Here is a 114,248-nt window from a genome sequence, read left to right as displayed (position 1 = left end):
ATGCCAACGCCGTCTTCTACCTCGCCACGGCGCCGCGCTTCTTCGGTACCGTGATCGAGCGGCTGGGTGCGGCCGGCCTCACCCGCGAAACGGAAAAGGGCTTCCGCCGCATCGTCATCGAGAAGCCTTTCGGCACCGACCTTGCCTCGGCCGAGGCGCTCAACCGTCGCATCCTGAAGATCGCCGGCGAGAGTCAGCTCTACCGGATCGATCACTTTCTCGGAAAGGAAACGGTCCAGAACATCATGGTGCTCCGGTTTGCCAACGGCTTCTTCGAGCCGCTGTGGAACCGCGATCACATCGACCACGTGCAGATCACCGCCGCCGAAACCGTCGGTGTCGAGCATCGCGGACGCTTTTACGAGGCCACCGGCGCACTCAGGGACATGGTGCCGAACCATATGTTCCAGCTCCTTGCCATGACCGCCATGGAGGCGCCGAACTCCTTCGGCGCGGATGCGGTGCGCTCGGAGAAGGCGAAGGTGATCGAGGCGGTGCGACGCTGGTCGCCAGAGGAGGCCGGGGAAAACTCCGTACGCGGCCAGTACGACGCGGGTTCGGTGCTCGGCCGCCCCATGCGCCCCTATACGCAGGAGCCGGATGTCGCGCCCGACAGCACCACCGAAACCTATGTCGCCCTCAAGCTGATGATCGACAACTGGCGCTGGGCGAGCGTGCCCTTCTACATCAGGACCGGCAAATCGATGGCCGTCCGGCGCACCGAGATCGCCATTCAGTTCAAGCAGGCGCCAAGCATCCTCTTCCGCGGCACGCCGGCTGGCTTGCCCGATCCGAACCTCCTGGTCTTCCGCATCCAGCCGAGCGAGGGCATATCGCTGCGCTTCGCCGCCAAGGTGCCCGGCCGCACCGTGCGGCTCGGCGAGGTGGACATGGACTTCCGCTATTCGGATTATTTCGCGGCGGAACCTTCCACCGGTTACGAGACGCTGATCTATGATTGCCTGATCGGCGATCCGACGCTCTTCCAGCGCGCCGACAACATCGAGGCGGGATGGAGCGCGGTCCAGCCATTCCTGGACTGTTGGGCCCAGCCCAGCGGCGGTGTGCATCTCTATAAATCCGGAGGTAGCGGCCCGCTGGCCGCCGATGCGCTCATGAAGCGCGACGGCCGCGCCTGGCTGCCGCTCAGCCCTGCTGTGTGAAGGAGGTTGGAGAAATGACCGAACCGACCGAGGTTTCCACGGAAGAAGCCGCCTTCGAGGCAGCATCTTACCAGCCGCATCCGATTCTGGTCGTGATGGGCGTCTCGGGCTCCGGCAAGACGACGGTCGGCAAGGCACTCGCCGAACGGCTCGACTGGCCCTTCGAAGAGGGCGACGACCTGCATCCCGTCGCCAACATCGAAAAAATGCATGCCGAGACGCCGCTCACCGATGCCGACCGCAAGCCGTGGCTCGAAAAGGTCGCGGCGTGGATCGACGGGTGGCGGCGGGCCGGCAGTGCCGGCGTCATCACATGCTCCGCACTGAAGCGCAGCTATCGCGACTTCCTCTCCCGCGGCCGGCCGGAAGTTTGGTTCGTGTATCTGGGTGGCGAACAGGCACTGATCGCCGCCCGGCTTGCCGCCCGCAAAGGCCATTTCATGCCGCCCGGCCTGCTCGCCAGCCAGATGGCGGCGCTCGAAGCGCCTTCGCCGGAGGAGCCCGCGATCACGGTCGACATCGCTTCTCCCACCGATGGCATCGTCAGCCGGATTGTCGGAGATTTGGCGCTGAAACAGGGGCAAGGAGCGGCCGCGAGCGGGACCCGCAAGCGCGGCCAGCGCCCCACCGTTCCCCCCGACGACCGGAAACTCGAACATCGCCACCCTTCGGTGGCACCCTCCCCTTGTGCCGAGCCGGATCGACCGCTCCCCGTCGAAGACTATGCGCTGATCGGTGATTGCACCACGGCCGCGCTCGTCGGCCGCAACGGTTCCATAGACTGGTTGTGCTGGCCACGTTTCGACAGCGGCGCCTGCTTCGCGGCCCTGCTCGGCACGGCACAGCACGGGCGCTGGCGCCTGGCGCCGGCGGATCCGGCGGCTCGCGCACGGCGTGCCTATCGCGACGGCACGATGATCCTGGAGACCGTCTTCGAAACGCCCGAGGGCGAGGTCGCCCTCATCGATTTCATGCCGCTCGGGCAGCCGAACGCCTCCGTCGTCAGGCTGGTGGAGGGGCGGTCCGGCAAGGTGACGATGCGCCTCGACCTCCAGCTTCGGTTCGACTATGGCGCCTCGGTCCCGTGGGTCACGCGGCTCGAGGACGGGTCAGGCCTCAGCGCCGTCGCGGGGCCGAACGCCGTCGCCCTGCGCACGCCGATCAAGCTGCGCGGCGAGAACCTCGCCACTGTGGCCGAATTCACCGTCGCCCGGGGGGGCGAATGCATCCCGTTCGTGCTGACCTACGGGCCTTCCCACTTGCCCGTGCCGCCGGCCCTCGACTGGCGTGCAGCCTTGCAGGCGACGGAGACCTTCTGGCGCGGCTGGTGCAAGCAGTGCACCTACGAGGGTGCGTGGAAGGAGCCGGTCCAGCGCTCGCTGCTGACGCTGAAGGCGCTGACCTATTCTCCCACCGGCGGCATCGTCGCCGCACCCACGACTTCGCTGCCTGAGCAGATCGGCGGGCCGCGCAATTGGGACTATCGCTATTGCTGGCTGCGCGACGCCACCATGACGCTGATCGCGCTCATGTCGGCCGGTTATGTCGAGGAGGCGCGGGCCTGGCGCGACTGGCTGATGCGCAGCGCCGCCGGCAGTCCCGAGCAGATCCAGATCATGTACGGCGTGGCGGGCGAGCGGCAGTTGAACGAATGGCAGGTGCCGTGGCTGCCCGGTTATCAGGGTTCCGGCCCCGTGCGCATCGGCAACGCGGCCTCCAATCAGATGCAGCTCGACGTCTATGGCGAGCTTCTCGACGCGCTCCACCAGGCGCGCAACCACGGCCTCGCGCCCGCCCCGTCGGGCTGGGCTCTGCAGGACAGCCTGATCCAGCATCTGGAAGCGATCTGGGAAAAGCCGGATGAAGGCATCTGGGAGGTCAGGGGCGGGCAGCGCCATTTCACCTATTCCAAGGTGATGGCATGGGTGGCGCTCGATCGCGCCCTGCTCGACGCCGAGCGCTTCAAGCTCGAAGCGCCGGTGGAGCGTTGGCGCGCCCTTCGCGACCGTATGCACGCAACCATCTGCGAACGGGGCTTCGACCGCCGCCGCAACACCTTCACGCAGAGTTTCGGCAGCGAGGAGCTCGACGCCAGCCTTCTGCTGATCCCGATGGTCGGCTTCCTGTCGCCGGACGATCCGCGCGTCCTCGGCACCGTGGCCGCGATCGAGCGCGAACTGGTGGCGGACGGCTTCGTCCTGCGCTACCGCACACAAAAGGGCGTCGACGGCCTGCCCCCCGGCGAGGGCGCGTTCCTGCCGTGCAGCTTCTGGCTCGCCGACAATTACACCTTGCAGAATCGCGATGCGGAAGCCCGCGTCCTGTTCGAGCGCCTCTTGGCGCTGCGCAACGATGTCGGTCTGCTCGCCGAGGAATACGACCCTCGCCTCCATCGGCAGGTCGGCAACTTCCCGCAAGCTTTCTCCCACCTCGCCTTGGTCGGAACGGCCCTGAACCTGCATGACATCGGCCCGGCGCAAAAGCGTCGTCATGAATCTTGAGGTTGCTTGCGTCCTGTATGTGGGGCTTCTTGCGTTGATCGGAAGCAATGGGCCAAACTGAGACCTCGGTCCTACCGGTGAACGTTCGCTGGCGTTCTTTTAAACACGAAAAAACTGACGGTCCGCAAGGGAAACGCACATGAGCAAACGCAGCGCCGCCATATCGGAACTTCAAATTTCGGAGACGCATCTCCGGGCGACTCTCTGGCGCTTTCCGCCGGGCAGCGAAACCGGTTCGCATCGTCATGAGGCCGCCTACGTCGTGGTGCCGGTCAAGGGCGGCACGCTGACCGTGGAGAATCGGCCCGGCGACAGCGGAAGCCCTTATCCTATCGAAACCGGCAAGAGCTATACCCGACCCGCCGGGGTTGAGCACAATATCGCAAATGACAGCGATGAAGAGATCGCCTTCGTCGAGGTCGAGTTGCTCGCCTCCCCGCCGTCGACCTAGATCGGCACCGTTCGCGCAAAAGAATCAATAATCGGCGGGCAAACTCCCATTATACGTTCCGAAAGTGGGAGCAGGTTTAGCAAAGGTCCCAGCCCGCGCCGCGCGCCATCATTGACGACACTGGCGGGGCCTCTTTCACAACAATTCCGTCGTCTCGCGCCAATCAGTTTGCGTCCGCATAGGCCGCGCCGGGCCAAACCTTGTCCGCTGCCCGTTGGTACTGGACCGGCCGCTCGATCTCGGCATTCAGGGCGCGGGCAGCCAACCAGCCCCAATGGGGGTTGTCGAGGAAGGCGCGCCCCAGCGCGATCATGTCGGCTCTCCCCTCGGAGATGATCGCCTCGGCCTGTTTCGGCGTGGAGATGAGGCCGACGGCGCGGGTCGGAAGCCCCGTTTCGCGCTTCACGCGCTCCGCGAATGGTATCTGGTAACCCGGCTCGATCCTCGGGACGGCATTCGGCGCCACGCCGCCGCTCGACGCGCAGACAAAATCAACGCCCTCCTGCTTCAGCCGATTGGCGAAGGTCACGGCATCCTCCAGCTCGATGCCACCTTGCATCCAATCGCGTCCGGTGATCCGTAGGCCGAGCGGCCGCCCCTCCGGCCAGACCGCGCGGACGGCACGCACCACTTCGAGCGGAAAGCGCATCCGGTTCTCCGCGCTGCCGCCATAGCCGTCGATGCGGTGGTTGGAAATTGGAGAGAGGAACTGGTGCAGAAGATAGCCATGCGCCGCGTGGACCTCCAGCAGGTCGAATCCGAGGCGCTCGGCCCGGCGCGCGGCTTCCACATGCGCGACCTTCACGCGTTCCAGATCGGCCTCGTCCATTTCACGCGGCACATGCCAGCCTTCGCCGAAAGCGAGCGCGGACGGCGCGATTGTCGTCCAGGGGTCTTCATTCACGCCAAGCGCGCGGCCGCCATCCCATGGCTTGTGTGCGGAAGCCTTGCGCCCTGCATGGCCGATCTGGATGCCGAGCCGGGCCGATCCGTGCGCACGGCAGTGGACCAGAATGCGCGCCAGCGCCTCCTCGTTGGCATCATTGTAAAGACCGAGATCGCCATGGGTGATGCGTCCCTCCCTTTCCACTGCGGTCGCCTCGACGATCAGCGCCCCCGCGCCGGATGCGCTCAGCGTTCCCAGATGAGCGAGGTGCCAATCCGTCGCCGAGCCGTCCTCCGCGCTGTACTGGCACATGGGCGAGACGACGATCCGGTTGGCCAGCGTCAATTCCTTCAATGTGAATGGTGAAAACAGAGCGCTCAATTGCGTCTCCCAAATACGGAGCGAAAGGTTCGGGCGGGATCAGCCGATTGCCAGGTCCTGGAAATGACGCGACATCAGCATGGCATGTATCAGCGCGGCCCGTGGGGCCACCGTGGATACCAGAATATGCTCGTGAATGGCATGGGCACCCGCGCCGTTGCAGCCGAGCCCATCGAGTACTGGACGACCGATGGCGGCTGCGAAATTGCCGTCCGAGACACCGCCGCGCGAAGTCTCATCCATCGGCAGACCGAGATGCTCCGCAAGCGCTCGCGTCGCCTCATAGAGCCTGGCGACCTCAGCGGAACGCACGAAGGGCGGCCGGTTCATTCCGCCCTCGACGTCCAGCCGGATATCCTCGCCGACCGGTCGGCGCGCCAGCATCCGTGCGACGAGACGCTCGGCCGTCGCTATGTCTTCGGCGCGCATATCGACCTCGATACGCGCGAAATCCGGCACCACATTGGCGCGCGTTCCTCCCGTTACGGTGCCGACATTGAAGGTCGCCTTTTCCTCGGTCTCGTTCATCGCCTCGATATCCATGATGTGCCGGGCGATCTCGTGAATAGCGCTTCGCCCGTCGGTCCGGTTGCCGCCGGCATGCGAGGAGACGCCATGAGCGATGAGCGAGAAACGTGCCCAGCCTTTGCGGGCGGTGATGACGGTGCCCGGCGCCTCGAAGGCGGGTTCTGGAACGAGGACAAAAGCCGCCCCGGCGGCGAGTTTTTCGATCGTCTCGCGTGAGGTCGGGCTGCCGAGTTCCTCGTCGCCATTGAGATAGACCTGGATCGGGCGCGGCGGCACAAGCCCCTTCTCGGCGATCCGCCGCAGGGTTTCGGTCGCCAGGTAAGAGCCGGCCTTCATATCGAATATGCCCGGCCCGTGCAGGCGGTCGCCTTCACGCTTCACCGGCCTTTCGGCGAGCGTGCCGGCATCCCAAACCGTGTCGACATGCCCCATCAGCAATGCCGGCTTGCCCTCACAGCCCTCGGGCGCGTACTCCATGACGAGTTGGCCGCCGCAGCCATCACGCGAGGTGACGCGGCGCATCTCGACGGGCAATCCCGAAAACGACTGCTCGACGTGTTCGAGCAGCAGGTCGATCAAATCCGGGCGATCCGACGGCGTCTCCATCTCCACCCAGCGCACGATTCCCGCGAGGAAAGCCTCGGTGTCGATCTCCTCTGCGCGCGGCAGGGCCTGTTCGAAAGTTTCAGACATCGATCCTTCCTTGCCCCATCGGGGATATTGCTTCACGAGGCGGTGCGTGTTCCGGAACGTCCAGCCGATAGATGTCGCGCGCCGTTTTGGGCGAGATGAACCCATCTTCCAGGTCACGCCGCACCGCTTCCCGGTCACGTTCGGGCGGAGGCCCCCAGCCGCCGCCGCCCGGCAGACGAATCTCGACCAGATCTCCGGCCCTTAGCGGGAAGGTGCTCGTTGCGCCGAGCTCGATGAGCTCGCCGTCCCGCTCGACCGTGAGCCGCGCGCTGAAACCGTCACGGCCGCCTGCCCGTCCACGCGGAGCAAGCCGGAAGCGGTCGGAATAAAGGCTGAGCGTGACATCGTTCCTGAGAATGCGGAAACGCCGGAAGATACCCTGCCCGCCGTTGAATTGTCCCTCTCCCCAGGAATCGCGGATCAATCCGAACCCTTCTATGCGAACATGCGGATTGAGCTGCTCGATCGCCTCGGACGGCGTCAGCCGGCAGGAGGACAAGACATGATCGGTGGCGTGGATGGCGTCATAGCCATTAGCCGCACCCCAGCCGCCACCGAGCACATCGAGATGAATAGCGATGCCGCCCTCGGGCCTGTCGTGAGCAAGAAAGAAGCCCGTTGTGGAATTGGCGCCCTCGGCAGGCACACGGCCCGGCAACGCCTCGGCCAGGGCATCGTGGACCGCATCGAGAGCGCGGCAGCAGGCGGTCGCGCGCGCCCGCACCGGCGCGCCGGGCCTGGGATTGAGCACCGAGCCCTCGGGAAAGATCATGGTCAGCGGCCGGTTACAGCCGTCATTGGCCGGCATCTCGGTGTCGCCGAGGACACTGCGCAAAGCCGTCACGGCGCCGGCTATGCTGCTGGCCAGAGGCGAGTTGAACATCGTGCGCACCTGCGGGTCGGTGCCGGTGAAATCGAGCGTGGCCTCATCACCCGAAATCGTGACGGTGGCGACGATCCGGATCGGCTTGCCGATGGGCTCGCGCCCATCGCTGTCGAGAAAGGCCTCGCCAGTCCAGCTTCCATCCGGAATCTCGGCAATCGCGGCGCGCATGCGCCGTTCCGAATAGTCGAGCGCTTCCCGCATGGCGGTACGTACCGTTTCCGGCCCGTATCTCTCCGCGAGTTCGCGCACGCGCCGCGCACCGACGTCATTGGCGGCGAACTGGGCATCCATGTCGCCCATGCCGATCTCCGGCGTGCGGATATTGGCGAAGATCAGGCGCTCGATCATGCCGCCATGCCAGTCGCGGTCGATATCGAGCAGCAAAGGCGGGATGACGATCCCTTCCTGGATCAGTTCATGTGCGGTCGTGTTGACGCCGGCGGAGCCGCCGCCAATGTCGAGATGATGGGCGGTGCTGCCGCTCCAGCCCAGAAGCTCTTCATCGTGGAAGATCGGCGTGAACAGGATGATATCGTTGAGATGCTGGCCGCCGCTATAGGGATCGTTCATCAGCACGAAGCTGCGTGGCGTCACGCCGGACAGGTCAAGCTGCTCAGCCGCGGCGGCGAAGGAAGCGCTGAGCGCTGCCGTTTGCATGGGGATCATATCGGCCTGGGCCACGACCCTGCCTTGCGAATCGAGCAGAGCGGTGGAGCAGTCGCGCGCCTCACGGACGACGGCGGAGAAGGCGGAGCGGATGAGATTTGCCGCCATTTCGTCAGTGGCTGCCTGAAGCGCGCGTGCCAGGATCACCATCAGCGTGCGATCGGTATTCACGAAACCCTCCGCAAAACCAGGTCGCCGGTCGTCAGGCATTCCGCTTCCCATCCTGGCGGCACAACGGTCGTCGAGGTGGGTTCCGAAAGGATTGCGGGGCCGGAAACCTTGCCGCCGACGGCGAGGCTGTCGCGGGCGAGCGCCTTTGCTGCGAGATCGGCGCCGTCGATCGAAATGAGGACTTCCTCCGGGACATCGCCCTCACCCGCAGGCAGCGGCGTGGAAAACCGGGCATCCGACCTCGCCGTCAGGCGGATACGATAGGACACGACCTCGACGTCCAGCCGGGCGCGAGCATATCCATATCTTGCGCGATGCTCGTCCTCGAAGAGCCGGCGCAGTTCCTCCTTCGATCTCGCGCGCCCTTCCGTCCAGACCGTCAGTTCGAAGGCCTGCCCCACATAGCGCATGTCGAGGCCGATCTCGATCCCGTAGCCGCCCTCCTCGATGCCATGGGCCCTGGCGAGTTCGTGGCCGCGCGCGCGCAGATCGCTGCAGCGCCCGGCGTCCAGGCTCATATCATTCAACCCGTGAAGATCGCTCTGAGCGGCGTCGATCAAGGTATCCGCGATCAGCAGGCCGAAGGCGCTCGCCAGACCGGGCGACCACGGTACGAGCACCCGTGTGATGCCGAGTTCATCGGCGACCATCGCCGCGTGCAGCGGCCCGCCACCCCCATAGGCGACGAGTGTGAAATCGCGTGGATCGATGCCGCGCCCGGTCGAGACAAGCCGAACGGCCGCCGCCATGTTGCTGTTGACGAGTCGAAGCACGGCGTCCGCCGCGCGCCTCGCATCGCCCTCGCTGTCGAGCGAGGCGAGCGCGGCTTTCGCCGCACTGCTGGAAAGCTCCATCCGGCCGCCGAAGAATTGTTGCGGCCGCAGGAGGCCGGCGACCACTTGCCCATCGGTGACGGTCGGCCGCGTGCCGCCGCGCCCGTAGCAAACCGGGCCAGGCACGGCTCCGGCGCTTTCCGGCCCCACGGCCAGGAACCCGCCTGGATCGATGGTAGCTATGCTACCGCCGCCAGCGCCTATCGTGGCCATGTCGACCGCGGCTGTACGCACGGGCAGACCGTCGATCTTAAGCTCCGGGACCATGCTGGGAACGAGGCCCGGTGCAATCGCGACATCCGTGCTCGTTCCGCCCATATCGAGCGTGATCACGTCCCTGATCCCGTTGCGTTCGGCGAACCACATCGCCGCGCGCACGCCGGCCGCCGGCCCGGACAGAAGCATGCGAACGGCATTGGCGCCCGCCGCGTCCGCCGGCATGGCGCCGCCATTGGACTGCATGATTTTCAAGACGCCGCGATAAGCATTGTCGCGCAGGCCGGCATCGAGGAGGTCGATATAGGATTCCACGACCGGTCCTACAAAGGCATTCACCACAGTTGTGACGCTTCTCTCGTATTCACGGAACTCCGGCGACACCTCATGACTCGCGGAAATCGCGACATGCGGCGCACGCCGACGGATCATGTCCGCCAGCGCTTTTTCATGCACGGGGTTGCGGTAGGCGTGGATAAGGCTGATGGCGATGCCTTCCACACCTTGGGCGAGGAAGGTCTCGACCTCGCGCCAGGCAACTTCCAGGTCGAGCGGAACGATCACCTCGCCGTCGGGACCGATGCGCTCGGGAACTTCGCGGATCATGCCGCGCCGGATCGGTGGAGCCGGGCGGCGATATTGCATGTCGTAGATGCCGTGATCGCGGTCACCTCGCCCGACAATGACCACATCGCGGAAACCCTTGGTGGTCAGAAGCCCGGCCGATGCGCCTTTGCGCATGATCAGCGCATTCGTGGCGACCGTGGAACCATGCGTGATCCCGGCGACGTCATCGAGCGGCATGCCGGCCTCGGAGATCACGGTCAGCACCGCTTCGTGGATGGCGTGCGGTGTGGAAGGGGTCTTGCCCGTATGCAGCCGGCCGTCGGGGCCGGACCAGACAAGGTCCGTGAAAGTGCCGCCAATCTCGACGCCGATACGGTCCGCGCCGCTGCCTCCGCCGCCGAAATGCTTCATGATTCCTGGTCCATGATTGGTCGATGTCAGTGGTTGCGTGCCGAGACCGTCATTCAGCTGGCCTGCTCCTCGAGCGGTTCGCCGAGATAGGCCGAGATCACCTTGGGGTCGGCCACGACCTCCTGGGGCGTTCCCTCGGCGATCTTCTGGCCGGCGTCGATCACGAGGATGCGGTCACAAATGCTCGTGACCGCCTTCATGTCGTGCTCAACCAGCCACACCGTCGTGCCCCGCTCGCGCACCTTGCGAAGGCAGGTGACCATTTCCTCCGTCTCGATGGGGTTGAGGCCGGCGCAAGGTTCGTCGGCGAGGAGAAGCGAGGGTCGGGTGGCATAGGCGCGCGCGACCTCCAGCTTGCGAAGCGAGCCAACGGTCAACCCTTCCGCCGTGCGGTCGGCGAGTTCCTCCAGACCGGCAATGGCAAGCGCCTCATCCACCACCTTTTCGGGCTGGCTTCCGCCCGGCCTGCCAAACATCGCGCCCACGCGCACATTTTCCCGCACCGTAAGGGCAGGGAAGGGTTTCGATATCTGGAAGGCCCGGGCGATACCCGCCTGATTGCGTCGATAGGTGGGCAGGCCGGAAATATCCTCGCCCTTGAACCGGATCTCGCCTCCTGTGAGCGGGTAATAGCCGGTGATGAGATTGAACAGGGTCGACTTGCCGGCGCCATTGGGCCCGATCAGCCCGAAGATGGCGCCAGCCGGTATCTCGAAATCGACGTTCTGGATGGCGATCAGCCCACGAAAGGACTTTGTGACTCCGCGCCCCGACAGGATGATCCCGCTCATGCCCTCGCCTCCGCCGCGGCCGGTTCAGCCTGGTTTGCCCTGCGTTTCCGGAAACTCAGGGCGCCAATGATGCCGCCAGGCATGAGAAGGATGATCGCGACCACCATGGCGCCGGTGATGAGAAGGTGGATGTCGAGGAAGCGTGACAGCAGCACCTGCGTGATGAAGAGCATGACCGCGGTTCCGATGATCGGCCCGAACAGGGTGCCTATCCCGCCGATCAGACAGAAGACGATCAGGTTCAGGGAGAAGTCCAGGCGGAAGACGGTATAGGTCGTGAAATAGCCGACGCTGTAGCCGTAGACCGCACCCATAATGCCGACGAGAATAGCGGAAAGCACAAAGGCCATGATCTTGTAACGCTCGGTCGCCACGCCCAGCATCATGGCGGTATCCTCGTCTTCACGGATCGACAGCAACGCGTAGCCGAAGCGGGAATTGCGTACTGCAACCGAGATCAGGAAGCACAGCAGGAGCAGCCCGCCGAAAATGTAGTAGAAGAAGTCCTCCGGGGTCATGGCGCTGGGAACCGGTGTCTGCAGGAAGACTCCGATGCCCCCCTGGAACCAGCTCACATTGTTCACCAGTTCGCCGACGACCTGGCTCACGCCGAGCATCGCTATCGCGAAATAGATGCCCCGCAGGCGAAGGATCGGATAGGCGAGGATGGCCGCGAACAATCCGCAGATGAGGCCGGCCAGGAGGATCGGGGCGATCATCGACAACGGCCCGTCGCCGAACGGGCCGAGCCTGTTCACGATATGGGCGGCGCTGAAGGCGCCCATTCCGATGAAGACCGTGTGGCCGAAACTCCAATAGCCGGAAAAGCCACCGAGAATGTTCCACGCGATCGCCATGCCGGCCGAGAAGAAGAAGAGCTGGGCCACGCGTGTGTAGAAAGGTCCGATCCAGAGTGGCAGCAGTGCCGCGGCAATGACTATGACCGCACCGATGACGAGAGGGAGCGTGCGGTTCATCGGCTTTCTCCAAACGCGTTGCCGAGCAGGCCGCTGGGCCGCACCAGGAGCATCAGGACCAGCACCAGGAACATGGCGGCCTGGGTGAGAGAGGGGCCGATATATTGCGCCGTGAAGGCATTGATCAGCCCAAGGAGCAGCCCGCCCACAAGCGCCCCGGCCGGACTGCCGATGCCGCCGAGCACGACGACGATGAAGGCATTGAGTGTCCAGGCGACCTCACTTGCCGCCGTAAAAGGCTGGACGATGCCGATAATGGCGCCGGAAGCGCCGGCCATCGCTGCGCCAAGCCCAAAGGTGAGTCCATGCAGATTGCGCACATTGAGCCCGGAAAGTTCGGCCGCCAGCGGCTGCTGGGCGGTCGCGCGGATCGCCCGTCCGAAATGCGTGCGGGCGAGAACCAGGGCGAGGGCCACGAGCAGAACCAAGCTGGCCCCGAGGGCGACGATCCGCACGACATCGATACGAAGCGGACCAAGGGTCAGGCTCATGAAGCTGTATGTCGGCGTGATCGTATGCACATCTGGCCCGAAGACGAGTTGCAGCCCGTTGCGCGCCATCATGGCAACGCCGAAAGTGACAACCAGGGAGGCGACCAGCGAAGCGCGCGAAACGGCCCACTGGATGATGGTGCGCTGATACACATAGCCGACGGCGAACAGGACCAGTCCGATCGGGATGATGGCCAAAAGCGGGTCGATGCCCATCCGTGCAAACAGGAAAAGGGCGCCATACGCTCCCGCGACCACGAAGATGCCATGCGTCAGATTGACGATGCCGAGCACGCCGAAGACGAGCGAGAACCCAACGGCAGCAAGCGAATAGATACCTCCCAGCACGAGGCCGTTCAGAACTGTTTGCAGAAAGAGCGTCATCGTGGTGAACCGCCCTAACCGTTTTCCTTGGCGGCCCAGGCCATGGCAACCTCGTCGCCGGTTGCGAACCATACATTCGGATAGCGGCGCACGAAGGCAATGAATTCGCGCAGCATGGCAAGCCGGGAAGGCCTCCCGATGATCTGCGGATGGGTGACTATGTTGACGAGCCCGCCCCAGCGATAAATTTCCATGAATTCCTGTTTCCAGATATTCAGGATGTGATCGTTGGTGTGGATTGGACGCGGCGACTGGATGGCAAAGAGCGCGTAGGGCGCATCGTCGAGGCTCCAGTGCCAGGGCAGTTCCACCGGCCCGCGCGATCCATCGGACAATTGATGCCGATAGGGGCTGACCTGATCCATGAGCGAGCTGTCATAGGCGAAGCCGTATTCATGCAGCAGGCCAATCATGTTTTGCGATGTCTCGCCGGCGGGCGAACGATATCCCTTCGGCTTGATCCCAACGGTTTTCTTGAGCGCTTCAAGCCCCTTTTCGAGCGCCTCGCGCTCCTTATCGGGATAGTCGGGGTCGATCCATTCATGCAGATAGCCGTGATGGCCGATCTCATGCCCGGCGGCCGCGATCGCCTCGATCCGGTCGGTGTATTTCTCGGCGGTCCAGCCCGGCACGAAAAAGGTGCCCTTCAACTCTTCCTCCCGCAGCAATTCGAGGATCTTGGGTACGCCGGTCTTGGCACCGTAGACACCCTGCGACAGCACGCCGGGACGCCGCGCATTGTCGGGATTGCGAGACAGCCACAGCGTCTCGGCGTCGAAGTCGAAAGTCAGCATCACGGCGCAGCGCGCACCGTCGGGCCATTCGATCGGGGTCATGTCGTCCACGGGAATGTCTCCTCAGGCAGCATCGGAACGGGTCTGTTCCGTATAAAGCGGGAAGGCTTGAAAGGGTGCCTCGCAGGGCGGTCCGTCAGTGGCGTAGAGGATGCGCTCATCGAGATCGAGCAGAATGGCGGCCACCGTGACGACGCGTTTTGCCGACGGCAAGGCCGGGTCGGGGTGACGGCAGATCGCGGCCGGCGCGGAGAAATGATCGCGGATCACCTCTTCGATCACTGCACGATCGACTGAACCCAGATGCCGCCTCAAAAGGCGTTCGGCACGCGGGCCACGATAGAGCGTATTGGGCGCGATGCGCTCCATCTGCGAGGTGACGCGCGTTTCCTTCACCAGATGGTTGGCATGAACCACCAGCCCGTCGGTCGGCGTCAGATAGGCGCAATGTTCCGGTGTCGCCTCGATATCGAGAATCTCGCCGTCCCGATGACCGATGAGATAATTGCTCGATGCGGTGCGGTCGGTTTGTACGACCGGCAGGAGTGCCTGGTCGAATCTCCAGGCGTCGAGAATTTCCTTGCAACGGACATGAAAAGGCTTGCGCATGCCGGTGGTGCCGTCGCGCGGCGTCACCAGCCCGTTGACGCAAAGGCCGATCCCGGCGGCGTTCACACCCATTTTCGAGCCGACTATGCCGGCTTCGCTGAAGCCGATGAAATCGGGTTTGCCTTCCTCGGGAGAGGCTCCACGCCTTACACGCTGGATGAATGTGCGTCCCTGGACATTCGCAAGCCAGTCCCAGTTCTGGCACAAGATGGTGTGGCCGTTGGCGGTCGCCTCCGGCAGCAATCCAAAGGATGTGCAGCCTTCCTGCTCCAGCCTTGTATCGGCGGCTCTGACCTCCGCACCGAACGCGAGATAGGTGATCTCGTAGCGGGCATTCAGCATGGCGATCTCGGTGAGCGAGACACCGGACGCTTCCGCGATGGCAGCCATCTCCTCGGCATATTCGCCATTGTCGTTCCGGATGAAATCGAGCCAGCCCTCGCTCTGCTTCAGGATCGTCGGGCGGTCGGCGCCGGCGGCCTCGAAACGCGCGAGATAGGTCTCTATATTGTCCCTGATCGCATCGGCCAATGTCGAGCCGTGGATACGGCCCCGCTCACGCGGATCCGGGCCGAGTTCTAATAGCGGAAGATCTGCCATGCCGGGTTTGTGGACCTTTTAGCTTGAACTGGAAGTGCGGCGCCCGACGATGCGCCGGATGCCACTATGTTCAACACACCCGATCAGGCGCGTTCTTCCCACGTCGGGGCCGGATAGATGGGGTCGGCCGAGGCTCCGTCAGGTGGCGCGATGACTTCCATCTCGCCGTCCTGGCGCTGGATCAGAAGCGGCCCCAGCAGGGACGCATCGCCGTCGCCGTCCTCGGTGAAACGCACATGCCCGTAGAAACACTCGAAGTCGATCGCCGACAGCGCGTCACGCACGGCGTCGACATCGAGCGATCCGGCCCGCTTGGCGGCCTCGATATAGACGACGATGCACACCGCGCCGCTGGCCATGTGATAGGTCAGTTCGCGGTCGAAATTGGCCCGGAAATACTCCGCGAAATCCGCGGCCGAGCCGAAGTAGTCGCCCGAGAACGGCGCGCGCTCCGACCAATATGCCTGCGTGACGACTCCGTTGGCATAATTGCCGAGCGCATCCTGGAAAGCGGAGGTCTGCGGGCCGAGGGTCTGATAGAGCATCGGCACGTTGGTGTTGGTCGATACCATCTGACGTGCGATCAGGATCGAGGTCTGGTCATGGGTGGTGCAGACCAGCACATCGGGCGTGTTTTCGCGAACCGAGGTCAACACATTGGATACGTCGCTGACCTCGGCCGGCAAAGCGATGTAGTCCAGCACTTCGATGCCCGCTTCTTCCAGGCTGGCGTGAGCTCCTTTGGCCTGGAATTCCGAGAAGGCGTCATTGGTATAGATGATGGACACGGTCTTCACCGCCGGATCGAGGCTGGCGAACATGTCTACCGAGGACACGAACTGGCGCGAAGCGCGTGGGAATATGCCGAAGACGCGCTTGCGGCCTTGCGTGAAGATCAGATCGGAACCGCCGCCCGCCTGCACCATGATGCGGCCGGCCGCCTCGGTGATCGAGCAGGTGGGAAGCACGATGTTGGAGCCGAAGGAGCCGAGGAAGAAATTGATGCCCTCGTCCACCTGACGCTGGATCAGCGTCGTGGCTCGCGCCGGGTCGGACGCGTCATCGAAGAGATTGAGGTCGAGTTGGTAGTTCTGGCCGCCGATTTCGACGCCGCCCATCTCCTCGTTGATGAACTTGACGGCGCATTGATAGCCCTGGAGCACGTTTTGGCCGGTCTCGGCCGCCGCGCCCGTCATTGGGATCGAACCGCCGAAGGTGATCGTATTGTCCTGGCCGAACGCGAGCTTCGGCACGGCCCCGGCGATCATCGCTGCCGTTGTCCCCTGGAGGAAAGTACGTCTTCTCATCTGCCGTCTCCCATTGTGATTGCAGGCCATCAGGCCAGCCCGAGATAAGCTTCCTTGACTTTAGGATCTTTGAGCAGCGCCTGACCCTCGCCCTTCTGAACGACCCGTCCCTTCTCCAGCACATAGGCGTAGTCTGCGATGGCCAGGGTGTGATGGACGTTCTGCTCAACCAGAAGAACGCTGATGCCCTCCTCGTTGAGCTTGCGGATAAGGGAAAATATCTGCGAGACGAGAATGGGACTGAGTCCAAGCGACGGCTCGTCCAGCACCAGGATGCGCGGCATGGTCATCAGCCCGCGACCGATCGCCAGCATCTGCTGCTCGCCTCCCGACAGCGAGCCGGCATTCTGGCCCTGACGCTCTTCGAGCCTGGGAAACAGATCGAAAACGCGCTCCAAATTCTGTTGGCAGCGTTCGCGGGCGCGGCGCACATGGCCGCTGAGGATCAGGTTCTCACGCACTGTGAGATGCTGGAAGACCAGCCGCCCTTCCGGCACCAGCGCGATGCCGAGTTCGACGGTCTGATGAGCCGGCATGTTAGTGATATCCCGACCGTCGAGCACAATGCTGCCGGAACGGGGCCGGAGCGCGCCCGCGATCATCTTGACGCTCGTCGTCTTGCCGGCGCCATTCCCGCCGATCAAAGCCGCGATCTTGCCACGCGGAAGTTCCAGCGAACAATCCGAGACGGCGCTTACGCCGGAATAGTCGTAAGCCAGCCCCGAGACCTGAAGCAGCACCTCGCCGGTCGAGTCGGCCCGTGCCCGTTCGCTGAGTAAGGCAGCCATTTATGTTCCCCGAGTTCGTATTGCTGTGCGATACAATCGAACTGTTATTGCCAGATTAGGTATCCCTCTCTTGCATTGTCAAGCAGTACTGAGATGTGTCTCACGATACATCGCGCGAGGAGCGGCGCCTCCACCTTCAGGCGGGGCGCAAACCGGCAGCCGCTGCAGTAACGAGCGGCCCCGCCCGCGAAACGAACTCTTCGGGCTGCCATTCGGCCAGCGACGCTGCGATATGAATTGCGCCGACCGGCTGGCCCGCGCCGTCGAGCACTGCTGCGGCAACGGCAATCTCGCCCACGAGAATCTCCTCGATGGCAAGCGAATAGCCCGTGTCCCGAACCTCCTCGATGCGGGCGAGTATCTTGTCGATCTCCACCGTGGTACGCGGCGTGAACTTGCGCCGATCGGAGCGGTGAAGGATATCGAGTACCGTTTCATGGCCGAGATGGCTGAGCACGGCGCGACCGCCCGATGTGCAGAATGTCGGAACGCGGCGACCGATCAGATGCGCATAGAACGTGTCCCGCTTGCTCTGCATGCGGACCACGTAAATCATTGAAAGGTCGTCGAAAAGGCTGAGATCGACACGTTCCTTGACGGTCCGTCGCAGGTCGGCGAGGATTGGAACGGCGCGGTGGACGAGCGGGTTGGAGCGCAGATAGTCGAAGGAACGTTCGAGAACGCGCCGACTGGGCGCGACACCGGCAGGCGTCTTCTCCAGATATCCGATATTCACCAGCGTGTGGACGAGACGCTGGGCCGCGCTCTTGTCCAGCCCGGTTGCCGCGGCGATTTCAGAAAGCGACATCGGAGCGGGATTGTCGGCGAATGCCTCCAGCACGCGGAAGCCACGTGCAAGCGCTTCCACGAACAACCGGTCGTTCTTCGGTTCCCGCATTTCCGTTGGTGCCGCCCCGGCATTCAGGACGCGCGTATCGCTTGCCGTCACTTTTTCCTCCTGGCCCGATTGTCCGGACCTATCTTGCTGCCACCACGGGACCGGGTTCGGTTTGACCGCCGCGAAAATCCCGACCTAAAATGGCGTCAATGTAATCAAATTGCAGAGCGATACGCAAACATGACGAAGCAGATTGCAGCGGAAATCGACGTGACGCAGCTTGCCTTTGATGCCCGCAACATGGCGGCAGGATTGCGCGAATGGGTCGAGACCGAAAGTCCGACCTATGATCGCGCGGCAGTCAACCGCATGATGGATGTCGCATCGCGCCATCTGGCCATCCTCGGCGCCGAGATCCAGCGCATTCCCGGCACACTCGGCTATGGCGATTGCGTCAAGGCCAGCTTCGCGCATCCGCGCCGCGACCAGCCCGGCATCCTCGTGCTCGGACATCTGGATACGGTGCACCCCCTCGGCACGCTCGATCACTTCGGATGGCGCGAGGAAGACGGGCTCTGCTACGGCCCCGGCGCGCTCGACATGAAATCCGGCAATTATCTTTCGCTTGAAGCGATAGGCCAGCTACGCAAGGCAGGCTTCGAAACGAAGCTGCCCGTCACCGTGCTTTTTACGAGCGACGAGGAAGTTGGAAGCCCGAGCACGCGGGCACTCATCGAGGCCGAGGCCGCGCGCCATCGCTACGTGCTGGTGCCCGAGCCTGCCCGCAGGAATGGCGGCGTGGTCACCGGACGGTATGCGATCGCTCGCTTCGAACTGGAGACGCGCGGCCGTCCGAGCCATGCCGGGCTTCGCCTGGGCGAAGGGGTCTCGGCGATCCGTGAAATGGCGCACCAGATCATCGCCATCGAAGCGATGACCGATGCCGATGCGGGCTATAGCGTGGGAGTCGTCAATGGCGGGCAATGGTCGAATTGTGTATCGACCACATGCCGGGCAAAGGCGTTGGTTTCTGCCACGACAGACGAAAAACTTGCCGAGGCGATCCAACGGATCAGCAACCTGAAACCGGTGGGCGCCGATGTACAGGTCGATGTGACACGCGACGTGGTCCGCCCGGTCTGGACGGCGAGCGATGCATCATGGTCGCTCTACGAGCATGCGGCGCGGCTCGCACGTGGACTGGGCTTCGAGATTCCGCCTCAGAATTCCGGTGGCGGCTCGGATGGGAACTTTACCGGCGCAATGGGAATTGCCACGCTCGACGGCCTTGGCGCCCGTGGCGATGGCCCTCACACATTGGACGAGCACATCGTCACGGAGAGCCTTGCAGAACGCGGCCGGCTCATCGCTGCCCTTCTCGCCACGCTCGACGGCGCCGTCTGACACGAGTTTGAAGAATTTACCGAGGAACGTCGTCGTTTGGCTCGCGAAGAGACCGAACGGCGCTGGCAAGAAGCTGAACGTCGGGCACTCTTGAGCGCAAGCGTGTGGCCATGCACCATACATTGGTGGGCGAACAGAACCAAATCGCGCGGCTCAACCGGATGCAACAGGCGTCGATGCCGGCAGTCTTAGATGTGCAGCTTCCTCACGATGGGACATTCGAAACCAATGTGGATTGAAGCGATTGCCGCTTTTTGCCGAGGTACAGAGCTGTTGTGAAGACGATCTTTGCCAACCCTCAGGATGCACTGGATCTCGCCGATCGGGGTCGTCGAGCAGGCTAGTTTGCAACATCCGCTCACTCGTTGTCCGTGATGGCGCCACCGATAGTGGAGGAACTGCTTGCCAACCACCAGTGCAGAGTCATACTGGAGTGGCGGAAAATGGCGGAGAGGGAGGGATTCGAACCCCCGATGCCCTTGCGAGCATGCCGCATTTCGAGTGCGGTGCATTCAACCACTCTGCCACCTCTCCGCGCGGGGCGCTACGCAAGCGCCAGGGTGCAGCGGCGCTTAGATAGCGGCGTTGCGGCCGCGACACAAGGCCGGGCATGAGCATTTTTCGCTGCTTGCCTTGACCTTTTTTGCCTGTTCCACTATGGACCCGCTGTCTGCGGCGTGGGGTATGCTCTGCGCCGCTTATTTCGTGGGCCTGGAGCCCTCGTTCAACGACTGAAAAAAAGACGGCTGCCCGCCCTGCGGCGGGCAAAGCCGGAACGGACACTGAAAGGTAAGAAAGATGTTCGCAGTCATTAAAACCGGCGGCAAGCAGTATCGCGTTGCCGCAAACGACGTGCTCAAGGTCGAGCGGATCGTCGGCGAGGTCGGTGAGATCGTTCAGATCGGCAGCGTGCTCGCCGTCGGCGAGGGCGAGAATGTCACGATCGGCGCTCCCTTCATCGAGGGTGCGAGCGTGGCTGCCGAAGTGATGGATCAAGGGCGCGGGCCGAAGGTCATCGCTTTCAAGAAACGCCGGCGGCAGAACTCGCGCCGCAAGCGTGGACATCGTCAGCTTCTGACGACCGTCCGGATATCAGAAATCCTGCTCGATGGCGCCAAGCCTTCAAAGAAGGCCGCGGCCAAGCCAGCCAAGAGCGAGGAAAAGGCCGCACCCGCGGAGGAGAAGCCGGCCAAGGCCAAAAAGGAGGCCGCGCCGAGCAAGGCTGCCGCGGCGACGCTCTTCACCGCGCCGGAGGGCGAGGCGGACGATCTGACCGCGATCAAGGGCATCGGCCCGGTTGCGGCCGGCCAGCTCAAGGAGCAGGGTCTCACGACTTTCGCACAGCTCGCCGCGCTGACCGATGAAGACATCGCGCGCATCGACGAAGCGATGCCTTTCAGCGCCGAACAGATTCAAGACTGGCGCGAGCAGGCAAAGAAGCTGGCGCAATAAATCGGGGCGCTGGCCCCAGCAAAACGGAATTGCATTTGGGCGCGTGAGCGTTCATAAGGACTAGGAAAGCGCCCCAGGGGCGAAGGAGTAGAGTCATGGCACACAAGAAAGCTGGCGGTTCGTCGCGCAACGGTCGCGATTCTGAGTCCAAGCGCCTTGGCGTGAAGAAATTCGGCGGCGAGAAGGTGCTCGCCGGCAACATCATCATCCGTCAGCGCGGGACGAAGTGGCATCCCGGCGCCAATGTCGGCATGGGCAAGGACCATACCCTTTTTGCTCTCCAAGCCGGCGCGGTATCTTTCGCCACGAAAGCGAACGGGCGAACCTACGTGTCGGTAAACCCGATTATGGAAGCAGCGGAGTAGCCGGTTCCGCACCAAAGATACCGGCGACCCATCAAGGGGGCCGGTGTCCGGGAAAGTCCGGAAAGGTTCAGGGGAGATGGGTCGCCATCTCCCCTTAATTTTTGTCCGGAGGATAAGTGATGGTTGCCGAAACCGAAGAGGCCGAGGGTGAGAGTTTAAGGATAGACTGTCCTGTCGTCGTCACCGAGCGGCTGGTACTGCGTCCACCGCACGAGGACGACATTCCCGAGATGGCAGAACTTGCGAACAACCGCCGGGTGGCCGAAATGTTGTCGCGCATGCCGCACCCCTATTCGGAGGCTGACGCGGCTACCTTCGTGCGCGGGAGCCGGTCGAGGGATCGTTCCGGTTGCCACTACGCAGTCGCCCTTGCCGACAGCGGTGCCTTCATCGGTTGCGCCGGGCTGGATGTGCGCCAATATGGACTCGAGCTCGGGTACTGGATCGGCGAGCCCTATTGGGGGCATGGCTACGCCACCGAAGTGGCGCATGCGCTGGTTGATCTCGCCTTTCGCGCGACCGATATCGAGAAGCTCAACGTCTCGTGCAGAGTGATCAACGAGGCCTCGCGCCGGGTGATTCACAAGTGCGGATTCCAGTATGTGGTCCAGGGCATGATGGATTCGCTCGTCGCGGGCAAGGTTCCTGTCGAGCGTTACCAGCTTGATCGCCGCACCTGGGTGAGCCTCAGAAGCTGGGGCGCCCGCCACTAGAATGCGACCTCAACAGAGACACGCGGGTTCCAAGGACCTGCGTGTCTTCCCCAAGCACCCTCGCACTTGGGCGCCCGATGCGCTAGATGAACCCGGCAACGATGAGCGTGATGCGATGAAATTTCTCGATCAGGCCAAGGTCTACATACGCTCCGGCGACGGCGGGGCGGGGTCGGTTTCGTTCCGGCGCGAGAAATTCATCGAGTTCGGTGGACCGGACGGTGGTGATGGCGGACGTGGCGGGGATGTCTGGGTGGAGGCTGTCGATGGCCTCAACACATTGATCGACTATCGTTATCAGCAGCATTTCAAGGCCAGGCCGGGCATGCACGGCATGGGTCGCAACCGGACCGGCGCCGAAGGAGCCGACGTTGTCCTGAAAGTCCCGGTGGGCACGCAGGTCTTCGAGGAAGACAACGAGACGCCGATCTGCGATCTGACCGAGGTCGGCCAGCGCTATCGGTTGGCCGAGGGCGGCAATGGCGGCTTTGGCAACCAGCACTTCAAGTCCTCCACCAACCAGGCGCCACGCCGGGCCAATCCCGGCCTGCCGGGGGAGGAGCGCTGGATCTGGTTGCGGCTCAAGCTTATCGCGGACGCCGGGCTGGTTGGTCTGCCCAATGCAGGCAAGTCCACCTTTTTGGCGGCCGTTACGGCTGCGAAACCGAAAATTGCCGATTATCCTTTCACCACGCTGCACCCCAATCTGGGCGTGGTCCGCGTCGATGCGCGCGAGTTCGTCCTGGCGGATATCCCTGGCCTTATCGAGGGCGCACATATGGGCGTTGGCATCGGCGACCGCTTCCTTGGCCATGTGGAGCGCACGCGGGGACTCCTGCATCTGATATCGGCGCGGGAGGAGGATGTCGCAGCCGCCTACAAGACCGTTCGCGCCGAGTTGAAGGCCTATGGTCACGGACTTCCTGACAAGCCTGAAGTGGTGGCCCTCTCCCAGGCCGATCTGCTCGACGAGGAAGGGCGAGCGGAAAAACTTGGCGCGCTGAAAGAAGCGGCGTCGAGCAACCCCGTTGTTCTGTCCGCCGCCACCGGTGAGGGCGTACAGGACGTGCTCCGGGCGCTGATGCGCATGGTGGAGCAAGCCCGGGAAGAAGAGCGGGAGGGTGACACTGTCGACGAGCGCTGGCAGAAATAGGCCGATGTCATGAGTGGAATTTCGCTTTCCTCCTATCGCCGCGTCACCGTGAAGATCGGCTCGGCGTTGCTTGTCGACCGTGCTGCGGGTCTGAGGCGCGAGTGGCTTGCCGCTCTCGTCGACGACGTCGCACGGCTTGCGGCAGCGGGTACGGAAGTATTGGTCGTTTCCTCGGGGGCGATCGCCTTGGGACGGACGGTGCTTGGGCTCGGGAGGCGAGCGCTCCGGCTCGAGGAGAGCCAGGCCGCGGCGGCGGTCGGCCAGATTGCATTGGCTGGCGCTTGGTCAGGTGAACTTGGCCGCCACGGCCTCATCTCCGGCCAGGTGCTCGTCACGCTCGGCGACACGGAAGAGCGGCGACGGTATCTCAATGCCCGCGCCACCATCTCGACGCTGCTCAAGATGAGGGCCATTCCCGTCATCAACGAGAACGACACGGTCGCCACCAGCGAGATCCGCTACGGCGACAATGACCGGCTGGCGGCGCGCGTGGCCACCATGATGGGCGGCGATCTGCTCGTTCTGCTTTCCGACGTGGACGGGCTTTATACCGCAGCCCCTGAACGCGATCCGACCGCGCGCTTTATTCCGGTGGTGGATAGGATCACACCGGAGATCATGGCTATGGGAGGCGCGGCGGCCTCCGATCTCTCGCGCGGCGGCATGCGCACGAAACTCGATGCCGGGCGCATTGCGACGGCTGCCGGCGTGGCCATGATCATCGCCTCGGGCAAGCAACTTGGCCCGCTGAGCGCAATAGATCGTGGTGCGAGGGCCACTCTTTTCAAGCCGAGTCCGATGCCCGTACGGGCCTACAAAACCTGGATTGCCGGGCAACTCGAGCCGGCCGGCCGCATCGGCATCGACGATGGTGCACTGAGGGCGCTGCTCCAGGGAAAAAGCCTGCTGCCGGCGGGTGTGAAGCGTGTTGAAGGTGCATTCTCGCGCGGGGACACGGTGGCCATCATGGGGCCGGACGGGCGCGAGGCGGGCCGGGGGCTGGTTGCGTATGATGCGGCGGATGCCGTAAAGATCGCGGGGCTCAAAACCGGAGATATCGCTGCGGTTCTCGGTTACGAAGCGCGGGCGGCGATGGTGCACCGGGATGATCTGGTGCTTTCGCAGCCCACGGGCGAGGCGGACAAGCGAAAGGTGGAGGGGACCGATGTTGCAGGCGCATAAGGGAGCCGTAAAGGACATCAGTGAACTGATGGCAGAGCTTGGGCAGCGTGCCCGCGCCGCCGCCCGGCCACTTGCCATTGCCAGTGCGGAGCGGAAGAACACGGCCCTTCTCGCCATGGCCGACATCCTCGAAGCAAACAAGACAAGGATCCTGGCCGCCAATGCGGCCGATATGAAGAAGGGAAAAGCTGCCGGTTTGTCCAGCGCCCTCCTCGACAGGCTGAGACTGGACGACAAGCGTATTGCCGCAATGGCCGAGGGAGTCCACGCGATTGCCGCTCTCGAGGATCCGGTCGGTAATATAATCGCCGAATGGGACAGGCCGAACGGCCTGCACATCGAGCGCGTGCGCACGCCGCTCGGGGTTATAGGCGTCATTTACGAAAGCCGGCCCAATGTGACGGTGGATGCCGGCGCGCTCTGCCTCAAGGCCGGCAATGCCGTGATTCTCCGCGGCGGTTCGGATTCGGCCAATTCGTCTGCGGCGATCCACGGCTGCCTCGTTGAAGGGCTGCTGAAGGCGGGCCTTCCGGAAGACGCGATCCAACGCGTGCCGGTGACCGATCGCGCGGCCGTTGGCGAGATGCTGAAAGGCCTCGACGGCAATCTGGACGTGATCGTGCCGCGAGGAGGACGCAGTCTCGTCGAGCGCGTGCAGAACGAAGCGCGTGTGCCGGTCTTCGCCCATCTTGAAGGCATCTGCCATCTCTATATCGACAGGTCGGCCAGACTCGACATGGCGGTACCCATCGCAGTCAACGCCAAAATGCGGCGGACAGGCATCTGCGGCGCGGCGGAAACGCTGCTGGTTGATCGGGTGGCGGCCGAGACCCATCTCGTGCCCGTCCTTGAAGCGCTTGCCGACGCCGGCTGCGAAATCCGCGGCGATGAGGGAGTGTGCGAGCGCTTTCCAAAGGCGAAGCCCGCGTCGGAAGAGGATTGGCGCACCGAATACCTGGACGCGATCATCTCGGTGAAGCTGGTCGACGGCATTTCCGGAGCCATCGAACACATCGAGATCTATTCCTCCCATCATACGGAGGCCATCGTGGCCGAGGATACTGTCGCCGTGGAGCGCTTCTTCAACGAGATCGACTCGGCCATCCTGCTTCACAACGCCTCGACCCAGTTCGCCGATGGCGGCGAGTTCGGTATGGGCGCGGAGATCGGCATCGCCACCGGCAAGATGCATGCACGCGGGCCGGTGGGCGTCGAGCAGCTCACCTCCTTCAAATACCGTGTGCGCGGCACCGGCCAGACAAGGCCCTGAAACCGTGGTTTCGGCGGGGGAGGAAATTCAGGCGCATTACCTGCGCATGCCGCATGTGGAGAAGGGCATGGCGGTGGGACTTTTCGGCGGCTCCTTCAACCCGCCCCATGCCGGGCACGCGTTGGTGGCCGAGACGGCGCTTCGGCGACTCGAGCTCAATCAGCTCTGGTGGATGGTATCGCCCGGCAATCCGCTGAAGGACCACAGCGGGCTGGCGCCGCTTTCCGAGCGAATTGCGCGCTCGGAAGCCTGCGTGACCGACCCGCGCATCAAGATCACCGCCTTCGAGGCCGGATACCGCATCCGCTACACGGCCGACACGGTCGAGATCGTGCAGGCGCGCAATCCGGGTGTCCATTTCGTCTGGATCATGGGCGCGGACAGCCTGCGCACGTTCCATCGCTGGGAGCGGTGGCGGACGATCGTACGCAGCGTGCCGATCGCCGTGATCGACCGGCCTGGGGCGACGTTGTCCTTTCTCTCTTCCACCATGGCCAAGGCCTTCGACCACGCGCGCATCGACGAGGCGGACGCGCCTCTTCTTGCCCGCATCAAGCCGCCCGCCTGGACCTTCATTCACGGGCCGCGCTCCTCGCTTTCTTCCACCGCGCTGCGCGCGGAAGCCGGCTGGCGAAAATCTCCGGCCGGCGGAAACGATCAGCCGGGGGACCGGCCCGGAAAGGAACCGAGGCGACTGCCGTAAGCACATGTCCGCGGCAGAGCCGAGCGGAAGCGGCAGGGAACGCCCCTTCTACCGACGCCTTTCCCTCACGAGAAGGAGAACTTGTCTTGAAACTGACAAGCTTGTCTGCCTATCTATAGGTTATCGTGCAGTATGTGCTGCGCGATTTCGTTGTTCTTATTGGAAAGGAAAGACACTGAGAACAGCACTTCAGAGGAAGGCAGCCATCTTGCCTTCGCCGGCCGGGACACGCGAAGAGAGCCTGTCACGCGCCTTAGAAGCAGCGCTCCAGAGTCTGGAAGACTCGAAAGCGGAAGATATCGTTTCCATCGACATTCAGGGCAAGTCTCCGCTGGCGGACTACATGATCGTAGCCTCCGGCCGGTCGCACCGTCATGTAGCGGCCGTATCGGAGCACCTTATCCGCGCCATGAAGGATGCCGGTTTCGGCAATGCGCGGGTGGAAGGCCTGTCGGGCGCCGACTGGGTGTTGATCGACGCGGGCGACATTATCGTTCATGTGTTTCGCCCGGAGGTCCGTGAGTTCTACAACATCGAGAAGATGTGGCAGGCTCCGGACCTGGAGGACGAGACGCTTCATTAGGAGCCGTTCGCGGCTTGAGGCAGGACTGGCCGGAAGCCGTGATCAGGTCTCCGGAACAATAAGGTCGCGGCAGCGGACCAGGCGGACCGACGGGCTCTGGGGGCGATCCTGATTCGCTTGTCGGATCGCTGGTGTTTTTTGAGCCCGGTGATCGCCGGAACCGGCTGTCTGTTGCCCTCGGCCGTGTGCGGGAATGCCGGCGGCGGATGAAACCAAGCGGGGATTCCAATCCGTACCATCGTCCATGCCATCGGCCGCATGAAGGCCGGCCCGGAGCGGGAGCTTGCCGAACGCTATTTCCAGCGCCTGGCGAAGGCCGGCCCGGCCGTGGGCCTGGAATTTTCCGGTGTTTCCGAGAATCCCGAAAGTCGGGCCAAGACAGCCGCCGAACGAAGGAAGGAGGAAGGGCGCAAGCTTTTTGACCTTGCCGAGGGCGGCGTTCTGATCCTGCTCGATGAGCATGGGAAGAATTTCTCCTCCAGGGAGATCGGCGACAGGATTGCCTCCTTCCGCGATGCCGGAGCCCGGCAGCTCACCCTTGCCATCGGCGGTCCGGATGGTCACGACGAGAGCCTCGGCGCGAAGGCCGACCTCAGCATCGCCTTCGGCGCACAGACATGGCCACACCAGCTCGTGCGTGTCATGCTGGCCGAACAGCTCTACCGCGCGGTGACCATTCTTTCGGGCCATCCTTATCACCGCGACTAGAGCGCCGCGTGTCCATTTGGGCGCACAAAGGACGCTCTCTCTTCTCGTTTTCCGCATTTATGCGGGAAATTCCACCTGGCGCCGAAACGCAACAGGTGCGCCTGCAGGATGCTACCAACTGAAATCTGGTGCCCTAGGTGTGGCATGGAAGGCATGCCGCCCGCATAATTTTACCCTGGGAGGGTTGCACGATTGAACCGGGGCACCGACCATGGTTGATGCTTCGTTAACGATCTATTCCTAGGCTAGCGCGAGAGAATTCTTGTGACGGAGAGGTGAAGGTGCCACAGGTCGGCCATCTTGGACGAGCCCTGCTCCTGGCGGCTTTCGCGCTGGCTGGCCTTTTTGCCGCCCCCGCCCTTTCGCAGACCGTGGATAGTCTCGAACTGAAGCAGAACGAGAGCGTGGAGAAATATCGCCAGCTCTCCCAGCAAATAGCACTTTCGGAGAAGCGGCAGGCCGAGATCGCCGCCGAGATCGCCGCTATCAAGGATGACAGTGCGGCGCTGACGACCGCGCTCATCCAGGCTGTGAAGACGGAGCGCAAGCTGGGCGAGGATGTTGCTGAAATCCAGGGGCGGCTGCGGGATCTCGGAGCTCAGGAGCAGGAGATCCGGGTTTCGCTTGCCAGCCGCCGTGGGACCTTGGCCGAAGTGCTGGGTGCCTTGCAACGCATGGGTCTCAACCCGCCGCCGGCGCTTCTGGTGCGACCCGAGGACGCGTTGGCTTCCGTGCGTAGCGCCATTCTGCTCGGCGCCGTGGTGCCGGAGCTGCGCTCGGAGACGGAACTTCTCGTCGCCGACCTTGACGCACTGACCCGGGTGAAGACCTCGATCACCGCCGAGCAGGAGCGGCTTCAGGCCAAGAGGACGGAGCATGCGGAGGAGAAGGAGCGGTTGACGCTGCTTCTGGCCGAGAAAGGCCGCATGCAGGCGAACGCGGAAGCGCAGATGAAAGCCGAGCGCGAACAGGCGTCTGCACTTGCGGATCGCGCAACAAGCCTCCAGGAGCTGATATCGTCTCTCGAGAAGGAAATCGAATCCTTGCGCAGGATTCTCGAGGCGAAGCGACAGACCGGCGAAAACCTGCTCTCCGAGGCACTGCCTTTTGCAGAGCGGGCGGGTCTCGTCCCGCTCCCTGTTTCGGGTGAGTTCGCAAAGCACTTCGGAGAGGATGACGGAACGGGCGGCAGCCTCAAGGGCGACATTCTAAGGACACAATCGGGCGCAATCGTTACGGCTCCAGTGGATGGGATGGTGCTTTATGCGGGACCGTTCCGGTCATACGGTCAGCTATTGATACTGAACCCCGGCGACGGCTATCATATTGTGCTGGCAGGAATGGACCGGCTCAACGTCTCGCTGGGACAGTCGGTCCTGGCTGGAGAGCCGGTTGGCATGATGGGCGAGGCGCGGTTGGCGAGTATTGCGGCTTCAACTTTGGATGGTGCCGTGCCGGAACTATATGTAGAATTCAGGAAAGACGGGAAACCCATAGACCCGAAGCTCTGGTGGGCTCGGGAACTCTCTGGAAGGACGGGAAATGATTCGTAAATTGTCGCTCTTGTTCGCCGGCGCGCTGATGGGCGCTTCTGCCGTGAGCCTCGTCTACGGCACGAATGGCACGGCAGCCAATGCTGCGGACACCGAAACCTACCGGCAGCTCGCTATCTTCGGCGACATCTTCGAGCGGGTGCGTGCACAATATGTGACGCCGCCGGACGACAAGCAGCTCGTGGAGAGCGCCATCAACGGCATGCTCACATCGCTTGATCCGCACTCCTCCTATCTCAATGCCGACGCAGCGCAGGACATGCGCGTGCAGACGAAGGGAGAATTCGGAGGCCTCGGCATCGAGGTGACGATGGAGAACGAGCTCGTCAAGGTGGTTTCGCCGATCGACGACACGCCGGCAGCGCGTGCCGGCATCCTTGCCGGCGATCTGATCGAGAAGATCGATGGCGAGGAAGTTCGTGGTATGACGCTGAACGATGCCGTCGACAAGATGCGCGGTCTCGTCAACACGCCCATCGAGCTCACAGTCCTTCGCGAGGGCCAGAATAAGCCGCTGAGCTTCACGATCATCCGCGACACCATCAAGGTGAAGGCAGTCAAATACCGTGTCGAGGGCGATGTGGGCTATCTCAAGATCACATCCTTCACGGAGAAGACGACGGACGATCTGCGCCAGGCGATCGATGACATCCGTAAAGAGGTGCCCGACGATGAGCTGAAGGGCTATGTTCTCGATCTTCGTCTCAACCCCGGCGGTTTGCTCGATCAGGCAGTGAATGTTTCCGACGCGTTCCTGGAGCGCGGCGAGGTCGTTTCGACCCGAGGCCGCGAATCCAGGGATATCTCCCGGTTCAGCGCCCAGGCCGGTGACCTTACGGACGGGAAGCCGCTGGTTGTGCTTATCAATGGTGGCTCGGCCAGCGCTTCGGAGATCGTTGCCGGCGCCCTGCAGGACCATCGCCGCGCCACGCTCGTCGGAACCCGGTCTTTCGGCAAGGGCTCGGTCCAGACGATCATTCCGCTCGGCGAGAACGGCGCGCTGCGGCTGACGACGGCGCTCTACTACACGCCGTCCGGCCAGTCGATCCAGGGCAAGGGCATCACGCCGGATATCAAGGTCGATCAGCCGCTGCCGGAGGATCTGCAAGGCGCCGATCTGTCGCGCGGCGAATCGGAGCTGCGCGGCCATATCCGAGGCGAGGCAGAGGACGACGAGGGCTCCGGCTCGATCGCCTACGTGCCGCAGGATCCTGCCGAGGACCTGCAGCTTGCCTATGCGCTCGACCTCCTGCGCGGCGTAAAGAAGGATCCGGCCTTTCCGCCAAGCTCCGACAAGGCGGTCATGAATCAGCAGTAAGAGAAGCGGCGCATCCCTCGCGGGATGCGCCGCACTGCTTGGCCAGCGACGATTCGGGGTGAACGCGGGAGCGCATGGAACCTGCTCGCAATGAACTCGACGAGCCGCTTGGTCAGGAGAGGCCGTCGGGCGATGCATCCAAGCATCGTCGGCCGAGGGGAGCCATTTTTCTCGCTATCTGCGCCGTAGCGGTGCTGGGCGTTTCCGGGACGGTCCTGCTGTGGGACCGGTTCTTTCCTGCGTCTCCATCCGTTGTATCGAAACCGGCAGCAGAGCTGCCCGCCGATCCGGCATCGAAGGCCGAAAAGGAGGAGGCGCTGGCTCAAAGCCTCACTCCCGCCGTGCCCGAAGCCGCCATCGTTCACATCGATCCGGAAGCCTCGCCGGCTGCCAGCAGAAACATCATTGTCGTCCGCGATCCCTCGACGATCGGCCAGAACCCGCGCATCGCCCATCTTCCCGACCGCGCGTTGATAGAACAGGCAGAGGCCGGACCGCTGCCGGTGCGCGGTGCCGATGGGCTTCGGCCTTTCGATGCCTATGCCCGGCCTTGGTCGGGCGCCAAGGGCGCACGCATCGCCATCGTGATCGGGGGTCTCGGCATTTCGCAGACCGGTACGAACGAGGCCATCGAAAAGCTGCCGCCAGAAATCACTCTCGGCTTCGCACCGCTCGGCAACAGCCTCATGCGCTGGATGCAGACGGCACGTCGCGAGGGGCACGAGATCGTCATGCAGGTGCCACTGGAGCCCTTCGGATATCCAGCGAGCAATCTTGGCCGCCACACTTTGCTTACGGGTGCTGCACCGGAGGAAACCACCCGAAATCTTCACTGGGTTCTGTCACGCATCACCAATTATACGGGCGTGATGAACCATATGGGCGCACGCTTCACGGCAGACCGGAGTGCCATGAACCCGTTCATGGAGGAACTCGGACGCCGCGGGCTTCTCTATTTCGATGATGGTACATCGGCGCGGAGCCTCGCTGAGGAACTGGCTCTTGCGAAAGGGGTTCCGTTTGCCTCTGCAGACGAGGTCATCGATCAGGACCGGGATCGCGGGGCGATTCTGGAAAAGCTCGACGAACTGGAGCGGATCGCGCGGGCGCGTGGCTTCGCCGTTGGTGCCGGCTCCGCGCTGGAAACCACCGTGGACGCGGTTTCGTCGTGGGCCGGTGAAGTGCGGAAGCGGGGCATCGAACTTGTGCCTCTTTCCGCGGTCGCAGTTGATCCGGAGCGGGGGTGAGAGGCTATGGCAAAGGGAATCCGGGCGAAAGACCTGCCCTACAGGCCCTGCGTGGGCGTGATGGTGCTCAACGAAGCAGGTAACATCTGGGCCGGGCGGCGCATCATGGAGCGGTCGAGCGAAATGGAAGGAGCCGCCATGCTGTGGCAGATGCCGCAAGGCGGCATCGACGAAGGTGAGGATCCGCTCGCGGCGGCCCGCCGCGAGCTTTATGAGGAGACAGGCATACGCACCGTCTCCTTCCTTGCCGAGACGCCGGGATGGATTACCTACGACCTGCCCGAGCATTTGGTTGGAAAGGCGCTCAAGGGCCGATATCGCGGGCAGAAGCAGAAATGGTTCGCTTTTCGTTTCGAGGGAGCGGAAAGCGAAATTGCCATCAACCCGCCCCCGGGTGACCATGAGCCTGAATTCGATGCTTGGGCGTGGAAGCCGATGCGCGAGCTTCCAAAGCTCGTCGTGCCCTTCAAACGGCAAGTCTATGAGGAGGTGGTTGCGGCGTTCGGGCACCTGGCGGAGTAGTGGTGCGCCTTTGCCTCTCCCGCAGGGGAGAGGCAAAGGTGGCGCCTGCCGCCTCTATCTCCACTCCCGGATGTCGACGAAATGGCCGGCGATAGCAGCCGCCGCTGCCATGGCCGGCGAGACCAGATGCGTGCGGCCCTTGAAGCCCTGGCGGCCCTCGAAATTTCGGTTTGAGGTGGAAGCGCAGCGCTCGCCAGGTTTCAGCCGATCGTCATTCATGGCAAGGCACATGGAGCAGCCGGGTTCGCGCCAATCGAAACCCGCCTTTATGAAGATCTTGTCGAGACCCTCGGCTTCGGCTTGTGCCTTCACGAGACCGGAACCGGGTACGATCATGGCGTTGACCCGCTCATGCACTTTGCGGCCTTCCGCAATCCTTGCCACCGCGCGCAAATCCTCGATGCGGCCATTGGTGCAGGAGCCGATGAAGACGCGGTCCAGTGCGATATCAGTGATCTTCGTGCCGGCCGCAAGGCCCATATATTCGAGCGCACGCTTCTTGGAGAGGCGTTTCGTTTCATCGGCGATCGCATCGGGATCGGGGACGACGCTGGTGACGGCGACCACATCCTCGGGCGAAGAGCCCCAGGTGACGATCGGCGGCAGGTTCGCCGCATCGAGCTTCACCACGCGGTCGAAATGGGCGCCTTCGTCGGTGTGCAGCGTCTCCCAATAGGCACGCGCCATGTCCCACGCCCGGCCCCTGGGTGCGCGGGGGCGGTCCTTGATATAGGCATAGGTCGTCTCGTCCGGCGCAATCATGCCAGCGCGCGCCCCGCCTTCGATCGACATATTGCAGACCGTCATGCGGCCTTCCATCGAGAGCGAGCGGATCGCCTCGCCGGCATATTCCATCACATGGCCGGTGCCGCCGGCCGTGCCGATCTCGCCGATAATGGCAAGGATGATGTCCTTGGCAGTCACGCCTTCCGGCAGTTTGCCATCCACCTGAACCAGCATGTTCTTGGCCTTGCGCTGGATCAGCGTCTGCGTGGCCAGCACATGCTCCACTTCGGACGTGCCGATGCCGTGCGCCAGCGCGCCGAAGGCCCCATGCGTGGAGGTGTGGCTGTCGCCGCACACGATCGTCATGCCGGGAAGCGTAAAGCCCTGCTCGGGCCCGACGATGTGCACGATGCCCTGCCGGCGGTCGGCCTCGTTGTAATATTCGATGCCGAAATCGATCGCGTTCTTCGCCAGCGCCTCGACCTGGATGCGGCTTTCCTCGTTCTTGATACCGAACTTGCGGTCGGGCGAGGTGGGCACGTTATGATCGACCACGGCGAGCGTCTTCTCGGGATGGCGCACGGCGCGGCCGGCCATGCGCAGGCCCTCGAAGGCCTGCGGGCTCGTCACCTCGTGCACCAAGTGACGATCGATGTAGAGAAGGCAGGTACCGTCGTCCTGACGGTCGACCAGATGGTCGTCGAAAATCTTGTCGTAGAGCGTGCGCGGTGCGGTCATGTTCTTCAGGTCCTGGAAAGCGGAAGGAAAATGCGGGAGCCCGTCGGGGCGGCGTCTATCCGTTCAAGGAAGCCGGCACAGCAGCGCGCCGGAAATGCGCGCGAAAAACCGGCCGGGCAGGCGCTTCACGTCCTGCAGAACGAAGCCCTTATAGGCCGGATGTCCGAAAAGCTTTTCCATGACCCTGATATTTACCAGCGTTTGCACTTTTGGGCAATTGCACTGCTGCCGAGGCGCTATTCCCCCGAAAGGGGCTTCTTGAGGGAGAAACGTACTTCCAGCCGGCGGAGCACGGCAAGCACGATTGCTCCCAGAAGGCAAGAGAGCAACGAAATGGTCCAGAGTCCGAGGCCCGCCGCCATGCCCGTGGCGGCGGCAAGCCACATGCCGGCGCCGGTGGTGAGGCCGCGCACCTCGCCACGCTTGAAGATGATGAAGCCCGCGGCAAGGAATGCGACGCCGGACGTGATCGCTTCCACCAGCCGGATGGGATCCGCGCGCACTTGTTCGTCTTCGAAAACCGCCATCGAGACGATTTCTATGGAGACGAGGGCGAAGGTGGCCGATGCCAGGCACACCAGCATGTGCGTTCTCAGACCCGCAGGGCGCTCCGCAAGCTCACGCTCAAAGCCCAGAATACCGCCGAGTATGACGGCCGCAAGCAGCCGCACCGCAATGACCTGCCAAGGCAGCGTCGTGCGAATGGAAAATTCCTCGAGAAGCACATCCATGCCGCCTGCAACGCGGCGCGGCTATACCGGGTTCCCGGAAGCGATCAGGCCTCTGCTTGCCGGCACCATTACGGTATAGATAAAAGGAGCACCGCCAGGGCGCCCCTTTTAGTCCGCGGCGGATCCGCCGGCTTATTCGCTCTTGGGCTCGGCGGTTTCCGCAGCTTCGGCCGCCGCCTTCTCGGCGGCGAGTGCCTCCGCGGCGGCGATTTTCTCGGCCTCGATACGTGCCCGTTCCTGGGCGGCGGCCGCGCGCTCCGCGTCGTTCAGCTTGCGGGCGCGGGCGCCCGTGTTCTCGCCGATACGGGCGGATTTGCCGCGGCGGTCACGCAGGTAGTAGAGCTTGGCGCGGCGCACCTTGCCGCGGCGAACGACCTCGACGCCCTCGACCAGCGGCGAATAGACGGGGAACACACGCTCCACGCCCTCGCCGTAGGAGATCTTGCGCACCGTGAAGTTCTCGTGCATGCCGGATCCGGAGCGGGCGATGCAGACGCCCTCGAAGGCCTGCACGCGGGTGCGATTGCCCTCCGTGACGCGGACCTGCACGCGCAGCGTGTCGCCGGGCGAAAATTCGGGAAGTGTGCGCTTGGCTTCGATCTTCTGGGCCTGCTCGGCCTCAAGCTGACGGATAAGGTCCATCTTTCTATCCTCTTGTTCTTCTCGAAGCGTCAGAGCGCTCGTCCCGCCGGCAGTGATCTCACCACCTTATGAGTGCGTCTCCAAAGGAGGCGCAAGAGCGAATTCACGTTCTTTGTTAAGTGCGGGCCATGGACCTCCCATGGCAGCCGTGGCGCGCACATATACCACATCCCCTGAAGAATCAACATCCGACAGCACGCGTCGGGCCGGGGACCTGCCCGCCCCGGATCGAACCGGGTAGGTCCTCTAGCGACGCCGGGCGCTATCGACCGGCCGCAATCCCTGCGACAATGCCGGTGGCGATGCTGATCAGAAGATATTCGTTGTCGATCTTCACCCACTGCTGTCCCCGGCCGGGCCGCTTGAGGCCGTGGCGGTGCCAGTCGCGAACAGCGGTGCGGCGCTTCCAGTCGGCAATCCGTTGTCCCTTCGCCCAATGGTGCCGGGGCTTCTCGTAGCGTTGAGGCAGATGGGTTCGGGGTTTTACGGGCCGAACGTCGTGCTGATTGTGTCTTGGCCCGTTGTCGCGCGCTTGCGCCATAGGAACAGCGGCGATCGAAACGGCGAGCGCGGCGAGCAGAGCGCGGGAAATGAGTTTCATGGCGGTGTCCTCTTGTTGACGCCTTCGAACCTAGGGACGGCCGGATGAATGGGAGATGAACCCGAACTTAAATAATTGTAATGATTCCAGTAGCTTGTATTTTCCTACTGCTGGATTGCCAACCTGGAGGAGTCAGCCGTCGATCCTGCCCAGATGGGTCTCCTTGAAATCGTCTTGGTGCTTCAAGCCGTAGCCAAGCATACGGTCAGCCGCGATATGTGCGGCGAGGATGACCGCGATCTGCACGAGAAGCGGCGAGCCAATGGCAAGGCCAGCAAGCCAGGCGAGGACCGGGGCAAAGAACGCATGGACTGCGTTGTAGCACCAAGCACCCACGCGCGGGCCTGCAAGATAGCCCAGCATCGAGAGATCGGGTGCCAATACAAGAAGAAGAAAAAGCCACCAATTGCCGCCAACAAGGTGATAGGCGAAGAGTGACGCCAGCAGCAGGGCAGCGCTCTCGATCCTGAGGAGAAGCTTCACCTCCCGCCCCTTGCCTTCTCGTATGCGAGCCAGAGATCGGGCCGCCTCTCCCGCGTCAGCCGTTCAGCCTGTTCGTGCCGCCACTCGGCGATCCTGCGGTGGTTGCCCGAGGTGAGCACCTCGGGAATCGCGTGCCCTTCGAAATCTTGCGGCCGAGTATACTGCGGATGCTCCAGGAGACCGCTTTCGAAGCTTTCTTCCGCGCCGGAAAATTCATTGCCCATGACTCCGGGCAACAGCCGCACCACGGCATCGAGCAGGACGATTGCAGCCGGTTCGCCGCCCGACAGCACATAGTCGCCGATCGAAACCTCCTGCAGGGCGCGGGTCTCGATCACGCGCTGGTCCACGCCTTCAAAGCGTCCGCAGAGAATGACCGCGCCCGGACCGGCGGCCAGCTGACGCACTAAGGCCTGAGTGAGCGGCACCCCGCGAGGACTCATGAGCAGCCGCGGACGGGGGTCGCCCTCCGGTAAGGCATGACCGATGGCGCGGGCAAGCACGTCGGCCCGCATCACCATGCCGGCGCCGCCGCCGGCCGGCGTGTCGTCCACGCTGCGGTGCTTGTCCTGGGCAAAGTCACGAATTTGCACCGTCTCCAGCGACCATATGCCGGCAGCGCGTGCGCGCCCGGCAAGCGACACGTCCAGGGCGCCCGGAAACATCTCCGGATATAACGTAAGGACCGTGGCGCGGAAGCTCATCGGTTGCCTCCGGCGGCTTTCGGCCCGCGGGGGCGCGAGCCGCGGTGCCGGGACCGGTCGGACGTTTCTTCCTCGGGGGCGGCATCTGCCCCGTCGAGCCCGGCTGCCATGCTGTCGATACGCACCATGCCTTCGGAAAAGTCTATTTCGGGCACCGCATCGCGCGTGAAGGGGATCATCAACGTCGAACCGGACTCCTGTCGGAACTCGAGGAGATCGCCTGCACCGAAATTGTGGACCGCGATCACGCGCCCGAGATCTTCATCCGTCTCGTCGACAACTGTTAGGCCGATGAGGTCGGAGTAATAAAATTCGTCTTCCTCGAGTTCCTCGGGCAACACGGAACGGTCGACGAAGAGCGCCTCGCCATTGAGCGCCTCGGCTCCGTTGCGATCGTCCACCCCCTTGAAGCGGACGATGACGACCTCCTTCGCCGGCCGGATTCCGGCGACGATGAAGGAACGACCGTCCGCGGCATAAAGCGGGCCGTAGCTGCCGAGCGCCATGGGATCCTCCGTGAACGCCTTGACGCGGACTTCTCCCTTGATGCCATGAGCCGCGCCGATTACCGCGAGCTGAACCGGATTTTCGAGTCCTACCGGAGTTTTTGGTTTCACCATGCCGTTCCATCGCGCCAAAGGCGCGCCCGTCTGTTCCTGGCAGGTCTTTCTCTTACGAGCCCGCCAGCTTTGCGGCAACGGCCTCTATGCGGGTTGCGAGCTGCGTCAACGAACCCGTGAGCGCGGCATCGTTCTGGTCCGCCTTGAGCAATGCGTCGTCACGCGTCTTGCGCAGGGTGGCGACTTCGTTCTCAAGCCCCCGCATCCGCTTCTGCAGCTCCGACAGCTCGTCCATGACCATGATTCCAGCCATGACGGTGATGCGCTGATCGCCGATCTCGCCGAAGGAATCCTTCAGATGCGTCACATAGCGGTCGAACTGCTGCGCCAAATCCAGGAGGTGCTCTTCCTGCCCCTCCTCGCAAGCCATGCGATAGGCCTTGCCGTCTATCGTAACCGTTACTTGAGCCATGCCACCGCCTACCGATCCAGGACGGCGCGGATCGTCTCCATGGCCGTCACCAGTCTGCGCGAGACCTCGCGGTTGACCTCGGCGAGACGCTCCGCCCGTGCTTCCGACTTGTCGATTTCCTGCGCAAGGCGCGCACGATCGGCGCCCATGCGCTGCACTTCCGCCTCGGCTTCCGAGAAATCATGCTCCTTTTCGAGCTTGGCTTCCGCGGCTGCTTCGAGGCCTTCCATGGCCTTCTCGAGGCGTAAGAGAACTTCCCTCAGCGTGGCATCCCCACTCATCGCAAACATTCCCCGGCCGCCCCGCCCGCGAATTGCGCGCAATCAGAAGATTTTATCCGCAAAAGATTACGCGGCGGGTGAAGGGGGCGTCAACCAGCCGGAAGGGCAATCCCCTGATTGCTCACCCGGTTTCGTGCTCCACTGTGAAATATGAAGCACGGCGGTTGAACCATCCCGCGCCGCGGCTGTTTATTGACTTGGGCAACGCAACTGATATGTGTCCCCTGCTTTTGCGGATGCAAGCCCGACCAATGCCCGACAGACCGGCAGCCGACCAGCGAGCACACATGACTTCACGCGAAAAACACGACCGGATGGCGAATGCGATCCGCTTTCTTTCGATGGACGCCGTAGAAAAGGCAAAGTCCGGGCATCCAGGCCTGCCCATGGGCACGGCGGACATCGCCACGGTGCTCTTCACGCGGTTCATGACGCATGACCCGAAGAATCCCCACTGGCCGGACCGCGACCGCTTCGTGCTTTCGGCCGGGCACGGATCGATGCTGCTTTACTCGTTGCTCTACCTGCTGGGCTACGAAGACATCACGATCGACGAGATCAAGAATTTCCGACAGTTGGGCTCGCGCACGGCCGGACATCCCGAATACGGGTTTGCCGCGGGCATCGAAACGACGACCGGTCCGCTCGGCCAGGGCTTTGCCAATGCCGTGGGCATGGCGATCGCGGAGCGCCTGCTCAACGCCCGTTTCGGCGGCGAACTCGTTGATCACTACACCTATGCGCTGGTGGGCGACGGCTGCCTCATGGAAGGCATCAGCCAGGAGGCGCTGGCGCTTGCGGGCCATCTGCGACTCAATAAGCTCATCGTCATCTTCGACGACAACCAGATCTCCATCGACGGTCCGGTCTCGCTCGCCGATTCGACCGACCAGTGCGAGCGTTTTGCCGCATCCGGCTGGAATGCGATGCGGGCCGACGGGCATGATCCGGATGCCATCGCTTCGGCCATCGAGACGGCGCGTCAATCCGACCGCCCGACGATGATAGCCTTCCGCACGACTATTGGGCGCGGGGCGCCAACCAAGGCGGGCACAAACAAGGCGCACGGCTCGCCACTGGGAGCCGAGGAGATCGCCAAGACGCGGGCGGCGCTCGGCTGGGACGCCCCGCCCTTCGTCGTGCCTTCCGACATTCTCGACGACTGGCGTCTGGCCGGCCTTCGCTCTGCGAAGGAGCGGGTTGCGTGGGAGAAGCGGCTTGCGGCTGCCGATACCGAAACCCGTGCACAATTCGAGCGACGCATGCGCGGTGACTTGCCGGAGGCCTTCTCCGCAGTCATTGCAGACTACAAGCAGAAACTGGCACACGAAAATCCCGCCGTTGCAACCCGCAACGCCTCGGAAATGGCTCTCGAGGTCATCAACGATTGCGTTTCGGAGACCATCGGCGGCTCGGCGGATCTCACCGGCTCCAACAATACCAAGACCAGCCAGACGGCCCCGGTCACGCCGACAGACTTCTCAGGACGCTATATCCATTATGGCATCCGCGAGCACGCCATGGCCGCCGCCATCAACGGCATCGCGCTGCATGGCGGGCTGATCCCCTATGGCGGAACCTTTCTGACCTTCTCCGACTATGCCCGGCCGGCCATGCGGCTCGCATCGCTGATGCACATCCGCTCCATCTTCGTGATGACGCACGATTCCATCGGCCTTGGCGAGGATGGACCGACCCATCAGCCGGTGGAACAGCTGGCGGCGCTGCGCGCGATCCCGAACCACAACGTCTTCCGCCCGGCGGACGCGGTGGAGACGGCAGAGTGCTGGCAACTCGCGCTGGAATCGAGAAAGACGCCGTCGACGCTTGCCCTCACGCGCCAGAAGCTTCAGCCGGTTCGTCTCGAGTTCGAGGAAGAGAATCTTTGTGCGCGCGGCGCCTACGAGCTTCTGCCTGCCAGCGATGATGCCAGGGTGACGATCTTCGCCAGCGGATCGGAGGTGGAGATCGCGGTGAAGGCGCGCTCGATGCTTGAAGACCGCGGCTATCCGAGCCGAGTCGTCTCCGTGCCCTGTTTCGAGCTCTTCGAGCAGCAGCCGCAAGACTATCAGCAAGCGATTCTCGGGAATTCGCCCGTGCGCATCGCCATCGAAGCAGGCGTACGGCAGGGCTGGGACCGCTTCATCGGCACCGACGGAGTCTTCATCGGCATGCACGGCTTCGGAGCCAGCGGGCCCGCGCCGGAACTTTACAAGCATTTCGGCATCACTGCGGAAGCCGCGGTGGAGGCCGCCGAGGCACGCCTGCACGGTTGAGAGTTTGTGGTCGGGCCCGGGCCCGGCACGGTTCGTTTCTTCCACCGGACGCCGTCATCGGAACGGCGTCCCGCCATGCTTGTATGCGTGGCGTCAAGCCCGCCGGAGGTAGTTCATGACTGTCAAAGTAGCGATCAATGGATTTGGCCGCATCGGCCGCAACATCGTCCGGGCGATCTACGAATCCGGCCGGAAAGATATCGATGTGGTCGCCATCAACGATCTCGGTCCCGTCGAAAGCAATGCGCATCTGCTTCGTTACGACAGCGTGCATGGCCGCTTCCCCGCGGACGTGAAGGTCGAGGGCGACAGCATCCGGGTAGATTCGGAATCCTTCAAGGTACTCTCGGAGCGTGATCCTTCGAAGCTGCCCTGGAGGGATCTTGGCGTCGACATCGTGCTCGAATGCACGGGCATCTTCACGTCCAGGGAGAAAGCGTCCGCGCATCTGGAAGCCGGCGCCAAGCGCGTGCTCGTCTCCGCTCCCTCGGATGGGGCCGATCTCACCGTGGTCTACGGCGTGAATCATGATCAGATCACCAAGGACCATCTTGTGATCTCGAATGCATCCTGCACGACCAACTGTCTTGCGCCCGTCGCCAAGGTGCTGAACGATGCTTTCGGCATAGAAAAGGGCTTCATGACCACGGTCCATGCCTATACGGGCGACCAGCCGACGCTCGATACCATGCACAAGGACCTCTACCGCTCCCGCGCGGCAGCCATGTCCGCCATCCCGACGACGACAGGTGCAGCCCGCGCGGTCGGCCTGGTGTTGCCTGAACTCAAGGGCAAGCTCGATGGCGTGTCGATCCGCGTGCCGGTTCCCAATGTTTCCGTCATCGATTTCAAATTCGTCGCCAAGCGCCCTGTGACGGCCGAAGAAGTGAACGCCGCTCTCGTGGCCGCCGCGAACGAGGGGCCGCTCAAGGGCATTCTCGCCTACACGGACGAGAAGCTCGTCTCCATCGACCTCAATCACAATCCCGCCTCTTCGACTTTCGCGCTCGACCAGACGAAGGTCATAGAGGGCGATCTGGTGCGGGTGATGTCCTGGTATGACAACGAGTGGGGCTTCTCCAACCGCATGGCCGATGTCACAGCGGTGATCGCAAAGACGCTCGGCTGACGCCCCCCGCAGTGCATTGGGAAGGCCCGGCGGCCCGCCGGGCTTTTTTGTCTCCAAGCAGCTTGCCTCGACTGCCGGTTTTACCGCACTTTAGCCGTATCGCTCGTTTTAGAGAGGGCTATGGATCAGGCTATCTATTTCATAACGCTTGTCGGCACTGCACTCGTGCTTTTTGCCGCTTTTTCCAGCCTGATCGCGTTCCGCTTCGGCGCACCCCTTCTGCTCATCTTTCTTGGCATCGGGCTTGCCGCCGGTACCGACGGTCTCGGACTTGATTTCGACAGTGCCCCCGTCGCCTTCTTCATTGGATCACTGGCCCTTGCCGTCATCCTCTTCGATTCCGGTTTCGGCACATCCTTTGCCAGCTTTCGTACGGCCTCCTTACCCGCCATCGTGCTGGCCACCGTCGGAGTGGTGATCACGACGACGCTGCTGGGCGTCGTCGCTCACTACGTGGCGGGCTTCGCTTGGCTCGAATCCTTCCTGCTCGGCGCCGCAGTTGCCTCCACCGATGCTGCGGCCGTCTTCTTCCTGCTGCGCGTGGGCAATATCTCTGTGCGCGACCGCGTTCGTTCCACGCTCGAAGTGGAATCGGGCTCAAACGATCCCATGGCGATCTTTCTGACCCTCTCCCTGGTCAGCCTGGTCGGCTCCGGCGAGGTGCTGCAACCCGGTGCCCTTGCCGGCGACGTCGCGCTGGGATTTCTGCGGCAGATGATCGTCGGCTTGGCCGTAGGCCTTGCCGGAGGCTATCTGATCGTACGACTCGTGATGCGGCTGCATCTGGAACAGGGACTGCTGCCCATCTTCGTCCTGGCACTCTCTCTGCTGGTCTTCGCGCTGACAGGCGCGATCGGCGGGTCCGGCTTCCTCGCGGTCTATGTGGCGGGCATGGTCGCGGGCAACGGGCGGCTGCGCTCCACCGCGGCACTGAAGCGCTTCCAGGACGGAGTGACCTGGCTGGCGCAGATCATCATGTTCCTGGTGCTCGGTCTCTTCGCCACGCCGTCGCAGTTCCCGGACATCCTGCTGCCGGCCCTCTTCATAGGGCTCTTCCTCATCTTCGTTGCCCGGCCGGTGGCCGTGGCTCTCTGCCTGGCCCCTTTTCGCTTCTCCAAAGCAGAGACGGCTTTCATTTCATGGGTCGGCCTGCGCGGCGCCGTCTCCATCCTGCTTGCGCTCCTGCCGATCATGGAGGAGGTCGAAGGGGGCCGGGCGCTGTTCAACATCGTCTTCATCGTGGTGCTGGTCTCGCTCGTCGTTCAGGGTTGGAGCATAGGACCGGTCGCGCGCCGCCTCGGCATGATCGTCCCGCCGCGGATCGGGCCGGTGGACAAGGTTGAGCTCGAGCTTCCAGGCTCTGCGCATCACGAGCTCCTCGCCTATCGCGTGGTCGCCGGAAGCCCGGTCGAGCGTGGACAGCGCATTCCGCGCTGGGCTCGGCCATCGCTCGTGGTCCGTGAAGGACGTTCCATGGCCTATCAGTATGCCGGCCGCCTTATGGCCGGCGACCGGGTTTATATCTTCGTGCCCGATCGGTATCCGCAACTGCTCGACCGGCTTTTCGCCAGTCCGACGGAGGTCGACCCGGAAGATGCGGACTTCTTCGGTGCCTTCGCGGTGGATCCCGAACGGCCGACGGCCGACATCGAGGCGGCCTATGCGCTGGGCCTGAGCGAAGAAGATCAGGCCCTCACCATCGCGGACTTTACCCGAATGCGGCTCGGCGGCAGGGCGGAGTATGGCGACCGGGTTTCCCTTGGCAGCATAGAACTCATCGTCCGCGACGTGGACGAGGAGGGCCGCATAACTTCCATCGGCCTTTCCGTGGATCCGCCGGCGCGGCAGACCCAGGTGCCTGCCTTTATCAGCGTGGGCGAGGCCGGAAGCCGGCTGTGGGACCTTTTGCGCCGATGGAGGGCAAGCCGCAGGACCCCTGCGGAAAGCGCAAGCAAGGCTGCCGAGGAATAAAATCCCGCCTTGCCTCGCATGGCGTGAAATGTATCTTGCGCCTCGCATTGCCTAAAGGAGAGTGACGCGATGGCCGGTTTCAAGACCCTGGACGATCTGAAGGATGTCGCGGGAAAGCGCGTCCTCGTACGCGTGGATCTGAATGTGCCGGTGAAAGATGGCGCGGTAACGGACACGACCCGCATCGAACGCGTCGCGCCGACCATCACCGAACTTTCCGACAAGGGCGCCAAGGTGATCCTTCTTGCCCATTTCGGCCGTCCGAAGGGTAAGCCGGATCCCGAATCCTCGCTCCGGCCGATTGCCCATGCCGTGGAAGCCGTGCTCGACCGGCGTGTTCACTTCGCTACAGACAGCGTGGGCGAGGCGGCAAGAACCGCCGTGGCGGAAATGACGAATGGCGACATCCTGCTTCTGGAAAACACGCGCTTCCACCAGGGTGAAGAGAAGAACGACCCGGACTTCGCGAAGGCGCTGGCCGAGAACGGCGATATCTACGTGAACGATGCATTTTCGGCCGCCCACCGCGCGCATGCCTCGACAGAGGGCCTGGCGCATCTCCTGCCGGCCTATGCCGGACGTACGATGCAGGCTGAACTTGATGCACTGGAAAAGGGGCTCGGCAATCCGAAACACCCGGTCCTGGCGATCGTCGGCGGCGCAAAGGTGTCCACGAAGATCGATCTGCTGACGAACCTGGTGAAGAAGGTGGATGGGCTGGTGATCGGTGGGGGCATGGCCAATACCTTCCTGGCGGCGCGCGGGATCGCCGTCGGCAAGTCGCTTTGCGAGCACGACCTTGCGGAAACGGCCAAGCGGATCATGATCGACGCGGCTTCGGCGGGCTGCGCCATCGTGCTGCCGGTCGATGCCGTCGTTGCGCGGAAGTTCGAGGCGGGTGCCGAAAGCGAAACCGTCGACATCGCCGCCGTCCCGGAGGACGGCATGATCCTCGATGTTGGACCGAAATCGGTCGAGAAGGTGAAGGAGTGGCTGGACCACGCCGACACGCTGGTGTGGAACGGCCCCCTCGGCGCGTTTGAGATCGAGCCGTTCGACAAGGCCACTCTGGCGACCGCAAGACATGCCGCCGAACGCACCCGCGAGGGCCTGCTCGTCTCGGTGGCGGGCGGCGGCGATACGGTGGCCGCCCTCAACCAGGCAGGTGTGGCGGAGGAGTTCACTTATGTCTCGACCGCCGGCGGCGCATTTCTTGAATGGATGGAAGGAAAGGAGCTTCCGGGCGTGTCCGCGCTTGGAAAATAATTCCTTTCCTTTCAATCGATTAGGGAGCTTGCCCGGCATTCCGTTTTGACCCGCCATCTGATATCGGCTGGTATCGGCAGATAGGAGGCACAGGATGAGCGAAAGGCTGGAAGACATCGCGGCCAGGATGGTGACTGACGGCAAGGGCATTCTGGCGGCGGACGAAAGCAGCGGCACGATCAAGAAGCGGTTCGACACGATCGGCCTCGAGTCGACGGCGGACAGTCGCCGCGATTACCGTGAGATGCTGTTCAGCGCCGGGGAGGCGATGAAGGACTATATTTCAGGTGTCATCCTTTACGATGAGACCATCCGCCAGCAGGCGAAGGACGGGACGCCGCTCGTCGAGATCATCGGCCGCTCCGACGCGGTGCCGGGAATCAAGGTGGACAAGGGCGCCAAGCCGCTCGCCGGCTTCCCGGGCGAGACCATCACCGAGGGCCTCGACGGCCTGCGCGAGCGTCTCAAGGAATATCACGAGCTCGGCGCTCGCTTTGCCAAGTGGCGCGGGGTGATCTCCATTTCAGACGATCTGCCCACCTGGGGTGCGGTAAAGCAGAATGCCCAAGCGCTCGCCCGTTATGCCGCCCTTTGCCAGGAAGCCGGAATCGTGCCGATCGTGGAACCCGAGGTGCTGATGGACGGCGCGCCCGCCACGCATTCCATCGACCGCTGCTACGAAGTCACCGAATGGGTGCTGAAGACCGTCTTCACCGAACTTTATGATGCGCGCGTCTTGCTCGAAGGCATGGTGCTCAAGCCCAACATGGTGATCGACGGCAAGAACGCACGGAAGGCCTCGCGCGAGGAAGTGGCGGAGAAAACAGTGCGTTGCCTCAAGGCCACCGTGCCGGTAGCCGTGCCTGGCATCGCCTTCCTGTCCGGCGGCCAGTCGGATGAGGAGGCGACGGCGCACCTCTCCATCATGAACGCATCCCACTCAGTGCCCTGGAAGCTTACCTTCTCCTATGGCCGCGCCCTGCAGGCAGCAGCGCTGAAGGCCTGGAGCGGCAAGCAGGAGAATGTCGCCGCCGGTCAGCGTGCCTTCACGCACCGTGCCCGCATGAATGCGCTTGCCGCACGCGGCGACTGGAAGCAGGCGCTGGAGGCGGCCGCCTGAGGTCTGCAGCGGCGGAGGTACGGGTTGTCTCCCGCCCGAACCTCAGCCGTGCATGTGGCTCAGGCCCACCGTGACGGCGATGGCAGCGAGCGCGGCCACGGCGATTTTCCAGAAGTCGCCGCGCTTCTTCAGGCCGGGGAGGCCCAGTGGCCGGATCAGGTGCAGGATCATGGCGGCCACGATTAACAGCGACAGGATTTTGGTCATTCGGCAATCCGGCTGGTGAGCAACGGCCGGTTTGACCGTATTTTTGATGTCCTGTCAAAACGGCGTCTCCGCCGCAAGTCGGGTTTACGCATGCGGCGCCTCCCCTGTAGAACTGGGCAAGTGCTCAGCCGAGGGAGGAAGGCTGCATGGATTCGCGCTATCACGAAGTCTATCGCCGCTGGAAGGAGGAGCCCGAGGTCTTCTGGGCCGAGGCCGCGGCGGAAATCGATTGGTTCAAGCCCTTTGACAGGGTTTTCGATCCCGGCCGGGGGGTCTATGGCCGTTGGTTTACCGGCGCCCTCTGCAACACCTGCTATAACGCCCTCGACCGCCAGATCGAACGCGGACGCGGCGACCAGCTTGCCCTCATCCATGACAGCCCGCTCACCGGCCGCAAGAAGAGCTTCACCTACCGGGAACTGGGGGAGGAAGTGGAGGCGCTGGCCGCCGTGCTGCAAAAGCAAGGCGTGGAAAAAGGCGACCGCGTGGTCATCTACATGCCCATGGTGCCGGAAGCCGCCGTCGCCATGCTTGCCTGCGCGCGGATCGGCGCGGTGCACTCCGTCGTCTTCGGCGGCTTTGCCGCACCCGAGCTTGCAGCGCGCATCAACGATGCCCGGCCGAAGCTCGTCGTCGCCGCCTCCTGCGGCATCGAACCGGGCAGAATCATCGCCTACAAGCCGCTGCTCGACAGGGCGATCGAACTGTCGGAGGCGAAACCGCGGCGCTGCCTCGTGCTGCAACGCCCGGAGCAGACCTGCGAACTCGTTCCGGAGCGGGATATCGACTACCGGGAAGCCGTGGCCGCCATGCGCGGCGAAAGGGTACCCTGCGTACCCGTGGCTGCCACCGATCCGCTCTACATCCTTTACACCTCCGGCACGACCGGACGGCCGAAGGGCGTGGTACGCGACAATGGCGGCCACATGGTCATGCTCAAATGGAGCATGCAGAACGAATTCGGCGTGAAGCCGGGCGAAGTCTTCTGGGCGGCTTCCGATGTGGGCTGGGTCGTGGGGCATTCCTACATCGTCTATGGTCCCCTCCTCCACGGCTGCGCGTCGATCCTCTTTGAGGGCAAGCCGGTGGGCACTCCCGATGCCGGGGCGTTTTGGCGCGTGATCGCCGAGCACGGCGTGGTTGCCCTCTTCACAGCGCCGACGGCTTTTCGCGCCATCCGCACCGCCGATCCGGAAGGCGGGTTCATCCGCAACCACGATCTCTCCCGCTTCCGCACGCTCTTCCTTGCCGGTGAACGCGCGGATCCCGAAACGGTCAAGTGGGCCGAACGGCAGCTCGAAGTGCCGGTGATCGATCACTGGTGGCAGACGGAGACCGGAGCTCCCATCAGCCAGAATCCGGCAGGGCTCGGCCTCCTGCCGGTGAAATACGGCTCGCCGGGCGTACCGATGCCCGGGTTCCAGGTCGAGGTGCTGGATGGAAATGGAGAGCCTGCCCCGGCGGGTATGCTCGGAAATATCGTCATAAAGCTGCCCTTGCCGCCCGGCTCGCTCCCCACGCTCTGGAACGCGGACGATCGCTTCCGCGAGGCCTATCTCACGTCCTTTCCCGGATATTACAAGACGGCCGATGCCGGCTATATCGACGAGGAGGGATATCTTTTCATCATGTCGCGCACGGACGACATCATCAATGTCGCCGGCCACCGCCTGTCGACGGGCGCGATGGAGGAGGTGGTCGCAGAGCATCCCGATGTGGCCGAGTGCGCGGTGATCGGCATCCACGATGCCATGAGGGGTCAGGTGCCCTGCGGCTTCGTGGTGCTGCGTGCCGGTGCATCCCGGTCTATCGAAGAGGTCGAAAAGGAACTGATCGCCACCGTGCGCGGGCGCATCGGCCCCGTTGCTGCCTTCAAGCGCGTGGTGGCCGTGAAGCGCCTGCCGAAAACGCGATCGGGCAAGATTCTGCGCGCCACCATGCAGAAGATCGCCGATGGCGAGCGATGGAGCATCCCCGCCACGATCGACGATCCGGCCATTCTGGACGAGATTTCCGTCGCTCTCGGCCGAGCTGACAGGAGCACTTGACCCCGTGCCCCCGCCGGACCAGTTTGCGGTTGAAGCACGAAGAATCGAGGTGAGCCATGGCACTGGACGGGAAAACAGCGATCGTGACCGGAGCCGCCAGCGGGATTGGCTATGCCATAGCCGAGCGGTTCCTGCGCGAGGGCGTGCGCGTGGTGATTGCGGATGTCGATGGCGAGAAGGGTGCCCGGGCGCTCAAGGATCTTGAGAAGCTGGGTGAAGCCCGTTTCGTGAAGGCGGATGTGGGCAAGAGCCTCGACGTGCACAATCTCATCGCCTCCACCGTCGATGGGCTCGGCGATATCGACATCCTCGTCAACAATGCGGGGATCGTCCATGGGGCGGATTTCCTCGACCTCAGGGAAGAGGATTTCGACCGGGTGTTGCGGGTGAACCTCAAGGGCGTGTTCCTCGTCGGCCAAGCGGTTGCCCGCTTCATGGTGGAGAAAGTGCAGAACGACGGTCCGGCGGGGGCGATCATCAACATGTCGTCGGTCAATGCCGTGTTCGCCATCGCCAACCAAGTGCCCTATTCGGTCTCCAAGGGCGGTGTGAACCAGCTTACCAAAGCCATGGCGCTGTCGCTCGCGCCCTACGGGATCCGCGTCAACGCCATCGGGCCGGGCTCGATCATGACGGACATGCTCGCCAGCGTGAACAGCGATCCGGAAGCCCGTGACCGGATCCTTTCGCGCACGCCGCTCGGCCGCATCGGCGACCCGCAGGAGATCGCCGCCATCGCCGCTTTCCTGGCATCCGACGATTCGAGCTACATCACCGGACAGACCATCTATGCCGATGGCGGTCGCCTCCCGCTCAACTACACCGTGCCGGTGCGGCCGCAGGAATAACCCTGATTGCCGATGCGCGAAGCTTGGGCGAAGCTCCTGACAAAGCGTTGTCACCACGCCCATGAGATAATCCTCCGGTTCGACATTGGAGGATGAAACCATGATCGCCACACGCAATCCGATCGGGCGCACGCTTGAGCGCTGGGCAATGGCCTACCGGCAGCGCAGGCGCCGCAGACTGGGCGAACGTATCATGAACGACTTGCCGGCAAGTCTGCAGCGGGATATCGGTTGGAGCCCGACAGGGCCGGCCCGCCACCGCTGATCCCGGCCGGAGGACAGTATGAATGTTTCGAAAACCATCGGTTTTATTTTCCTCGAGCACTACGCGGATTGGGAGTTCGGCCTCCTTGCGGCTTCTGCGGTGGAATGGTTCGGTGCGCGTGCCGTGGCTGTCACCCCCGATGGGGGTGCTGTCCGCTCCATCGCGGGCTTCCATCTGTCGGGGGAGCGCGGGCTTGCCCCGGAGGAGAATGGCGACCTTGATGCGGCCGCTGTTGTGGGTTCGGAGAGCTGGATGTCGAAGGACGCTCCGGACTGCGCGCCACTTCTGAACGCTGTTTTCGCTCGCGGCGGCATCGTTGGCGGCATCTGCGGCGGTACTCTCGGACTTGCACGCGCCGGGCTCTTTTCCGGGCGGCGTCACACCAGCAATGGGCGCGAGTGGATCAATGAACACGCGCCCGGCTATGCCGGGTCCGACGTCTACCAGGACGTGCCCCATGCCGTCAGCGACGGTCGGGTGATCAGCGCGCCCGGTTCCGCTCCAGGCACCTTTGCGATCGCATTTCTGGAAGCGCTCTACCCCGAGCGCGCGCAGACCATAGCGGAGATGCGGGGGCTTTTTGCCCGAGAGTACCGGGTAGCCTGAGGTTCTTTCTCCGATCCTCGCCTGGCACCCTTCCTGACGGAATGTTGTCAGGAGAGGTGTGACATCTTCGCGCCGTGAAGAAGAGAGGGACATGCCATGTCACCATTTTTGCCCGAGCATGCCGCCGTGTGGTTCGAAATCCCGGCGACGGATTTGGACCGCGCCAGGCGCTTTTACGGCGCGGTGTTGCAAAACACGCTTTACGACATGGAAGGCGGACCCAATCCGATGATTCGTTTCGCGGCCAGGGACGAGAATGCCATAGCCGGTCACCTCTATCCTGGAAAACCAGCGGCTGAAGGAACGGGTCCGACCATACATCTTGCCGTCGACGCTCCGCTGGAAGGCGCGATGGAGCGGGTGACCGCGAACGGCGGCAAGGTCGTTTCGCCGATCATCTCTATTCCTGCCGGCAGGTTCGTGTATTGTCTCGACCCCGACGGCAACAGTTTCGGGCTGTTTGTGTAAGGAGCGGCCATGCGGCGTGCCGACCGTCTCTTTCAGATCGTTCAACATCTGCGCGGTGGCAGGCTGGTGACGGCGCGCATCCTTTCGGAGCGGCTCGAAGTCTCCGAGCGCACCATCTATCGCGATATCGCGGATCTGCAGTCGACCGGCGTCCCGATCGACGGCGAAGCCGGCGTCGGATACCTGATGCGCGAAGGGTTCGAGCTTCCGCCGCTGATGTTCACCCGTGACGAAATCGTCGCGCTGGTGGCTGGCGCTCGCATGGTGCGTGCTTTCGGCGGGGCGGCCATGGCGAGGGCGGCCGAGGAGGCTTTGATCAAGATCGGCAGCGTCTTGCCCGACAGCGAGCGCGACCGGATTTCCAGAACGGAAATCCACACGCCGAGCTGGGGCATAAGCGAAGCCGAGCGCCAGGCCATCGACGTTATGGAGCGTGCCGTCGAGCAGCGGCGCGTGCTCTCCCTCGATTATCGCGACGAAATCGGCCGCGTGACCCAGCGCGATGTGCGCCCGCTTGGCCTCTGGTTCTGGGGCAAGGTCTGGACCCTCGTCGGCTGGTGCGAGCTGCGCGACGACTTCCGCACGTTCCGCATCGATCGCATTGTGGTGATGCAGGATGCCGGGCGCGTCTTCAAGCCCGAGCGGGGCAAGCAGCTCGCCGATTTCTACCGGCGCATGGAGCTACGCGAAGGCGGCGGAAACGGGCACGGGTAGCCTGCCGCCCCTGCCGCGACCGGCTCGGGACATCTACGGATCGATCCGCTTCGGCGTGTCAAAAATCGGTGGCGATCCCCTTCACCTCCCAGTCTCCGTAGCGCGCCGGGTCGAGACCCTTGCGCCCGCCGATCTCGGGCGGCGTATCCGGCTGCTCTTCCGCGCGTCGTCTGCGGCGCTCTTCGGCTTCCTCCAGTGCTCTTCGTGCGGCGGCTGGAAGATCTTCCGGGTTGCGAGCCCGTCGAGCGTCGTTTCCTGCTTCCTCGTTCAATGTTTCATCCTTTCGCGCGCGGCGCGGCCATTTGTTGAATATGCAAGATCCGGTTCCCATCATATAGGCGAACGGATTGTTCCAGTCACATATCGTGGCGCGATCCGCGGAGTTATGGAGCCTTGGGATGAACATGATTCGCACGGCAATGCTTCTGGCGTTCATGACGGCGCTGTTCATGGCCGTCGGTTATCTCATCGGCGGCAGCGGCGGCATGATGATCGCGCTGGTCATCGCCGCGGCCATGAACCTGTTCAGCTACTGGAATGCCGACAAGATGGTGCTCAGGATGCACCACGCGGTGGAGGTGGACGAGCGGACGGCGCCCGAATATTACGGCATCGTGCGCGATCTCGCGCGACGGGCGAATCTGCCGATGCCGCGCGTCTATGTGATCGACAATCCGCAGCCCAACGCATTCGCCACGGGTCGCAACCCGCAGAATGCGGCTGTCGCCGCCACTACCGGCCTGCTCCACCGCCTCACACCTGAGGAGGTGGCCGGCGTGATGGCGCATGAGCTGGCCCATGTGCAGAACCGCGACACGCTGACCATGACGATCACGGCCACCCTTGCCGGCGCGATCTCGATGCTCGGCAACTTCGCCTTCTTCTTCGGCGGCAGCCGCGACAACAACAATCCTCTCGGTTTCATCGGCATCCTGGTGGCCATGATCGTCGCGCCACTGGCCGCCATGATCGTGCAGATGGCGATCAGCCGTACCCGCGAGTACGCCGCGGACCGGCGGGGTGCGGAAATTTGCGGCCAGCCGCTCTGGCTCGCCTCGGCGTTGAACAAGATCTCCCGCGCCGCGCATCAGGTCGTCAATGTCGATGCGGAGCGCAACCCCGCGACGGCGCATCTCTTCATCATCAATCCGCTGTCCGGCCAGCGCATGGATAATCTCTTCTCAACCCATCCGAACACGGAAAACCGGATCGCTGCGCTCCAGGCAATCGCACGCGAGTTCGGGGCTCCTGCATCCGCGTCCGTCGAAGCGGACGAGGCCGGTGCGGACGGACCCTGGGGGCGCGCCGCCAGGCGCGATACCCGCAGGGGCCCCTGGTCGTGAAGGGCGGTGGTGGAGCACAAGGCGCCAGACCGAAGCGCTCAAAGCAACCGCAGATCGAAAGCAAGCCCGGCCTCGACGCCCGCAGGACGGCGGCGCGGCTGCTCGGCGCGGTGGTCGACGCGCGCACGCCTCTGGATGCCCTTACCGATAACGAGCATGGACACCCGCAATTCCTTGCCCTCGAGCCGCGCGACCGCGCGCTGGTGCGGGCCATCGTGGTCAGCGCGCTGCGCCACCGCTGCACGATCGAGAAACTCATCGGCAGACGGCTCGACAGGCCCCTGCCGCCCAACGCCCATTCGCTCTCGCACATCCTGCATGTGGGTGCCGCGCAGATTCTCTTCCTCGACGTGCCGGACAGCGCGGCGGTGGACCTCTCCGTGAGCCAGGCGAAGGCCGATCCCCGTGCCTCCCGCTTTTCCGGCCTGGTGAATGCCGTCCTCCGCAACATCGCCCGCCATAAGGATCAGTTGCCGAAGGCGTTGGAGAACACGCACGACGCCCCGGCCTGGTTCACCGAGCGGCTGGAGGCCGTCTATGGCGACGAGCAGGCGGATGCGATCCTGCAGGCACACCGGATCGAGCCGCCGGTCGACTTCACCGTGAAATCCAATCCCGGTCTCTGGGCCGAACGACTTGGCGGGCGGGTGCTGCCCAACGGGTCGGTTCGGCTCGATCGGCTGCCCGCGCCTGTGCCGGAGCTGCCGGGCTTTTCGGAGGGTGCCTGGTGGGTGCAGGATGCCGCCGCCAGCCTGCCCGCGCGGCTCCTAGGCGATGTGGAGGGGCTCGCGGTCGCGGATCTCTGCGCCGCCCCCGGCGGCAAGACCGCCGCGCTTGCGCTGGCCGGTGCGAAAGTGACAGCTGTCGACCTTTCCGCGAGCCGCCTGAAGCGCCTCGAGGCCAATCTCGACCGGTTGCAACTCCATGCGGAGGTGGTGCGTGCCGATGCGCTGACCTGGAGTCCGGACCGCCGGTTCGACGCGATTCTGCTCGATGCGCCCTGCTCGTCCACCGGCACCGTACGCCGGCATCCGGACGTGCCGTGGACCAAGACGCCGGATGACATCGCAAAGTTGGCGGAACTTCAAGGGCGGCTGCTCGAGCATGCCCTCACGCTCGTGCATCCGAGCGGTATGGTGGTCTTCGCGAATTGCTCGCTCGATCCCTCCGAGGGTGAGGATCTGGTGCGGGACCTGCTCGCGAGGCGCGGAGACGTCGCCCTGGAGCCGATCCTCGCGGAGGAACTGCCCGGAGCGGAGCATTTCGTCACGGGCGAAGGGTTCCTGCGCACGACACCCGCGCTTGGGGACGATGAAGGGCAGCTCTGCGAGATCGACGGCTTCTTCGCCGCACGGCTCAGGCTTCGATAGGGATTTTGCCCTTCGCACAAGCTTTTGAATCATTTACTGTCTCGCGTCGGGGCACCTCCTCGCCACCGGTCGGAGGGCAGCAATCGAGGTATGTATTTGAGGATGGCCAGCGGCTTCAGCCCGCTCCTGTGGGATCTTGCGGCACGCCAAGCGTGGAAGCGCCTGCGCCGCAGGCTGCGCGCCGGTCCCGCCTATCGCTGGCGCTATACCGGACGCACGCCCGAGAGGCTCCTCCTCGCTCCGCCGGACCTGCGCATCGCGGATGCCGAGATCGCGCGGGAGATTTATCACGGCCGCTTCCTCCTCGCCGGCCATCTGGTGGAGACCGGGGGGCAATCGCCGTTCCACATGGACGTGCATAATCATGCGTGGCTGGAGGAGTTGCACGGGTTTCGCTGGCTGCGTCATCTCCACGCGGCACAGACGGACCTCGCCTCGGCAAATGCCCGGGCGCTCGTTGCCGACTGGATCACGCTTCACGGGCGTCGCATCGCCGGTATTGCCTGGCAACCAGCGGTCACGGCGCGGCGCATCATCGCCTGGTTGCAGCATTCCGCCGTGGTGCTGCAAGGAGCCGACCTTCCCGCCTACCGTCAATATTTGAAACTGCTGGCCATCCAGGTGCGCTATCTGCGCTCCGTGGTTTCGGAGATGCCGGATGGGGAGGAGAAGCTGCGCGCGAGGATCGCACTCGCCTTCGCCTCCCTCTCTTTTCCGACTTCCGTTGCGGCGATGCGGGCGGCAACGCGGAATCTCAGCGCCGAGCTCGACCACCAGATCCTGCCGGACGGCGGCCATATCTCCCGCAATCCCCGTGCCATGATGGAGCTTCTGGCCGACCTCCTGCCGCTGCGGCAGACCTATGGCATCCAGGCCGAGCCGCCGCCGGATGCGCTGGTCGGCGCGGTCGAGCGCATGCTGCCGGCGTTGCGCTTCTTCCGCCACCAGGACGGCAGCCTCGCCCGCTTCAACGGCATGGGCGTCACGGTGCACGACCGCGTCGCGGCCATCCTGAGGCATGACGACACCGGCGGCGCTCCGCTCTCCCATGCGCCGCATTCGGGCTATGAACGGCTTTCGATGGGCAGCACGACGGTGATCGCCGACACGGCCGCGCCGCCCCCCGCGGAGCTTTCGAACATGGCCCATGCGGGATGCCTCTCCTTCGAGCTTTCGTCGGGGCGGCATCAGTTCATCGTCAATTGCGGCATCGACAGTTTCGGCGCCGAGGCCTTTCGGCCCCTTGCGCGCGCGACCGCCGCCCACTCCACGGCAACGCTCAACGACACCTCCCAGGCGCGGTTCGCGCTGCCGGCAGGCTGGGACGACTGGGTAGGCACGCCGCTTGTCGGCGGGCCGCGCAAGGTGACCTGCCGTCGGATGGATTCGGATGGGAGGCTGGGCTTCATCGCAAGCCATGACGGCTACGTCTCCCGGTTCGGCCTCCTGCACGAACGCGAATTCACGCTGATGCAGGAGGGAACGATGGTGCGCGGCTCGGACCGCTTCCTGCGCCCGGGCGGCGCTCCGCCGGAACAGGCGACCGCCGTCGCCGTGCGCTTCCATCTCCATCCGGACATCGAGCTTTACCGCGACGAGGCCGGGCTTTTGATCCTGGCGGGCGAAAGCACCGATACCTGGGTGTTCACCTGCGAGGATGTGGAGCCCGTGGTGGAGGAGTCGATCTTCTTCGCCGCGATCGCGGGGCCCTCCCGCAGCCGGCAGATCGTGCTGCACTTCAAGGCGAACGCGCTTCCCGAAGTGCGGTGGCAGCTTGTGCGCACCCACAGCATCCTTTCGCGAGCCTGAGTCGGAAGGTTTTTCAGCGACTTGATTTGAGCGGGAGCTGTGGTAGGCCAGCAGCCTGCCATGAGGGTTGCCATGTCCGTTTCCGCCAAGAACATTCCCGCGCCTGACCTCGTGCCTGTCCGGCGGGCGCTCATTTCCGTCTCCGACAAGACCGGCATCGTCGATTTCGCCCGCGCCCTCGCTGCCCGGGAGGTCGCACTTGCCTCGACCGGCGGGACGGCCGCCCTGCTCGCGCAAAATGAGGTGGGAGTGACGGATGTATCGCAACTCACGGGCTTTCCGGAGGTCATGGATGGGCGCGTGAAAACCTTGCATCCTGTGGTGCATGGAGGCTTGCTCGCCATCCGCGACGACCCGGAGCACCGCGCCGCGATGGACGCGCATGCCATCAAGCCCATCGACCTCGTAGTGATCAATCTCTATCCCTTCGAGGATGTGCGCTTCGGCGGCGGGGACTATGCGACCACGGTGGAGAATATCGATATCGGCGGGCCGGCCATGTTGCGCGCTGCGGCCAAGAACCATGCCTATGTGGCCGTTGTGACCGATCCGGCCGACTACGCGCGCGTGCTGGCGGCGCTGGAGGAAAACAACGGCGCTCTGCCCTACCGGCTTCGTCAGGAACTGGCAGCCAAGGCCTATGCCCGTACGGCGGCCTATGACGCGGCCATCTCGCAGTGGTTCGCCGGGACGCTCTCGATCGCCGAGCCGGAATGGCGCGCCTTCGGCGGCCGGCTCGCGCAAGTGATGCGCTATGGCGAGAACCCGCACCAGCAGGCCGGCTTCTACACCACCGGCGAGAAGCGGCCGGGCGTAGCGACCGTGCGCCAGGTGCAGGGCAAGCAGCTTTCCTACAACAATATCAACGACACCGATGCCGCCTTCGAGCTCGTCTCCGAATTCGACCCGCGGAAAAGTGCGGCCGTGGCGATCATCAAGCATGCCAATCCGTGCGGCGTGGCAGAAGGTGGCTCGCTCGCCGAGGCCTATCGCAAGGCGCTTGCCTGCGACCCGGTTTCCGCCTTCGGCGGCATCGTGGCGCTGAACCGGCCGCTCGACGCGGAGGCTGCGGAGGAGATCGCGAAGATCTTCACCGAGGTCATCATCGCACCGGACGCGGCGGAAGACGCGGTCGCGGTGATCGCGACCAAGAAGAACCTGCGGCTGCTTCTTGCAGGCAGCGTCGCGGACCCACGCCAGCCGGGACTCTCGGCCAAGACGGTAGCCGGCGGGCTGCTCGTGCAGACACGCGACAATGGCGTGATCGACGATCTCGAGCTGAAGGTGGTCACCAAACGCACGCCCAGCGAGCAGGAGATGGCGGACCTCAAATTCGCCTTTCGGATCGCCAAGCATGTGAAGTCGAACGCCATCGTTTATGCGAAGGAACTCGCGACGGTGGGCATAGGCGCCGGCCAGATGAGCCGCGTCGATTCTGCACGGATCGCAGCGCGCAAAGCCCAGGACGCTGCTACCGCCGCGGGTGGCGGAGAGCCGCTGACGAAGGGCTCGGTGGTCGCCTCGGATGCCTTCTTCCCCTTCGCAGACGGATTGCTTTCGGCCATCGAGGCGGGGGCCACGGCCGTCATCCAGCCAGGTGGATCGATGCGTGACGACGAGGTGATCAAAGCCGCCGACGAGCATGGCATCGCCATGGTCTTCACCGGCATGCGGCATTTCCGGCACTGACCTGTCCGTCATCGCACGGGCAGGAACTGTGGCAAAAAAACGACTTATCAATTCGGAGAAGCGGCCATCGACGCGTCAGCCCTCCCTTGGATCGAACGGTTCATTAAGGCAAACTTGCCGATTGGGTCGGCTCCGTCCGTCCCTGAAATTCTTTTGCATCATGCGGGTCCAAGGAGCGGACTTTCGCGCCTTGCCGAAAGGGATGAGGATTTCGGCACCCCTTACTGGGCATATGATTGGGGTGGCGGTCTGGCGCTCGCGCGCCACATCTTGGATAATCCGGAAATCGTCGTCGGCCGACGCGTACTCGATCTGGGCGCCGGCTCCGGGATCGTCGCCATTGCAGCGATGAGGGCGGGCGCGGAGGAGGCAATCGCCGCCGACACCGACCCCTACGCCATAGCGGCGATAGACCTGAACGCCTCAGCCAACGGCGTTGCAATCGTACCTTTCCGGGGAGACCCGACGGCAGCGCCGCCACCAGCGGTCGACCTTGTGCTGGTCGGAGACCTCTTCTACGACCGCAGTCTTGCCGAACGTGTCACCATATTTCTTGAACAGTGCCTTGCATCCAACATCGAGGTCCTGATTGGCGATCCGTGGCGTGCCTTTCTGCCTCGCACGCGGCTTCAACTGCTTGCCGACTATCCGGGTCCGGATTTCGGAGACATCAACCGGTTTGAGCAGAGGAAGAATGCCGTCTTTTCATTTGGACCTGTGCGCCGGAATGGCCGTCAGCCCCTATCCTTTTGAGCTCTACAGTCCACCCCCACTCCTGAAAGCGGCTGCTCTTGAAAGGCGCAGGAGAGCTGCACTCCGTTGACGGAAGGTCTGGTCTACCCGGAGAGAAGCCTCGGAAACGGGCACCGCTGAATAGTGGTGAAAACGGATCACAACAGTTTCTCGAGCGTGATCGGAAGATCCCGGACCCGATTGCCGGTGGCGTGGAAGACGGCGTTTGCGATTGCCGGTGCGACACCGACGATGCCGATCTCGCCCACGCCCTTGCCGCCGAGCACCGAAGCATCGAGGTCTGGAATACCGACGGAGATCACCTGGATATCCGGCACGTCGGCATTGGTCGCGACCAGATAGTCAGCGAGATTGTTGTTGATGATCCGCCCGTTGCGTCCGTCCACCAGCCCTTCCTCCAGCAATGCCTGGCCGATGCCCATGATGATGCCGCCGCGCCACTGGCTCTCCGCGAGCTTGGGGTTGTAGATCCGGCCGCAATCGAAGGCTGATACGAAACGGGAAACACGGATCGTGCCGAAATCCTCATCGACCTTCACCTCGACGAAATGTGCACACCAGCTGTGCACGGAATATTCGCCGGCGGTCGGCCCCTGAATGCTCGTCATCGTCGTCCAAGCTCGCTTGTGACCCTCCGGCCCCTGATCTGCCTCGGGAAGCGTGTTCCGCCGCGTCTCGACGCGATCGCGGCCGAGGGCGGCCATCAATTCCGCAATGGTGAGGGAAGGGCCGCCGTCACGTGGCACCGAGACTCGCCCATCTGCGAGCACCAATGTGTTGGCGCCTGTGTCGCGGAAGGGCGAACCGGTCTCACTGAGGGCTAGCTCTATCAGCTCTTCGCGCGCGGCGGTCGCAGCCTTGTACACGGCGCCGGTGATCGCGCCGGCGAGCATGGAGCCCCCGGCGACGGTCGCGCCCGGCAAGGATGAATCGCCGAGCCGGACCTCGACCTGATCGACCGGAACGCCGAGCACCTCGGCCGCGGTCTGGGCGAGGATCGTATAGGTCCCCTGCCCCATGTCGATCGCGCCGCTGACGACTTCCACCGTGCCGTCGGCAAGGATGCGGATGAGCGCTTCGCTTGCCGCCCGCAGTACGGGAAAGGTGCCGCAGCCGACGCCCCAGCCGACGAGCTGCCGGCCATCGCGCATGGAACGGGGCTCAAAACTACGCCGCGACCAGCCGAAAGCTTCCGAGCCGGCCGCCAGCGCCTCGCGCATCCGGCGGGTCGACCAGGGCTTTCCGGACTGACGATCATGCTCGGCCTGGTTCCGCAGCCTGATTTCGACCGGATCGACGCCGACGGCATAAGCCAGTTCGTCCATCGCGGACTCCAGGCCGAACGCGCTGGGATTCTTGCCCGGCGCACGCAAGGCTCCCGGCGTGACGGTGTTCACCGGCACGAGCCTCTGCTCAGAGCTGAAATTCGGCACCGCATACATGATCGGCGTGGCAGCACCTGTCTGTTCGGCGAAAACTCCATAGGTCGAGGTCTCGCTCGCGCCCCGGTGGACGATCGAGTGCAGCACCCCGTCGGAATTGGCCCCAAGCGCCAGCCTCTGGCGCGTTGCAGCCCTGCCGCCATAGGACGTAAAGGTCTGCGGCCGTGTCACCGCCAGCTTCACGGGTCGTCCGAGTTTGCGGGCAGCGGCCGCGGCGACGGCGCCATAGGCATAGACGGTCGCCTTCGAGCCAAAGCCGCCGCCGATGAAGGGCGAGACGAGACGAACATTCTCATCCGGCAGGCCGAACAGCTCGGCATAATTGCGTGCCATTCCATGCGTCCACTGGCTCGGCTCCCAGACGGTCAGATGGTCGCCGTCCCACCGAGCCACCAGCCCGTGCGGCTCGATCGGCACGTGGTATTCGCGCGGAGTGCGATATTCCGCTTCGATGCGCACCGCAGAATCGGCCAGTGCCGTTTCGGCATCACCCCAGGCGGCGGTGAACTGATCGACAAGGTTCCCTTCCCCGGCACCGGGGTCGTCCAGGCCAGTGACGGCGGGGCTTTGCTCATACGCAATCTGGACGAGCCTGGCCGCCTCTATCGCCTGCTCCAGGGTCTCGGCGACCACGGCCGCCACCGTCTGGCCGTTGAAACTGACCTGGCGGGGGAGCGGATGATAAGGCTGATCTTCCGGACGATTGCCGTACCAGTCGGAAGCGATCTTGAGTCCCAGATCCGTTTCCGGCGTCAGGACGAGAAGAGTGCCAGGCGCCGCTTCGGCCTTCGCGGTATCGACCGCTGCCACACGGCCGGCCGCTATCGTGCTCTGGACCAGCACGGCATAGGCAAGATCCTCGACCGGATGCTCCAGCGCATAGGCCGCGCCGCCGGTGATCTTCAATCTGCCGTCGAGACGCGAGAAGCGGCCGCCGAGAGCGCCGTCGGAGGCATCGCCACGTTTGGTGCGGGGTTCCACGATGGTCATGCGAGACCTCCCATTTTCAGGATGGCGCGCGCGACGACGCGCGGCGCGAGTTCGACTTTGTAGCGATTGGCTCCGTAGGAGACGGCGCCTTCCATGGCGAGCCGGCTCGCTTTTTCGACGGTCCGGGCGTCGAGCACCTTGCCGATCAGGGTCTGCTCGACCGCCCGCGCGCGCCAAGGCTTGGTGGCGACGCCGCCGAGCGCGACACGGACGTCCCGAACCGTCTTTCCGTCCGCCTCCAGTTCGAGACCGACGGCAGCACTTGCCGCGGCGAATTCATAGGACTGCCGGTCCCGGACCTTGAGATAGGTGGAATTCCCCGCAGCGGGCGAGGCCGGGATGGTGACCGCCGTGATCATCTCGCCTTGCTCGATCATGGTTTCACGATCGGGCCTGTCGCCCGGCGTCAGGAAGAAGTCCTCAGCCGGGATCGCCTGCCCGCCGAGTTTGACGGAGGCATCGAGGGCCACGAGCGCCACCGCCAGATCACCTGGATAGGAAGCGATGCAATGGGCGCTCGTTCCCAGGACGGCGTGATTGCGGGTCACGCCGCCGATGGCCGAGCAACCGGATCCCGGATTACGCTTGTTGCAGGCTGGAAACGTGGCCGGATCGCGGAAATAGGGACAGCGGGTCCGCTGCAGAAGGTTGCCGCCGATAGTCGCCATGTTCCGAAGCTGGGCGGAAGCCGCAAGCCACAGCGATTCCGAAACGGCCGGGAAATTGGCGCGTATAGCCGGGTGGCCCTCCACCTCTTCCATTTTTGCGAGCGCGCCGATCGAGGCGCCGGCCTCGTTGACTGCAACGTCCGAAAGCCCGGAAAGGTGGGTGATGTCGATCACCGTCTCAGGCTCGAAGACGCCGCATTTGGCGAGGTCGAGAAGCGTGGTCCCGCCGGCCAGCAGCATGGCGCCCGATTGGACGGCGGCTTGGCGGGCCTCATCGGCCGAGGCGGCGCGAAGATAGGAGAAATCTCTCATCACGCCATCTCCGCCGCTTCGCGGACAGCCGCGACGATGCTGTTATAGGCCCCGCAACGGCAGAGATTGCCGGACATGTAGTCCCGGATCTCCGCATCCGAGCCCGCATGACCTTCGCGGATGCAGGCAACGGCCGACATGATCTGGCCGGGCGTGCAGTAGCCGCACTGGAAGGCATCGTGCTCCAGAAATGCCGCCTGAACCGGATGCAGATCGCCATTCCCGGCTGCAAGGCCTTCGATCGTGGTGATCTGCCGGCCTTCGGCCTGGGCTGCCAGGGTGAGGCAAGCGAGCACGCGCCTGCCGTCCACATGCACGGTACACGCGCCGCACTGGCCCTGGTCACAGCCCTTCTTGGTGCCGGTGAGTGCCATGTGCTCGCGCAGCGCATCCAAGAGGGTTACGCGCGGCTCGATGGCCAGTTCGTGTCGCCTCCCATTGACCTCCAATGAAAGTTGGACCGTTCGTGTCATGATAAGCTCCTGCTATCGTCACGAGGATGAGAACGTCGGATAAAAAGGATCGCCGTTCAGCGTCGGCGCGCTACGTGAAGGATGGAGGGCAAACGCAGAGACGTTTCGGCATGACAGCCCGCCCCCTTCTGGATTATGAGGTAGGAGGCACTCCGTTTAAACGGAGGTGCCTCCGTTTAAAATAGCGACTTGCCGGTTCTCGTCAAGTCCGCAATGTGCCTGGAGCAGTATTTTGGCCTCGGCCCAGCCGAAGACAGTCTCATCCACACCGACGAAACTGCGCGCGGATGCCCGACGCAATCGCGAAAAGTTGATCGAAGTGGCTGCCGCTGCCTTTGCTGAAAAGGGCGTCGAAACCTCGCTCGAGGACATTGCGCGGCAGGCCGGCGTGGGTATCGGCACCCTCTATCGCCACTTCCCCACCCGCGAGCATCTGGTGGAAGTGGTCTACCGTCACGAACTCGAAAGCCTCGCTGCCGCAGCCCGCGAGCTTGCCGAAAGCCATCCTCCCGATGTGGCACTGAAGGAATGGATGCGCCGATTCGTGGGCTATATCGCCGCCAAGCGTGGCATGGCCACTAGCCTGAAAATCCTTATGAATTCCAATTCGTCGCTGTTTGCGGAAGGCAGCGGAATCATCCGCGGCACGCTGGATGGGCTCTTGAAGGCGGCGGCAGAAGAGGGTTCCATCCGCAACGACATCGAGACGACCGACTTGCTGCACGCCCTTTCCAGCATCTATTCGATACCGGACACGCCGGAATGGCGAGACCGCTCACACCGTCTCATCGGTCTCCTGATGGACGGGCTGCGGAACAAGAACTGATCCTTCCCTCGGGGCGGGATCACCAGCGCAGCACCAGCTTTCCAAGACCCATGCCGAGCACGGATACGAAGATGATGCCGGACGTGTACCATGTGAGCAGGAAAGGCAGGCCGATCTCGGTGCAATGCAGGGAGTAGATACAGGCGCCTGCTCCACCCGACAGCAGGCCTGCCGCAAGTCCCGCCAGGGCCGGCCTGGTTGGCGCCATCCTGCGCATGAAGGCGAGCGTTGCGGCCAGCACCGGCGCCGCCACGGCCACGATATAGAACGGACATCGGAGCGCGGTGGCGCCGACAACGAGTTCCTCCCTCATCTCCTCCGGCGCTGCCGACAACTGCGCCCATGCGGTCGCGGCCAGCCCGGCGACCAGCGCAACCATGGTGACCCATGGCCAGGCGGTTCGGCCTCCGGGGCGGGCAAGTGCCAGGACGGCCGGCACTCCCAGCGCGGCGATCCCCGCCGTGTAGCCGAACTTGATCCAGAAAACCGCGCCCGTTGCGGCACTCCCCAGATCCGGCCGCAAGCCGAGCACCAGAAGCATGAAGAGGGCGGAGAGGAACAGTCCGGCCGCCACGCGGCCGGCGAGCAGGCGCAGCATCGCCGTCCGCGGTACGGGCTGCAGGTCCCCGACGAGCCGCTCGATCAGATCATTTGTCATCCGTCTTCCTCGAGAAGCGCGCGCTAAGAGCCTTGAGGCCGCGGTGTATGGAAACCTTGACCGCACTTTCGCTCATGCCGGTGGCCGCCGCTGCCTCAGCGATGCTCGCACCATCGATCTTCACCTGGCGGATGAGCTCCCCCGTACGCTCCGGTACGGCCTGAAGCATGGTATCCATGTCGAGCCGCACAGCAATCTCATGATTCTCGTCCCGCGCGAATATCGCCATGTCGTCCGCGAGCGGCACCGCCATGCGCCGGGAGTGACGGCGGACATGGTCCACGAACTTGTGATGTGCGACCGCATGAAGCCAGGCCGTGAACGGCTTTCCACGGTCATAGGTAATTCGCCGGCTATGGACGGCCATCAACGTCTCCTGCACGAGGTCTTCGGCGTCGGCGGCATGAGCGGCATGCAGACGCCGCGCGAAATACGGCCTCAGGTGTCGGGCAAGTTCGGACAGCAGCAGACGGTAGGCAGCCGCATCGCCGTCGAGCGAGGAGATCATCAGCGCCCGCAGCCTTGCTTCGGTCGTATCAGCCTGACCCATTGTCTCCCTTTCGTTCCCGTGAGCGGAAGCGTTACATACCGGGAGGCTGGAATTCAGCGCGCGGATGATCACGAATCCGTGAGGGGCGTAACCGGGATGCGGGCACCGGCGAATAGCTGCGTGTACCGCGCGATCAGGCGCGTCCCAACAGGAGAGACCTCATGAACATCAAACGGAATGCCGCCCTTCCCGCACTCGCTATGGTCTTCGCGCTCGCTTCCGCGCCGGCAGCCTTCGCCCAGGACGCCATGAAGACGGACGCCATGGGGAACGAAGCCGCCAATTGCGATAATATGAGCGGCGACGCGGCGGCGGATTGCAAGGAGGCCATGTCGGACGATGCGATGAAGCAAGAGGGCGATGCCGGGAACGCCGCCATGCAGGGCGATTCCATGCAAGGAGACGCCATGGAGAGCGACAAGATGGCGCCCGCCAAATAAGCATGGGAAGGCTGCCCGCGGCCGCGCTTAAGCCGGCCGTTCGGGCGGCTTCCTGCTCGAACCGTCATACGCGGAAGGAACATCATGGGGCCGTTGATCTATCGCCAGTCCATCTGGACGCGACTGACCCACTGGATTTGGGCCGTCTGCCTGTTTTTCTTGCTGCTTTCCGGCCTGCAGATCTTCAATGCCCACCCGGCCCTCTATATAGGCCAGCAATCCGGCTTCGAATTCGACAATGCCGTTCTTGAGATCGGCGCCATCGACACGCCCGCGGGGCCGCGCGGGCGCACCCGTGTTTTCAATGCCGAGTTCGACACGACCGGCGTTCTTGGCCTGAGCGGAACTGGCGAGAGGCCCCGTTTTCAGGCCTTTCCCGGCGCGCTGACGATCCCCTCCTTCCGTGATCTCGCCACCGGCCGCGTCGTCCATTTCTTCTTCGCATGGCTGCTGGTGGGCACCCTGCTGGTGTGGCTGGTGGCCAGCTTGGTCAACGGTCATCTGAAGCAGGATATCCTGCCCCGCACGGCGGATCTGAAAGTCCTTCCCAAGGACGTGCTCAACCATACGCGCTTCCGCCTTGCGCATGGGCCGCGCTACAACCCGCTCCAGAAGTTCAGCTATTTCATGGTTCTGTTCGGCCTCTTCCCACTCATAATCCTGACCGGGCTTGCCATGTCGCCGGGCATGAACGCCGCATGGCCCTGGTTGCTGGATCTTTTCGGCGGCAGGCAGACCGCTCGGACCATTCACTTCGGTGCCATGTTGCTGCTCGTGTTGTTCTTCCTCGTCCATATCGGGATGGTCCTGGTGGCGGGCCCGCTCAACGAACTGCGCTCCATGGTCACGGGCTGGTATCGCACCAGCCCCGGCGCTCACCCGGATTCCGAGGAGAGATCATGAAGAAGCCCATTCTATCGCGGCGCGCTCTTCTCGGCATGGGGGCCACCGGAGCGTCCTCCCTTCTCACCGGTTGCGATGCCCTCGACTTCCTGGGCGATCGAGACAACGAGGTGCGCAATGCGCTCGAGCGTGCCAACGGCCTGACTTACCGCGTCCAGCGTCTTCTGGTCGGCGCCGACCGCCTGGCGCGCGAATATGCGGAAAGCGATATCCGGCAAGGACAGCGGCCCAACGGCTCCACCAGACCCACCACGCGGGAATACATGTCGCTCATGGCAAGCGGCTTCACCGGCTATAGGCTCGCCGTGGGCGGGCTCGTCGAAAAGCCGGGTTCCTTCTCGCTCGAGGAATTGCGAAACATGCCCGCGCGGACGCAGATCACGCGTCATGACTGCGTGGAGGGATGGAGCACCATCGCGAAGTGGATGGGCGTGCCGCTCGCAACGGTTCTCGATGAGGTCAGGCCCACGCCCGAAGCACGCTTCGCGGTCTTCCACTGCTTCGACAATGTCCGCAGCGCCGGGGGCGAGGTTCTCTTCTACGGCAGCATCGATCTGCTTGACGCGCGGCACCCGCAAACGATCCTCGCCTATGACCTGAACGGCGCGGCCCTGCCTGTTCCCAACGGCGCACCCCTGCGGCTGCGGGTAGAGCGCCAGCTCGGCTACAAGATGAGCAAATTCATCAAATCGATCGAGCTCGTTTCCAGCTTTGCCGGAATCCAGGGCGGGAAAGGCGGTTACTGGGAGGATCGCGGCTACGAATGGTATGCAGGTATCTGACCTCGTGATGCCCGTTTCCTCGTGATCCGGCCACTGCGGCGACCGACCCTCACGGATCTGCCGGTTCGTCAATCTTGACTATAGATCATGTTTCACAAGGACGCGTGGAGCCAGGCAGCGCGACCGCACCCAGCCATGTCATGCGAGGGGCGCGATGCGTAGCAGCTGGACCTGGCCATATCTTTTTTCGGTCTGCTTCACGCCCTCTGGCTTCTCCGCCGCGCTTTCCGGCATTGCCGTACTCGCGACCGTGCTGATGTTGCGGGCCAACCGATCGCGGGCGCCAGCCATTGCTGTCGGATGACAGGGGATCCCGTGTCCGATCCTTTTTCCGGCGCGCGCCCGGGCGGCGAGCGCGCGGGTTGTCGCCGAGGGTAGCTTTCCCTGCTATGGTGCTGGTAAGGAAAGCCGCATGGGAGCCGGCCCGGCTCCGTGACAATCAAGGGAGGATGCTCCGTGAAGCGCTTTATATTGGGAACTCTCATCGCCAGCATCATGGTGCTGCCGGCCTTTGCGACCGACTACAGGATCATGGCGCCTGCGGCGCCCGGCGGCGGCTGGGATCAGACCGCCCGTGCAATGCAGACCGCGCTGCAGGACGAGAACATCTCCGACAGCGTGCAGGTGGTGAACGTGCCTGGCGCCGGCGGCACGATCGGGCTCGCCCAATTCGCGAACCAGGCGCAAGGCGATCCCTCGCAACTCATCGTCGGCGGCTATGTGATGGTGGGCGCCATCCTCACGAACAATTCTCCCGTCACCCTCGAGCAGGTCACACCCATCGCGCGGCTCACCGGCGAGTATGAGGTGATTGTCGTGCCGGCAAGTTCCGATATCCAGGACATGGCGGGGCTCATAGAGAAGCTGAAGGCCGACCCCGGCGCCGTATCCTGGGGCGGCGGCTCGGCCGGCGGAACCGACCACATCACCGCCGGGCTTGTCGCGAAGGCGGTCGGCGTCGATCCGACCAAGATCAACTACATCGCCTTCTCTGGCGGCGGCGAGGCGCTGGCGGCGATTCTCGGCGGTCAGGTGACGGCGGGCATTTCCGGCTATGGCGAGTTCGAATCTCAGATCAAGGCCGGTCAGCTCCGACTCCTCGGCATCTCCAGCGACGAGCCCATCGAAGGCATCGACGCTCCCACCTTCAAGGAAGCGGGCGTCGACGTCTCCATCCAGAACTGGCGCATGGTCGCGGCCGCTCCCGGCATCACGGACGAAGAGAAGGCGGCGATCACGGCCGATATCGAGAAGATGGTGAACTCGGAGTCCTGGCAGCAGATCCTGGCCGACAAGGGCTGGGCGAACACCTACCTCGCCGGCGAGGCGTTCCAGGCCCAGCTCCAGAAGGACATCGAATCCACTGAAGCGATCCTGAAAGAAATCGGCCTGGTGCAATGAGCCTGGAGCGTGGGCGCAGCACGGGAGGGCGCCGTCCGGACCGGGCGGCGCTCGTCATAGCGGCGGCGCTCGGGATCGCCGCGGGCGTGATCGCCTGGAGCACGGCGGGTTCGACGATGGGCGGCGGCTATGCCCGTGTCGGGCCCACCACGTTCCCCTATATCGTCGCGGGTGCCCTCTTTATCCTCGCCATCTGGACGGCCATCGCCGCCTGGCGCGGCGATTTTCCCGAGCGCGAACCGCAGGAGCTTGGTCCTATGGCATGGATCGTAGGCGGCCTTGTCGCCCAGATGCTGCTTCTGACGACCGCCGGATTCTCCATCGCGACCGGCCTCCTCTTCGCCGCCACCGCACGCAGCTTCGGACGCGGTCCCCTCTGGGTCACGGTGCCGATGGGTATCGTCCTCGCCTTCGGCATATGGCTGATCTTCGCGAAGCTCCTGCAGCTCTCGCTGCCGGCGGGGCCACTCGAGCGCCTGATCTGAAACCCGGACGGACCTGATGGATACATTCGCGCTGCTGGCCCAGGGGCTGCTGACGGCAATCGAGCCGATCAACCTTTTCTACGCACTGGTCGGCGTCACGCTCGGCACGGCGGTGGGCGTGCTCCCGGGCATCGGTCCGGCGCTCACCGTGGCCCTTCTGCTCCCCGTCACCTACAAACTCGATCCCGCCGGATCGCTCATCATGTTCGCCGGCATCTATTATGGCGGCATGTATGGCGGATCCACCACGTCGATCCTGCTCAACACGCCCGGCGAGAGCGCATCGATCGTCACCGCGCTCGAGGGCAACAAGATGGCGCGGGCGGGGCGCGGAGGGCCGGCGCTCGCCACGGCGGCGATAGGGTCCTTCATAGCGGGCCTCATCGCCACGATCGGGCTTGCCTTCATCGCTCCCTGGATCGTGCGCATTGCGCTCTCCTTCGGCCCGGCCGAATATTTCGCGCTGATGGTGCTCGCCTTCATGACGGTGTCGGCGGCCTTCGGAGACTCCACCCTGCGCGGCCTCACCGCTCTTTTCATCGGCCTCGCGCTCGGGCTCGTCGGCATCGATCTGCAGACCGGCCAGGCCCGCCTTGCCTTCGGCATTCCGGACCTGCTCGACGGCATCGAGGTGACCACGCTGGCGGTCGCGCTCTTCGCCGTCGGCGAGGCGCTCTCCGTTGCAGCGACCAGGGCGAGTACGGGGCAGACGATCGTGCCCGTGAAGGGATCGGTCTGGATGAACCGCGAAGACTGGACGCGTTCGTGGAAGCCCTGGCTGCGCGGCACCGCCGTGGGCTTCCCGATCGGCGCGATGCCGGCGGGCGGCGCAGAGATCGGCACCTTCCTGTCCTATTCGATGGAGAAGCAGCTTGCCAAGAAGCCGGAGGAGTTCGGGCACGGCGCGATCGAGGGCGTCGCCGGTCCCGAGGCGGCGAACAACGCTTCCGCCGCGGGCACGCTCGTGCCTCTGCTGACGCTTGGACTGCCCACCACCGCGACAGCGGCCATCATGCTGGCCGGTTTCCAGCAGTTCGGGCTCCAGCCGGGGCCGCTGCTCTTTGCCACGAACCCGCAACTCGTCTGGGGGCTCATCGCCAGCCTTCTGGTCGCCAATTTCATGCTGCTCGTTCTCAACCTGCCGCTGATCGGCCTTTGGGTCCGGCTTTTGAGCATCCCCTCGCATTGGCTCTATGCCGGTATCCTGATGTTCGCCACCCTGGGGACGATCGGAGCCAATCCCTCCACCTTCGAGCTTGGCATGCTGCTGATCTTCGGTCTGCTCGGCTATATGCTGCGGCGGTTCGGATACCCCATCGCGCCAGTGGTGGTCGGGCTCATCCTTGGGCCACTCGCCGAGCAGCAGCTGCGCCGCGCGCTTGCGATTAGTCAGGGCGATCCATCGATCCTCGTAGGCTCGCCTATCGCCGTCATCCTTCTGTTGCTGGCGCTCGGAGCCGTCGTCATCCCGCTGATCCTGCGCGCGCGCGGCAGAGGGCAGGCCTTGGCTCAGCTCGGTGCGAACGAGGATTAGGCAGAACCATTCTTCCGCCGGAGCCGAGGCTGTCCGGCGTTCAGCGGTCGCGCGGCGCGGCCTCTCCCTTGGTATCGGCGACGACAGCGCCGCGCTCGCCTATCGGCTTCGATCTGCCGGTGGTCGAATCGCGCGTCGTCTGGTGCTCGATCTCCGCATCGATCTCGGCGCCGATGATCAGGATCGCCACCGAAATCCAGATCCACATCATCAGGCCGATAACGGCGCCCAGGGAGCCATAGGTTGCATTGTAGTCGGCGAAATTCTGCAGATAGAAGGAAAATGCCAAGGACGCGGCGACCCACACGATCGTGGCGAAAACGGCACCCCAACTCAGCCACCGCCATCTTGCCTGCTCGCGGCTCGGTCCGAAACGGTAGAGAAGGGCGATGCCGACAATGATCAGGATCATCAGCAGGGGCCAGCGCAGCAGGGTGACGGCCAGTTCCGCCCAGCGGCCGAGCTGTAGCAGCGCGAGCAGGGCCGGCACGATGCCCACCGCCAGGATGAAGCCGATTCCGAGAAGGATCGCGCCCAGGGTGAAGGCGAGCGAAAGCAGGTTGAGCTTCACGAAGCCGCGCTTTTCCTCCTCGCCATAGGCGACGTTCATGGCCTGGAACAGCGCCTTGATGCCGCCATTTGCGCTCCAGAGGGCAATGACGAGGCCGAATATGAATCCGAAGCTCAATGCGCTTCTGTCCTGCGTGGCCAGCGCCTCCATCTGCTGCCGGATGATATCGAGCGCGGCGGAGGGAAGCAGACCGCCGAGAAAGGCGATATGGTCCGTCACACGGTCGGGCTCGGCAAAGAACCCGTAGAGCGAGACGAAGGCGGCCAGCGCGGGAAACAGTGCAAGGAGCAGATAGAATGTAACGCCGGCGGCGATCAGGAGAACGCGGTCGGCGCCGATCCCCTGCCGGACCCGCCACGCGACATCTTTCCAGCCGGTGATCGGGATCTGCGAGGGCCAATATGCCCCGCGTCCCCTTGCGTCCCTTTCGGACGAAGATTCGTCTGCTTCGGCCACCATCATGACCTCCCACACGCCCAATCCACCGGAGCCGGGAATCGTTCCCGGGAAGGCATGCTCGACCGCGAAGGGGTGAAGCTGCCGCAGTCACTCCGCGCAAGCCGGACCTCTTGTCCCGTTCCTCCGTTTTCCGGCTGGCGCGGAACAGGCGATGCGGGTAGACCGGCATCATGACGGATACGGAAAAGCGGGCAGGTATGATCTCCATGTTCGAGGATCTGGCCGAGGAGGCGAGCCGATTGACGGCGTTTGCCGGCAACGAGCTCGACAGGCGGTCGGAGCAGCGGCCAGACGGCTGCCTTGAGGAAGCGCTGGCACATCACGGTGCGGCAGCCTATGCGAGCACGGAAGGCAGGCTGCTGGTCAAGTTCGAGGGAGAGGTGGCCGAGCCTCTGTTTTCATTGGACGAGCTGGAGCCGCTCGATCCGGATCTCTCCGAAGCCGTTCTGCTGGGCTTCACCAGGAGCGGCGATCCGCGCCTGATCATCCGGGTGAGGACGGGCGCCGAGGCGCTGCCTCATCCCGTCAAGGCCCTGGATCATCGCTCCGTCTACCAGCAGCGCCTTTTGCCGGCGGCCCAGCTTGGCGAGGTCGCGCAAGGCGCAAGCCTTCTCGCCTGGAACCAGGCGACGATTCATTGCGGCTTCTGCGGCATGCGCACGCAAGCCGGGGGCGGCGGCTACCGACGCCATTGCCCGGCCTGTGCGAAGGAGTTCTTCCCGCGCACGGACCCGGTGGTGATCATGCTGACCATCGACGAGAAGAACGACCGTTGCCTCCTCGGCCGCAGCCCGCATTTCAGGCCCGGCATGTTCTCCTGCCTCGCGGGCTTCCTTGAGCCTGGCGAGACGATCGAGGATGCCGTGCGCCGCGAGACTCTGGAAGAATCGGGCATCGTGCTCGGCCGTGTGCGCTATCATGCAAGCCAGCCCTGGCCTTTTCCGCACTCACTCATGATCGGCTGCTATGGCGAGGCGGTCACGGGTGAAATCCGTTTCGACGGCACGGAACTCGACGACTGCCGCTGGTTCTCCCGTACGAAGATCCGCGATATGCTCGGCCATCCGCCGGAAGAAGGTCCCTCGGTGCCGCCCGAAGGCAGCATCGCGCACCGGCTGATTTTCGATTGGTGCGCGGGCCGCTGATGATCTTTCTTCTCATCGTCCCACAGTTCCCCTAGTTGACGCCATGGCGCAGAAGAAAGCTCACGAAGTCGACGGCTGGCTCGCCCGGCCAGACCCCAAGATCGCCGTCGTCCTGATCTACGGCCCGGATCGGGGCCTTGTCTCGGAGCGCGCGCGCATCTTTGCCCAGAAAAGCGGGCTGCCGCTGGACGATCCCTTCTCGGTGGTGAAGATCGATGCAGCGGAAGCGGACCAGCCCGGCCGGCTGCTCGACGAAGCGCGCACGGTCCCGATGTTCGCCGACCGCCGGCTGGTCTGGGTGCGCGGCGTGGCAAGCCAGGGCGCGATCGCCGCCGATGTCGCCGCTCTCGTCACGGAACCGCCGGCGGACTGCCTCGTCCTCGTCGAGGCGGGCGACCTCAAGAAGAGTGCCGCCCTGCGCACGACGGTCGAGCGTGGGGAGCGCTCCATGGCGCTGCCCTGCTACAGCGACGACGGCCGCAGCATCGATGGGGTCATCGATGATGTGCTGTCCAAGGCAGGGCTGACGATCCCACTCGATGCTCGGCAGCTTCTCAAGGCCAATCTCGGCGGCGACCGGCTCGCCACCCGCGGCGAACTCGAAAAGCTCGCGCTTTACTGCAACGGCGCCTCCGAGGTGACGGCCGATGATGTAAGGTCGCTGATCGGCGACGTGTCGGGCAGCAGCATGGACCAGGCGGTGGACGCCGTGATGGGCGGGCGGATTGCCGATTTCGACAGCTTCTTCTCCCGTCACGTGGCGAGCGGCAGCCCGGCCTTTCTCATGCTTTCGGCGGCCCTGCGCCACGTGCAGGGCCTGCAGCTCATGCGTGAGCAGGTGGAGGGCCAGGGCAAGACGCCCGCCGCGGCCGTGGCCTCCGCCCGCCCGCCGGTCTTCTTTGCCCGGCGCTCGGCGGTCGAACAGGCGGTGCAGCGCTGGAACCAGGCCATGCTGCAGTCGGCCGCGGAGCGGCTTCAGGGCGCCATCCTGAAATCCCGCCAACACCCCGCGGTTGCCCGGTCCGTCAGCCGCCAGGCACTTCTCGCCCTTGCCATCGAAGGGGCGCGTGCGAGGCGGTAGCTCTCCAGCTGCTCTCGATCCTGTTCGATCAGGCCCGGCTTCGCGGGCCGTCAGGCGTTCGCACCACCGTCGATCGTCCACGCCGCACCGGTCACGAAGCGCGCCTCCGGTCCAGCGAGCCACGCGACAAGGCCCGCGATGTCGTCGGGGTGACCGTAGCGCGGAATGGCCATCAGATTGCGCTGCCCGTCCGCGGTCGGCCCGTTCGCCGGGTTCATGTCGGTATCCGTCGAGCCCGGATGCACGACATTGGCCGTGATGCCGCGCGGCCCCAGATCCCGGGCCAAGCCCTTGGTGAACCCGATGAGAGCGGCTTTGCTGAGCGAATAGAGGCTGATTCCCGGCGAGGGGACGCGCTCGGCGAGATTGCTGCCGATCGAGATGATGCGGCCACCGTCCTTCATGTGCCGGATCGCCGTCTTCGACGCCATGAAGGCCGCCCGCGTGTTGATCGCCACCATCTCGTCGAAGTCCTCCAGCGTGGCCTCCTCGATGGTCGCATGGCCGAAGATGCCGGCATTGTTGACGAGGATGTCCAGGCGGCCGAGAGAATCGGCTGCCTCTTCGACCGCCGATGCGACAGCGGCCGCGTCTGCGTTGTCAGCGCCGATGGCGAGACCTTTGCGGCCCCGGGCTTCGATATCGGTGACCACGGCCGCCGCTTTTTCCGCCGAGCGGGAATAGGTGACGGCGACATCGGCGCCATCCGCGGCCAGACGCTTGGCGATCGAAGCGCCGATCCCGCGACCGCCGCCGGTGACGAGTGCTGCTTTGCCCTCGAGTCGAGACATGCTGAATCCTTTTCTGTATCGATTGATACAGAAATCATGCCGATCTTGCGCGGGGCGGTCAAGCGATTTATGTATTCATTGATACAGAAAGAAAACTCGTATGATGGAAAGAGGTCGTCCGCGCAGCTTCGACCGCGATGCAGCCCTGCGACGCGCGATGGAAATATTCTGGGCCAAGGGATATGACGGTGCTTCATTGGCCGATCTGACAAAGGCGATGGGGATCAACGCACCGAGCCTCTATGCCGCCTTCGGCTCGAAAGAAGGTCTCTTCCGCGAGGCCGTGGCGCTCTACGGCGAGACAGAGGGAACGGAGATCTGGACCTCCGTCACTGACGCCTCTTCGGCCCGCGAGACCTTCGACCGCTTTCTTCACGCCAGTGCTGACGCATTCACACGCCCAGGAAAACCTGCCGGTTGCCTTGTCGTTCTCGGAGCGCTGAATGCGACCGACACGAATGAAAAAATCTGCCGCGAGTTGCGCGACCTTCGCACGGGAAACATCGAGACCCTCAGGGATCGCTTGAAGCGGGCCGTCGCGGAAGGAGAACTACCCGAGAGCGTGGATTGCATGGCAGTGGCAGCGTTCTACGTCGCGGTGCAGCATGGCATGTCCATCCAGGCGCGGGATGGAGCATCGCCCGAAGCCCTCCATTCGGTGGCAGCCAGCGCCATGGCCGCTTGGGATGGTCTTACGCAACGACAATAGGCCGTTTTAGCTGAATATCGCCCTCTCCCTTTCCACGATCTCCCCGATGAACGCCGCGGCGGCCTGGATGCGGCGGGTGGGACGCATGGATTCGTGGTAGACGAGCCAATAACTGCGGCGAATCGGCTTTGCCAGGCGTACGGGCACGAGATCTTCGATGTGTCGCGCGATGAAGCTGTGCAGGATTCCTATGCCCGCGCCCGCCCGTACCGCTTCCACCTGACCCATAGCCGAGGATACAGCGAAAGCCGCATCCCACTCCTCCGAAATCTCGGCGGCGTAGTCGAGCGTCGGGCTGAACACGAGGTCCGGCACATAGCCGACAAGTCGATGTTTCTTCAGCATCTCTGCGCCATCGGGCAGCCCGTGCTCGGCGGCATAGGCTTTTGAGGCATAGAGCCCGAGCGAATAGTCCACCAGCTTTGCCGCCACAAGCCGCCCTTCGGTGGGCCGGTCGACGGTGATCGCAATATCGGCTTCGCGCCGCGACAGCGACAGGGAGCGCGGCACCGGCACGAGTTGGATCGAAAGATCCGGATGTCGCTCCGTCAGCCTCCAGAGCCGCGGTGCCAGGAAGGCAACGCCGAAGCCGTCAGGAGCGCCGATGCGAACCGTGCCGGAAATCTCCTCGGCTTCGCCGGCGATTTCGGCCCGCGCGGCGATCATGTCGGCTTCCATGCGCTCGGCCGCCGACAGCAGGCGTTCGCCCGCCGGCGTCAACTCGCTCCCCGTCGTGCGCCTGTGGAAGAGCTTCGCCCCTGCGGCCGCCTCCAGCGCTGCGACACGCCGCGAGACGGTGGCATGGTTCAGACCGAGCCGCCGCGCCGCCCCCAGGATCTGCCCCGCCCGCGCCACCGCGAGGAATATCCGCATGTCGTCCCAGTTCATGGGCCCGCGTCTCCCATTGCGATTTCGCGCACGCTGAAAACTAGCAGTGCTTTAATTCCTGCACAACGGATTCGATTTTCCTCGCGTTGCATTCACGCTCTCGAAGCGGGACAATCCGCCCACCAATCATAAGGGAGAGACTCTCATGGAGGAGATCGGTCATTTCATTGGCGGCAGGCGCGTCGCCGGTACGAGCGGCCGCTCGCAGGATGTCATGCAACCCATGGACGGCACGGTGCGCGCCAGGGTCGCGCTTGCCTCGGCTGCCGAGGTGCGACAGGCGGTGGAGAACGCCAAGGCCGCGCAGCCCAAATGGGCCGCCACCAACCCGCAGCGCCGCGTCCGCGTGCTCATGAAGTTCCTGGAGCTGGTGCACAAGGAGTACGACTCGCTTGCCGAGCTTCTGGCCCGGGAGCACGGCAAGACCATTCTCGACGCCAAGGGCGACATCCAGCGAGGCTTGGAAGTGGTGGAGGTTTGCCTCGGCGCGCCCCACATGATGAAGGGCGAGTTTACGGACGGAGCAGGGCCGGGTATCGACACCTATTCCATGCGCCAGCCGCTCGGCATCGTCGCCGGCATTACCCCCTTCAACTTCCCGGCCATGATCCCGCTGTGGAAGATCGCTCCGGCGATCGTTTGCGGCAACGCCTTCATCCTGAAGCCGTCTGAGCGTGATCCCGGCGTGCCCATGCGGATTGCCGAGCTCTTCCTGGAGGCGGGCCTGCCGGAAGGTATCCTCAATGTCGTGAACGGCGGCAAGGAGGCCGTGGATGCCATTCTCGACGATCCGGACATCCAGGCGGTCGGCTTCGTCGGGTCCACGCCGATCGCGAAATACATCTACAGTCGAGCCACCGCGAACGGAAAGCGCGCCCAGTGCTTCGGCGGAGCGAAGAACCATCTCATCGTCATGCCGGATGCCGATATGGACCAGACGGTCGACGCGCTGATCGGCGCCGGCTACGGCTCGGCGGGCGAGCGCTGCATGGCGGTGTCCGTCGCCGTGCCCGTGGGCAACGAGACGGCGGACCGGCTGGTGGAGAAGCTCATCCCGCGCGTGGAAAGCCTGAAGGTCGGCCCTTCGACCGATGCCTCCGCCGACTTCGGCCCGCTGGTGACGAAGGAAGCGCTGGAGCGCGTGAAGGGCTATGTCGACCTCGGGGTCGAGGAAGGGGCCAAGCTCGTGGTCGACGGCCGCGATTTCAGGATGCAGGGCTATGAGAACGGCTTCTATATGGGCGGCTGCCTCTTCGATGAGGTGACGCCGGAGATGCGCATCTACAAGGAGGAGATATTCGGCCCCGTGCTCTCCGTCGTGCGCGCGAACACCTACGAGGAGGCGCTGGCGCTGCCGAACGACCATGAATACGGCAACGGAGTCGCCATTTTCACGCGCGATGGCGACGCCGCCCGTGATTTCGCCGCACGCATCAATGTCGGCATGGTGGGCATCAATGTGCCGATCCCCGTGCCGATCGCCTACTACACCTTCGGCGGCTGGAAGGCTTCCGCTTTTGGTGACTTGAATCAGCACGGCCCCGATGCCTTCCGCTTCTACACCAAGACCAAGACGGTCACCTCGCGCTGGCCAAGCGGAATCAAGGATGGGGCGGAGTTCGTCATACCGACGATGCGGTAAGCGCCGCTTCCAAGGGCCTGCGGGCATTGCCGGCCGCAGGCCCACGCCATTCTTTCAGCACCTCGCGAAAACGTTACTGCCTGCAGTCGATTTGCCGAGAACCGGTGGAACGGCTCCCCGTCTCTATCGTTAAAGAACACGAAGCACCCGCGTGGACCGCGGAAGGACAGCGCCGCCGAAAGAGGTCGGAAAGCCGGCATGGCGGCAGGAGGTAGAGACATGGAAAAGGCCTTTCGAGCCGGTCTCGGCTTGACGGCGTTGGCCGCCGTCGCGCTTTTTACCGGCGCCCAGCAGGCAACAAGCCAGAGCAGTGATGTCTGCGCTCCGCGTGATGATCTCGTCGCTCAACTCGATGCCCAATACAGGGAGATCCAGAAGGCCGTGGGCCTGCTTGGTGAAGAGGCGGTGATGGAGATTTTCGCCTCGGACCAGGGCACCTGGACCATCCTTACCACGGATACCAGCGGCACGAGTTGCATCGTGGCGGCCGGTGAGGGATGGGACGAGAATTCCGCCACTCTGGCCAGCCGGGGCGAGGGTGTCTGACGGCAGATTCGTGCGTCAAAAACGTGCCACGCTTTCGGCGCGCTTGCGCAGGAGCCGCATGAGGGCGTCCGCCTCGCCGCCTGCATCCTCTTCGTTCCGGTCGAGAATGGCGCGGATGAGGCGTACATGTTGCTCGGCGGCATGCGCGAGGTCGTTTTCGGACTGATACCGAAACCAGAACCGGCGGCTGTGCGTCTGCAGCGGACCCGCGAGTCTGGCGGCGTAGGGGTTGTCGGCCGTCTCGCCCAGCACCTCGTCAAGCAGTCTGTCCGCATCCAGGAAGTGAAGCGGACTTCCCTCCAGGACCGCCTTCTCCATTCGCAGCGCCGCCTCGTGGAATTGCGTTACCAGAGGACCCGAAGCATACCGCGCTGCGGCCCGCGCCAACAAGATCTCCACGCCATGTCGTGCATCGATGATCTTGACCCAGTCGGCGCGGTTGAGCGGCGCGATGGCGAGGCCTGCCCTCGGTCGCACCTCGACGAGACCCTCCCAGGCCAGCCGTTGGATCGCCTCGCGCACCGGAGTGCGGCCAAGCCCCAAGCCGTCGATCAGCGCACCCTCGGTGGTGATCGCGCCCGGTGCCAGCTCCAGTGTCACAATCATCCTTTCCAAGGTTCGGTATGCCTTGGCCGCGACAGGCTCGAAGGGTTTCGTCTTCAATTGAACCGCCATTGATAAGTCGCTGAATCTTAGATGATGTATCAAAGGGTGATCATACTTCACAACGTGTGCGGCAACCTGTTATATGCATCTGATATATCAAAAGCACCTCGTGGAGTACCCCTCTGACGCAATCAACCACCATTCTCCTGTTCCGAGTCGGAAGGAAAAGCACCCACATACCGTCGGCCTGCTCACTCGGCGACACAGGGGAATATTGACGTGACGGGGCGGGGGTCGACTCCTCGGGAGGCCGAGGTCATCATCGTGGGCGGCGGGATCGTCGGCATCACCATCGCCGCCTATCTTGCTGAAGCGGGAAGCAAGGTGCTGGTGCTCGACCGGTCCGGCATCTGCGAGGAGACGAGTTCGGGCAATGCCGGCGCGCTGGCCTTCTCGGATATCCTGCCGCTGGCGCACAAGGACATGCTTTCCCAGGTGCCGCGCTGGCTGGGCGACCCGCTGGGGCCACTCTCCATCCCCCCGGCCTACCTGCCGAAAATCCTCCCTTGGCTCTGGCGCTTCATGCGGGCGGGGCGTACCGCCAATTTCGAGGCCGCCGTGTCGGCCCAGGCGGCGATGATGACTCTTGCGGAACGCGAATGGATGGGTCTCTTCGCCCGGGCGAGCATCCGGCACATGCTGCGCGAGGACGGCTGTCTGGAGCTCTACGAAAGCGAGGCCGACTTCCAGGCAGCCGAAGAAGGCTGGAAACTCCGCCGGCGTTTCCACGTTCCTTTCCAGCACTTGGAACGGCACGAGATCGCCGACTATCAGCCGGGACTTTCCGAAGCATTCGTGCGCGCCACATTCGTGCCGGGCTGGAAGACCGTCTCCGATCCGCAGCGGATCGGGCATGCGGTCTGGGCACACGCCGAGATCCACGGCGCCCGGTTCATGCCTCTGACGGTCGCGTCGGCAACAGGAGAAGGGGATGGGGTCGCCGTCTGCCTCACAAATGGGGAGAGACTTTCCTGCCGCCGGCTTGTGATCGCCGCCGGCGCATGGTCGCGGCCCTTCGCGGCATCCTTCGGCGACCGCGTGCCGCTCGAGACCGAGCGGGGCTACAACACGACACTTCCCACCGGTGCCTTCGACGTGAGGCGGCAGCTCATATTTCCCGGCCATGGCTTCGTGATCACACCGCTCGAGACCGGACTGCGCGTCGGCGGCGCCGTGGAGCTGGGCGGACTGAAGCGTCCACCCAATTTCGCGCGCTCCCGCGCGATGCTGGAAAAGGCGGCACGCTTCCTGCCGGGGCTTGAGACCACCGGAGGCCGCCAATGGATGGGCTACCGTCCGTCACTGCCCGATTCCCTGCCGGTGATCGGCCGCTCGCGGAGGGAGCCGCGCGTCTTCTACGCTTTCGGCCACGGCCACCTGGGATTGACCCAGGCCGCAGCCGCGGGGAGGCTCGTCCGCGACCTTGTTCTTGACCGCCCGCCCCCGATCGACCTTCGCCCCTTCCGCGCCGGTCGATTTCGTGGCAACCATTGACGGCAAGCACCGAGGGGCGGCGCGCACTGTGTCGCAGCGAGCGGTGCGTCCTTCCAGTATGCGGTTGCAAAAGGGGCCGCCGACGCGCAAGAATATGAGCCTCGGGCAGCCATTCAGTGGAGGTTCTTCGAAGGATGAGACGAAAAGCTGGCGTTGAACGCAAGGACATTGCGCAATGCCAATGCTAGCTTGCGCCGCATCAAACCTCCGCCGTGATGCGGGGATAAGGCCGAAGGGGAAGGCGGCGAGCGCCGTCGGCTTCAAAACGGCCAGGGGACGAAAACAACAACGGGATGCGCCTGACGGCGACATCCGATGGGAGACTTGCAGGGTATGGAATATTTTCTCCAGCAGCTTATCAACGGGCTGACGCTGGGTTCGATCTATGGGCTGATCGCTATCGGCTATACGATGGTCTACGGCATCATCGGCATGATCAACTTCGCCCATGGCGATATCTTCATGATCGGCGCGTTCATCTCGCTGGCCATGTTCCTGGTGCTGACGACGGTCCTGGGCTTCGCCTTTCTGCCGGTCGTGCTGCTCATCGTGCTCATCGTGGCCATGCTCTTCACATCCGCATGGGGCTGGACGGTGGAGCGCATCGCCTACAGGCCCTTGCGTGGATCGTTCCGGCTCGCGCCGCTGATCACCGCGATCGGCATGTCGATCGTGCTGTCGAACTTCGTCCAGATCACGCAGGGCGCGCGCGTGAAGCCGCTGCAGCCGCAGATTCCCGGCGGCATCACCCTGATCCAGGGGAACACCGAGGCTGGCACGATGGTCGTGCAGCTTTCTTATATGCAGATGATCATCATCGTGATGACCGTCGTGCTGATGGCGGCCTTCACGCTCATCATCACCCGCACCTCGCTCGGCCGCGCCCAGCGCGCCTGCGAGCAGGACCGCAAGATGGCCTCCCTTCTCGGCATCGACGTGGACCGTACTATCTCCCTGACCTTCGTCATGGGCGCAGCACTTGCGGCAGTGGCCGGCCTCATGTTCATGCTGCTCTATGGCGTAATCGACTTCTATATCGGCTTCGTCGCAGGCGTTAAGGCCTTCACGGCGGCCGTGCTCGGCGGCATCGGCTCACTCCCCGGCGCGATGTTGGGCGGGTTGCTGATCGGCCTGATAGAGGTGTTCTGGTCCGGCTATTTCTCGGTCGAGTACAAGGATGTGGCGGCATTCTCCATTCTCGCCATCGTTCTGATCTTCCTGCCTTCCGGTCTGCTCGGAAGACCCGAAGTGGAGAAGGTGTGATGGCTGCTTCCGGTACGAATGTCTCGGCTTCCACGCAGAAGCCGGCGGGAGCACAGGCACAAGCCGAAGCGCGCCGCGCCGCCCCCCGCCCGGCCGATACGGCCGCCGGCGCGAACCGGATCGCGGCGTCTCTGCGCGATGCCGCCATGGCGGCCTTTCTCGCCGGCATCCTGGGCTTCTTCTTCATCGGGCTACGCACCGATCTGGCGCCGGGCGGGCTGGACATCAGGGCGCGCTGGGGCGCCTGGCTGACGGCCATCGCGGTCGTCTTCGCCGGCCGGCTTGCGCTCAACCTGTTCGTGTTCAAGACCGCTCACCCCGTGGGCGAGGTCCTCGGCGCCAGGCTCGCCGGCGTGGGGACTGCGGTGCCCGGCTTCGGAAAATGGCTGTTGCGCGCGCTCTTCGTCTTCGCGCTCGTCCTGCCCTTCTTCTTCACCACCTTCTTTCCCGCCCGGGACCGCCAGTTCATCGACCTCGCGATCCTTATCATGACCTACATCATGCTGGGGTGGGGGCTGAACATCGTGGTCGGCCTCGCCGGTCTGCTCGATCTGGGCTATGTCGCCTTCTATGCCGTGGGCGCCTATTCCTTCGCGCTGCTTGCGCAGTATTTCGAGATCGGCTTCTGGGCAGCGCTGCCGCTGGCAGGCCTGCTCGCCGCCTTCTGGGGCGTGATCCTGGGCTTTCCCGTGCTGCGGCTGCGCGGCGACTATCTTGCGATCGTGACCCTTGCCTTCGGCGAGATCATCCGCATCGTGCTTCTCAACTGGTACAACTTCACCGGCGGGCCGAACGGCATTTCAGGCATTCCCAAGCCCACATTCTTCGGCCTTGAGATGAGCCGAGGCGACGACGGCTTCGCGGCCTTTTTCGGCCTCGAATACGACCCCATCCAGCGCTTCATGTATCTCTACTACATCATCTTCGCCTTGGCGCTGCTCACCAACTTCGTGACCATGCGCCTGCGCCGCCTGCCCATCGGGCGCGCGTGGGAGGCGTTGCGCGAGGACGAAATCGCCTGCCGCTCGCTCGGCATCAACACGCGCAACACCAAGCTCACCGCCTTTGCGATCGGCGCGATGTTCGGCGGGTTCGCCGGCTCCTTCTTCGCCACGCGGCAGGGCTTCATCTCGCCGGAAAGCTTCACCTTCCTCGAATCGGCGATGATTCTCGCCATCGTGGTCTTGGGCGGGCTGGGCTCCCAGATCGGCATCGTCATCGCCTCGATCGTCATGATCGGCGGCATCGAGATGCTGCGCAATCTCGGCTTTCTCACGCAGGTTTTCGGGCCGGGCTTCGACCCGGTGCAGTACCGCATGCTGATCTTCGGTCTCGCCATGGTGCTCATCATGGTCTGGAAGCCGCGCGGACTGGTCTCCACCCGCGAACCGACAGCCGCGCTGAAGGAAAAGAAGCGCATCGGCGCTGACATGGTGGCGCAGGGTGAGGGACACTGATGGCTTCTGCAGCTGAAATGAACGCACCCGCGGAAACCGCAACGCGTCGCTGGGAGGTGGATCCGGTCCTCTCTGTCGAGCACCTGACCATGCGATTCGGCGGCCTGGTGGCCGTCGGCGATCTCTCCTTCAATGTCGGCCGCGGCGACATCACCGCCCTTATCGGGCCGAACGGCGCCGGCAAGACCACGGTCTTCAATTGCGTGACCGGCTTCTACAAGCCGACGGAAGGGCGGATCGTGATGCGCCACGGCCCCGGCCGGCAGGACCAACTGGTACATGAGGTGACCAACAGCGGCTTCCGCTGGCGGAAGGATGCCGGGCAGGGCATCTTCCTCCTCGAGCGCATGCCCGACCATGAGATCTCCTTCAAGGCCAGGGTTGCCCGCACCTTCCAGAACATCCGCCTCTTCGGCGGCATGACCGTGCTGGAGAACCTGCTGGTGGCCCAGCACAACCGTCTGGTGGTGGCTTCCGGCTTCACCTTCGGCGGCATTCTGGGTCTCCCCGGCTACCGGCGCGCGGAGAAGACGGCGATCGACAAGGCGGTGTACTGGCTGGAACGGACAGAGCTCGTCGATCGCGCGGACGATCCGGCCTCGGACCTTCCCTATGGCGCGCAGCGTCGGCTCGAGATCGCGCGCGCCATGTGCACGGATCCCGAGCTCCTGTGCCTGGACGAACCGGCCGCCGGCCTCAACCCGCGCGAATCCGCGGAGCTCAACGAGCTCCTGAAATTCATCCGTGACGAGCACAAGACCTCTGTCCTTCTCATCGAGCACGACATGGGCGTGGTGATGGAGATCTCCGACCACATCGTGGTGCTCGATTACGGCGTGAAGATCGCCGATGGCGATGCGACCGCCGTGAAGACCGATCCCAAGGTGATCGCCGCCTATCTGGGCGTCGAGGAGGAAGAGGACATCGACGTGCCGGAGGTGCTGGAGGACGTGGTCGGGCAGGCGGACCAAGCATCGCCCGTGCGCAAACAGAGGGCGAAGGCGGTGAAAGCTGCCGCACCAAAACCATCCCGGCGCGCGGGCGGCGGTCGCAAGGGCAAGGGGGGCAAGGCATGAGCAGCGTCTCCGAAACCCTGCTCTCCGTGCGCGGTGTCGAAACGTATTACGGCAAGATCGCCGCGCTCAGGGGTGTCGATCTTGAGGTCGACCACGGCGAGATCGTCACCATGATCGGCGCCAACGGTGCTGGTAAGTCGACCCTGATGATGACCATCTGCGGTAGTCCTCAGGCGCGTACCGGCCAGATCGTCTACGACGGCAGGGACATCACCACCATGCCGACGCACGAGATCATGCGGCTCGGTATCGCACAATCGCCCGAGGGTCGGCGCATCTTCCCGCGCATGACCGTGATGGAAAACCTGCAGATGGGCGCCGCCCTTGTCGATCCGAAATACTTCGAGGACGATCTCAAGCGCGTCTTCACGCTCTTCCCGCGCCTCAAGGAGCGGCTCGGCCAGCGCGGCGGCACGCTTTCGGGCGGCGAGCAGCAGATGCTGGCGATCGCGCGCGCGCTGATGAGCCGGCCGAAGCTGCTCCTGCTAGACGAACCGTCGCTGGGTCTGGCGCCACTCATCGTGAAGCAGATCTTCGAAGCGATCCGAGAACTCAACGAGAATGAGGGCCTTACGGTCTTCCTCGTGGAGCAGAATGCCTTCCATGCGCTGAAACTTGCCGATCGCGGCTATGTGATGGTGAACGGCAACATCACCATGAGCGGCACCGGCCGGGAACTCCTCAAGCGCGAGGAGGTGCGGGCTGCCTATCTGGAAGGCGGGAGGCACTGATGGAATACGAAAATGCGCTTCTGTGGGAAGTCACTTTCTGGGAGTTCTTCTTCGTCACGGTGCTGCTCGCCGGAGGCGCTGCCTATCTCACCGGCCGTGCCATCGCGCGCGCCTGGCAGTCGAACCTGCAGCTGGCCGGCTATATCGTCCTTCTGGCAGCGGCCACGCGCTTCATTCATTTCGCGCTCTTCAACGGAACGCTGCTGACGCTTCACTACTATCTGGTGGACCTCGCGATGCTCCTCGTGATCGCGTTTCTCGGAAAGCGCATCACACGCGCGCGCCAGATGACGACGCAGTACAGCTTCGGCTATGCGCGCAGCAGCTTGATCGGCTGGCGTGCAAGGAGCTGAACGGATTCACCAATGACTGGCATGAAGCCTTTATTTCGCGATGAAATTGCGCTTTGATGCCGATCAAGCGGGTAGCGACCCGCGCTGCATAACCGGAAAGCCGACACCATTTCCGGAATGCTAGGGAACCTCTGGTGTTTTCAAGGGAGCAATCATGAAGAAGACACTCTTGGCCGGCGCAGCGCTGAGCCTTGTGATGACCGGTTCCGCCTGGGCGGACATCACCATTGCCACCGTTGGGCCGATGACCGGGCAATATGCCTCCTTCGGCGCGCAGATGCGGGCCGGGGCCGAGCAGGCCGTGGCCGATATCAACGCGGCGGGCGGAGTCAACGGCGAAATGCTGAAGCTCGAAGTGGGCGACGATGCCTGCGACCCCAAGCAGGCGGTTGCCGTGGCCAACCAGTTGGCGGGTTCGGGCGTGGCCTTCGTGGCAGGCCACTTCTGCTCCGGCTCGTCCATCCCCGCCTCCCAGGTCTATGCCGACGAGGAGATCGTCATGATCTCGCCGGCATCCACCAACCCCGCCTTCACCGACGAGCGTCCGGGAGAGGGCATCTTCCGCGTCTGCGGCCGTGACGACCAGCAGGGCGACGTCGCCGGCAAGTTCCTGGCCGAGCAGTTCCCGGACAAGAAGGTGGCGTTCATCCACGACAAGACCGCTTATGGCAAGGGTCTCGCCGACGCCACCATGGCGACCTATGAAGCGGCGGGCGGTACGCCGGCGCTCTACGAGGCCTATACGGCCGGCGAGAAGGACTACACCGCTCTCGTCTCCAAGCTGAAGCAGGAAGGCGTTGGCGTTCTCTATGTCGGTGGCTACTATACGGAAGCCGGTCTGATCGCGCGCCAGATGCGCGAGCAGGGTATGGACACCATCCTTGTCTCCGGCGACGCACTCGTGGCCGACGAGTACTGGGCCATCACCGGCGAGGCGGGCGAAGGCACACTGATGACCTTCTCCCCCGATCCGCGCAAGAACGAGGTCGCCAAGCCCGTGGTGGACGCGCTGCTTGCCGCCGGCAAGACGGCCGAGGGCTACTCGCTCTACACCTATGCCGCGATCCAGGCATGGGCGCAGGCGGTGGAAACCGCCGGTTCGTCTGATTTCGATCCGGTCGTCCAGGCACTGAACGATGGCGACTTCGAAACCGTGCTCGGTTCGCTCGAATTCGACGAGAAGGGCGACGTGACGCTGCCCGGCTATGTCTTCTACGAGTGGAAGGACGGCAAGTACGATTATCTCGAGCAATAAGCCCGCAGGCTGAGCTTGATCGACGGCCCGGCAAGTTCCTTGCCGGGCCTTTTTGCTTCTGCTGCGGCAAAATGCCCGCAGAGCGTTTGCACTGCAGCATCCTGCACGCTAATCATTGACCCGGAGGACTTGCGCCATTCCGGCAGTGCCATCGGCCCGGCATGATGGCAGTGCACGTGGGGGCGCCGGTCTCATGTCCTTAGCCGGAGCTTGCCAGTGCAGATAAAGAAACTCCTCGTCGCCAATCGTTCCGAGATCGCCATTCGCGTTTTCCGCGCCGCCAACGAGCTCGGCATCCGAACAGTCGCCATATGGGCGGAGGAGGACAAATATTCGCTGCACCGCTTCAAGGCGGACGAATCCTATCAGGTGGGCCGCGGCCCGCATCTGGAGCGCGATCTCGGGCCGATCGAAAGCTATCTTTCGATCGAGGAGGTGATCCGTGTCGCCAAACTTTCCGGCGCGGATGCCATCCATCCTGGCTACGGGCTGCTGTCCGAAAGTCCGGAATTCGCCGAAGCCTGCGCGGAAAACGGCATCGTCTTCATCGGCCCGAAGCCGGAGACCATGCGCCGGCTGGGCAACAAGGTTGCCGCCCGCAACCTGGCGATCGAGGTGGGCGTGCCGGTGGTGCCGGCCACGGAGCCCCTGCCGGACGACATGGACGAAGTGGCCAGGATGGCGGCAGAGGTCGGCTTTCCCGTCATGCTCAAGGCATCCTGGGGTGGCGGGGGGCGCGGCATGCGCGTCATCCGTTCCGAGAAGGATCTCGAACGCGAGGTTCTTGAAGCCAGGCGCGAAGCCAAGGCCGCCTTCGGCAAGGACGAGGTCTATCTGGAAAAGCTGGTGGAGAGAGCGCGCCATGTCGAGGTGCAGGTGCTAGGCGACACGCACGGCAATGCCGTCCACCTTTTCGAGCGCGACTGCTCCATCCAGCGCCGCAACCAGAAGGTCGTGGAACGCGCGCCCGCGCCCTATCTGGACGATACCAGGCGGCAGGAACTATGCGGCCACGCGCTGAAGATCGCCGAGGCGACCGATTATGTCGGCGCCGGCACAGTCGAGTTCCTGATGGATGCCGATACCGGCGCCTTCTACTTTATCGAGGTCAATCCGCGCATCCAGGTCGAGCACACGGTGACCGAGGAGGTCACCGGCATCGACATCGTCAAGGCCCAAATTCACATACTGGAGGGCGAGCGCATCGGCGATCCGCGCTCGGGCGTGCCGGCGCAGACGGACATAAAGCTCAACGGCCACGCGCTTCAGTGCCGCATCACCACGGAAGATCCCGAGCAGAACTTCATTCCCGACTATGGCCGCATCACCGCCTATCGCGGAGCGACCGGCTTCGGCATCCGCCTTGACGGAGGCACCGCCTATTCCGGCGCGGTGATCACGCGCTTCTACGACCCGTTGCTGGAGAAAGTAACGGCGTGGGCGCCGACTGCCGAGGAGGCCTGCAAGCGCATGGACCGCGCGCTGCGCGAATTCCGCATCCGTGGTGTGGCGACCAATCTCACCTTTCTCGAAGCCATCATAAGCCACCCGGATTTCCGCAACGCCAGCTACACGACGCGCTTCATCGACGAGACGCCGGAGCTTTTCACCCAGGTCAAGCGTCAGGACCGGGCCACGAAGCTTCTGAACTATCTGGCCGATGTCACCGTGAACGGGCACCCTGAAGCGCGTGATCGGCCGCGGCCCAAGGCCGACGCGGCGGCGCCGCGTGTGCCCTATATCGACCAGCCCGTGCCTGATGGCACCAAGCAGCTCCTCGACAAGCTTGGCCCGGATGAGTTTGCCAAATGGATGCGGGCCGAGGCACGCGTGCTGATGACCGACACGACCATGCGCGATGGTCACCAGTCGCTGCTTGCCACGCGCATGCGCACCTTCGATATAGCCCGTATCGCCGGCGTCTATGCCCGCGCGCTGCCGCAGCTCCTCTCTCTGGAATGCTGGGGTGGGGCGACGTTCGACGTTGCCATGCGCTTCCTGACCGAGGACCCGTGGGAGCGACTCCAGCTCATTCGCGAGGGTGCGCCGAACCTGCTTCTCCAGATGCTCCTGCGTGGGGCGAACGGCGTCGGCTACACGAATTATCCCGACAATGTCGTGCGCTATTTCGTGAAGCAGGCGGCCAGGAGCGGCATCGACCTTTTCCGTGTGTTCGACTGCCTCAACTGGGTGGAGAACATGCGCGTGGCCATGGATGCCGTGCGCGAGGAAGGTAAGCTCTGTGAGGCGACGATCTGCTATACGGGCGATATCCTCGATCCCGCCCGCGCCAAATACGATCTCAAATATTATCTCGGACTGTCCAAGGAACTGGAGGCAGCCGGCGCGCATATCATTGCCATCAAGGACATGGCGGGCCTTCTGAAGCCGGCTGCCGCGCGCGTGCTCTTCAAGGCATTGCGCGATGAGACTGATCTGCCGATCCATTTCCACACGCATGACACCTCTGGCATAGCGGCGGCCACGGTGCTGGCGGCGGTGGAAAGCGGCGCGGATGCCGTCGATGCGGCCATGGATGCGCTTTCCGGCAACACGTCGCAGCCATGCCTCGGCTCCATCGTCGAGGCGCTCAAGGGCAGCGAGCGCGATCCCGGACTCGATACGGAGTGGATCCGCCGCGTCTCCTTCTATTGGGAGGCGGTGCGCAACCAGTATGCCGCCTTCGAAAGCGACCTCAAGGGGCCGGCTTCGGAGGTCTACCTGCATGAGATGCCGGGCGGCCAGTTCACCAATCTCAAGGAGCAGGCGCGCGCCCTGGGCCTGGAGACGCGCTGGCACGAGGTGGCGCGCACCTATCACGACGTCAACATGATGTTCGGCGACATCGTCAAGGTCACGCCCTCCTCCAAGGTGGTGGGCGACATGGCGCTGATGATGGTGAGCCAGGACCTGACCGTCGCCGACGTCGAGAATCCGGAAAAGGATATCGCCTTCCCGGACTCGGTCGTCTCCATGCTGCGCGGCGATCTCGGCCAGTCGCCGGGCGGGTGGCCGAAGGCGCTGCAGAAGAAGGCGCTGAAGAACGAACAGCCCATCACGGTGCGGCCGGGTTCTCTGCTGGCGGAAGCCGATCTCGATGCAGGCCGCGAGGAGTTGCAGCAGAAGATCGGCCGCGACGTGAGCGACACCGAATTCGCCTCCTGGCTCATGTATCCGAAGGTCTTCGTCGATTTTGCCGCGGCCAGCGAGACCTACGGGCCCGTCAGCGTCCTGCCGACGCCGGTCTATTTCTACGGCATGGAGCAGCAGGACGAGATCTTCGTCGAGATCGAGCGTGGCAAGACGCTCGTCATTCGCTGTCTGGCGCTCGGTGAAACCGATGACAAGGGCATGGTGACGGTCTTCTTCGAGCTCAACGGTCAGCCGCGCCGCGTCAAGGTGCCGGACCGGCGGCACGGCGCTTCCGCCCTCGCCATCCGCCGCAAGGCGGAGCCCGGCAATGACGGCCATGTCGGCGCTCCCATGCCCGGCGTCGTCTCTTCTGTCGCCGTCGCTGCCGGACAGGCAGTGAAGGCTGGCGACGTGCTCCTTTCCATCGAGGCGATGAAGATGGAGACAGCCCTGCATGCCGAGGGCGACGGCACGGTGGCCGAGGTCTTGGTCAAGGCCGGTGACCAGATCGATGCCAAGGACCTGCTCCTGGTCCTGCAAAATGGCGGCTCTGGCAGTTGACGTCGCAAATTAAATCGATTTAATCGCGAGCCGCCGGCGCATTTCGCCGGTGTCGATGCAGGACAGCGGCAATGCCAGGAAATGATGCGCTTTACGGCCGCTGGGCGGTCGCGGGCTTGTTCTTCGCCAACGGCTTCATGACGGGAAGCTGGGCGCCGGAGATTCCGGTGCTCGTCGCCCGCTTTTCCCTGAGCGAGACTGCGCTCGGCCTCCTCATCGTCGTCTTCGGCGTGGGCGCCGTCCTTGCCATGCCCGTCTGCGGCTATCTTATCGGCCGGTTCGGCTCGCGCGCGGTGGCGCGGGTGGCGGGCCTGTTGTGCTGTCTTTCACTCATCGGCATCGCAGCCGCTCCCGGCATTCCTTCGGTGGCCTTGGCCCTTGTCTTCTTTGGCGCCATGCTCGGCGGCATGGATGTGGCGATGAACTCCAACGCCGTGGTGGTGGAACGCCGTCTGCAGCGTGCGATCATGTCCTCCTCGCACGGCTTCTGGAGCCTCGGCGGTTTCGCCGGCGCGGGGCTCGGCGGGCTGATGGTCGAGCAGTGGGGCTATGTCGCCCATATTTCGATGGTCACCACGTTTGCCTTGCTGCTGGTCATTGTCGCCATGCCCTTCCTGATCGTGGAGAACAGACCGGTCGTGGCGGCGGATGGCGGCCGCCGCGGCTTCCCGCGCGGCGCGCTGGTCTATGTCACCGGCGTGATCGCGCTTTTTTGCATGATGCCGGAAGGTGCCGTTCTGGATTGGGCGGCACTCTACCTGCAGCAGGAGATGGGCGCCGATTATTTTACGGCGAGCCTGCCCTTCACCGCCTTTGCGGGTGTCATGGCGGTGATGCGCTTTCTGGGAGACGGTGTGCGCAATCGCCTGGGGGCAGTCAACACCATGCGCGCCTCCGCCTGCGTGGCTGCAATCGGCATGCTGGGTGCCGGCATAGCCCCGAATCCGTTCTTCGCCACGCTCGCCTTCGCCTTCGCCGGGTTGGGCGTGGCGAATATGGTGCCGATCGTATTCTCCGCGGCCGGCAACCAGCCAGGCATCTCCTCCGCCGCCGGCATGAGCGTGGCCACGACGATCGGCTATTCGGGAATCCTGTTTGCCCCTTCGCTCGTCGGCTTCATCGCCGAATACACCGGCTTCTCACCGATCTTCATCGGTTTTGCCGTCCTGCTCGCCGTCGTTCTCCTGATGGCTGACCTCGTCCGGCCGGCGGACGAAATCGCGCCCCAGCCGACACCCTCCACCTGATCAGGAAAGAGCGGCGGCCCGGGGCAAACCGGGCGCCCGCAGGCGCTCGGTGCCTCATATTCTGCCCATCAGGGCGAGAATGAGCACGACGATCAGGATGATGCCCAGAATGCCCGACGGGCCATATCCCCAGCCACGCGAATAGGGCCATGCCGGGATGGCACCGATCAGTATGAGAATCAAAATGATGATCAGAATTGTGCCAAGAGACATTGCATTGTCCTTGTCGATGTTGACGTAACGGCAGGACAACGCGCGGCAAACGCGGCGGGTTCCGGCCCGCCGCGCGAGGCAGCCTACTCGGCCGCCTTGGGGAAGGCGCCGAGCGGCCGCCTGTCGTCGTCGGCCTCGGCGATGGGTTCCTCGGCCTTCTCGTCCCGGCCGCGCCGGAAAAGCCTGGAGAGGATGCCGCGGCGTTTCCGGCCGGCCGGCCGCTTCTCCCGCGTGAACACCATCAGCGCAGAGGGTGTGACCACCAGCGTCAGCACCGTGGCGAAGGTAAGCCCGTAGACGATGGCGCCCGACAGCGAAATCCACCACTGCGTCGATGGCGCGCCGATCGTCACTTCATGGTGGAAGAGTTCGAGCCCCAGGCCGAAGGCGATCGGCAGCACGCCGAGCACCGCCGAAAAGGCCGTCAGCACCACCGGCCGCGCGCGTTCGCGGCAGGTCTCGATGATGGCATCGAATTTGTTCATGCCTTCTTCGCGCAGCCGGTCATAGGTGTCGATCAGCACGATATTGTTGTTCACCACCACGCCGGCAAGCGCGATGACGCCGATGCCCGACATGACGATGCCGAAGGGCTGCCCCGTGATCAGCAGGCCGAGGAACACGCCGATCGTCGCCATCACCACCGTCATCAGAACCAGGAACACGCTGGTGAACCTGTTGAACTGGGCGAGCAGCACGATGAAGATCAGGAAGATCGCCGCCCCGAACGCATTGGTGAGGAAGGAGGCCGCCGCATCGCTCTCCTCGCTGGAGCCGGCGAGCTTCCACCGGGTGCTGCCGAGATCCATGTCGCGCAATGCCGAGGTCACCTGCGACTGCACCTCAGCCACCTGATAGCCGCTGGCGATATTCGCCGTCACCGTGATCGTCCGCTGTGCGTCGATGCGGTTCAGGATGCCCGTGCTGCGCTCCGGCTGCCGTGTCACGAAATTGGAGATCGGCACAGGGCCTTCGGCCGTCTGCACGCGCAGCTGATCGAGCGTCGAGAGCGTCCGCCGGTCCTCCGGCAAGCGCAGCCGGATGTCCACGGCATCGTCGACGCCGGCCGGCCGGTAATCCGAGAGCTTCAGACCGTTGGTCACGAGTTGCACCACCGTGCCGACCGCAGCAGGGCTGACCCCGTACTGCGCCGCCTTGGCGCGATCGACCAGGATCGACCAGTCGACACCGGGAGGCGGTAGTCCATCGGAAATGTCGATGACGCCGTCGATTTGCCCGATCCGCTCGGCGACCATGCTCGCCTGATCGTTGAGATGGACGGGATTGGCCGCGGAGAGCTGCAACTGGATCGGCTGCCCGGTCGGCGGACCTGCATCCGGCACGCGCACCTCCACCTCCACGCCGGGCATGTCCGCCATGGCCGTTCGCAGATCGTCGAGGATCTCGTTCGCGGGCTTGCGCTCGCGCCAGTCGATGAATTCGTACTGGATGATGCCGATCACGTCCTCATCGATGTCCTGGCCGCCGCCGCGCGTCTGACCGACACGTGTATAGACGGATTCGATGCCGGGCCATGTCAGGAGCTGCTGCTCGGCCGGGCGTACCAGGCGGTCCATCTCCTCGAGGGACATGTTGCCGCGTGCATGCACGTACATCAGGCCGTAATCCGGCTCGACACTGGGGAAGAACTCCACTCCGGCGCCGTATTTCGAATAGGCGAAGAACACGCCGACGAGAAGCGCCACCGTGAGCAGCAGCACGGTCTTCGGGAAGCGGACCGCCTGCCTCACGAGGCGGATATACCAACCGTCCGGCTTCGGCTCCTCGTGCACATGCGCCTTGGCCACCAATGCGCCCAATGTGGGCGCGAAGATCAGCGCATAGGCCATGGAAGCGGCAAGGGTGACGATCAGCGTGATCGGCAGGTACTTCATGAATTCGCCGACGATGCCGGGCCAGAAGAGGAGCGGCGAGAAGGCGGCGATGCGAGTCATGGTGGCGGCGATGACGGGGCCCGCCATGCGCTTGGCTGCAAGCTCGAAGGCCTCCGCCTTTGGCATGCCCTCCGTCATTCGCCGTTCGGCGAATTCCGTGACGATGATGGCGTCGTCCACGAGCATGCCCACCGCTAGGATGAGGCTGAAGAGCACCACCATGTTCACCGTGTAGCCGAGCATGGAAAGGGCGAAGATGCCCATCAGGAACGAGGCCGGCACGGCAAGGCCGATCAGCAGCGAGGCGCGGCCCGACAACGTATAGAGCACGACGATGAAGACCAGGATGACGGCGATCAGCACATGGTTCTGGAGCTCGTCCAGCATGTCGCGGATCATCACCGACTTGTCCTGACTGAACGTCACCGACACGCCGGCCGGCATCGTCTCCACGAACGCGTTCGAGATCTCCTTCACCGCATCGACGGTCTCCACGAGATTCGCGCCGACGCGCTTCTTGACCTCGACGGCTATGGCGCTGTGGCCGTTGAGGCGCGTGATGGTTTCGGCATCCTCGAACGTGGAACGGATCGAAGCGATGTCGCGCGCCCGCACGACCGCGTCGGGCGTGGCCACGATGGGCAGGTTGGCGACGTCCTCCGCGGTCTCGATAAGCGAGGGCACCTTGACCGCATAGCGCCCCTCCTGGCCCTGGAGGGCGCCGGCTGCCACCAGGCTGTTCGACGCGTTCACGCCACTGATGAGTTGATCGAGCTGAATGCCATAGGAGGAAAGCTTGACGGGATCGATGATGGCCTCGACCAGTTCGTCGCGCGCGCCCTGCAGCGCCCCTTCCAGCACGCCCGGGACTTCCTCGATCCGGTCGCGCAGCTCCTTGGCCGCGTTGGTGAGCTGCCGCTCGGGCAGATTGCCGGCGAGTGTGACGACGAGGATCGGGAATTCCGAGACATTGACCTCGTGGACCGTCGGCTCCTCCGCATCGGTCGGCAGTTCGCCTTTGGCGTCGGAAACCTTCGCGCGCACGTCCTCGATCGCATTGGAGAAGTCGTAGCCCGCCTGGAACTCGACCAGTACGTAGCCGCCACCCTGATAGGCGGCTGACCGCATCTCCTTCACGCCTTCAAGACTTTTGAGCGCCGTTTCCATCGGCCTGAGCAGCAGCCGCTCGGAGTCTTCCGGCGAGATTCCCTGATAGGCCAGGCTCACATAGATGATCGGAATCGGAACATCCGGCTCCGCTTCCTTGGGGATGTTGATATAGGCCAGACTGCCGGCGACGACGAAGAACAGCAGGATGGACAGCGTCAGCCGGGCATTGCGTATGGCAAGTCGGACGATATCCACGGGCTCACTGCTCTTGCTCTGGCTTCACGGTGCTGGCGAGCTCGCGGATCGTAGCCTCGTCCGCCTTCTCTGCCTGCACCTTCTCGCCCTCGGTGACGAGATCCTGGCCCGCGACGATGACGCGGACATCCTCCGGGATGCCGGCCAGGTAGAGAGCCTCCGGCGTGTCGTCGACGATGTCGATCGGAAAGAAATGCACTTCGTCGGCGGTATTAACCGCCCGGATGCCGAGCTCGCCGTCACTATTGAGCGTGACGACGGAACGCGGCAGCGCCACGGTCTCCACCATTTCGGTCTTCACCCGGATTTCAGCCGTCATACCGGCAGGGATAAGCCCGTCGGGATTGGACGAGACCACCTCGAGACGATAGGTGCGGGTCTGCGGCGAGGCGGCGCGGCTGACATAGCGGATTTCGCCGTCGAGCGTTTCGCCATTGACCAGGTGCACTTCGGCCTTGTCGCCCGGCTTGACCGTGCCGAGATCGCGTTCGCTCACCTCGCCGACCGCCACGATCGGGTCAAGCTTGAGCAGCGTGGCGACTTCCGCGCCCTGCATCAGCGCCGTTCCCTCTTCGACCTGGACTTTGTCCACCACCCCGTCGAAGGGCGCTCGCACGGAAATCCGGTCGAGTTCCGCCTGCGCCAGCTCCAGCGCGGATTGAGCGCTGGCGAGGTTCGCGCGGGCGACGTCGAGCTGCAGGCTGGCGAGATTGCCGGTCTTGGCGAGCCTCTCGGAGGCGGCCGCCTCGGCCTCGCGTTGCGCAAGCGTCTGGCGTGCCGACGCGACTGCGGCCTCCTTGCCTTCGGCCTCGAGACGCAGGATCAGGTCGCCGGCTTTCACATGGGACCCCTCGTCCACCGCCAGCTCCTGCACGATGCCTGCGGTTCGCGCCGCCAGGACAGAACGCTTGTCAGCCTCCGTCTGCCCGGAAACATGGATTGTTCGCGCATGTTCGAGCCGCGGCGGAACCGCCACCTGCACCGTCTTCAGCGCAACCCGGCGCTCCGGCTCGGCCGCCGGTTCGGCGGTCTGCGCCTCCTGGCTTGCACTGCCGACAGAGGAAAACTCGCCCGTCGCGATCCAGGCCGAGGTTGCGACGAGGACGGCCACGGCCGCGAATTTATGGAATTTGAACTTTGCCATGCATATTTCCAGTGCTGATGCCGGCTGCCAAGCAGTGAGAATCCGCGCCGATATGGGTTCAGGGGCAGAAGAATTCAAACGGGCCTGGAAAGTGCCTGGCGTCTTTCGTCCTTATCGCGATATCGCGCTGCAAAGAAGTCACGCCCACCCTCGCTCCTGACAAAACCATGTCATGATAAGCCGAGGCTGAAACGGCCGAACGCGTCCCCTCGCGACGAAGCGCGCATTCCGGGCGACAGATTGACAAAATCTGTAATTTTGTCAATGACTGATTTCGGGAGTCACAGTGAGCACGTTGAGAAAAAACGAAAACAGGGTGGAAGACCCGAAACGGGCCCGGGTTCTGGAAGGAGCCATGCAGGTCTTCCTGGCTTACGGCTTTTCGCGCGCGACCATGGACGATATCGCACGCGCGGTGGAGATATCGCGCCCCGCGCTCTACCTCCTCTTTCGCAACAAGGCGGATATTTTCCGCGCGGTGGAGCAGGATTTGCTGGACCAGTCACATGCGATGGCGTGTGAGGTGCTGCGGGGAGACGAGCCTTTGTCGGAACGCCTGATGAAGGCGCTGGATCGGGCGGTTTTCCGGCTCCTGACCAGTATTATCGACTCACCGCATGGCGACGAGCTCGTGGACTTCAACAACCATATCGCGGCGGATCTGGTGACCGCGTGGCGCCGGCGCATGGTGGATTCGTTCGCCCGGGCGATCGCTGACGAGGCGGCACTGCGCGGCGCTCGGCTTGAGACTCAAGGCCTCTCGGCACAGGGGCTTGCCGAGATGCTTTTCGATGTGCTGTCCGGTTTAAAGGCGAGGGGCAGGCGAGGTCAGCAGGCCGCGCCGCATGTGCGGGAATTCATCACCCTCGTTGAACTCGCACTCAACCACCGCTGAGATCGGAAGAGCACGCGAGCGTCACTCGGCCGTCCAGCCCCCGTCCACGGACAATGTGGTGCCGGTGATCTGCGCCGCGGCATCGGAGCAGAGAAACACGACCGTGGCGGCGATCTGCTCCACGGTCGCGAATTCCCGGGTCGGCTGCTTGGCGAGCATCACCTGCCTGATCACCGTTTCCCTGTCCATGCCGTGCGCCTTCATTTGATCGGGGATCTGCGCCTCGACGAGCGAGGTCAGCACATAGCCGGGGCACACCGCATTGCAGGTGATGTGCTCCTCGGCCAGCTCGAGCGCGACGGTCTTCGTGAAGCCCACGACCCCATGCTTGGCCGCTACATAGGCCGACTTGAACGGTGAGGCCCGCAGGCCGTGGGCGGACGCGATATTGACGATCCGCCCACGGCTCTCCCGCTTCATGTGCGGGATGGCGGCTGCGGTGGTGTGGAAGGCCGAGGAGAGATTGATGGCGAGGATCGCGTCCCATTTCTCCGGCGGAAAGTCTTCCACCGGCGCCACATGCTGGATGCCTGCATTGTTGACGAGTATGTCGACGGAACCAAAGCGTCGGGCGGCGTCTTCCACCAGCGCACGGCACTCCCTGCCGCTGGCCATGTCGGCCCGGATATAGGCGGCCTCGGTGCCGAACTCTTTTGCGATGGAGTTCGCCAGTCCCCTGTCGTCATCTCCGTCGGTGAAGGAATTGAGGACAACTTTGCATCCCTCCGCCGCCAGGGCACGGGCGATTGCAAGCCCGATGCCGGATGTCGAACCGGTAATGATCGCTGTTCTTGCCTTGCTCACGGTCTGCCTCCGTAGAGGCAACCATATTGCAACGCAGCAAGGCTTGCCAAGGCCGCTGTCGCGGTCCGCTAGCGGCGCATCAGCAGGCTGGCTGCGAGACCTAGCACTACAACGCTCGCGGCAGCCACCGCGGCGGTCGTTCCGGGATGCTGGCGCGCCTGGTCCTGGATGTGATAGGCGTTGCGGCGGATTTCCGGCAAAGCGCTGCCCAGATAGTCGCGCAACGTCTCGGCGAGATCCTCGCCTGTGTGGCGTGAATCGCGGAAAGCGCTGCGGCTGCGCCGCCCCAGCTGCTTCCTTAGGGAGGCGACTTCATGGCTGAGGCTGGTTAGCTGGTCGCGCAGATCCTCGCTGAAATCCTCGTGCCTGTGGTGCATGGCGGCGGCCTCCTGATAATATACTCGACACGCCCATAACGGGCCGGGGCCGCGACAGTTCCACGCCACGCAAAAGACGTGACGGATCGGTGAAAAGCCGCGACGACCGGGGCCATCCAGCATCAATCCGTCATATTGCACTCCTAATCTATGGAAAGAAGGGCGCGCGGCCGCCATTGACATTCGCCTGTCGCTCCGCCACCTCGTAGGCGTCAGGCTGATACGGAACAGGTTCATGACCGGCCAAGCGACATCCGGCTATTTCTCCTCCCCCTTCCCGCGCCGGCGCGCCGTCGGCGTCGATGTTGGCGGCATCCTTGTCGGTGGCAATGCCCCGGTGGTCGTCCAGTCCATGACCAACACGGATACAGCGGACGTGGATGCGACCGTCGCCCAGGTGGCTGCCCTCCATCGCGCGGGGTCGGAAATCGTGCGCGTCACGGTCGACCGGGACGAATCCGCTGCCGCCGTGCCGAGGATTCGCGAGAGGCTGGAGCGGCTCGGCGTTTTCGTTCCGCTCGTCGGCGATTTCCACTATATCGGCCATAAGCTTCTGGCCGATCACCCGGCCTGCGCCCAAGCTCTGGCGAAATACCGCATCAACCCCGGCAATGTCGGCTTCAAGGAGAAGAAGGACCGCCAATTCGCCGAGATCGTCGAAATGGCGATCCGCCACGAAAAGCCGGTGCGCATCGGCGTCAACTGGGGCTCGCTCGACCAGGAACTGCTCACCCGCCTGATGGACGAGAACCAGGCGAAGGGCTCTCCGCTCACCGCGCAGGAGGTCACGCGCGAAGCCATCGTGCAGTCGGCGCTTCTTTCGGCCGAGCTTGCCGAGGAGATCGGCCTCCCGAGGAGCCGCATCATCCTCTCGGTGAAAGTGAGCCAGGTGCAGGACCTGATCGCCGTCTACACCATGCTCGCACAGCGCTCCGACCACGCGCTGCATCTCGGCCTCACCGAGGCCGGCATGGGCACCAAGGGCATCGTCGCCTCCTCGGCCGCCATGGGCATTCTCCTGCAGCAGGGTATTGGCGACACGATCCGCATCTCGCTGACGCCCGAGCCAGGTGGCGACCGCACGCGCGAAGTGCAAGTGGCTCAGGAGCTGCTGCAGACAATGGGTTTCCGGCAGTTCCTGCCGGTGGTGGCGGCCTGCCCCGGCTGCGGCCGCACCACCTCGACCGTCTTCCAGGAGCTCGCGCAGAAGATCCAGTCGGACATCTCGCGCAACATGCCCGTGTGGCGCGAGAAATATCCGGGAGTCGAGGCGCTCAAGGTGGCCGTCATGGGCTGCATCGTCAACGGACCGGGCGAATCGAAGCATGCCGATATCGGCATCTCCCTGCCGGGAACCGGAGAGACGCCCGCTGCCCCCGTCTTTATCGACGGCAGGAAGGCGGCCACGCTACGCGGTCCCGCCATTGCCGCCGAGTTCGAGAAGATGGTGGCCGACTATATCGAGCGCCGCTTCGGTCAGGGCCGGGTGGCGGCGGAATAGGTCATGGGCCCTCCGGACGGCAAAATGCCGGCCCGAAAGCCGGCATCTGCGTCCGAACGCCGCCGGGAGCCTGGGCTCAGCTCGCAGCTTCCTCGGCCGGAGCCTCGGCAGGCGCGGCTGCAGCTTCGGCGGCTGCGGCCGTAGCCGCCTCTTCAGCCTGCTTTTGGGCGGCGAGGCGCTCCTGGGCCTTCTTGCCGGGCTCGGCCTTCGTCGGGTTGCTGCGCTCGGGCCGCTTGGCAAGGCCCGCCTGGTCGAGGAAGCGCAGCACGCGGTCGGTCGGCAATGCACCGTTCGCGAGCCAATGCTTGATGCGCTCTTCATTCAGCTTCACGCGCTCGGCGTCCCTGGGCAGCATCGGGTTCCAGGAGCCGAGCTGCTCGATGAAGCGGCCGTCGCGCGGTGCGCGCACGTCGGCCACGACGATCTGGTAATAGGGACGCTTCTTGGAGCCCGCTCGGGCCAGTCGGATTTTCAGTGCCATTGTTCTTCCTTTCGATAATGGTTTTTCAGGCCGGCAGGACATGCCGGAAACGCAAGCGCGGCTCGCCGCGCAAGGTGGTTGGCGGCAAGGGTGTCGCCCCCAGCCTCTTGGCTACCGCTTGGGACGGCAGATTCTCGGGATGGACGAAGCTCATGAGCGGCGGCAGGCCGAGATCGCGCGCGGCCCAGAGCTGCACGCGCCTGGCAGCTTCCACCGCATAGCCGCGCCCTTCGAAGCCGGCATAGAGGCTCCAGGCCAGCTCCGGTTCGTCCACATAGGGCGGCTGCCACAGCCCGGCATAGCCGACAACCGCGCCGTCCTCCCGGCGCTCGGCAGCGAAGAAACCGAACCCGTTGAACGCCCACTCGCCCATATGGGCGGCAAAGACCGTCCAGGACTGGTACTCGTTGCGCGGCCCGCCGATATAGCGCGTGCGCTCCTCGTCCCCATAGAACGCAGCGAAAGCGGGGAAATCCTCCTTGCGCCAGCTGCGCAACACCAGGCGTTCGCTCTCCAGCACCGGAACCATCTCTCAGGCCCTGCTCCCCGCGGGTGCCGCAGCATGCGCCTCGGCGATCGCCTCGTGATGACGGATAACCTCGCGGGCGATGAAAGTGAGGAGCTTCTCCGCGAAATCGGGATCGAGATTCGCCTCATCGGCAAGCTGTCGCAGCCGCGCGATCTGCTGCTGCTCGCGTGCGGGATCCGCCGGCGGCATGTTGTTCTCGGCCTTGAGCGAGCCCACCGCCTTCGTGCAGCGGAAGCGCTCGGCCAGGATATGGATCAGCGCGGCGTCGAGATTGTCGATGGAGGCGCGCAGCTCCAGAAGACGCGCCCTGGCGGAATCCGTTTGCGTGCTCATCGCTCCTCCCCTCACTTCTTCCGCGGCAGGCCGCCGCCGGGAAGCCCTGGCAGGCCCCCTGCGCCCGGCAGGCCCGGAAGCCCCCCTTTGGGCTGTCCTTGGGGCAGGCCGCCCGCACCGCCCAGCTGCTTCTGCAGGGCTTCGAGTTGCTTCGGGTCCATTTTCGCGAGATCGGGCATTCCGCCCATGCCGCCCGGCATGCCGCCAAGACCCATCTTCCCCGCCATGCCACCCATGAGGCCGCGCATCATGCCGCCCTTCTTGCCCTTGCCGCCCATGGCCTTCATCATGTCCGCCATCTGGCGGTGCATCTTGAGCAGCTTGTTGATCTGCGCCGCATCCGTGCCCGAGCCCGCCGCGATGCGCTTCTTGCGGCTGTGCTTCAGGAGGTCGGGGTTGGCGCGCTCCTTGGGCGTCATGGACTGGATGATGGCGATCTGGCGGCCGAACATCTTGTCGTCGAGACCTGCGGCGGCGAGCTGGTCCTTCATCTTGCCCATGCCGGGCATCATGCCCATGATGCCGCCCATTCCCCCCATTTTCTGCATCTGGCGAAGCTGATCGGCGAGGTCGTTCAGATCGAACTTCCCCTCCTGCATCTTCTTCGCCATTGCGGCGGCTTTTTCCTGGTCGATCGTCTCCGCCGCCTTCTCGACCAGGGAGACGATATCGCCCATGCCGAGGATGCGGTCTGCGATGCGGCGGGGATGAAACTCCTCCAGCGCGTCCATTTTCTCGCCCACGCCGATGAGCTTGATCGGCTTGCCGGTGACGGCGCGCATGGAAAGGGCAGCGCCACCGCGCCCGTCGCCGTCCATGCGGGTGAGCACGAGACCCGTGATGCCCACGCGCTCGTCGAAGTTCCTGGCGAGGTTCACCGCGTCCTGACCGGTCAGCGCATCGGCGACCAGCAGAATCTCGTGCGGGTTCGAGCTGCGCTTGATATCGGCCATCTCGGCCATCAGCGGCTCGTCTATATGCGTCCGGCCGGCGGTGTCGAGGATCACGACGTCGTGGCCGCCCAACTTGGCCGCCTGCACCGCGCGCTTGGCGATATCGACCGGCGTCTGGTTCGCCACGATCGGGAGCGTGGCAACGGAAACCTGCTCGCCGATCTGGCGCAACTGCTCCTGGGCAGCGGGCCGGCGTGTGTCGAGCGAGGCCATCAGGACCTTCTTGCCCTGACGCTCGGAGATCCGCTTGGCGATCTTGCCGGTCGTCGTCGTCTTGCCGGAGCCCTGCAGGCCTACCATCATCACGACCACGGGGGCCGGCGCGTTGAGATCGACGGTCTCGCCTTCCTCGCCCAGCATCTCCACGAGTTCGTCATGGACGATCTTGACGACCATCTGCCCGGGTTTGACGGATTTCAGCACCGCTGCGCCCACCGCCTTCTCGCGCACCCGGTCGGTGAAGGAACGAACCACGTCGAGCGCCACGTCGGCCTCGATCAGGGCCCTGCGTACCTCGCGCAGCGCGGCCGCAACGTCCGCCTCCGACAGCGCGCCGCGCCCCGTCAGGCCGTTCAGGATGGCGCCAAGGCGTTCCTGCAGGTTCTCAAACATCCACGTTCCTCTTGTCTCGTGCCGTCAGACACGAGAGGTAATGCATCCGCGCCTCGCGTTAAACCGCGCAAAGCCGAAAAGCACCCGGGGGCGCATTGCGCTGCCGGATGTGGACCTCCGGGATCGTCTCCCTGTGTTTGCAAGGGATGTCCCGGTCGGTTGCTCGGAGTTTGCACTCGTCGCGGAAGTCGCGTGCTTAAGAACCGAAAAACGGCCGAGAGTCAAGCTTTCGGCTCTGGAAACATCATTCTGCCGCCATGGGCACCGGCGCCACCAGCGAAAAGGCAGCGCCGGCCCGTGGCATTTACCGCATCACGTAGACGATGCGGCGGCTCTGCGGCTCTACCAGAACCGGCTGGCCGTTCACATAGACATAGCGGTATTCGTAGTCGGGTATCTCCCGGACGGTCACGGTCTCGGGAAGCTGGGCGCCGACCACAACCTCGCCTTCGAGGTAGACGGGCTCGACCTGATGTTCCTGGACATAGGTCACGACCTGCTGCGGCGGGGTGATGGTGTCGACCGCACCGCCGGCCACCGCACCTGCCGCACCGCCGACCGCCGCGCCCACGGGGCCGGCGATGATCGCGCCGGCGACGGCGCCGGTCGTCGCGCCAGTCACGGCGCCCGCACCTTCCGTGCTCGCCGTGGTCTCATAGGTGACCGTCGGAACCGCCTCGGGTGGGCGCTCCGTGAGCACGACGGTCTCTCCGCCGCTCAGGCTCGCCGTCAGGTAGTCCGAATAAGCCCAGCCCTGCACGCCGTTATACGTCACCTGGCACCATTTGCTGCCCTCGATACAGCCATCGATGGTGGCCTCATCGGAAGCATCGATGACACCGACGACTTCATATTCAGGTCCCGGACCCGAGCGGATGTTCAGGTCCGTCGTGGCGGTCGCCATGGTCTGGGCCGCAGCGACACCCGACAGGGCGAACAGCGCTACGGCGGCCGTGGCGCTCTTCAAGACAAACGTTTTCATTTCCATTCTCCTCAATGCGTCCCTGGGCAATTGAACTAGGAGAGGTCTGTTTCGTTCCCGAACTGTGTGGTAGTTGCGCTGCGATCGTAACGAAACGCTGATAAAATTCGGCGAAACTGCACGAGGGTTCGAGTAGGAGATTCGTATGAATCCGGGTTACAAGGCGAAAAGTCTCGCCGCGGTTCTGTTTGCATCCGTCTTCTTGGGCGGATCCGCCCATGCCGCCACCTGCGGAAACGACAGCAAGGGCTTCGAAGCCTGGAAGGCGGCTTTCTCCCAGGAGGCGGCGGCCCGCGGCGCGAGCCGGAGCGCGCTCGATGCGCTCGCACGCACCAGCTATGCCAGCAAGACCATTGCCGCCGATCGCGGACAGAAGAGCTTCAAGCTGTCGCTCGAGAGCTTCATGCAAAAGCGCGGCGCGAACGTCATCGTCTCGCGCGGCAAGAGCATGAAGAAGAAGCATGCGGCCTTGTTCGACAGGATCGAGCAGCAATACGGCGTGCCCTCCGGCCCGCTGATCGCCATCTGGGGCATGGAAACCGGCTTCGGCGGTTTCATGGGCAACCAGCACACGCTTTCGGCCGTGGCCACGCTCGCCTATGACTGCCGCCGCTCGGAATTCTTCACCGGCCATCTCCATGCGGCGCTGACCCTGATCGACCGCGGCATGATGAGCCCTTCCGCGGTGGGCGCCGCTCATGGCGAGATCGGCCAGACGCAGTTCCTGCCGGGCAATGCGCTGCGCTACGCCGTGGACGGGGACGGAAACGGCCGCATCGACATGATCGGCTCCATCCCCGACGCCCTGGCTTCCACGGCCAATTTCCTGCGCGCGCATGGCTGGCGACCCGGAGCCGGCTACCAGCCGGGCGAGCCCAACTTCGTCGCGATCCAGGGCTGGAATGCGGCTAGCGTCTACCAGCAGGCAATCGCGATCATGGCAGCGCAGATCGACGCGAACTGAGGCAGACGCCCGTCGGCCTTCCTACGATACATAACCGCCGGGCTGCCTGATCGCGGGCTCGACGCTCGCCTGACGCCAGAGGAATATGGGGACGCCCGTGCAAAGGGCGTTCCCGAAGATCATGACGAGTTCCGGCAGCCAGGATCCCGCGATGCCGGCCTGCCGCTTCTCACTTCCTGCGCCGTGCCGCAAGCGTCCTCAGCCGCAGTGCGTTGAGCCGGATGAAGCCGGCAGCGTCCTTCTGGTCATAGGCGCCCCGATCGTCCTCGAACGTTACGAGCGCGTCGGAATAGAGCGACTTGTCCGAGCGGCGACCGGTGACGATGACGTTGCCCTTGTAGAGCTTCAGCCGCACCTCGCCCTCGACATCCGCCTGGCTCTTGTCGATCAATGCCTGCAGCATCTCGCGCTCGGGCGAGAACCAGAATCCGTTATAGATGAGCTCCGCATAACGCGGCATGAGTTCGTCCTTGAGATGGGCGGCACCCCGGTCGAGCGTGATGGATTCGATGGCGCGGTGCGCGGCCAGCAGGATCGTGCCGCCTGGCGTCTCGTAGACGCCGCGCGACTTCATGCCAACGAAACGGTTCTCCACCAGGTCGAGACGACCGATGCCGTTGTCGCGCCCCAAATCGTTGAGCGCGGCGAGCAGCGTGGCCGGGGACATGACTTCCCCGTCAAGCGCGACCGGATCGCCGGACTTGAACTGAAGTGTGATCTCCGTGACCTTGTCCGGTGCCTCCATGGGCGAGATGGTGCGCTGGTGGACGAATTCCGGCGGCTCGCTCCACGGATCCTCCAGCACCTTGCCCTCCGAGGATGAGTGCAGGAGATTGGCGTCGACCGAGAAGGGGGCTTCGCCCTTCTTGTCCTTCGGCACCGGAATCTGGTGCTGCTCGGCGAAATTCATGAGGTCGGTTCGCGACTTGAACGCCCAGTCGCGCCAGGGCGCGATGACCTTGATGTCAGGGTTCAGCGCGTAGGCGGAAAGCTCGTAGCGAACCTGGTCGTTGCCCTTGCCTGTCGAACCATGGGCGACCGCATCGGCGCCGGTTTCGGCGGCTATCTCGACAAGGTGCTTGGCGATCAGCGGCCGCGCGATCGAGGTGCCGAGCAGATAGGTACCCTCATAGACCGCGTTGGCGCGGAACATCGGGAAGACGAAGTCGCGGACGAACTCCTCCCGGACGTCTACGATCCGGATATCCTTGATGCCGAGCATCTCGGCCTTCCTGCGCGCCGGCTCCAGTTCGTCGCCTTGGCCCAGATCGGCGGTGAAGGTCACGACCTCGGCGCCCAGTTCCGTCTGCAGCCATTTCAGGATGATCGAGGTGTCGAGGCCGCCCGAATAGGCCAGCACGACCTTTTTTACGTCTTTGTGTGTCGCCATCGTCTTTTCCGAATGGTTTCGCGCAGCCGCTGCGTTACGCGGGGCCGGCCCCTGTGCGGCGAACTATTAGCAGGAAAAGTCGCGCGGACAAGGCCGCTAGGCGCTACGATATTTCACAACGGTGACGCGGCCCGTCATCATTGCTACACCATTTTGAGGGAAGAGCAGATCATTGCGCCAGTCGTCCCAGCGAGTCGGCTCGACGGGATGGCCAGCATATGCGTAGGTATAGCGGATTTCAGGAGGGTTTCCCGATGAGCGTCCAGGCAAACGCGGCAAAGCCCGACCGGCATGGGGGTGCGGCGGAGCAGTTGCGGGAAATTCTGACCGCCCGCGCACCGGAGGAGGACATCGCTTGCTACGAGGCGCCTGCCCTCGACCGCGCGGCCGACCTGGCGCTGCGTGCGCTGAAAAAGCATCGGCCGGGCGAAAGCGTGGTCGCCGTCGAGCCCAGTTCTGGGATCGAGCGTGACGGGCGCGCCGTCACCACCGTCACGGTGGTCAACGACAACATGCCCTTCCTGTTCGATTCGATCATGGGCGAGATCACCGAGTCGGCGCCGGAGCCGACCCTAGTGGTGCATCCCGTGCTCCTCGTCCGGCACGGGAAGGAGGGCGTCACCGAAGTCCTCGGCGAGGCGGCCCACAAGTCGGCTCGCGACGCCGATAAGGTGAGCCTCATCCATGTGCACCTCCCGCGCATGTCGGCGGAGGAGTGCGCCGGGCTCGAGCGAAGGCTCTCCCGCATCCTGGCTCAGGTGCGCGCCGCCGTGGCCGACTGGAAACCGATGCTCGCCCGCCTCGACCAGGAGATCACGCGGCTTCGTTATGCGCCGGTGCCGCTGGAGGCCGGCGAGGTCCATGAGACCATCGCCTTCCTCGAATGGCTGCGCGATGACAATTTCATCTTTCTCGGCATGCGCGAGTTCAATTACTCCGGCGGCGCGGAAAGCGGCACGCTGGAGCGCTCCGACAAGAAGGGGCTCGGCATCCTCGCCGATCCCGATGTGCGCGTTCTCAGGCGCGGCGACGATGCCGTCACCACCACGCCGGAGATCCGCGCCTTCCTGCACGGGCCGGAGCCGCTGATCGTCACAAAGGCGAATGCAAAATCCGTCGTCCACCGCCGCACCTATCTCGACTATATCGGCGTGAAGACCTTCGATGATCAGGGAAAGCTCTCGGGCGAGCTGCGCATCGTCGGTCTTTTCGCCTCGACGGCCTATACGAGCTCCGTCCTGAAGATCCCCCATCTGCGCTCCAAGGCGCAGACCGTCATCTCCCGTTCCGGTTTCGCGCCGACCGATCATTCGGGCAAGGCACTCATCAACGTGCTCGAATCCTTCCCGCGCGACGAGCTCTTCCAGATCGGCGTTCCGCGCCTGCGCAAGCACGCGGAGGCGATCCTGGCCCTCGGCGAACGCCCGCGTGTGCGCGTGCTCTACCGCATAGACCAGTTCGATCGTTTCGTTTCCGTTCTGGTTTTCGTGCCGCGCGATCGCTACGATTCGGAAGTCCGGGGGCGGATCGGCCATTATCTGAAGACCGTTTTCGAAGGGCGTCTCTCTGCCTACTATCCGGCCTTCCCGGAAGGCTCGCTCGCGCGCGTGCACTTCATCATCGGCCGCTCCGGCGGCAAGACGCCGCGCATTCCGACCGAGGAACTGGAATCGGCCGTACGAGCGATCGTACGTACCTGGGACGATGCCCTGCGCGAAGCCGCGGAGGACGAGGGGGTCGACGACAAAATAGCCGCCGTGGCCGCGCGTTTTTCCGAGGATTACCGCAACAGTTTCGAGCCCCGGACGGCGCTCGTCGATGCCCGGTGCATCGCAGACCTTTCTCCGGAGAACCCGATCGCCATCGATTTCCACCGCCATCCCGAGCAGGGCAAACGCCAGGCAGCGTTGAAGATCTATCATTTCGGCGCGCCCGTCGCCTTGAGCCGCCGCGTGCCGCTGCTCGAGAATATGGGTTTCCGCGTCATCAGCGAGCGCACCTTCGAGGTCGGTGAACCGGGCGAGGGACAGGTCTTCCTGCACGACATGGAGATCGAGAACGCCTTCGGCGAGCCCATAGACCTTTCCGACGACGGCACGCTGTTCGACGAGATCTTCCTCACCGTCTGGCGAGGAGAGCATGACAATGACCGCCTGAACGCGCTTGCGCAGCGGGCGCGAATGCGGGCCTCGCAGATCGCCGTACTGCGGGCCTACAGCCGCTACCTGCACCAGACCGGCGTTCCCCAGAGTCAGGGCTTCATCGCCGACACGCTGAACCGCTACCCCGCGATCGCGGAGCGGCTCTTCGCCCTCTTCCTCGCGCGCTTCGATCCGCAGCGCGCGCCCGGCGAAAAGGCCCAAGCCAGGGCGAAGGAGATAGAGGAGGAGATTCTGGCCGCGCTCGAAACCGTGCCCAGTCTCGATGACGACACGATCATCCGGCGCTTCCTGAACCTCGTCCAGTCGACACTGCGTACGAATTTCTTCACCGAGAGCGGCCGGCGCTCGCTCGCCATCAAGCTCGATTCGCGGTCGGTCGAGGGGCTGCCGCAGCCGCGCCCCTGGCGTGAGGTCTTCGTCTACGGCCCGGAGGTGGAGGGCGTGCATCTGCGCTTCGGGCCGGTGGCGCGCGGCGGCCTTCGCTGGTCGGACCGGGCGCAGGACTATCGCACCGAGGTTCTGGGCCTCGTCAAAGCGCAGCAGGTCAAGAACAGCGTCATCGTGCCCGTCGGCGCCAAGGGCGGCTTCTATCCGCGCCGCCTTCCAGCGGGCGGCGATCGCCAGCAGGTCTTCGAGGCGGGTCGTCAAGCCTATATCAACTTCGTCTCCACCCTGCTCTCCGTCACCGACAATCTCGACGGCGACACGGTCGTACCGCCCGGGAACGTCGTCCGCCACGACGGGAACGACCCCTATTTCGTCGTCGCCGCCGACAAGGGCACCGCCACCTTCTCCGACACGGCCAACGAAATCAGCCAGGTCCACGATTTCTGGCTGGACGACGCCTTCGCCTCCGGCGGCTCGGCCGGCTACGACCACAAGAAGATGGGCATCACCGCGCGCGGCGCCTGGGAAGCGGTGAAGCGGCATTTCCGCGAGATGAACCGGGATATCCAGACGGAGCCCTTCACCGTGGTGGGCGTGGGCGACATGTCCGGCGACGTCTTCGGCAACGGCATGCTGCTCTCGCCCTGCACGAAGCTCATCGCTGCCTTCGATCACCGCGACATCTTCATTGATCCCGACCCGGATTCGGCCATCTCCTTTGCCGAGCGCACGCGCCTCTTCGACCTGCCCCGCTCGAGCTGGCAGGATTATGACAAATCGAAGCTGTCGAAGGGCGGCATGATCGTCTCGCGCACGCAGAAGCAGATCACGCTCAGCCCCGAGGCGGCCCGGGCCCTCGGCTTGGCGAGCGCCGTCGGATCGCCCGCCGAGATCATGCGCGCCATCCTCGAGGCGCCCGTCGACCTCCTTTGGTTCGGCGGCATCGGCACCTATGTGCGCGCTACCGGCGAATCCAATCAGGAGGTGGGCGACCGCGCCAATGACACGATCCGCGTCACCGCGAAGGAGGTGGGCGCCAAGGTCGTCGGCGAGGGTGCCAATCTCGGCATGACGCAGCGCGCGCGCGTCGAGTTCAACCTCAAGGGCGGCCGCTCCAATTCCGATGCCATCGACAATTCCGGTGGCGTCAACTCCTCCGACCTCGAGGTCAACATCAAGATCGCGCTCGCCGCCGCCATGCGGAACGGCTCCCTCGCGCGTCCCGAGCGCAACAAGCTGCTCGCGGCCATGACCGGCGAGGTGGCGGATCTGGTGCTTGCCAATAATTACATGCAGACGCTCGCCATCTCGCTGGTGGAGCGCCGCGGGCTTTCCGAGCTGCCCCATCAGGCGCGCATGATGAGCCTGTTCGAGGCCCAGGGCCATCTCGACCGCGCGGTCGAGTTCCTCCCCGGCCCCGAGGCGCTGGCCGAGCGCCAGAGCCGCGGCGAGGCCCTCACCCGGGCTGAGATCGGCGTGCTGCTCGCCTATGCCAAGATCGTGCTCTTCGACGAGCTGGTGGCGAGCCCGCTCCCCGACGAGCCGCATTTCGAGGCCGATCTCTTCGCCTATTTCCCCACGCGGATGCGCAGCAAATATGCCGGCGAGATCCGCGGCCACCGGCTGCGCCGCGAGATCATCGCCACCGAGCTCGCCAACGACATCATAGACCGCGGCGGACCCACTTTCGTCACGCGCCTGCAGGACATGACCGGCCGCCCGGCGCACGAGATCGTCGAGGCCTATGCGGTCGTGCGCGACGGCTTCGACCTGCGCTCGATCTTCTCGGCCATCGACGCCCTGGACAACAGGATCGACGGCCAGGTGCAGCTCGCGCTCTATGAGCGGGTCTGCCGCCTCATTCTCTCTGCGACCGCCTGGCAGCTCAAGAATGGTGCCGGTGCGGGCCCGACGGGCGAGCGGATCCGCCACCTGATCGAGGCGCGGGCGAAGCTCGAGCCGGCGCTGAAGTCCCTGCTGCCCCACTTCCTCGCCGAGGGGATCTCCGCCATGGCGGCGCAGTACGAGGCAGCGGGCGTGCCCGCCCCTCTTGCGGGGCGGCTCGGTTCCCTCGACGCCTCGGCACTGGTGCCGGATATCGTGCTGGCCGCCGATACGGCGAAGACCGATCTGTCCAAGGCCGCCAGCGCCTTTTTCGCCATCAGCGAAGCCTTCCGCCTGAGCCGCATCGAATCGGCTGCCGGCGCGCTCGCGCCGACCGACTATTATGACGGGCTGGCGCTGGCGCGCGCAATGGATACGATCGATATCGCCCGCCGGGGGATCACGGTTGCGGCGCTGTCGGCCTATCGCGACACGGACGACCCCGCCGCGCGCTGGGTGGAGGCGGGCGGCGAGCGCGTGGCGCGCGTGCGTGATCGGCTCCAGTCGCTCACCGAAAGCGGCGATCTCACCGTCTCCCGCCTGTCCGTCGCGGCCGGCCTGATAGCTGACCTGAGCGCTTGACGCCAACCATGGAGACAGCACCGGAGAGCGGGCGGGCGGCCGGCGGGCGCCCCGGCATCTGGGGCTGGATGCTTTTTGATTGGGCGCAGCAGCCCTTCCACACGCTTGTCATCACCTTCGTCTTCGCACCCTACTTCGCCGCCGCGGTGGCACCCGACCCGGCGCGCGGGCAGGAGCTCTGGGGGCTCGCCACCGGCATAGGCGGCCTGATGATCGCCCTTTCCTCGCCGGTGCTCGGCGCCATCGCCGATGCTTCGGGCCCGCGAAAGCCCTGGATCTTCGCCTTCTCCGTGATCGGCGTTCTGGCCTGCTCGGCCCTCTGGTTCGTCACGCCCGGCATGGAGAACCTCGCGCCCGTGCTCATAGCCGTCGCGCTCGCCGTCTTCGGCATGGAGTTCGCCGCCGTCTTCAACAATGCCATGATGCCGGATCTCGTGCCGCGCTCGGAACTCGGCCGCCTGTCCGGCTCCGCCTGGGGGCTCGGCTATGTCGGCGGGCTCGTCTCGCTGGTGCTGGTGTTGGGCTTCATGGCCGCTTCACCGGAGACGGGGAAAACGCTTGTCGGCCTCGATCCCATCCTGGGGCTCGATTCCACTGTCCGCGAGGGCGACCGCGCGGCCGGTCCGCTCACCGCGCTCTGGTACGTGCTTTTCGTGCTGCCGATGTTCCTCTTCACGCCGGACCAGCCGCGTCGCCGCGTCGCCAACGCCGTGCGGCACGGACTGCATCAGCTAGGTGCCACGCTCCGCCGCCTGCCCTCGCAACGCAGCTATTTCAGCTTCCTGGTATCGTCGATGTTCTATCGGGATGCGCTCAACGCGCTCTATGCCTTCGGTGGCATCTATGCCGCCGGCGTGCTCGGCTGGACGATCATCGAGATCGGCAGCTTCGGCATCCTGGCCAATGTCACCGGCGCGCTTGGCGCCTGGCTCGGCGGCCGCCTTGACCAGGCCTTCGGGCCCAAGGCCGTGGTCAACGTCTCGATCCTCGTTCTCTGCCTGTGCTGCCTCATGGTGATCTCGACCACCCGTACCGAGGTTTTCTTTCTGCCCGTCGTCGCCGGCTCATCCATGCCGGACACCCTCTTCTTCATGGCCGGCGCGCTCATCGGGGCCGCCGGCGGGTCGATCCAGGCCGCCTCGCGCACGCTGCTTGTCGACCAGGCGCCGCGGATGCAGGTCGCGGAGGCCTTCGGCCTCTATGCGCTTTCCGGCAAGGCCACCACCTTTATCGGCCCGCTGGCCGTTGCCGCCGCGACCGGCTGGTTCTCCGGCGCCGCGTTCTCGTTCTCGCCCGAAGATGCGCAGCGGCTGGGTGTTTCACCCATTCTGGCGCTCTTCCTGCTGGGACTCGTGCTCCTGCCGATGGTGAAAAGCCGCGCGGAGCCTGCGGAAGCGAACTGATCGGACAAGCTGCAGCGCCTCGACCGCACGGCAAAGGGTCGGTTGCCGCAACGGGGATAAAATCCGCCCTCCGGAATTTTCCTCATCCGCCAACCCTTTGTCCTTGCTTGCCATTCCCGTCCGCTTCAGCGATCCGTCACGATCTTGACCTTGTCGCCGGCAGAAAGGGTGGCGCCAGGGCCGAGGCCGTTCAGCAGGCGGAACAACTCGAGCTTGCGATCGACACCCACCATCTGGTTGGCGAAGGTCGCCACCGTGTCGCCGGGGCGCACCGTGAGCGCGCGGACACGCAATGGTTTCAACGCTGCCCGCTCCGCTTGATTCAGCACACGGAAACTGCCGCTGATGACGCGTGCAATCGGCTCGAGCTGATTGCTGTTACGCGGTGCACCCGTCAGCAGCCGGTATACCTGATCCCCGACGCGGACCACGGTCACGTCGAACTTCCATTCGCCGGCATAGGCGCGGGCGCTTGCCGCGTCGTAGCCGTTGATGGTACTCGTCCGCACCGAGCCGGTATCCAGACCCGCAAGCCATCCGTCCTGCAGGTAGTCGGTAAGCGAAAGGGACCGGGGCACCGTTGCTCCGTCGAACCGGAAGGCGAGGTCGCCAGGCCCCGCTGCCACGACCTCGCCGGCCGAATTGTCGATGACGAAGCCTTCGGGCACAGAGAAGGCGACGCCGAGCGTCGGGTGCAGGAAGTCGCGCCCGCGCACATAGCCCTGGTCTGGCTTGTCGCCAAAGAGCAGCCCGTCGATCCCTTCAAGGAAGGCGTCGCGGTCCCGCACACCGGTGCCCGGCAGGCCAAATTGCCGGGCATGCCGCTGCGCCAGCTCGATGCGCCGGGGCGCATTGGGATGGCTCGCCAGAAAGTCGAGGCTTACATCGTTCTCGCCCTTGACGCTGTGGAATTTCTGATAGGCGTCCATGGACTGGAGGAAGCGCGCGGCCGCATAAGGGTCGTAGCCCACGCGACCGAGCGTCCCGATGCCGATGGCATCCGCCTCCAGTTCCTGGTTGCGCGAGAACTGTGCCAGCTGGAGTTTTCCGCGCACGACCGCAGCGCGCGCGTTGCTATCTGAACTCACCACCTCGTCCACCACGCGCGAGGCGAGGGTCGCTTCCGCCTCCCGCTTCTGGCGCTCGATGCCGTGATTGGCGGTCACATGCGCCATCTCGTGCGAGAGGACCGCGGCAATCTCCGCCGAATCATTGGCGAGCGCCAGGATGCCGCGCGTGATGTAAAGATAGCCGCCCGGAAGGGCGAAGGCGTTGATATTAGGCGAATCAAGAATGGTGATGCGATAGGTCTGCCACGGGTTTTCCGGATCCTGCGACAGCCTGCCCACGACCCGCGCCAGCATGCGTTCCAGTTTGGGATCGGAATATTCTCCGCCATAGGTCTGCAGGATCTTCGGGTGCTGCCGGCGCGCCAGATTGGCCAGCGAATCGCTGCGCATCACGGTGTCCACCGTAACCGGATTCGACGAGGGTTTGAAATCCGCGTCGGACGACATGTCGAGCGACTGGCAGCCCGAAAGGGCGAGCCCGCCCGCAAGCAGGGCCATGCGGCAGCGGGTCCTGGCGGCGTTTTTCAATCCTGAGGCATCGCGTCGAACCAGAGCGAGCATCCTTTCGACGGGTCCCTGTCCCGTTTCACTTGCCGGCGACCCTAGCCACAGTCCTTGATTGAAGACAATGATCTGCGCGCCACAGTTGCGAGGTGTTTCGGTCACATGGTCTTCTGGCGATAAATAATGACCGAATCGGGTCAAACAATAGGCCGGGTTGTTAGCGCACCCGCCGCCTCCCGCCAAGGTAGCGCGCGAAAGCGGCCGGTCCCTTCCCGGACAGAAAGTCCGCGGTGGCGCCGGTTCCGGCAATGACGCCGTTTTCGACGAACACGATCGTTTCCGACAGGCGTTCGGCATCATGCGGGTCGTGCGTGGCCATGAGAACCGTCATGACCTGGTCGCGGTGAAGTTCCGCCACGAGCTCAAGCATCTCGTCGCGCAATGCGGGCCCGAGCGAGGCAAAGGGCTCGTCGAGCAGCAGGACCGGGCGCCGGCGCACCAGGACGCGCGCCAACGCGACACGCTGGCGCTCGCCGCCGGAAAGCGCTTGCGGCAGCCGTTTTTCCTTGCCGCCAAGCCCCGTCCGCGTGAGGGCTTCGCCGATGGCCGCCCGGTCGTCGTCCGAGAGTCGCAGGGATGGAGAGCGGCCGAGCCCGACATTCTGTTCCACCGTGAGGTGGCCGAAGAGGTTGTTCTCCTGGAAGACCATCGAGACAGGCCGCTCGAAAGGCGGACGGTGCGTCACGTCCTCGCCGCCAATCAGCAACCGGCCCGAATCCGGCTGCTCGAAACCGGCGACGAGGTTGAGCAGCGTCGATTTTCCCGAGCCGCTGGGCCCCATAAGCGCCACGATCTCCGACGGCGCGACCGAAAGATTGAATCGCATGGAGGTCCCGCCAGGATAAGAGAAGGTGAGCGCCTCCAGCTTCACGGCGGCACCTTTTTCCGCTGCGACGCTCATGATCTCTCTTTTCCCCAGTGGGTGGCCAGGAACATCAGGCCGAGGCAGAGGACACCGAGGAACAGCGCCAGGCCCGCGGCATCGGCGGTGCGGTAGCTCCCCATGCGCTCGAGCAGCAGATAGGGCAAGGTTTTCACCTGGTCGCTGCCGAAAAGCGCGATCACGCCGAGATCACCGAGCGACAGCGCCATGGCGAAGGCGAAGCCGGTCGCCGCCGGCCGTTTGAGGGCCGGCCAGTCGACGAGGCGAAACCGGTTCCAGCCGGAGATACCGAGGGCGAGGCAGAGCTTCTCGTGCCGCGCACTCGCCGCGTCGTAGGCCGGGCGGATCGCCCGCATGGTGAAGGGCATGGCCATGACCGCGTTCACGGTGACCACCATGATGGGGGCGAAGGCGAGTAC

The 114,248-nt window shown here is 64.2% G+C and carries 105 protein-coding genes and 1 tRNA gene (2 of these 106 cut by a window edge); 59 read left to right on the top strand and 47 right to left on the bottom strand.

Annotated features, from left to right (window positions below; genetic code table 11):
- From zwf to PVE73_RS02195, 3 genes are all read left to right on the top strand, one after another.
- A protein-coding gene (zwf, locus tag PVE73_RS02210; protein WP_277365376.1) for a glucose-6-phosphate dehydrogenase crosses the window boundary here: on the top strand, positions 1 to 1,163 show its 3' portion. Its footprint begins 397 nt before the window's first position; only the last 1,163 of its 1,560 coding nucleotides appear in the window; its start codon lies off the left edge, out of view; the stop codon is at positions 1,161 to 1,163.
- Positions 1,164 to 1,177: 14 nt separating this feature from the next.
- Positions 1,178 to 3,664: a gluconokinase, GntK/IdnK-type gene (locus PVE73_RS02200; RefSeq protein ID WP_346772394.1), complete on the top strand. Its 2,487-nt coding sequence runs from the start codon at positions 1,178 to 1,180 to the stop codon at positions 3,662 to 3,664.
- Positions 3,665 to 3,803: 139 nt separating this feature from the next.
- Positions 3,804 to 4,115, top strand: a complete 312-nt coding sequence (locus tag PVE73_RS02195) for a cupin domain-containing protein (protein WP_277365375.1) — start codon at positions 3,804 to 3,806, stop codon at positions 4,113 to 4,115.
- A gap of 163 nt (positions 4,116 to 4,278) precedes the next feature.
- Here PVE73_RS02195 and PVE73_RS02190 read toward each other — a convergent pair whose 3' ends face one another.
- The 12 genes from PVE73_RS02190 to PVE73_RS02135 all read right to left on the bottom strand — a co-directional run bounded on the left by PVE73_RS02190 (position 4,279) and on the right by PVE73_RS02135 (position 18,043).
- The gene (locus PVE73_RS02190) at positions 4,279 to 5,382 is read right to left on the bottom strand and encodes an NADH:flavin oxidoreductase/NADH oxidase (protein ID WP_277365374.1); all 1,104 of its coding nucleotides are present in this window, start codon (positions 5,380 to 5,382) and stop codon (positions 4,279 to 4,281) included.
- Positions 5,383 to 5,421: 39 nt separating this feature from the next.
- Positions 5,422 to 6,603 carry a M20 family metallopeptidase gene (locus PVE73_RS02185; protein WP_277365373.1) on the bottom strand — a complete coding sequence of 394 codons (1,182 nt, stop codon included), beginning with the start codon at positions 6,601 to 6,603 and terminating at the stop codon, positions 5,422 to 5,424.
- Positions 6,596 to 8,326, bottom strand: coding sequence for a hydantoinase B/oxoprolinase family protein (locus PVE73_RS02180; protein WP_277365372.1), 1,731 nt, complete (start codon positions 8,324 to 8,326; stop codon positions 6,596 to 6,598). The genes PVE73_RS02185 and PVE73_RS02180 overlap by 8 nt, the downstream gene beginning before the upstream one ends.
- Positions 8,323 to 10,353 (bottom strand): hydantoinase/oxoprolinase family protein, encoded by a 2,031-nt coding sequence (locus tag PVE73_RS02175; RefSeq protein ID WP_277365371.1) that lies wholly within the window; start codon positions 10,351 to 10,353, stop codon positions 8,323 to 8,325. Before PVE73_RS02175 ends, PVE73_RS02180 begins: the two co-directional genes overlap by 4 nt.
- A 53-nt stretch (positions 10,354 to 10,406) precedes the next feature.
- The gene (locus tag PVE73_RS02170; protein ID WP_277365370.1) at positions 10,407 to 11,144 is read right to left on the bottom strand and encodes an ABC transporter ATP-binding protein; all 738 of its coding nucleotides are present in this window, start codon (positions 11,142 to 11,144) and stop codon (positions 10,407 to 10,409) included.
- Positions 11,141 to 12,121: a branched-chain amino acid ABC transporter permease gene (locus PVE73_RS02165; RefSeq protein ID WP_277365369.1), complete on the bottom strand. Its 981-nt coding sequence runs from the start codon at positions 12,119 to 12,121 to the stop codon at positions 11,141 to 11,143. The genes PVE73_RS02170 and PVE73_RS02165 overlap by 4 nt, the downstream gene beginning before the upstream one ends.
- A complete protein-coding gene (locus PVE73_RS02160) occupies positions 12,118 to 12,996 on the bottom strand; it encodes a branched-chain amino acid ABC transporter permease (protein WP_277365368.1) in 879 nt (292 codons plus the stop codon). Before PVE73_RS02160 ends, PVE73_RS02165 begins: the two co-directional genes overlap by 4 nt.
- A 14-nt stretch (positions 12,997 to 13,010) precedes the next feature.
- Entirely contained in the window at positions 13,011 to 13,832 is an 822-nt protein-coding gene (locus PVE73_RS02155; RefSeq protein ID WP_277367318.1) for a polysaccharide deacetylase, read from the bottom strand.
- 21 nt (positions 13,833 to 13,853) lie between these two features.
- The gene (locus tag PVE73_RS02150; protein ID WP_277365367.1) at positions 13,854 to 14,999 is read right to left on the bottom strand and encodes a C45 family peptidase; all 1,146 of its coding nucleotides are present in this window, start codon (positions 14,997 to 14,999) and stop codon (positions 13,854 to 13,856) included.
- Positions 15,000 to 15,082: 83 nt separating this feature from the next.
- The gene (locus PVE73_RS02145) at positions 15,083 to 16,306 is read right to left on the bottom strand and encodes an amino acid ABC transporter substrate-binding protein (RefSeq protein WP_277365366.1); all 1,224 of its coding nucleotides are present in this window, start codon (positions 16,304 to 16,306) and stop codon (positions 15,083 to 15,085) included.
- Positions 16,307 to 16,335: 29 nt separating this feature from the next.
- Positions 16,336 to 17,094, bottom strand: a complete 759-nt coding sequence (locus tag PVE73_RS02140; RefSeq protein WP_277365365.1) for an ABC transporter ATP-binding protein — start codon at positions 17,092 to 17,094, stop codon at positions 16,336 to 16,338.
- 136 nt (positions 17,095 to 17,230) lie between these two features.
- Complete coding sequence (locus PVE73_RS02135; protein ID WP_277365364.1) at positions 17,231 to 18,043, bottom strand: IclR family transcriptional regulator; 813 nt, start codon at positions 18,041 to 18,043, stop codon at positions 17,231 to 17,233.
- Between the two features lie 153 nt (positions 18,044 to 18,196).
- Between PVE73_RS02135 and PVE73_RS02130 the strand changes: the two genes are divergently transcribed.
- A complete protein-coding gene (locus PVE73_RS02130; protein WP_277367317.1) occupies positions 18,197 to 19,336 on the top strand; it encodes a M20/M25/M40 family metallo-hydrolase in 1,140 nt (379 codons plus the stop codon).
- Positions 19,337 to 19,780: 444 nt separating this feature from the next.
- On the opposite strand, the gene PVE73_RS02125 is transcribed toward PVE73_RS02130, so the two are convergent.
- A tRNA-Ser gene (locus tag PVE73_RS02125) sits at positions 19,781 to 19,870 on the bottom strand.
- A gap of 264 nt (positions 19,871 to 20,134) precedes the next feature.
- Here PVE73_RS02125 and PVE73_RS02120 point away from each other — a divergent pair.
- The 13 genes from PVE73_RS02120 (at position 20,135) to PVE73_RS02060 (ending at position 32,105) form a co-directional block, all read left to right on the top strand.
- Positions 20,135 to 20,788: a 50S ribosomal protein L21 gene (locus PVE73_RS02120; RefSeq protein WP_277365363.1), complete on the top strand. Its 654-nt coding sequence runs from the start codon at positions 20,135 to 20,137 to the stop codon at positions 20,786 to 20,788.
- 95 nt (positions 20,789 to 20,883) lie between these two features.
- Positions 20,884 to 21,153, top strand: coding sequence for a 50S ribosomal protein L27 (rpmA, locus tag PVE73_RS02115; protein ID WP_277365362.1), 270 nt, complete (start codon positions 20,884 to 20,886; stop codon positions 21,151 to 21,153).
- Positions 21,154 to 21,272: 119 nt separating this feature from the next.
- Positions 21,273 to 21,866, top strand: coding sequence for a GNAT family N-acetyltransferase (locus tag PVE73_RS02110; RefSeq protein WP_277365361.1), 594 nt, complete (start codon positions 21,273 to 21,275; stop codon positions 21,864 to 21,866).
- Positions 21,867 to 21,981: 115 nt separating this feature from the next.
- A complete protein-coding gene (obgE, locus tag PVE73_RS02105; RefSeq protein WP_277365360.1) occupies positions 21,982 to 23,019 on the top strand; it encodes a GTPase ObgE in 1,038 nt (345 codons plus the stop codon).
- A 9-nt stretch (positions 23,020 to 23,028) separates the two neighbouring features.
- Complete coding sequence (gene proB, locus PVE73_RS02100) at positions 23,029 to 24,201, top strand: glutamate 5-kinase (protein WP_277365359.1); 1,173 nt, start codon at positions 23,029 to 23,031, stop codon at positions 24,199 to 24,201.
- Complete coding sequence (locus PVE73_RS02095; protein WP_277365358.1) at positions 24,185 to 25,471, top strand: glutamate-5-semialdehyde dehydrogenase; 1,287 nt, start codon at positions 24,185 to 24,187, stop codon at positions 25,469 to 25,471. Before proB ends, PVE73_RS02095 begins: the two co-directional genes overlap by 17 nt.
- 46 nt (positions 25,472 to 25,517) lie before the next feature.
- Positions 25,518 to 26,174 (top strand): nicotinate-nucleotide adenylyltransferase, encoded by a 657-nt coding sequence (locus PVE73_RS02090; RefSeq protein ID WP_277367316.1) that lies wholly within the window; start codon positions 25,518 to 25,520, stop codon positions 26,172 to 26,174.
- 208 nt (positions 26,175 to 26,382) lie between these two features.
- Positions 26,383 to 26,757, top strand: a complete 375-nt coding sequence (gene rsfS, locus PVE73_RS02085; RefSeq protein WP_277365357.1) for a ribosome silencing factor — start codon at positions 26,383 to 26,385, stop codon at positions 26,755 to 26,757.
- A 228-nt stretch (positions 26,758 to 26,985) separates the two neighbouring features.
- The gene (gene rlmH, locus PVE73_RS02080) at positions 26,986 to 27,465 is read left to right on the top strand and encodes a 23S rRNA (pseudouridine(1915)-N(3))-methyltransferase RlmH (protein ID WP_277367315.1); all 480 of its coding nucleotides are present in this window, start codon (positions 26,986 to 26,988) and stop codon (positions 27,463 to 27,465) included.
- 281 nt (positions 27,466 to 27,746) lie between these two features.
- The gene (locus tag PVE73_RS02075; protein ID WP_277365356.1) at positions 27,747 to 29,018 is read left to right on the top strand and encodes a peptidoglycan DD-metalloendopeptidase family protein; all 1,272 of its coding nucleotides are present in this window, start codon (positions 27,747 to 27,749) and stop codon (positions 29,016 to 29,018) included.
- A complete protein-coding gene (locus tag PVE73_RS02070) occupies positions 29,008 to 30,336 on the top strand; it encodes a S41 family peptidase (protein WP_277365355.1) in 1,329 nt (442 codons plus the stop codon). Before PVE73_RS02075 ends, PVE73_RS02070 begins: the two co-directional genes overlap by 11 nt.
- 74 nt (positions 30,337 to 30,410) lie before the next feature.
- Entirely contained in the window at positions 30,411 to 31,583 is a 1,173-nt protein-coding gene (locus PVE73_RS02065; RefSeq protein ID WP_277365354.1) for a divergent polysaccharide deacetylase family protein, read from the top strand.
- Positions 31,584 to 31,589: 6 nt separating this feature from the next.
- Positions 31,590 to 32,105 carry an RNA pyrophosphohydrolase gene (locus PVE73_RS02060; RefSeq protein ID WP_277365353.1) on the top strand — a complete coding sequence of 172 codons (516 nt, stop codon included), beginning with the start codon at positions 31,590 to 31,592 and terminating at the stop codon, positions 32,103 to 32,105.
- Positions 32,106 to 32,159: 54 nt separating this feature from the next.
- Here PVE73_RS02060 and leuC read toward each other — a convergent pair whose 3' ends face one another.
- The 9 genes from leuC to PVE73_RS02015 form a co-directional block, all read right to left on the bottom strand.
- Positions 32,160 to 33,569: a 3-isopropylmalate dehydratase large subunit gene (leuC, locus tag PVE73_RS02055; RefSeq protein WP_277365352.1), complete on the bottom strand. Its 1,410-nt coding sequence runs from the start codon at positions 33,567 to 33,569 to the stop codon at positions 32,160 to 32,162.
- A gap of 236 nt (positions 33,570 to 33,805) precedes the next feature.
- Entirely contained in the window at positions 33,806 to 34,300 is a 495-nt protein-coding gene (locus PVE73_RS02050; RefSeq protein ID WP_277365351.1) for an MgtC/SapB family protein, read from the bottom strand.
- Positions 34,301 to 34,432: 132 nt separating this feature from the next.
- On the bottom strand, positions 34,433 to 34,942 hold the full coding sequence (gene rplS / locus PVE73_RS02045; RefSeq protein WP_277365350.1) for a 50S ribosomal protein L19: 510 nt from the start codon (positions 34,940 to 34,942) through the stop codon (positions 34,433 to 34,435).
- A gap of 262 nt (positions 34,943 to 35,204) precedes the next feature.
- On the bottom strand, positions 35,205 to 35,543 hold the full coding sequence (locus PVE73_RS02040) for an RcnB family protein (protein WP_277365349.1): 339 nt from the start codon (positions 35,541 to 35,543) through the stop codon (positions 35,205 to 35,207).
- Between the two features lie 132 nt (positions 35,544 to 35,675).
- Positions 35,676 to 36,026, bottom strand: a complete 351-nt coding sequence (locus PVE73_RS02035; protein WP_277365348.1) for a DUF4260 domain-containing protein — start codon at positions 36,024 to 36,026, stop codon at positions 35,676 to 35,678.
- Positions 36,023 to 36,730, bottom strand: a complete 708-nt coding sequence (trmD, locus tag PVE73_RS02030) for a tRNA (guanosine(37)-N1)-methyltransferase TrmD (RefSeq protein WP_277365347.1) — start codon at positions 36,728 to 36,730, stop codon at positions 36,023 to 36,025. The genes PVE73_RS02035 and trmD overlap by 4 nt, the downstream gene beginning before the upstream one ends.
- Positions 36,727 to 37,347, bottom strand: coding sequence for a ribosome maturation factor RimM (rimM, locus tag PVE73_RS02025; protein ID WP_277365346.1), 621 nt, complete (start codon positions 37,345 to 37,347; stop codon positions 36,727 to 36,729). Before rimM ends, trmD begins: the two co-directional genes overlap by 4 nt.
- 55 nt (positions 37,348 to 37,402) lie before the next feature.
- A complete protein-coding gene (locus PVE73_RS02020; protein ID WP_277365345.1) occupies positions 37,403 to 37,762 on the bottom strand; it encodes a cell division protein ZapA in 360 nt (119 codons plus the stop codon).
- A gap of 8 nt (positions 37,763 to 37,770) precedes the next feature.
- On the bottom strand, positions 37,771 to 38,043 hold the full coding sequence (locus tag PVE73_RS02015; protein ID WP_277365344.1) for a DUF4164 domain-containing protein: 273 nt from the start codon (positions 38,041 to 38,043) through the stop codon (positions 37,771 to 37,773).
- Between the two features lie 287 nt (positions 38,044 to 38,330).
- Between PVE73_RS02015 and tkt the strand changes: the two genes are divergently transcribed.
- The 5 genes from tkt to PVE73_RS01990 all read left to right on the top strand — a co-directional run bounded on the left by tkt (position 38,331) and on the right by PVE73_RS01990 (position 45,805).
- Positions 38,331 to 40,319: a transketolase gene (tkt, locus tag PVE73_RS02010; protein ID WP_277365343.1), complete on the top strand. Its 1,989-nt coding sequence runs from the start codon at positions 38,331 to 38,333 to the stop codon at positions 40,317 to 40,319.
- Positions 40,320 to 40,434: 115 nt separating this feature from the next.
- Complete coding sequence (gene gap / locus PVE73_RS02005) at positions 40,435 to 41,448, top strand: type I glyceraldehyde-3-phosphate dehydrogenase (protein ID WP_277365342.1); 1,014 nt, start codon at positions 40,435 to 40,437, stop codon at positions 41,446 to 41,448.
- Between the two features lie 120 nt (positions 41,449 to 41,568).
- Positions 41,569 to 43,419, top strand: a complete 1,851-nt coding sequence (locus PVE73_RS02000) for a potassium/proton antiporter (protein WP_277365341.1) — start codon at positions 41,569 to 41,571, stop codon at positions 43,417 to 43,419.
- A 69-nt stretch (positions 43,420 to 43,488) separates the two neighbouring features.
- Positions 43,489 to 44,685, top strand: a complete 1,197-nt coding sequence (locus PVE73_RS01995) for a phosphoglycerate kinase (protein WP_277365340.1) — start codon at positions 43,489 to 43,491, stop codon at positions 44,683 to 44,685.
- Positions 44,686 to 44,779: 94 nt separating this feature from the next.
- Entirely contained in the window at positions 44,780 to 45,805 is a 1,026-nt protein-coding gene (locus PVE73_RS01990) for a class I fructose-bisphosphate aldolase (RefSeq protein ID WP_277365339.1), read from the top strand.
- A gap of 42 nt (positions 45,806 to 45,847) precedes the next feature.
- Here PVE73_RS01990 and PVE73_RS01985 read toward each other — a convergent pair whose 3' ends face one another.
- Positions 45,848 to 46,012 carry a hypothetical protein gene (locus PVE73_RS01985; RefSeq protein ID WP_277365338.1) on the bottom strand — a complete coding sequence of 55 codons (165 nt, stop codon included), beginning with the start codon at positions 46,010 to 46,012 and terminating at the stop codon, positions 45,848 to 45,850.
- Between the two features lie 146 nt (positions 46,013 to 46,158).
- Between PVE73_RS01985 and PVE73_RS01980 the strand changes: the two genes are divergently transcribed.
- The 6 genes from PVE73_RS01980 (at position 46,159) to PVE73_RS01955 (ending at position 50,961) form a co-directional block, all read left to right on the top strand.
- The gene (locus PVE73_RS01980; protein ID WP_277365337.1) at positions 46,159 to 48,060 is read left to right on the top strand and encodes a propionyl-CoA synthetase; all 1,902 of its coding nucleotides are present in this window, start codon (positions 46,159 to 46,161) and stop codon (positions 48,058 to 48,060) included.
- Positions 48,061 to 48,116: 56 nt separating this feature from the next.
- On the top strand, positions 48,117 to 48,908 hold the full coding sequence (locus tag PVE73_RS01975; protein WP_277365336.1) for an SDR family oxidoreductase: 792 nt from the start codon (positions 48,117 to 48,119) through the stop codon (positions 48,906 to 48,908).
- Between the two features lie 100 nt (positions 48,909 to 49,008).
- A complete protein-coding gene (locus PVE73_RS01970; RefSeq protein WP_277365335.1) occupies positions 49,009 to 49,173 on the top strand; it encodes a hypothetical protein in 165 nt (54 codons plus the stop codon).
- Positions 49,174 to 49,191: 18 nt separating this feature from the next.
- Positions 49,192 to 49,779, top strand: coding sequence for a DJ-1/PfpI family protein (locus tag PVE73_RS01965; RefSeq protein WP_277365334.1), 588 nt, complete (start codon positions 49,192 to 49,194; stop codon positions 49,777 to 49,779).
- 96 nt (positions 49,780 to 49,875) lie between these two features.
- Positions 49,876 to 50,247, top strand: coding sequence for a VOC family protein (locus PVE73_RS01960; protein ID WP_277365333.1), 372 nt, complete (start codon positions 49,876 to 49,878; stop codon positions 50,245 to 50,247).
- 9 nt (positions 50,248 to 50,256) lie between these two features.
- Positions 50,257 to 50,961: a YafY family protein gene (locus PVE73_RS01955; RefSeq protein ID WP_277365332.1), complete on the top strand. Its 705-nt coding sequence runs from the start codon at positions 50,257 to 50,259 to the stop codon at positions 50,959 to 50,961.
- Between the two features lie 58 nt (positions 50,962 to 51,019).
- On the opposite strand, the gene PVE73_RS01950 is transcribed toward PVE73_RS01955, so the two are convergent.
- On the bottom strand, positions 51,020 to 51,232 hold the full coding sequence (locus tag PVE73_RS01950) for a DUF1674 domain-containing protein (RefSeq protein WP_346772393.1): 213 nt from the start codon (positions 51,230 to 51,232) through the stop codon (positions 51,020 to 51,022).
- A gap of 127 nt (positions 51,233 to 51,359) precedes the next feature.
- Between PVE73_RS01950 and htpX the strand changes: the two genes are divergently transcribed.
- The 5 genes from htpX (at position 51,360) to PVE73_RS01925 (ending at position 57,925) form a co-directional block, all read left to right on the top strand.
- Complete coding sequence (htpX, locus tag PVE73_RS01945; protein WP_277365331.1) at positions 51,360 to 52,304, top strand: zinc metalloprotease HtpX; 945 nt, start codon at positions 51,360 to 51,362, stop codon at positions 52,302 to 52,304.
- A 53-nt stretch (positions 52,305 to 52,357) separates the two neighbouring features.
- Complete coding sequence (locus PVE73_RS01940; RefSeq protein WP_277367313.1) at positions 52,358 to 53,674, top strand: transcription antitermination factor NusB; 1,317 nt, start codon at positions 52,358 to 52,360, stop codon at positions 53,672 to 53,674.
- A gap of 102 nt (positions 53,675 to 53,776) precedes the next feature.
- The gene (locus tag PVE73_RS01935; RefSeq protein WP_277367312.1) at positions 53,777 to 55,483 is read left to right on the top strand and encodes a heparinase II/III family protein; all 1,707 of its coding nucleotides are present in this window, start codon (positions 53,777 to 53,779) and stop codon (positions 55,481 to 55,483) included.
- Between the two features lie 72 nt (positions 55,484 to 55,555).
- Positions 55,556 to 57,172, top strand: coding sequence for a bifunctional phosphoribosylaminoimidazolecarboxamide formyltransferase/IMP cyclohydrolase (gene purH / locus PVE73_RS01930; protein WP_277365330.1), 1,617 nt, complete (start codon positions 55,556 to 55,558; stop codon positions 57,170 to 57,172).
- A 147-nt stretch (positions 57,173 to 57,319) separates the two neighbouring features.
- Positions 57,320 to 57,925: a 50S ribosomal protein L11 methyltransferase gene (locus PVE73_RS01925; RefSeq protein WP_346772417.1), complete on the top strand. Its 606-nt coding sequence runs from the start codon at positions 57,320 to 57,322 to the stop codon at positions 57,923 to 57,925.
- Between the two features lie 137 nt (positions 57,926 to 58,062).
- Here PVE73_RS01925 and PVE73_RS01920 read toward each other — a convergent pair whose 3' ends face one another.
- From PVE73_RS01920 to PVE73_RS01910, 3 genes are read right to left on the bottom strand one after another with little or no spacing between them, the layout of a single operon-like run.
- Complete coding sequence (locus PVE73_RS01920; protein ID WP_277365329.1) at positions 58,063 to 60,357, bottom strand: xanthine dehydrogenase family protein molybdopterin-binding subunit; 2,295 nt, start codon at positions 60,355 to 60,357, stop codon at positions 58,063 to 58,065.
- Positions 60,354 to 61,337 carry a xanthine dehydrogenase family protein subunit M gene (locus PVE73_RS01915; RefSeq protein ID WP_277365328.1) on the bottom strand — a complete coding sequence of 328 codons (984 nt, stop codon included), beginning with the start codon at positions 61,335 to 61,337 and terminating at the stop codon, positions 60,354 to 60,356. The genes PVE73_RS01920 and PVE73_RS01915 overlap by 4 nt, the downstream gene beginning before the upstream one ends.
- The gene (locus tag PVE73_RS01910; protein WP_277365327.1) at positions 61,337 to 61,810 is read right to left on the bottom strand and encodes a (2Fe-2S)-binding protein; all 474 of its coding nucleotides are present in this window, start codon (positions 61,808 to 61,810) and stop codon (positions 61,337 to 61,339) included. The genes PVE73_RS01915 and PVE73_RS01910 overlap by 1 nt, the downstream gene beginning before the upstream one ends.
- A gap of 232 nt (positions 61,811 to 62,042) precedes the next feature.
- Between PVE73_RS01910 and PVE73_RS01905 the strand changes: the two genes are divergently transcribed.
- Positions 62,043 to 62,636, top strand: a complete 594-nt coding sequence (locus PVE73_RS01905; RefSeq protein WP_277365326.1) for a TetR/AcrR family transcriptional regulator — start codon at positions 62,043 to 62,045, stop codon at positions 62,634 to 62,636.
- Between the two features lie 19 nt (positions 62,637 to 62,655).
- Here the strand turns inward: PVE73_RS01905 and PVE73_RS01900 are convergent, their stop codons facing one another.
- Positions 62,656 to 63,294, bottom strand: coding sequence for a DUF1109 domain-containing protein (locus PVE73_RS01900; protein WP_277365325.1), 639 nt, complete (start codon positions 63,292 to 63,294; stop codon positions 62,656 to 62,658).
- Complete coding sequence (locus tag PVE73_RS01895; protein WP_277367310.1) at positions 63,284 to 63,814, bottom strand: sigma-70 family RNA polymerase sigma factor; 531 nt, start codon at positions 63,812 to 63,814, stop codon at positions 63,284 to 63,286. The genes PVE73_RS01900 and PVE73_RS01895 overlap by 11 nt, the downstream gene beginning before the upstream one ends.
- 191 nt (positions 63,815 to 64,005) lie before the next feature.
- On the opposite strand from PVE73_RS01895, the gene PVE73_RS01890 reads away from it, so the two are divergent.
- The 6 genes from PVE73_RS01890 to PVE73_RS01865 all read left to right on the top strand — a co-directional run bounded on the left by PVE73_RS01890 (position 64,006) and on the right by PVE73_RS01865 (position 69,389).
- Positions 64,006 to 64,284 (top strand): pentapeptide MXKDX repeat protein, encoded by a 279-nt coding sequence (locus PVE73_RS01890; RefSeq protein WP_277365324.1) that lies wholly within the window; start codon positions 64,006 to 64,008, stop codon positions 64,282 to 64,284.
- Positions 64,285 to 64,368: 84 nt separating this feature from the next.
- Positions 64,369 to 65,187 carry a cytochrome b/b6 domain-containing protein gene (locus PVE73_RS01885; protein ID WP_277365323.1) on the top strand — a complete coding sequence of 273 codons (819 nt, stop codon included), beginning with the start codon at positions 64,369 to 64,371 and terminating at the stop codon, positions 65,185 to 65,187.
- Entirely contained in the window at positions 65,184 to 65,969 is a 786-nt protein-coding gene (locus PVE73_RS01880; RefSeq protein WP_277365322.1) for a molybdopterin-binding protein, read from the top strand. The genes PVE73_RS01885 and PVE73_RS01880 overlap by 4 nt, the downstream gene beginning before the upstream one ends.
- Before the next feature lie 456 nt (positions 65,970 to 66,425).
- Complete coding sequence (locus PVE73_RS01875) at positions 66,426 to 67,370, top strand: tripartite tricarboxylate transporter substrate binding protein (RefSeq protein ID WP_277365321.1); 945 nt, start codon at positions 66,426 to 66,428, stop codon at positions 67,368 to 67,370.
- Positions 67,367 to 67,855 (top strand): tripartite tricarboxylate transporter TctB family protein, encoded by a 489-nt coding sequence (locus PVE73_RS01870; protein ID WP_277365320.1) that lies wholly within the window; start codon positions 67,367 to 67,369, stop codon positions 67,853 to 67,855. Before PVE73_RS01875 ends, PVE73_RS01870 begins: the two co-directional genes overlap by 4 nt.
- A 16-nt stretch (positions 67,856 to 67,871) precedes the next feature.
- On the top strand, positions 67,872 to 69,389 hold the full coding sequence (locus PVE73_RS01865; RefSeq protein ID WP_277365319.1) for a tripartite tricarboxylate transporter permease: 1,518 nt from the start codon (positions 67,872 to 67,874) through the stop codon (positions 69,387 to 69,389).
- A 40-nt stretch (positions 69,390 to 69,429) separates the two neighbouring features.
- Here the strand turns inward: PVE73_RS01865 and PVE73_RS01860 are convergent, their stop codons facing one another.
- On the bottom strand, positions 69,430 to 70,419 hold the full coding sequence (locus PVE73_RS01860; RefSeq protein ID WP_277365318.1) for a YihY/virulence factor BrkB family protein: 990 nt from the start codon (positions 70,417 to 70,419) through the stop codon (positions 69,430 to 69,432).
- 170 nt (positions 70,420 to 70,589) lie between these two features.
- Between PVE73_RS01860 and nudC the strand changes: the two genes are divergently transcribed.
- Positions 70,590 to 71,564 carry an NAD(+) diphosphatase gene (gene nudC, locus PVE73_RS01855; protein ID WP_277365317.1) on the top strand — a complete coding sequence of 325 codons (975 nt, stop codon included), beginning with the start codon at positions 70,590 to 70,592 and terminating at the stop codon, positions 71,562 to 71,564.
- Between the two features lie 43 nt (positions 71,565 to 71,607).
- A complete protein-coding gene (gene holA / locus PVE73_RS01850) occupies positions 71,608 to 72,645 on the top strand; it encodes a DNA polymerase III subunit delta (protein ID WP_277365316.1) in 1,038 nt (345 codons plus the stop codon).
- A gap of 50 nt (positions 72,646 to 72,695) precedes the next feature.
- On the opposite strand, the gene PVE73_RS01845 is transcribed toward holA, so the two are convergent.
- Positions 72,696 to 73,436 carry an SDR family oxidoreductase gene (locus PVE73_RS01845; protein WP_277365315.1) on the bottom strand — a complete coding sequence of 247 codons (741 nt, stop codon included), beginning with the start codon at positions 73,434 to 73,436 and terminating at the stop codon, positions 72,696 to 72,698.
- A 100-nt stretch (positions 73,437 to 73,536) separates the two neighbouring features.
- On the opposite strand from PVE73_RS01845, the gene PVE73_RS01840 reads away from it, so the two are divergent.
- On the top strand, positions 73,537 to 74,145 hold the full coding sequence (locus PVE73_RS01840; RefSeq protein WP_277365314.1) for a TetR/AcrR family transcriptional regulator: 609 nt from the start codon (positions 73,537 to 73,539) through the stop codon (positions 74,143 to 74,145).
- Between the two features lie 6 nt (positions 74,146 to 74,151).
- Here the strand turns inward: PVE73_RS01840 and PVE73_RS01835 are convergent, their stop codons facing one another.
- Positions 74,152 to 75,033, bottom strand: coding sequence for a LysR family transcriptional regulator (locus tag PVE73_RS01835; protein WP_277365313.1), 882 nt, complete (start codon positions 75,031 to 75,033; stop codon positions 74,152 to 74,154).
- A gap of 145 nt (positions 75,034 to 75,178) precedes the next feature.
- Here PVE73_RS01835 and PVE73_RS01830 point away from each other — a divergent pair, with 145 nt between their 5' ends.
- Both PVE73_RS01830 and PVE73_RS01825 read left to right on the top strand, forming a co-directional pair.
- Positions 75,179 to 76,675: a CoA-acylating methylmalonate-semialdehyde dehydrogenase gene (locus PVE73_RS01830; protein ID WP_277365312.1), complete on the top strand. Its 1,497-nt coding sequence runs from the start codon at positions 75,179 to 75,181 to the stop codon at positions 76,673 to 76,675.
- Positions 76,676 to 76,894: 219 nt separating this feature from the next.
- Positions 76,895 to 77,221, top strand: coding sequence for a hypothetical protein (locus tag PVE73_RS01825; protein ID WP_277365311.1), 327 nt, complete (start codon positions 76,895 to 76,897; stop codon positions 77,219 to 77,221).
- Positions 77,222 to 77,236: 15 nt separating this feature from the next.
- Here PVE73_RS01825 and PVE73_RS01820 read toward each other — a convergent pair whose 3' ends face one another.
- Positions 77,237 to 77,827 carry a GntR family transcriptional regulator gene (locus PVE73_RS01820; RefSeq protein ID WP_277365310.1) on the bottom strand — a complete coding sequence of 197 codons (591 nt, stop codon included), beginning with the start codon at positions 77,825 to 77,827 and terminating at the stop codon, positions 77,237 to 77,239.
- A gap of 279 nt (positions 77,828 to 78,106) precedes the next feature.
- On the opposite strand from PVE73_RS01820, the gene PVE73_RS01815 reads away from it, so the two are divergent.
- The 9 genes from PVE73_RS01815 (at position 78,107) to PVE73_RS01775 (ending at position 90,456) form a co-directional block, all read left to right on the top strand.
- The gene (locus tag PVE73_RS01815) at positions 78,107 to 79,381 is read left to right on the top strand and encodes an FAD-binding oxidoreductase (protein ID WP_277365309.1); all 1,275 of its coding nucleotides are present in this window, start codon (positions 78,107 to 78,109) and stop codon (positions 79,379 to 79,381) included.
- Positions 79,382 to 79,714: 333 nt separating this feature from the next.
- The gene (locus PVE73_RS01810; protein WP_277365308.1) at positions 79,715 to 80,644 is read left to right on the top strand and encodes a branched-chain amino acid ABC transporter permease LivH; all 930 of its coding nucleotides are present in this window, start codon (positions 79,715 to 79,717) and stop codon (positions 80,642 to 80,644) included.
- Positions 80,644 to 82,101 (top strand): high-affinity branched-chain amino acid ABC transporter permease LivM, encoded by a 1,458-nt coding sequence (gene livM, locus PVE73_RS01805; protein ID WP_277365307.1) that lies wholly within the window; start codon positions 80,644 to 80,646, stop codon positions 82,099 to 82,101. The genes PVE73_RS01810 and livM overlap by 1 nt, the downstream gene beginning before the upstream one ends.
- A 17-nt stretch (positions 82,102 to 82,118) precedes the next feature.
- Positions 82,119 to 83,177 carry an ABC transporter ATP-binding protein gene (locus PVE73_RS01800; RefSeq protein ID WP_277365306.1) on the top strand — a complete coding sequence of 353 codons (1,059 nt, stop codon included), beginning with the start codon at positions 82,119 to 82,121 and terminating at the stop codon, positions 83,175 to 83,177.
- Positions 83,174 to 83,908, top strand: coding sequence for an ABC transporter ATP-binding protein (locus PVE73_RS01795; RefSeq protein ID WP_277365305.1), 735 nt, complete (start codon positions 83,174 to 83,176; stop codon positions 83,906 to 83,908). Before PVE73_RS01800 ends, PVE73_RS01795 begins: the two co-directional genes overlap by 4 nt.
- Positions 83,908 to 84,261: a DUF6867 family protein gene (locus PVE73_RS01790; protein WP_277365304.1), complete on the top strand. Its 354-nt coding sequence runs from the start codon at positions 83,908 to 83,910 to the stop codon at positions 84,259 to 84,261. Before PVE73_RS01795 ends, PVE73_RS01790 begins: the two co-directional genes overlap by 1 nt.
- A 154-nt stretch (positions 84,262 to 84,415) precedes the next feature.
- Positions 84,416 to 85,516: a branched-chain amino acid ABC transporter substrate-binding protein gene (locus PVE73_RS01785; RefSeq protein ID WP_277365303.1), complete on the top strand. Its 1,101-nt coding sequence runs from the start codon at positions 84,416 to 84,418 to the stop codon at positions 85,514 to 85,516.
- Positions 85,517 to 85,732: 216 nt separating this feature from the next.
- The gene (gene pyc / locus PVE73_RS01780; RefSeq protein ID WP_277365302.1) at positions 85,733 to 89,209 is read left to right on the top strand and encodes a pyruvate carboxylase; all 3,477 of its coding nucleotides are present in this window, start codon (positions 85,733 to 85,735) and stop codon (positions 89,207 to 89,209) included.
- Between the two features lie 71 nt (positions 89,210 to 89,280).
- Positions 89,281 to 90,456 carry an MFS transporter gene (locus tag PVE73_RS01775; RefSeq protein WP_277365301.1) on the top strand — a complete coding sequence of 392 codons (1,176 nt, stop codon included), beginning with the start codon at positions 89,281 to 89,283 and terminating at the stop codon, positions 90,454 to 90,456.
- A gap of 54 nt (positions 90,457 to 90,510) precedes the next feature.
- On the opposite strand, the gene PVE73_RS01770 is transcribed toward PVE73_RS01775, so the two are convergent.
- From PVE73_RS01770 to PVE73_RS01760, 3 genes are all read right to left on the bottom strand, one after another.
- Positions 90,511 to 90,669, bottom strand: coding sequence for a DUF3309 domain-containing protein (locus PVE73_RS01770; protein WP_277365300.1), 159 nt, complete (start codon positions 90,667 to 90,669; stop codon positions 90,511 to 90,513).
- Positions 90,670 to 90,752: 83 nt separating this feature from the next.
- Entirely contained in the window at positions 90,753 to 93,929 is a 3,177-nt protein-coding gene (locus PVE73_RS01765) for an efflux RND transporter permease subunit (RefSeq protein WP_277365299.1), read from the bottom strand.
- 4 nt (positions 93,930 to 93,933) lie between these two features.
- Positions 93,934 to 95,073 carry an efflux RND transporter periplasmic adaptor subunit gene (locus tag PVE73_RS01760; protein WP_277365298.1) on the bottom strand — a complete coding sequence of 380 codons (1,140 nt, stop codon included), beginning with the start codon at positions 95,071 to 95,073 and terminating at the stop codon, positions 93,934 to 93,936.
- A gap of 355 nt (positions 95,074 to 95,428) precedes the next feature.
- Between PVE73_RS01760 and PVE73_RS01755 the strand changes: the two genes are divergently transcribed.
- Complete coding sequence (locus PVE73_RS01755; RefSeq protein ID WP_277365297.1) at positions 95,429 to 95,968, top strand: TetR/AcrR family transcriptional regulator; 540 nt, start codon at positions 95,429 to 95,431, stop codon at positions 95,966 to 95,968.
- A 21-nt stretch (positions 95,969 to 95,989) separates the two neighbouring features.
- Here PVE73_RS01755 and PVE73_RS01750 read toward each other — a convergent pair whose 3' ends face one another.
- Complete coding sequence (locus tag PVE73_RS01750) at positions 95,990 to 96,772, bottom strand: 3-hydroxybutyrate dehydrogenase (protein WP_277365296.1); 783 nt, start codon at positions 96,770 to 96,772, stop codon at positions 95,990 to 95,992.
- Positions 96,773 to 96,840: 68 nt separating this feature from the next.
- The gene (locus PVE73_RS01745) at positions 96,841 to 97,149 is read right to left on the bottom strand and encodes a hypothetical protein (RefSeq protein WP_277365295.1); all 309 of its coding nucleotides are present in this window, start codon (positions 97,147 to 97,149) and stop codon (positions 96,841 to 96,843) included.
- 235 nt (positions 97,150 to 97,384) lie between these two features.
- Between PVE73_RS01745 and ispG the strand changes: the two genes are divergently transcribed.
- Positions 97,385 to 98,650 (top strand): flavodoxin-dependent (E)-4-hydroxy-3-methylbut-2-enyl-diphosphate synthase, encoded by a 1,266-nt coding sequence (gene ispG / locus PVE73_RS01740; protein ID WP_277365294.1) that lies wholly within the window; start codon positions 97,385 to 97,387, stop codon positions 98,648 to 98,650.
- 76 nt (positions 98,651 to 98,726) lie between these two features.
- Here the strand turns inward: ispG and rpsP are convergent, their stop codons facing one another.
- From rpsP to PVE73_RS01715, 5 genes are all read right to left on the bottom strand, one after another.
- A complete protein-coding gene (gene rpsP / locus PVE73_RS01735; RefSeq protein ID WP_277365293.1) occupies positions 98,727 to 99,131 on the bottom strand; it encodes a 30S ribosomal protein S16 in 405 nt (134 codons plus the stop codon).
- A 25-nt stretch (positions 99,132 to 99,156) separates the two neighbouring features.
- Positions 99,157 to 99,660, bottom strand: a complete 504-nt coding sequence (locus PVE73_RS01730) for a GNAT family N-acetyltransferase (RefSeq protein ID WP_277365292.1) — start codon at positions 99,658 to 99,660, stop codon at positions 99,157 to 99,159.
- 3 nt (positions 99,661 to 99,663) lie between these two features.
- Positions 99,664 to 99,993, bottom strand: a complete 330-nt coding sequence (locus PVE73_RS01725) for a chorismate mutase (RefSeq protein ID WP_277365291.1) — start codon at positions 99,991 to 99,993, stop codon at positions 99,664 to 99,666.
- An 11-nt stretch (positions 99,994 to 100,004) separates the two neighbouring features.
- Positions 100,005 to 101,558 carry a signal recognition particle protein gene (gene ffh, locus PVE73_RS01720; protein ID WP_277365290.1) on the bottom strand — a complete coding sequence of 518 codons (1,554 nt, stop codon included), beginning with the start codon at positions 101,556 to 101,558 and terminating at the stop codon, positions 100,005 to 100,007.
- Positions 101,559 to 101,862: 304 nt separating this feature from the next.
- Complete coding sequence (locus PVE73_RS01715; protein WP_277365289.1) at positions 101,863 to 102,540, bottom strand: DUF1236 domain-containing protein; 678 nt, start codon at positions 102,538 to 102,540, stop codon at positions 101,863 to 101,865.
- A gap of 145 nt (positions 102,541 to 102,685) precedes the next feature.
- Here PVE73_RS01715 and PVE73_RS01710 point away from each other — a divergent pair, with 145 nt between their 5' ends.
- A complete protein-coding gene (locus tag PVE73_RS01710; RefSeq protein WP_277365288.1) occupies positions 102,686 to 103,504 on the top strand; it encodes a lytic transglycosylase domain-containing protein in 819 nt (272 codons plus the stop codon).
- Positions 103,505 to 103,673: 169 nt separating this feature from the next.
- Here the strand turns inward: PVE73_RS01710 and PVE73_RS01705 are convergent, their stop codons facing one another.
- A complete protein-coding gene (locus tag PVE73_RS01705; protein ID WP_277365287.1) occupies positions 103,674 to 104,894 on the bottom strand; it encodes an argininosuccinate synthase in 1,221 nt (406 codons plus the stop codon).
- Positions 104,895 to 105,148: 254 nt separating this feature from the next.
- Between PVE73_RS01705 and PVE73_RS01700 the strand changes: the two genes are divergently transcribed.
- Together PVE73_RS01700 and PVE73_RS01695 are read left to right on the top strand one after the other, a co-directional pair.
- A complete protein-coding gene (locus PVE73_RS01700) occupies positions 105,149 to 109,909 on the top strand; it encodes an NAD-glutamate dehydrogenase (RefSeq protein ID WP_277365286.1) in 4,761 nt (1,586 codons plus the stop codon).
- Positions 109,910 to 109,917: 8 nt separating this feature from the next.
- Complete coding sequence (locus tag PVE73_RS01695; RefSeq protein WP_277365285.1) at positions 109,918 to 111,312, top strand: MFS transporter; 1,395 nt, start codon at positions 109,918 to 109,920, stop codon at positions 111,310 to 111,312.
- A gap of 125 nt (positions 111,313 to 111,437) precedes the next feature.
- Here the strand turns inward: PVE73_RS01695 and PVE73_RS01690 are convergent, their stop codons facing one another.
- The 3 genes from PVE73_RS01690 to thiP all read right to left on the bottom strand — a co-directional run.
- Positions 111,438 to 112,880, bottom strand: a complete 1,443-nt coding sequence (locus PVE73_RS01690) for a M48 family metalloprotease (protein ID WP_277365284.1) — start codon at positions 112,878 to 112,880, stop codon at positions 111,438 to 111,440.
- Positions 112,881 to 113,103: 223 nt separating this feature from the next.
- Positions 113,104 to 113,847 (bottom strand): thiamine ABC transporter ATP-binding protein, encoded by a 744-nt coding sequence (thiQ, locus tag PVE73_RS01685; protein ID WP_277365283.1) that lies wholly within the window; start codon positions 113,845 to 113,847, stop codon positions 113,104 to 113,106.
- Positions 113,844 to 114,248 carry the final stretch of a thiamine/thiamine pyrophosphate ABC transporter permease gene (gene thiP, locus PVE73_RS01680; protein ID WP_277365282.1) on the bottom strand. It continues 1,227 nt past the right edge of the window, so the window shows 405 of its 1,632 coding nt (coding positions 1,228-1,632); its start codon lies beyond the right edge, outside the window — the gene reads right to left on this strand; it ends in the stop codon at positions 113,844 to 113,846. The genes thiQ and thiP overlap by 4 nt, the downstream gene beginning before the upstream one ends.

This window comes from Chelativorans sp. AA-79, from assembly GCF_029457495.1.
Taxonomy (GTDB): Bacteria; Pseudomonadota; Alphaproteobacteria; order Rhizobiales; family Rhizobiaceae; genus Chelativorans.
This window is presented reverse-complemented; position numbering and strand designations above follow the sequence as displayed.

Bases quoted from the DNA above. Each gene is read 5' to 3' on its own strand.
- PVE73_RS01835 (WP_277365313.1), bottom strand. From the start codon at position 75,033: ATGAACTGGGACGACATGCGGATATTCCTCGCGGTGGCGCGGGCGGGG.
- PVE73_RS01715 (WP_277365289.1), bottom strand. From the start codon at position 102,540: ATGAAAACGTTTGTCTTGAAGAGCGCCACGGCCGCCGTAGCGCTGTTC.
- leuC (WP_277365352.1), bottom strand. From the start codon at position 33,569: ATGACCGCACCGCGCACGCTCTACGACAAGATTTTCGACGACCATCTG.
- PVE73_RS02050 (WP_277365351.1), bottom strand. From the start codon at position 34,300: ATGGATGTGCTTCTCGAGGAATTTTCCATTCGCACGACGCTGCCTTGG.
- PVE73_RS02170 (WP_277365370.1), bottom strand. From the start codon at position 11,144: ATGAGCGGGATCATCCTGTCGGGGCGCGGAGTCACAAAGTCCTTTCGT.
- PVE73_RS02140 (WP_277365365.1), bottom strand. From the start codon at position 17,094: ATGGCTGCCTTACTCAGCGAACGGGCACGGGCCGACTCGACCGGCGAG.
- PVE73_RS01725 (WP_277365291.1), bottom strand. From the start codon at position 99,993: ATGAGCACGCAAACGGATTCCGCCAGGGCGCGTCTTCTGGAGCTGCGC.
- PVE73_RS01935 (WP_277367312.1), top strand. From the start codon at position 53,777: ATGGCCAGCGGCTTCAGCCCGCTCCTGTGGGATCTTGCGGCACGCCAA.
- nudC (WP_277365317.1), top strand. From the start codon at position 70,590: ATGACGGATACGGAAAAGCGGGCAGGTATGATCTCCATGTTCGAGGAT.
- PVE73_RS01970 (WP_277365335.1), top strand. From the start codon at position 49,009: ATGATCGCCACACGCAATCCGATCGGGCGCACGCTTGAGCGCTGGGCA.
- PVE73_RS02160 (WP_277365368.1), bottom strand. From the start codon at position 12,996: ATGACGCTCTTTCTGCAAACAGTTCTGAACGGCCTCGTGCTGGGAGGT.
- PVE73_RS01730 (WP_277365292.1), bottom strand. From the start codon at position 99,660: ATGGTTCCGGTGCTGGAGAGCGAACGCCTGGTGTTGCGCAGCTGGCGC.
- PVE73_RS02200 (WP_346772394.1), top strand. From the start codon at position 1,178: ATGACCGAACCGACCGAGGTTTCCACGGAAGAAGCCGCCTTCGAGGCA.
- htpX (WP_277365331.1), top strand. From the start codon at position 51,360: ATGAACATGATTCGCACGGCAATGCTTCTGGCGTTCATGACGGCGCTG.
- PVE73_RS01885 (WP_277365323.1), top strand. From the start codon at position 64,369: ATGGGGCCGTTGATCTATCGCCAGTCCATCTGGACGCGACTGACCCAC.
- PVE73_RS01880 (WP_277365322.1), top strand. From the start codon at position 65,184: ATGAAGAAGCCCATTCTATCGCGGCGCGCTCTTCTCGGCATGGGGGCC.
- PVE73_RS01845 (WP_277365315.1), bottom strand. From the start codon at position 73,436: ATGTCTCGACTCGAGGGCAAAGCAGCACTCGTCACCGGCGGCGGTCGC.
- PVE73_RS01705 (WP_277365287.1), bottom strand. From the start codon at position 104,894: ATGGCGACACACAAAGACGTAAAAAAGGTCGTGCTGGCCTATTCGGGC.
- PVE73_RS01910 (WP_277365327.1), bottom strand. From the start codon at position 61,810: ATGACACGAACGGTCCAACTTTCATTGGAGGTCAATGGGAGGCGACAC.
- PVE73_RS01775 (WP_277365301.1), top strand. From the start codon at position 89,281: ATGCCAGGAAATGATGCGCTTTACGGCCGCTGGGCGGTCGCGGGCTTG.
- PVE73_RS02060 (WP_277365353.1), top strand. From the start codon at position 31,590: ATGGCAAAGGGAATCCGGGCGAAAGACCTGCCCTACAGGCCCTGCGTG.
- PVE73_RS01700 (WP_277365286.1), top strand. From the start codon at position 105,149: ATGAGCGTCCAGGCAAACGCGGCAAAGCCCGACCGGCATGGGGGTGCG.
- PVE73_RS01755 (WP_277365297.1), top strand. From the start codon at position 95,429: ATGCAGGTCTTCCTGGCTTACGGCTTTTCGCGCGCGACCATGGACGAT.
- PVE73_RS01975 (WP_277365336.1), top strand. From the start codon at position 48,117: ATGGCACTGGACGGGAAAACAGCGATCGTGACCGGAGCCGCCAGCGGG.
- PVE73_RS01865 (WP_277365319.1), top strand. From the start codon at position 67,872: ATGGATACATTCGCGCTGCTGGCCCAGGGGCTGCTGACGGCAATCGAG.
- PVE73_RS02090 (WP_277367316.1), top strand. From the start codon at position 25,518: ATGCCGCATGTGGAGAAGGGCATGGCGGTGGGACTTTTCGGCGGCTCC.
- tkt (WP_277365343.1), top strand. From the start codon at position 38,331: ATGACTTCACGCGAAAAACACGACCGGATGGCGAATGCGATCCGCTTT.
- PVE73_RS02040 (WP_277365349.1), bottom strand. From the start codon at position 35,543: ATGAAACTCATTTCCCGCGCTCTGCTCGCCGCGCTCGCCGTTTCGATC.
- PVE73_RS02110 (WP_277365361.1), top strand. From the start codon at position 21,273: ATGGTTGCCGAAACCGAAGAGGCCGAGGGTGAGAGTTTAAGGATAGAC.
- PVE73_RS01900 (WP_277365325.1), bottom strand. From the start codon at position 63,294: ATGACAAATGATCTGATCGAGCGGCTCGTCGGGGACCTGCAGCCCGTA.
- PVE73_RS02195 (WP_277365375.1), top strand. From the start codon at position 3,804: ATGAGCAAACGCAGCGCCGCCATATCGGAACTTCAAATTTCGGAGACG.
- PVE73_RS02155 (WP_277367318.1), bottom strand. From the start codon at position 13,832: ATGACCCCGATCGAATGGCCCGACGGTGCGCGCTGCGCCGTGATGCTG.
- holA (WP_277365316.1), top strand. From the start codon at position 71,608: ATGGCGCAGAAGAAAGCTCACGAAGTCGACGGCTGGCTCGCCCGGCCA.
- ffh (WP_277365290.1), bottom strand. From the start codon at position 101,558: ATGTTTGAGAACCTGCAGGAACGCCTTGGCGCCATCCTGAACGGCCTG.
- PVE73_RS01785 (WP_277365303.1), top strand. From the start codon at position 84,416: ATGAAGAAGACACTCTTGGCCGGCGCAGCGCTGAGCCTTGTGATGACC.
- PVE73_RS01690 (WP_277365284.1), bottom strand. From the start codon at position 112,880: ATGGCCCTGCTTGCGGGCGGGCTCGCCCTTTCGGGCTGCCAGTCGCTC.
- PVE73_RS01980 (WP_277365337.1), top strand. From the start codon at position 46,159: ATGGATTCGCGCTATCACGAAGTCTATCGCCGCTGGAAGGAGGAGCCC.
- PVE73_RS02165 (WP_277365369.1), bottom strand. From the start codon at position 12,121: ATGAACCGCACGCTCCCTCTCGTCATCGGTGCGGTCATAGTCATTGCC.
- PVE73_RS01695 (WP_277365285.1), top strand. From the start codon at position 109,918: ATGGAGACAGCACCGGAGAGCGGGCGGGCGGCCGGCGGGCGCCCCGGC.
- PVE73_RS02145 (WP_277365366.1), bottom strand. From the start codon at position 16,306: ATGAGAAGACGTACTTTCCTCCAGGGGACAACGGCAGCGATGATCGCC.
- PVE73_RS02095 (WP_277365358.1), top strand. From the start codon at position 24,185: ATGTTGCAGGCGCATAAGGGAGCCGTAAAGGACATCAGTGAACTGATG.
- PVE73_RS01990 (WP_277365339.1), top strand. From the start codon at position 44,780: ATGAGCGAAAGGCTGGAAGACATCGCGGCCAGGATGGTGACTGACGGC.
- PVE73_RS01830 (WP_277365312.1), top strand. From the start codon at position 75,179: ATGGAGGAGATCGGTCATTTCATTGGCGGCAGGCGCGTCGCCGGTACG.
- PVE73_RS01840 (WP_277365314.1), top strand. From the start codon at position 73,537: ATGATGGAAAGAGGTCGTCCGCGCAGCTTCGACCGCGATGCAGCCCTG.
- PVE73_RS01870 (WP_277365320.1), top strand. From the start codon at position 67,367: ATGAGCCTGGAGCGTGGGCGCAGCACGGGAGGGCGCCGTCCGGACCGG.
- PVE73_RS01820 (WP_277365310.1), bottom strand. From the start codon at position 77,827: ATGATTGTGACACTGGAGCTGGCACCGGGCGCGATCACCACCGAGGGT.
- PVE73_RS01800 (WP_277365306.1), top strand. From the start codon at position 82,119: ATGAACGCACCCGCGGAAACCGCAACGCGTCGCTGGGAGGTGGATCCG.
- trmD (WP_277365347.1), bottom strand. From the start codon at position 36,730: ATGAGCTTCCGCGCCACGGTCCTTACGTTATATCCGGAGATGTTTCCG.
- PVE73_RS01965 (WP_277365334.1), top strand. From the start codon at position 49,192: ATGAATGTTTCGAAAACCATCGGTTTTATTTTCCTCGAGCACTACGCG.
- PVE73_RS01985 (WP_277365338.1), bottom strand. From the start codon at position 46,012: ATGACCAAAATCCTGTCGCTGTTAATCGTGGCCGCCATGATCCTGCAC.
- PVE73_RS01960 (WP_277365333.1), top strand. From the start codon at position 49,876: ATGTCACCATTTTTGCCCGAGCATGCCGCCGTGTGGTTCGAAATCCCG.
- rpsP (WP_277365293.1), bottom strand. From the start codon at position 99,131: ATGGCACTGAAAATCCGACTGGCCCGAGCGGGCTCCAAGAAGCGTCCC.
- rpmA (WP_277365362.1), top strand. From the start codon at position 20,884: ATGGCACACAAGAAAGCTGGCGGTTCGTCGCGCAACGGTCGCGATTCT.
- PVE73_RS02065 (WP_277365354.1), top strand. From the start codon at position 30,411: ATGGAACCTGCTCGCAATGAACTCGACGAGCCGCTTGGTCAGGAGAGG.
- PVE73_RS01955 (WP_277365332.1), top strand. From the start codon at position 50,257: ATGCGGCGTGCCGACCGTCTCTTTCAGATCGTTCAACATCTGCGCGGT.
- PVE73_RS01810 (WP_277365308.1), top strand. From the start codon at position 79,715: ATGGAATATTTTCTCCAGCAGCTTATCAACGGGCTGACGCTGGGTTCG.
- PVE73_RS02015 (WP_277365344.1), bottom strand. From the start codon at position 38,043: ATGAGTGGGGATGCCACGCTGAGGGAAGTTCTCTTACGCCTCGAGAAG.
- PVE73_RS01790 (WP_277365304.1), top strand. From the start codon at position 83,908: ATGGAATACGAAAATGCGCTTCTGTGGGAAGTCACTTTCTGGGAGTTC.
- PVE73_RS01710 (WP_277365288.1), top strand. From the start codon at position 102,686: ATGAATCCGGGTTACAAGGCGAAAAGTCTCGCCGCGGTTCTGTTTGCA.
- PVE73_RS01995 (WP_277365340.1), top strand. From the start codon at position 43,489: ATGGCCGGTTTCAAGACCCTGGACGATCTGAAGGATGTCGCGGGAAAG.
- PVE73_RS02185 (WP_277365373.1), bottom strand. From the start codon at position 6,603: ATGTCTGAAACTTTCGAACAGGCCCTGCCGCGCGCAGAGGAGATCGAC.
- PVE73_RS02000 (WP_277365341.1), top strand. From the start codon at position 41,569: ATGGATCAGGCTATCTATTTCATAACGCTTGTCGGCACTGCACTCGTG.
- PVE73_RS02120 (WP_277365363.1), top strand. From the start codon at position 20,135: ATGTTCGCAGTCATTAAAACCGGCGGCAAGCAGTATCGCGTTGCCGCA.
- PVE73_RS01915 (WP_277365328.1), bottom strand. From the start codon at position 61,337: ATGAGAGATTTCTCCTATCTTCGCGCCGCCTCGGCCGATGAGGCCCGC.
- obgE (WP_277365360.1), top strand. From the start codon at position 21,982: ATGAAATTTCTCGATCAGGCCAAGGTCTACATACGCTCCGGCGACGGC.
- PVE73_RS02150 (WP_277365367.1), bottom strand. From the start codon at position 14,999: ATGGCAGATCTTCCGCTATTAGAACTCGGCCCGGATCCGCGTGAGCGG.
- PVE73_RS01825 (WP_277365311.1), top strand. From the start codon at position 76,895: ATGGAAAAGGCCTTTCGAGCCGGTCTCGGCTTGACGGCGTTGGCCGCC.
- PVE73_RS02070 (WP_277365355.1), top strand. From the start codon at position 29,008: ATGATTCGTAAATTGTCGCTCTTGTTCGCCGGCGCGCTGATGGGCGCT.
- gap (WP_277365342.1), top strand. From the start codon at position 40,435: ATGACTGTCAAAGTAGCGATCAATGGATTTGGCCGCATCGGCCGCAAC.
- thiQ (WP_277365283.1), bottom strand. From the start codon at position 113,847: ATGAGCGTCGCAGCGGAAAAAGGTGCCGCCGTGAAGCTGGAGGCGCTC.
- PVE73_RS02020 (WP_277365345.1), bottom strand. From the start codon at position 37,762: ATGGCTCAAGTAACGGTTACGATAGACGGCAAGGCCTATCGCATGGCT.
- PVE73_RS01745 (WP_277365295.1), bottom strand. From the start codon at position 97,149: ATGCACCACAGGCACGAGGATTTCAGCGAGGATCTGCGCGACCAGCTA.
- rplS (WP_277365350.1), bottom strand. From the start codon at position 34,942: ATGGACCTTATCCGTCAGCTTGAGGCCGAGCAGGCCCAGAAGATCGAA.
- livM (WP_277365307.1), top strand. From the start codon at position 80,644: ATGGCTGCTTCCGGTACGAATGTCTCGGCTTCCACGCAGAAGCCGGCG.
- PVE73_RS01760 (WP_277365298.1), bottom strand. From the start codon at position 95,073: ATGGCAAAGTTCAAATTCCATAAATTCGCGGCCGTGGCCGTCCTCGTC.
- PVE73_RS02175 (WP_277365371.1), bottom strand. From the start codon at position 10,353: ATGAAGCATTTCGGCGGCGGAGGCAGCGGCGCGGACCGTATCGGCGTC.
- PVE73_RS01795 (WP_277365305.1), top strand. From the start codon at position 83,174: ATGAGCAGCGTCTCCGAAACCCTGCTCTCCGTGCGCGGTGTCGAAACG.
- ispG (WP_277365294.1), top strand. From the start codon at position 97,385: ATGACCGGCCAAGCGACATCCGGCTATTTCTCCTCCCCCTTCCCGCGC.
- PVE73_RS01890 (WP_277365324.1), top strand. From the start codon at position 64,006: ATGAACATCAAACGGAATGCCGCCCTTCCCGCACTCGCTATGGTCTTC.
- proB (WP_277365359.1), top strand. From the start codon at position 23,029: ATGAGTGGAATTTCGCTTTCCTCCTATCGCCGCGTCACCGTGAAGATC.
- PVE73_RS01860 (WP_277365318.1), bottom strand. From the start codon at position 70,419: ATGGTGGCCGAAGCAGACGAATCTTCGTCCGAAAGGGACGCAAGGGGA.
- PVE73_RS01920 (WP_277365329.1), bottom strand. From the start codon at position 60,357: ATGACCATCGTGGAACCCCGCACCAAACGTGGCGATGCCTCCGACGGC.
- purH (WP_277365330.1), top strand. From the start codon at position 55,556: ATGTCCGTTTCCGCCAAGAACATTCCCGCGCCTGACCTCGTGCCTGTC.
- PVE73_RS01770 (WP_277365300.1), bottom strand. From the start codon at position 90,669: ATGTCTCTTGGCACAATTCTGATCATCATTTTGATTCTCATACTGATC.